This is a genomic window from Pelagibacterium halotolerans (assembly GCF_044811015.1).
GTDB classification, from domain to species: domain Bacteria; phylum Pseudomonadota; class Alphaproteobacteria; order Rhizobiales; family Devosiaceae; genus Pelagibacterium; species Pelagibacterium halotolerans_A.
In genome coordinates, this window is sequence record NZ_CP085243.1 from 2,107,553 (window position 1) to 2,220,910 (window position 113,358).

Sequence of the window (113,358 nt, forward strand, 5' to 3'; positions counted from 1 at the left end):
CGCTCGAAACCCTCACGACCACGAACCGGGTTATTCTTGCAGGGGAAACCCGTGGACCGGCTGAGATCGACGATGCTGCGATGGAAGAGGTTGCGCGCCGGGTGGTCAGGGATATCGGTTACGAGCAGGACGGTTTCCATTGGAAGACCCTCGATTTTGACTGCTATGTCCATGAGCAGTCTATCCATATCGCCCAGGGCGTCGATGCCAATGGCAACAAGGACGAGGGTGCTGGCGACCAGGGCATCATGTTCGGTTTCGCGGTCAACGAGACGCCGGAATTGATGCCCGCGCCGATTTCCTACGCACACAACATCCTCAAAAAGATGGCTGCCGCCCGGCACTCGGGCGAAGTCAAGGAATTTGGCCCGGATGCCAAAAGCCAAGTGACGCTGCGCTATGAGCACGGCAAACCGGTCGCGGCGACCTCGGTTGTCGTTTCGACCCAGCACATCGAGGGCGTCGATCAGGACACGGTACGCGAACTCGTGCGGCCCTTCGTCGAATCCACCCTACCCGAAGGTTGGATGCCGCCCGAGGAGGAATTCTACGTCAACCCGACGGGCGCCTTCGTCATCGGCGGGCCGGACGGCGATGCGGGGCTCACGGGCCGCAAGATCATCGTCGACACCTATGGCGGCGCGGCGCCCCATGGTGGCGGCGCGTTCTCGGGCAAGGACCCCACCAAGGTGGACCGTTCGGCAGCCTACGCCGCGCGCTACCTCGCCAAGAACGTCGTGGCCGCCGGTCTCGCCGAAAAATGCGTGATCCAGCTCTCTTATGCCATCGGCGTCTCCAAGCCGCTCTCGATCTTCGTCGACACCTACGGCACCGGAAAGATCGATGACGATGCACTGGTTCCGGTTCTGCGCAAGGTGATGGACCTTTCTCCGCGCGGGATCCGCACGCATCTGGGATTGAACAAGCCCATCTACGAGCGCACCGCCGCTTATGGCCATTTCGGCCGCACGCCGACAGACGATGGTGGGTTCTCGTGGGAGAAAACCGACCTCATCGAAGCCATTAAGGCCGAACTGACGTAAGGCGCACCCTTGCGGGCAGCCCAAAAGAAACGCTAAAGCGCAGCACCGAAACGTGCTGCGCTTTTTGCCTCATGACCGACAAGCCGAAAACCCTCAAACCCATCCCGCAGGATCCGCGCGGCCCGCGCGCCTTTTTCGGCCGGCGCGCCGGCAAGACGCTGCACAAGGGCCAGCGGGACCTGTTCGATACGCTCCTGCCGGTGCTCGCCGTCGATGTCTCGGCTCCGGTCGATCCGCATGCACTGTTTCCCGAAGCGAAACGCATTCACCTCGAAATCGGCTATGGCGGGGGCGAACACCTCGCGCGCATGGCGCAGGAACACCCCGAGGATGGCTTTATTGGCTGCGAAGTCTTCACCGGCGGCATCGGCAAGCTGCTTGAAACGATCGACACCGAGGGGTTGGACAATATCCGGCTCTTCCCCGACGACGTCATCAAGCTCCTCGCGGTCATGCCGGATGCCTGCCTCGATATGATCTACGTGCTCTACCCGGATCCCTGGCCCAAGGCGCGGCACCACAAGCGGCGACTGATCCAGCATGCCATGCTCGAAAACTTCGCGCGCGTCCTCAAACCCGGCGGCACGCTGCGGTTCGCGACCGATATCGAGGACTACGCCAATTGGACGCTGGCGCATGTGCTTTTGTCTGACGATTTCGTCTGGCCGGTTCAGGAGCCGGGCGCGTGGCACACCCCCTATCCCGGCTGGCAAGCCACACGCTACGAGGCCAAGGCGCGGCGGCAGGGACGGATGGAGAGCTTCTACCTTGCATTCACGCGGCGTGGTTGACTGCGCGCTGGAACGCCTTGGACCCTTTTGGGATTGAGCAAAAGTAACTCAAGCTTTTGCCACCAAAGGATTGCCATGACCCATCAGCTCACGATCAACAGTATCGAACCTGTCACCCACAACGTTCGCCGCTTCAGGCTCGAAAAGCCCGAGGGGTTCCGATTCGAGCCAGGCCAGGCGACAGAGGTCGCGATCGACAAGGACGGCTGGCGCGACAACAAACACCCGTTCACATTTACCTCGCTCAACGACTGGCCCGAGCTTGAGCTCACGACGAAGATCTATCCCGAGCGCCAGGGCGTCACGGACCAGCTCGGCAGGCTGCAGCCGGGGGACCATCTTCTGATCGACAACCCTTGGGGCACGATCCAATATAAGGGGAAAGGTACGTTTATCGCCGGTGGCGCCGGTGTGACACCCTTCATCGCGATCCTGCGGCAGCTCGAAAAGGATGGCGCGCTTGTGGGCAATACGCTCCTGTTCTCCAACCGCACGGAAGGCGACATCATTCTCAGAAACGAGTTCGAGCTCATGAGCGGGCTGCGGACCATCTATACGCTGACCGATGAGGACATGCCGGGCTACGAGCATGGCAGGATCGACAAGGCCATGCTGGAACGGCACATCGACGACTTCTCGCAGCATTTTTATGTCTGCGGTCCGGACGCCATGGTCGACGATATCAAGGCGATGCTCGCGGAACTGGGGGCCGAGGCGGATAGCGTGGTCTTCGAGCAATAGCGGCATCTTGCAATTGCTGCCGCGCAGCGTTATATCGGCGGGCAACAATCTCAGAACCAATGAGAGAGTGGGCGCCAACCGGCCCCGCTCTTTTTTGTTACCTACGCGCGAGACTATGCCAGCAAACACAAAGCGCTACATTCGTGAATCGGCCCTCGAAGCCCGGATCGCCGCGATCGTCGAACCGGTCGCGGAGTCGCTGGGCTACGATCTCGTGCGCGTGCGCGTGACCAACGACAACGGCTGCACACTGCAGATCATGTGTGAAAACGAGAACGGGCAGTTCGCCATCGAGGACTGCGAGGCGCTGCATCGCGACGTCAATCCGGTCCTCGATCTGGAAGACCCCATCGATCGGGAGTATCATCTTGAGATCTCCTCGCCCGGCGTCGACCGGCCGCTCGTCAGGGCCCGCGACTTTATCGCGTGGGTGGGGCACGAGGCCAAGGTCGAGCTGTCAGAGCCCGTCGATGGCCGTAAGCGGTTCCGCGGCGAGATCGTGGGCGCGGATGACGAGACCTTTTCCATCCGCCTGCCCGATGCGCCGAAAACCGAGGATGCCGTGCACCAATTGCCGCTCGCGGCGCTTGCGGATGCCAAGCTCGTGATGACCGACAGGCTTCTGGATGCCGCGCGCAAGGCGCAAGAAGAAACACCCGGTTTCGATGACGACGATGACACCATCGAAACCCTTTACGATGAAACCGACGGCGAAGACGCCGCGGATCGCCAGAACTAGATACTGGAGACGAAAGACATGGCCGTTTCAGCCAACAGGCTTGAGCTTTTGCAGATCGCCGACGCGGTGGCGCGGGAGAAGTCGATCGACCGCATGATTGTGATCGAGGCGATGGAAGAGGCGATCCAGCGCGCCGCCAAGGCCCGTTATGGCGCGGAGACGGAAGTCAAGGCCGAGATCAATCCCAAGACCGGCGATCTGCGCCTGTGGCGGCTGCTCGAAGTGGTCGAGACGGTTGAAGAATACGGCCGGCAGATTGCGCTCGAAGACGCCAAGGCCAAGAACGAGGCGGCCAAGATCGGCGACTACGTCACCGAGCCCCTGCCCCCCATCGAGTTCGGCCGCATCGCGGCGCAGTCGGCCAAGCAGGTGATCGTCCAGAAGGTGCGCGATGCCGAGCGCGAGCGCATGTACGACGAATACAAGGACCGTATCGGCGAGATCGTCAACGGATCGGTCAAGCGCGTCGAATACGGCAACGTGATCGTCGATCTGGGCCGTGGCGAAGCCATCATCCGGCGCGACGAACTCATCCCGCGCGAGCTCTTCCGCTATGGCGACCGCGTGCGTGCCTATATCTACGACGTCCGCCGCGAGCAGCGCGGGCCGCAGATTTTCCTCTCGCGCACGCATCCCCAGTTCATGGCCAAGCTCTTCCAGCAGGAAGTGCCGGAAATCTACGACGGCATCATCACGATCCGCTCGATTGCCCGCGACCCGGGCTCGCGCGCCAAGATCGCGGTGACCTCGTCGGATTCCTCGATCGACCCGGTTGGCGCCTGCGTGGGCATGCGCGGCAGCCGCGTTCAGGCGGTTGTCGGAGAATTACAGGGCGAAAAGATTGATATTATCCCCTGGACGAACAATATAGCAGATCTGGTCGTTTCGGCGCTTCAGCCGGCCGATGTCGCCAAGGTGGTCCTTGACGAACAGGCCGAGCGCGTCGAAGTGGTGGTTCCCGACGAGCAACTTTCGCTCGCCATCGGTCGCCGCGGCCAGAACGTGCGGCTGGCCAGCCAGCTTCTGGGTTGGGATATCGACATTCTCACCGAGCAGGAAGAGAGCGAGCGCCGGCAGAAGGAATTCACCGAACGGTCGACGCTCTTCATGGAAGCGCTCGATGTCGACGAGATGGTGGCTCAGCTTCTGGCATCCGAAGGCTTTTCCTCGATCGAGGAACTGGCCTATGTCGATCTCTCGGAAATCGCCTCGATCGGCGGATTCGACGAGGAAACGGCGACGGAAATCCAGAACCGCGCGACCGAATATCTCGATGCGGTCGAGCGCGAACAGGACGAAGAGCGCAAGAAGCTCGGGGTCGAGGACGCGCTTTACGACATTCCGGGGCTCAATGCCGCGATGCTCGTGGCCCTGGGCAAGGACGGGGTCAAGACGGTCGAGGATTTCGCGGGCTATGTGGCCGACGACCTGATTGGCTGGACCGAACGCAAGGATGGCGAAACCCAGCGGTTCGACGGCGTGCTTTCGGCGTTCCCGCTCTCGCGGCAGGAAGCCGAGGACATGATCATGGCCGCACGGCTGAAGGTCGGCTGGATCACTGAAGAGGACCTTCCGGTCGTCGAGGACGAGATGGCCGAAGCCGAGGGCGTCGAAACCGGGGCCGCCGAGTAGTCGTTGTTTATCGCGTTTTCGCTTGTGCGGCCCTTTGGGTCGAACCGGGAAAGTGGTCTCCACTTTTTCTGAAAACGCTTCAGAAAGGGCCGAACGAACGCCTTGGGACGTCAAAAGGAGATCGTGCGCACATGTGCGCTCAGCCGGGTTGAAAAGCCGGCATCCGAGCTCATTCGATTCGCTCTGTCTCCTGACGGCGTGCTTGCGCCCGATATCGACGGCAAGGCGCCAGGGCGTGGGGTCTGGATAAGCCTTTCGCGGGCCGCCGTCGAAGAGGCGGTTAAAAAGAAAGTCTTTGCCCGCAGCCTCAAGACGCAAGTCCAGGTGCCGTCCGACCTTGCGTTATTGACCCGGACGCGGTTAGAACAGCGGCTCATGGGCGCGCTTGGACTGGCGCGGAAGGCGGGACAACTCATTACGGGCGCGGCCAAGGTGCAGAGCCTTCTTACCAAGGGTGAAGCGGCCGCACTCATTACAGCGCGCGACGCGGCACCGGACGGACGGCGCAAGATGCTCCAGGCCGCAAGACGCGCGCCGCACGGGGGAATAGACCTCGTGCATATCGAATCCCTGACCTCCACCCAATTGGGTTTGGCATTGGGGCTCGAACATGTGATACATGCAGCGCTCGCTAGCGGCGCGGCAAGCCATTCGGTGATCGAAAGGGCCAAACGGCTGGCCCAGTTCGATGCCACAGACGAAAGAGAAGACGACAGCCTATGAGCGATAAGGACAACACAAGCGACAACTCGGGTTCGGGGAAGAAGACCCTGACCTTAAAGGGCGCGCCCAATGTCGGCGCAAAGCCCGGCGTGTCGCGTTCCTCACGCACCGTCGTTGTCGAAAAACGGACGCGTCGCGTCGGTGCGCCGGGTGCCGGTGGTGCGCCCTCGGGTGCGTCCGGCGGCGGACGGCCGCAAGGCGGCCAACGTCCAGGTGGGCGCCCGCAATCGGGCGGTCCGCGCGCGGGTGGCGCACCTGCGGGTACGCTGACCCAGAGCGAGGCACAGGCACGCGAACGTGCGTTGCGTGAAGCAGCCGCGCGCGCCGATGAGGACAAGCGCAAGGCTGAGGAAGAGGCCAGGCGCCACGCTGAAATCGACGCCCGCCGCAAGGCCGAGCGTGAGGAAGCCGAGCGCAAGGCCGCCGAAGAGGCTGCGCGCCAGGCCGAAGAAGCAACCGAAGCCAAAGACGCGCCCAAGGACGAGCTCGACGAGATCGTTCCTGTCAAGGCAGGACAGGCCCGGCCCAAGCCGGCGCACAGACCCTCGCCCAAGGCCGCTCAACCCGATATGCCGCCCCCGCCCCCACCGGGCGAAGGTGAGGACGACCGCGTACGCCGCCGTGCCGCGCCCGCGCCCAAAGCCCTTGTGGACCGGGACGAGCTCGAGCGTGCCAAGCGCTCGGCTGCGCCCAAGCCCTCGAGCCAGCCTTCTCGCCGCGACGGCAATTCGCGTGGACGGCTCAACGTCAATTCCGCGCTCGCGGACAATGATAGTGATCGTGGCCGCTCTCTGGCGGCAATGCGCCGGCGGCAGAACAAGAAGATGGGCAAGACCGCCAAGGTCGCCCAACCCAAAATCAGCCGTGAAGTGACGCTACCCGAAGCTATCACGGTGGCCGAGCTGGCCAACCGTATGTCCGAGCGGGCGGTCGACGTCATCAAGCTCCTGATGGGTCAGGGGCAGATGCTCAAAATCAATGACGTGATCGATGCGGATACCGCCGAACTGGTCGCGACTGAAATGGGGCACACCGTCAAGCGCGTGGCCGACAGCGACGTGGAAGAAGGGTTGTTCGAGGAAACCGGCGATGCCGACGAGGCCGATCTGGCCGGCCGTCCTCCGGTCGTCACGATCATGGGGCACGTCGACCACGGCAAGACCTCTCTGCTCGACGCGATCCGGGAAGCCAAGGTGGTGGATTCGGAAGCTGGCGGGATCACCCAGCATATCGGTGCCTATCAGGTCGAAAAGAACGGCCAGAAGATCACGTTCCTCGATACGCCGGGCCACGAGGCGTTCACCGCGATGCGTGCTCGCGGCGCCCAGGCGACCGATATCGCTGTCCTCGTGGTTGCCGCGGACGACAGCGTAATGCCGCAGACGATCGAATCGATCAAACATGCCAAGGCGGCCGGAGTGCCGATCATCGTTGCGATCAACAAGATCGACAAGCCGGATGCCGATCCCAACCGCGTGCGCACGGCACTCCTGCAACACGAAGTGTTCGTCGAGTCGATGGGCGGCGAAGTGCTCGACGTCGAGGTCTCCGCACTCAAGAAGACCAATCTCGATGGACTTCTCGATGCCATCCTGCTGCAAGCGGAAGTGGCCGAACTCAAGGCGCCTGAAAAGGGCAATGCCCAGGGTTTGGTGATCGAATCCAAGCTCGACAAGGGCCGCGGTGCGGTCGCGACGGTTCTGGTGCAGCGCGGGACGCTCAATGTCGGGGACATCCTTGTCGCCGGCACCGAATGGGCCAAGGTCCGCGCGCTGATCGACGACAAGGGCCGGCAGGTCAAGTCCGCCGGTCCCTCGACCCCGGTCGAAGTGCTCGGGTTCTCCGGCGTGCCGGACGCGGGCGACCGGTTCGCGGTCGTCGAAAGCGAAGCGCGTGCCCGCGAGGTCACCGAGTACCGTCAGCGTGCGATCCGTGAAAAGACCGCGGGCGGCGGCGCGACGAGCCTTGAGCAGATGATGCAACAGCTCAAGGATTCGGACATCTCCAAGGTGCCGCTGGTTGTCAAGGGCGACGTGCAGGGTTCGGTCGAAGCGATCGTGACCGCACTCAACAAGCTCTCGACCGACGAGGTCTCCGCGCAGATCCTTTATTCCGGCGTGGGTGGGATCACCGAAAGCGACGTGACGCTGGCAACCGCCTCCAAGGCGGTGATCATCGGGTTCAACGTGCGTGCCAACAAGCAGGCCGCCGAACTCGCCAGCCGCGAAGGCATCGAGATCCGTTACTACAACGTCATCTACGACCTTATCGACGACGTGAAGAACGCGATGAGCGGTCTTCTCGAGCCGGAAGTGCGCGAAACCTTCATCGGGTACGCGGAAATCCTCGAGGTGTTCAACATCTCGAAAGTCGGCAAGGTCGCCGGTTGCCGGGTCACCGAAGGAACCGTGGAGCGCGGCGCGGGCGTGCGTCTCCTGCGCGACAATGTCGTCATCCACGAAGGCAAGCTCTCGACGCTCAAGCGCTTTAAGGACGAGGTCAAGGACGTGCCTGCCGGCCAGGAATGCGGCATGGCCTTCGAACGCTACGAAGACATGCGTGCAGGCGACGTCATCGAATGCTATCGCGTGGAAAAGATCCAGCGGACGCTGTAACGGCCGACGGTATAGAGAATGCGAAAAGCCCGGATCATCCGATCCGGGCTTTTTGTTTTACGAGGCCGCTCATCCCACCAGATTGCGCGGCTCACCCGACCAGAACGCCTCGATATTGTCGACCAACTGATCGGCCAGCGCCTGGATCGCCTCACGGCTCGCCCAGCCGGTATGGGGCGTGACGATGACGTTTTCGCGCCGCGCGATGCGCATGATGGTGCTATCGGCGGGCGGGGGTTCGGGTGAGGTCACGTCAACCCCGGCGCCAGAAACCTGCCCGAGTTCCAGCGCCCGCTCAAGTGCTTCCTCATCGACCAATCCGCCACGCGCGGTGTTGATCAGAAGCGGCTTTTTGGCCATTTGCACGAATTCGGCGGGCCCGATCAGATTGCGGGTTTCGGGCGTCAAAGGGCAATGGAGGGTGATGACGTCCGCGATCGCGAGCATCTCCAAGAACGGCACCTGGCCGGGCTTGGTCGTACCATCCTTGCGGCCTGAATAAACGACGGTCATGCCCAAAGCCTCGCCGATCCGCCCGACCGCAGAACCCAGCGAACCGCTGCCGACGATCCCGAGCGTCGATCCGGCGAGATCGGCGATGGGGAAGTCGAAATAGCAGAATTGGCCAGCCTCCTGCCATCGGCCCGCGATGACTGAGTTACGGTAGGCGACGAGCGAGCGGCGCAGGGCGAGGATCAGCGCGAAGGTGTGCTCGGGGACGGTATTTTTCGCATAGCCGCGGATATTGGCGACCGCGATCCCGTTGGACCTGGCCGCATCGAGGTCGATGATGTCGGTACCCGTTGCCGATACGGCGATGAGCTTGAGCCCCTTCGCCCGCGCCAGCACGTCCGCTTTGAGCGGCACCTTGTTGGTGATGACGATATCGGCGCCCGCGATCCGCTCGGCCACGTCCTGCGGCGCCGTGCGGTTGTAGACCACCAGCTCGTGCGGGAAGTCCGGCGCACGCAGACGCGTCTCCGGCGACAGCGTTTCGCGGTCGAGGAAGACGATCCGGGCCGCGTCCGCCATCACAGGAGCCCTTCGCGGGCGAGGTCGCGCATCAGGTGGCTGACCCCGTAGGTCCAGGGCGGGCACTGGGTCGAAAGCCTGACGGTGTTTTCGAGCGCGCCGAGGGCCGGGGTGGAGATCGTTACGACATCGCCGAGCTTGTGGGTAAAGCCCTTGCCCGTGCCGTCGCGGTCCTGCACCGGGGCGAACATGGTGCCGAGATAAAGCACCAGCCCGTCGGGGTATTGGTGATGATCGCCGATGGCCGCGGCAACGAGCGATTCCGGGGTGCGGGAGATCTGGCTCATCGAGCTTTTGCCCTCAAGCACGAACCCGTCCTCGCCCCTGACTTCGAGCGCGACATCCATCGCCTTGACCGCTTCGAGGGTGAAATCCTTGTCGAACAGGCGGATGAACGGCCCCAGGGATGCCGAAGCATTGTTGTCCTTGGCCTTGCCCAGAAGCAGCGCGGAGCGACCTTCAACGTCGCGGAGATTGACGTCATTGCCGAGCGTCGCCCCCAGGATTTTGCCCGTCGAGGAAACGACGACAGCGACCTCGGGCTCAGGATTGTTCCAGGTCGAGATCGGGTGCAGGCCGACATCGGCGCCGTGACCGACGGCCGCCATGGGCTGGCACTTGGTGAAGATTTCCGCGTCCGGACCAATACCGACTTCGAGGTATTGGCTCCACACGCCCTTCTCGATGAGCGCGGCCTTGACCGCCATTGCGGCCTCCGAGCCGGGAACGAGTTCGGAGAGATCGGTGCCGATGAGGTCGAGGATCTCATGGCGCAGCGCGTCGGCCCTGGCGGGATCGCCCTTGGCTTGCTCTTCGATGACACGCTCGAGAAGGCTCACGACGAAGGTGACGCCGGCAGCCTTGACGGCCTGCAGGTCGATGGGCGCGAGCAGGTACGGCTTGCCCGCGTCCCGGTTTGCGGCATGGCTGTTGGCCAAGATATCTGCGAGGGAACCGATGGGCATGCCATCGGCGCGCAACGCATAACCGGCGGGATCGTCCATTTCGCAGATATCGCGCACGGTGGGGGCCGTGGCCGATGTGATATCGGCCACCTGCCCGTCCCGGATCGTCACGACCCGCGGGCAGATGCTGGATGGCATCTGTACCCGGCCGAGGAAGGTTCCGGTTGCAAAGGGTTCAAGACCGGTCATGGCGCTCAGCCCTGAACGGTCTTCTGCTTTTGCGTGCCCAGCCCCTCGATGGAGAGCTCCATCACGTCGCCGGGCTTGAGGAACACCTGCGGGTTCTGCCCCAGCCCAACGCCTGGAGGCGTACCGGTGGAGATGATGTCGCCTGGCCTGAGGCTCATGAACTGGCTGAGATAGGAGACGAGATATTTGACGCCATAGACCATGGTCGCTGTCGAACCGTCCTGATAGCGGTGGCCGTTGACCTCGAGCCACATTTTCAGATTCTGCGGATCGGCGATTTCGTCCTTGGTGACGAGCCAGGGGCCGGTGGGGCCGAAGGTGTCGGCGGACTTGCCCTTGGTCCACTGTCCGTGGCGCTCGGCCTGGAAGGCGCGCTCGGAAATATCGTTGATGACGCAATAGCCCGCGACATGGTCGAGCGCTTCATCTTCGGAGACGTATTTGGCGGTTTTGCCGATGACGATACCGAGCTCGACTTCCCAGTCTGTCTTTTGCGAGGTGCGCGGGATTTCGACGTCGTCATTGGGCCCGACGATGGCCGAGGTGGCTTTCATGAAGATGATAGGTTCGGGGGGCACTTTGGCGCCGGTTTCCGCCGCGTGATCGGAATAGTTCAATCCGATGCAGATGAATTTGCCCGTACCCGCGACGCAGGGGCCGAGCCGCGGATTACCCTCGACCCTGGGCAGGCTATCGGCATCGAGCGCGGCGAGCGCCGCCAGCCCCTCGGGTAGAAGCGTATCGCCGGCGATGTCGGGAACATGGGCGGAAAGGTCACGGATCGTGCCGTCGCCAGCCAGAAGGCCGGGCTTTTCCAGACCCGGAGCGCCATAGCGCAACAGTTTCATGTCTCGTCTCCGTATCTTCAGATACGCGGAGAAGCGTATCGTGAAATGTTAGCCAGCGAAGACGTCGATAGCCGGTTTTGGCGCGAAGGTGAAGGGCGGGTTTTGCGATTCCGGTACGGTTGGCGGTCCCGGCACGGGCCGGGACCACCGGATTCTCGCTTAATCCGCCATCGGCACGAAATCGCGGCCGACGATGTGGCTGCCGACGATCTCGGTCAGCGCAAAGAGCGAATCATAGGTTGCGGACGAGGCAAGCTCGCGTGGGATATAGATCACCTGATTGTTGGCGCAGGCATGGAGCACGTCGCACCAGCCGGGCAACACCTCGTCGAGCGCGGCGCGCGCGTCCGCTGGCGTTTCACCACGGCTCGGGCGGTAGGTGACGAAGATGAAATCGCCGTCGAACTCGGGATAGGCCTCGCCTGAGAAAGCCTGGCGTGAATTACCCTCGATCGCGTTAATTGCGTCGGGGAAGGTGAAGCCAGCGTCGCGCAACACCTTGCCGAGCGAACCATAGGTATTCCAGACCAGCAGCTCGCCATTATGGCCCTGAATGACGCTCACGGTGATTTCAGAAGGGTCGATCAGCCCATTGATCACTTCAAGCTGCGCCTGGTAGCGGTTTTCGAGCTTTTCGAGCCGGTCGGTCGTGCCGGTCACCTCGGCGATCTGGGCATAGACGTCGAAATCGTCGGTCGCGTCGATGTCGAAGACATAGGTCGGCGCGATGGCGCGGAGCTGGTCGACGCCGGCGGTCTGCCAGCTCGTCGTCAGGATCAGGTCGGGTTCGAGCGCGGCGACCGCCTCGATGTCGGCGGGCAGGTTGCCGACGAATGCGATGTCGCTATTGGCGAAATCATAGCCGGTCACGAGTTCGCCCGAGCGGATGAAGGGGGTGCCGTCCTCCTCTGTCCGTCCGTGGCTGCCCACGGGGATGACGCCGAGTTCGATGAGCGCGACGGTTAGCGAAGTGTCGTGCAGCGATACGATGCGCTCGGGGCTCGCGGGCACGGCGACGTCGGTGCCGGTCCCGTCGGTGAGGGTGACCGTGTCCTGGGCATCGGCGGCAGTGGCGGCAAGGCTGGCGCATACCGCCACGGCAGCAAGCTTGGTGAGATAGGTCATCGTCTGGCTGTCTTTCTCCGGTTTGGGTCGAACGATCATTCGGGCATCGGCACGAAATCGCGGCCGGCAATGTGGCTGGCGACGGCCTGGGCCATTTGCCCCAGCGCCTCATAGGCGGTCGAGGACGCCACCGAACGCGGCAGGTAGATCACCTGACCGGTTCGGCAGGCATGGAGTACATCGCACCAGCCGGGCAGAACCTCGGCCATATCGGCTCGCGTGTCGGCTGGGGTCTGGCCGAAGGCCTTGAGCGGATAGGTGATGAAGATAAAATCGGCATCGAGTTCGGGGAGGACCTCGGCGCTGAAATCGGCGACGTCGGTTTCCCCGATGGCGTCGATCGTTTCGGGGAATGAGAACCCCACATCGCGCAGCACCTTGCCGAGCGAGAAATAGGTGTTCCACGCGCGGACCTGGCCCAGACGCGGCTGGATGACGCTAACTGTGATGCCGGCAGGATCCTCGATGAGCGCCCGGATCATCGCAATCTGCTCGGCGTAGCGGGCCTCGAGCGTGGCGAGGCGGTCCTCGACGCCCGTGAGTTCGGCCAGCTTTTGATAGATCTCAAATTCGTCCGCGATCGCGCCATAATCGAAGATGTAGGTCGGTGCGATGGTGCGGAGCTGATCGATGCCGACCTCCTCCCAATTGGGGGCGATGATCAGATCGGGTTCGAGCGCGGCGACCTGTTCGACGTCGATGGGCGTCTCGCCGACAAAAGCGATCTCGCTGTTGGCGAAATCGTAGCCGGTGATTTCGAGGCTCGAACGGATAAAGGGCGTGCTGTCCTCGGCCACGCGGCCATGGCTGCCCACCGGCACCACGCCGAGTTCGAGCAGAGGCACGGTGAGCCGGCTGTCGTGCAAGGTGACGATACGCTGCGGGTTGGCGGGCACGGCGACCTCCGTGCCGGTGCCGTCGATGAAGGTGCTACTGTCCTGTGCCATGGCGGCGAGCGGCGCGAGGGCCAGGACGGCGCTTAATGCGAGGGTGAATACGGGTTTCATGAGATGTCTTTCAGGCAAAAAATCATTCGGGCTTGGGCGTGAAATCGCGCCCGGAAATGTGAGAGATGACGGTATAGGCCATGACTCCGAGCGCGTAATATGAAGACGCCGAGGCTTCCTCGCGGGGCATGACGATCATCTGGTTTTCCCGGCAAGCGTGGAGGAAATCGCAGAAATTGGGCATCACCGCTTCGAGATGGGTGGTGGCATCGTCGGGAGTTTCGAGCGTATCTGTACGGTAGGTGACGAACAGGAAATCCGCGTCGAGTTCGGGAAAAGCCTCCGCGCTCATCCGCTCGAAGTCGCCTTCGGGGATCGCATCGACCCGCTCGGGAAAGGTGAAGCCGGCGTCGCGCAGCACGCGGCCCAACCCGCCATAAGTGTGCCAGGACAGAACCTCGCCATCGACGCCCTGGATGACGTTGACCGAAATCTCGGAGGTATCGATCAAGCGCCTGATCTGTTCGATCTGGCTTTCATAGCGGCCTTCGAGGATCGCGAGCGTATCCCCGGTGCCGGTGATTTCGGCAAGCGCTTCGTACATGCCGAAATCGCCGCGCACGGAATCGTCGAGGACGATTGTCGGCGCGATGGTTTCGAGCTGCTCGACCGGAGCGGGCTGCCAGGGCGTGGTGATGATGAGATCAGGCTGGACAGCCGCGACCGCTTCGATATCGACGGGATAATTGCCGACGAATTCGATGTCGGAATTGTCGAAATCCACTCCGGTCAGAACCTTGGACGAGCGAATGAATCCCTCTCCTTCCTCGGTCGTCCGCCCGTGGCTCCCGACCGGGTAGACGCCGAGTTCGATGAGCGGAACGGTCACCGAAAGATCGTGCAGCGCGGCGATGCGCTGGGGATTGGCGGGAATGTCGACGGTACGGTCGGCATCGTCGGTGAAAGAGACAGTCTCTTGGGCTATAGCGGGCGAAACGGCCAGCGCGAGAGCCAGGCAAAAACCGGACAAGCGGTTCATCATGATCGAGTCTTTCAATATTGAGGTTGCGATTGGGTTGTGGTGACGCCGTCCAAACACCAGCGCAGCGTATGCTGGCCGCCACCTTCGGCGACGACGCCGCAATTGCCCTGGACGTGGAACAGTCTGGCCCTAAGGCTGATATCGAGCTCGGTGCCGTGGACGGCCGCGTGAACCGTCAGTTCCGCGCCCTCTTGCGGGTCCTTGGGCAGGTCGGGACTATCGAGCCGGACAGGGCCTGAGCTCCTTGTGTTGGTCTCAGCCCAGCGCAAGGCCGCGAGTTCGGCAACCTGCAGGGGCTCGGGCATGTCGGTGCGGCCTTTGTAGGCAGGCAGGAAAATCTCCCCGCGCGACAGCGCTTCGAGGAAGGCCGGAGCCTGGCCCGCCGTCATGCGGCCATAGCGCTGGCGTTGCGGCACGACGACCAGCGAGGCGGCGAAGCGGCAGCCGCCCAGATGGGTCGCCTGTACGATATTGAACTGTTCGGGATCGGCGATGGCCGTAAGCGCCTTGTAGGTCGAAAACCCGTAGCGCGCGCAGCAGGCGTCACGGCGGCTGTCGGTGCAAACGAGGATGGTCGTGCGCGGATCGTAGGTCCCTTCGAAGACCGTGCCATCGACATAATTGCCGATGGCGGCGATCAACTCAGCCTCGCTTTCGAAATCGGCGAAAACCGATTCCGGCTGGGCCTGGAGTTGGGGCAGATTTTCCGTTTCCCCGACCTTGTCGACGAGCGCCACATGCACGCCCGCCAGCGCTGCCTCATGCACCGCTTTTGCAAGCGGTGCACTCATATCCGCCGATTCCCAGCGCGGGGTCCGCCATTTGCCGCGTGGCCAGGCGAGCAGGAGCACACGCGTGGGCGCGTTTCCCGTGCCCTCGTGCGGCTCTCCCCTCTCAAGGCACAGGTCGCGGCAAAAGACGTGCTTGGTCATGCCTATTCGCCTTCCTCGAACGGCACGAAATCGCGGCCCGCAATGTGGGTCGTGAGAAGGTCGAGGTTGAGCCCCAGCGCGCCGAAGGAATAGCCGAAGCTCGAATAGGGGAAGAACAGATATTGCCCCTCGCGGCAGGCGTGAAGGAAGTCGCACCAGCCCTCAAGATAATGGTCGAGCCCTGCGCGGACCTGCGCGGGCCCGTCCTCCGGCGTCGTGCCATAGAAATTGATGACGAAATCGCCGTCGATACCGGTCCAGACCTCCGGGCTGATCGCCATCGAGCGGGCATCCATCTCGCGCGCCACCGCGGGCAATTGCAGCCCGAGATCATCGAGCGCGACGGTCAGGGCGCCGAGGTCGTTATAGACGTAAACGTCTTCGCCCGCCGGGAAGGAGAAGGTCACCGAAACGGTGATCTCGCCGGGTTCGGGGATGAAATGCGAGACGGTTTCGAGCTTGCGCTCATAAGCCGTCGCGAGCGCGTCATAGGCGTCCGTCGTGCCGGTCACCTCGGCCAGCCTGCGCATGCCCTCCTTGACCGGGTATTGGTTGGGGTCGATCACCAGCGTCGGCGCGATGACCGAGAGCTGCTCGACCTGGTCTTCGATCATGGTGACGATGAGATCGGGTTCGAGCGCGGCGATCGCCTCGTAGTCGAGCGCGTTATAGGTGCCCACGAATTGGAAATCGGCGGTGTCGAAATCGATGCCGAGCAGGTCCGGAACGGCACGCAGATAGGGATTGCCCTCGGCGTTGACCCGCCCGGCGCTGCCCACGAGCGGCACGCCGAGTTCGAGGAGCGGCAGGGTCAGACGGTTGTCGTTCTGCGAAACGACACGCTGGGGATGGGCAGGCACGACAACCTCGCGCCCGGCATCGTCGGTGACCGTCATGGTCTCCTGCGCGAAGGCGGGTACGGCGAGCGCGGCGACGATCGCGGCAACGCCGATCAGTTTTGAAATACTGGACATTGAATTCTCCTCGGTCCTTAGCTGTCTTCGCCCAGCGGCACGAATTCGCGGGTTGCGAGATGGGTCAGCAGAATCTCCATCGTCGTCTCCAGGGAGCGGAAGCTAAGGGCGCGCATCGGCTCGCGGTTGATATAGAAGTGCTGGTTGTTCCTTGGGGCGTGCAGGATTTCGTCCCACGCCGGAACCAGATTTTCCCAAGCCGCGATGCGCTCGGAGGGTGGCTGGCCGAACCCGATATTGTAGGTGCCGATGAGAAAGTCGGCGTCGATTTCGGGCAGCAACTCGGCGCTGACAGTGGTGTTGCCTTCTTCGATGCCGGCGATCAGATCGGGCATGGAGAACCCCAGATCGCGCAGGGCCTGGCTCATGGCCCCGTAGTCGCGATAGACGATCAGATCGGATTCCCACGCTTCGGCAATCGCGATGGAGACCTCCGAGGGGTCGCCGATGGTCTGGCGGACCACCTCGCGCGCGCGCTCGAGCTTGGCTTGGTATCCGGCGAGTCCGGCTTCGTACACGTCGAGCTTGCCGGCAGCGTCGGCGACCTTGCGATAGCGTTCCAGCATCGGATTGGACCAGATGCCGATGACGACGGTCGGGGCGATCACGCTCAATTGGTCGTAAAGATCGGTCTGCCAGTCGGGGATCAGGATCAGATCCGGCTCGGTGGCCGCGATCGCCTCGAGGTCGGGATCGTTGGGGCTGCCAACCCAGGCGACGTCGGAGTTCTCGAAGCGGAAATCAAAGAGATCGTAGGCGCCCCGGACATAGGGCTCGCCATTGTTGACCACCTCGTCGATCCGGCCGCTGGAGCCGACGATCGGCGCGCCGAGCTCAATGAGCGGGGCGGTGAACTGTTCACCCCGGAGCGAGACGATGCGCTGCGGCGCGACGGGGATCTCCACCTCATGGCCGGCATCGTCGACGAAGATGCGGGTTTCCTGTGCGTGCGCGGCACCGGCGAGCGCCGTGAGCGCAAGCGCCGCTGCCGCCGTGCGGAGGAATGACAAGGCAGGGTCAAGAGCTGGTATCATTACGGGTTCCTTGAATGCGTGTTGCGTGATGTTCGGTCGAGGTCATTGCCGCGCGTCCGGCACGACGGTGGCCGGATCGCCATCGGCGGCGGCTTCGAGCATGGGGACGAGCGCTTCGAGCGCCACGGGGATCGAGAGCAGGGACACGCGGGCCAGCGCTGCAACCGGCAGATCGCCGAGGAAGATCTCACCCCCGGTCTGGGAGGCGCGGAGGAACTGGCGGCCCGGCTCGTCGAGGGCTTGCTGCACCTGATCGTCCGTGACGTAGTATACGATCACGTCGGCATCGATGACTTCGAGCTGCTCGGGCGACAAGTCCAGCCAGAACTCGTCCTCGTTGGACAAGGCGGCCATGCCCGGTGTCTGGGTGAAGCCCATTTCGTAGAGGAATTGCGCCCTCACGTCGTAGGCGGAATAGGCCCAGGGCGCACCATCGGTGATGCCGCCCAGAACCGCGGTCATGCCCTCCCATTCGGGGTGGGCCGAAGCAATTTCGGAAAGCTCTTCGCCGATGGCCGCGATCTGCCGCTCGGCTTCGGCCTCTTCGCCCACGGCGCGGGCTACGAGGCGAGCCCGTTCATCCCAGGAGAGCCCGTAGTCGCTCACCCCGTCGGGCACGGCGACCACCGGGGCGATGAGGCTGAGCTGCTCGTACATATCGGCATCGATCCCCGAATAGAGGGCGATGATGACGTCCGGGTCGGTCGCCGCAATCGCCTCGAGGTCGAGCTCGCTTCCGAGCACGACCGGGGTGGTGGTCAGAAGCGGCGCGGCCCATGGGCCCGCAGTCAGCTCAAATCCGTCCATCGGGCGCCAATCGCGCACGGTCACCGGCGATACGCCGACGGCAAGCAGATTGCCCAGCCCGCCATAGTCGATGCTCGCCACGCGTTCGGGTTTTTCCTCAATGACGGCGGTGCCGAATTTGTGCGCGATGGTGAGCGGGAAGTCCTGTGCCATGACGGGCACCGCTATTGCGGCAGCGAGGCCAAGGGCTGCGATGTGGATCAGGCGGATCATTTCACTATCCCTTTTTGGGTCGCCTAAGGCCGGTCATCGGCGTGGGTTTGCGGGTCGCCATCGAGCGCGGCTTCGAGGATCGGTTCGAGCCGGCCGATGGTGTAGGGCAGGCTTAAAAGCGAGGCGTGGCTGAAGGCGCCGGTGAGCAACGGCCCGAGATAGGCGTCGCGCCCCTCCTGGGTCGACGCCATGAACCGCCATGCGGTCAGGTCGTGGATGGGGTCGAGCGTCTCGTCGAAGAACCAGAGCGTGACGTCCGCATCGATGGGCGACAGGTCCTCGGGGGAGAGGTCCACGTAGAAGTCGTCCTCCTGCGCGAGCGCGTCGATTGCCGGAGGGGTCACGAACCCCATCGCCTCGAGAATGCGCTGGCGAACGTCGCGCGAGGTGTAGGCGCCAGGCGTATCGAGCCACACATTGCCGATGGCTGCGGACTTCCCGGCCCATTCGGGATGTTCGGCGGCAATATCGGCAAGGCGGGCGCGGATCGCGTCCACCTGTTCCTGTGCCGCCGCCGCCTCACCGACGGCGCGGCCGACGGTGATGGCGAGCTCGTCCCAAGCCAGGGCGTAATCGCCCACGCCCTCGGGCACGGCGACGACCGGCGCGATGCGGCTCAATGCTTCATAGTCCTTGTCGGTGATGCCGGAATAGAGCGCGATGATGACGTCCGGGTCCGTTGCCGCGATGGCTTCGAAATCGAGATCGCCCTGCAAAAGCGCCGGTTCGCCTTCGAGAAAATCGTCGGCCCAGGGCCAGACGCCGCGCGGGTAATCGCCATACCAGTAGCGGATCGTGACGGGCTGGATGCCGAGCGCGAGAAGGTTGTCCGCCCCGCCATAATCGACGCTGGCGATGCGCTCGGGCTTGTCCGCGATGACGGTCGTGCCGAACTTGTGTTCGATGGTGAGGGGAAAGTCCTGTGCCATGACGGGTGCCGAGACGGCGGCAGCAAGGCTCACGGCGGCGATCCTCAAAAAGCGGATCATGTTCAAAACTCCTGGATGGGTTTTCCGGGCCGCGGACGCGGTCAGTCGAGAGGCACTTCGGTTGCCGGGTCGCCGTCGATCGCCGCTGCGATCATCGGGGTCAGACGCTCGGCCGCTTCGGGCAGCGACAGGAGCGAGCCGTGCGACATGGCGCCGTTGGCGAGCGAATCGAGCGAGAGGAAAATCTCCCGGCCTTCGGCGGGTGCGCGCATCGCCTGGCGAGCGACAAGCCCGGCGATTTCCGGCGAATCCGGAGCCGCGTACCAGACCACCACATCGGCATCGAGCTCGGGCAGGATTTCCTCGGAAATCCCGATGTAGAATTCGCCTGGCGTCGAAAGCTCCACCACCTTGGGATGGGGGACGAGGCCGAGGGCCGACATAAAGGCGACACTCGAATCGGTCGCTGAATAAAGCCCCACCGACCCGTTCCAATAGGTCATCATGGCGAAGGTTTTGCCCTGCCATTCGGGATGCGCCTCGGCGACGGCCGCAAGGGAGGCTTTGACGCCCTCGATCTGCGCGGCGGCCTCTTCGGACTTGCCGAGCGCGAGGCCCGTCAGTTCGGCCTGTTCTTCCCAATCGAGATCGTAATCCCCCCGCCCCGGCGGCACCGCGACGACGGGTGCGATGAGCGAGAGTTTGTCGTAATCGGCCTGGGTGATGCCCGAGCGCAGGGCGAGGATGATATCGGGCTCAGTGGCGGCGATCTGTTCGAAATTGAGATCGCCATCGAGCACCTGGGGGTCAACCGTCGCAAGCGCCTCTGCCCAGGGCCAGAGCGCGTTGTCGTAGGGTCCGAACCATGCACGGGCGGTCAGGGGCTCGAACCCGAGGGCGAGGACGTTGTCGGCCCCGGCATAATCCACCGTCGCCACGCGTTCGGGCTGTTCGGGGATGACCGTGGTGCCGAACCTGGTTTCGATGGTGAGCGGGAACTCTTGCGCGAGCGCCGGCGCCGCAAGGGCGGGCGCCACGCAAAGGGCGGCGAGGAGAAGTCTGGACGTAACGTGCTTCATGGATACCGGCTTTAAAGGTGCGATTTGGCGGCGGCCCGCTGCAGGAGGTAGATGAAAACGGGGACGCCGATGATGGCTGTGATGAGGCCTGCCGGGATTTGGATGGGAGCGAATGCCGCGCTGCCGACAAGATCGGCGAACGCAACGAGCAGAGCGCCGCACAGGGCGGTCAGAACGGTATGGAGCCCGACGCCCGCGCGGGCGATACGGCGGGCGGCGTGGGGTGCCAAAAGCCCCACAAAGCCCATCGGCCCGACGATGGCGGTTGCCGCGGCGGCAAAGCCGACGCCGACGCAAATGAGCGCATAGCGCACCCATTTGACCGGTGCGCCGAGGCCGATTGCGGTGTCTTCGCCCATGCGCAGAACGGACATGATGCGGGTGAGCCCCAAAATGAGAGGGGTCAGCACGACGCACCATATAAAGAGCACCTGCACGTCGCCCCAGGTCGCTGCGTTGATCGAACCGGCGAGCCAGGAGAGCGCCGACATGGCCCTGTCGATATCGCCATAGGTCAAAAGCGCCGAGGTGATCGAGGAGATGAAGGCAGCGACGCCGATGCCGAGAAGGATGAACCGGATCGCATTGTTGCCCCGGCGCTGATAGCTCAAGGCCTGCACGAGCGTCGCGACGCCCAAGGCGCCGCCGAACGCGATCACGGGCCGCCAGGAATAATCGAGGTTGGGCGCGGCGACGATGGCGAAGACGACGGCAAGCGCGGCCCCTTGCGAGATGCCTACGAGCGAGGGATCGGCAAGCCCGTTGCGGGTGACGTTCTGCAAGGCTCCACCCGAAAGCGCCATCATCGCGCCCACGAGCGCGGCGGTCAGTGTACGCGGGAAGCGGAACTGCCAGACGACGTTGTCGATGGCCTGGGTCACCGTGGTGCCCGTCAGCGTGGCAAAGACCGTCTCGAGGTCGATGCCGTAACTGCCGATAGTGAGGCTCACTCCGATGACGGCCAGAAGCAGAAGGACGAGCCCCGCAACCGCCAGAAGCGCGCGAACGGGCAGACGCAATGCGATACGCTCGCCGCGCGAGCGGACAACGATATGATCCGGCGAAACCCCCGCGCCCGCGCTCATCTCGCCCTCATGCGTACGAGCTGGATGAAGACAGGTGCTCCCACCATGGCGGTGATGATGCCGGTCGAGATCTCGCGCGGCGGGATGGCAATGCGCGCGATGATGTCGACGCCCAAAAGATAGGCGGCGCCGAGGATGGCCGAATAGGGCACGATCCAGCGATAGTCCGACCCGACGAACAACCGCACCACATGCGGAATGACGAGCCCGACGAACCCCATCGGCCCGGCGAGCGCGACCGCACAGGCAGTCAGCACCACGACGGTTATGAGCAATTGCACCTTGAGCCAGCCGGTCTTGACGCCCAACCCCTTGGCGACGTCGTCGCCCATGGCGAGTGCCGTCACCTGCCGGGCAAGCCCGAACGCCACCAAGAGCGCCGCGGCGATCCAGGGGCCGGTGATATAGAGCATCTCGATATCGCGCCCGGCGAGCGTACCCGAAAGCCACACACGCAGGTTTTCGAATGTGTCCTCGTTCAAAAGGTGCGCGATTGAGATGATGGCGCTCAAGAAAGCGGTTATCGCCGCGCCCGACAGCGTGAGCGTCAATGGCGTCGCCCCGCCCGGCGCCCAGAGCGCGATGAGATACACGACGAGCGCGGCGACAAGCGCGCCGCCGGCAGCAATCCAGGGCAAAAAGACGAGCGGCGCTGTGCCGAAGAAGAAGGCGGTGATGACGACCGCAAAGGATGCACCCGCCATCAGCCCCAGGATGCCCGGATCGGCGAGCGGGTTGCGCGTCACGCCCTGCATCAGGGCGCCGGCGACCGCAAGCGATGCACCCACGGCCAATGCGATCAGCGCGCGCGGCAGGCGCAAATCCCAGATGATCATATGATCGAAAACGGTCGTGTCGCGCGCGAAGATCGCCTCAAGCACGGTGCCGAGCGGAAGCGGCTTGGCGCCGACGGCGATATGGAGCGCAAAAAGCAGAACCGTGACGCCGACCATCACCGGCACGCCGGAAAAGGCGGCGAGGTGAACACGCGTGCCCGGTTGCCCCGCCGCCGCGCTCATGCGACGCGCACCGCGGCCTTACGGCGGGCATGGGCGCCGAGCGGCACGCAGACGAGATGCCCTGTTTCCGCGTCGCGGACGACACGGGCATCGAGGTCGAAGACGTGCTTGAGCCGTTCGGCGGTGAAGATCGCTTCGGGCGCGCCCGCGCAGACGATGCGGCCATCCTTCATCATCACGAGGTGGTCGGCATAGGCGGCGGCAAGGCTGAGTTCGTGCAGAACGATAACGAGCGTGCGACCGCTTGCATGGGCGAGATCGGCGAGAAGCTCCATCAGGTCGACCTGGACCTTCAGGTCGAGGAAGGTCGTGGGCTCATCAAGCAGCAGAAGGTCCGTTTGCTGCGCGAGCACCATGGCAATCCAGCAGCGCTGACGCTGGCCGCCCGAAAGCGAATCCACCGGCCGATCCGCAAAACCGGTAATGTCGGCGGTCTCCATCGCGGAGTTGACAGCATCCTCGTCCTCGCGCGTCCACTGCCGTATCAACCCCTGATGGGGGAAGCGGCCCTGAGCGACGAGTTCGCGCACGGTGAGCCCCTCGGGCGCGATGGGTCCCTGGGGCAGGAGCCCCATCTTGCGCGCAACCTCGCGGGTCTTGGCCGCGTGCACCGACTTGCCATCGAGCAGCACCGTGCCCGAGGACGGGGTAAGAATGCGCGCCATGGTCTTTAAAAGTGTCGACTTGCCCGATCCGTTGGCGCCGACGAGCACCGTCATCTTGCCGGTCGGAACGGTCAGATCGATATCGGAGAGAATGGACGCGCCGTCATAGCCCGCGCAGAGCGCGCTTGCCGCCAAGCGGATTCCCGTATCCGCGCCGTTTTCATCCCAAGCCACCACGCCGAGCGCCTCAAATTATGACTGCGACTGTCACGATAAGGCGGGCGTATCAAAGCTGACTTGTACAGTCAACAATATATATATGGGCGGAGCGGCCAATCCCGCACGGTCTCGAATACCCTCTTGTCAGCACGTCGAGATTCCGTTACGTCACAACTGTTATGAAATAACGTAACATCTTCCTTTTGAGAACACATCCATATTGAGGTCCAGAACATGCAAACGGCGATCACCAAATATGCGGGAGCGCTGACGATAGGCGCTATGCTGCTTTTTGCCGCCCAGGCGCAGGCGCAGGATAGCCAGGGTGCCGACGATACTTCGGCACACGGCCACAACCACGCGCACGGCGATGACGACGCCATTTACAAGGGCTATTTCGAGGATAGCCAGATCGAGGCCCGGACGCTCGCGGATTGGGAAGGCGATTGGCAATCGGTCTATCCCTATTTGCAGGACGGCACGCTCGACGCGGTCATGGCCGACAAGGCCGAACACGGCGACAAGACCACAGAGGAATATCGCGCGTACTATGAAACGGGATACCGGACCGACGTCGAGCGCATCGTGATCGATGGCGACAGCGTGACCTTCTATACGGATGGTAACCCCGTCGAGGGTCATTACGCGTCCGACGGATACGAAATTCTGACCTATGAGGCGGGGAATCGCGGGGTGCGCTATATCTTCGAGAAAACCGGCGGCGATGCCGAGGCTCCGGGCTTCATCCAGTTCAGCGATCACCGTATCGCGCCCGCGCAGGCCGATCACTACCACCTTTATTGGGGAGAGGATCGCGCCGCCATACTCGAAGAGCTGACCAACTGGCCGACCTACTATCCCGCATCGCTGACCGGACAACAGATCGCCAGCGAGATGATGGCCCATTGATCCGCGGCTGAACCCTGCCTTGCTGATGGGCGCCCCACTCCGCCACCCTCGCGTCTGACGGAGTGGGGAGACGTCGCGCAACCTGTCAAAACCGCCGTGCGGAAGCACTAACCCTCTTCATAGCAATGCAGGTTCAGCTTATTGCCGTCTGGATCGCGGAAATAGGCGCCGTAGAAGCCTTGGCCGCGAGGGCCGGGAGCGCCTTCATCGCTCGCGCCGAGGTTCAGAGCCAGCGCGTGCAGTCTGTCGACCGCTGCCGCGCCGTCCACGGCCAAGGCCACCATCGTGCCATTGCCGACCGTGGCCGTTGCCCGGTCATACGGCGTATTCAGAACGAGCAGCGGGCCATCCTTGAAACGCCAGGCCGCCAGCCTCCCTGTCGCGTAGGCGCGGCCCGCGCCCATTGCGCCGAGCAACGTATCGTAGAAGGCCGTGGCGCGATCGAGGTTGTTTGTGCCCAGAGTGATATAGCCGATCATTTCACGCCCTTCCGCTTTGGTCGGTTTCCATCGTCTTGTTGCTCATGCGCGGACGCTGGTGTGAAACCGTTTGGCCATGATGGCCAATACGGCAATCTGCCAAACAAAGCCTGCCGCCAGAGGCAGCCACCAGTAGGCCGCTCCCGCTTCCGCCATCCAGTAAGCCTTATGCGCCAGATAGGGCGGAAACAGCGCGGCGAGCCACTGCCACGGATCGGGCAGGAACCAGGCGACGGGGATGATCCAGCCCGCAATTGCCACGAATTTCGCCATGGCGAAGCCCTGCACCTTGTTTTCAGCCGTCAACGCATAAAAGAGCACAATCAGGGACGCCGCGGGCGATGCGCCGGCGGCGACAACCACTAGTTTCGGCCAGCCGATCTGCGCCTGCCCGATCAGTGGCACGATGACGAGCGTGAGGAGGAAGGTGACAATCGCGGGCATCGTCAGCCGGTAGGCAAGGTACGTGCTGAACCGCACCGGCGTCACCAGCAGCGCCCGGAGCGTGTCGCCATCCTTCTCGTCGAGAAAGAGAAAGCCGAAGATCGCACCGACGAGCACGGCGCTCTGAAAGACGCCGATGAAGCTTACCAGCATGGGATAGAGATCGGAAAGGCGCAGGTTTGTGGCCGGATTGGGCAGCAATCCCGCTTCGGCCAGGTAGATATCGGCCCATGGCAGCAGGAACCGGAAGACTATGCCGATGGCCAGGGCCATACCGGCCATCATCACGAGAAAGCTGTCGCGCGCGCCGAGCCTGAAATCGTTGAGCGCGAACTGGCGCATGAGCAGAAGCGTCTTCGCCATTACCCCGCCCTCCCTTCACCGACGACGTGTCTGACGAAAGCGGCCCGTGCCCAGCCGCTCAGTCCGGTCACGAGAAGGAGCGTGTAGCCGACCGAATAGCCCCACTCCCAGCCCGCGAGATCGCGCCACGCGGCAAGGCTCAGCATGGCGGGCGCACTTGTCGGGATTGCGAGCAGCGCGGGGTGCGGAAAGATGCCGGCGAAATAGACGAACGGGAGCTGCAACACGATGGCGACCAGGCTGACGGGAACGAGGAACGCGGTGATCGTATCGAACCGCACAACCAGAACGATCCCGATGGCCGTGTATATTCCGCCCGTCGCAATGGTCGCGGCAATCAGCGGCAGGAAATTGGGCGGATCGACGGGTCCGGAAAGCGCCATCGCGGCAAACGCTCCGCCCACCATGATGGCCGTCTCGAAAAGACAGATGAGCGTCAGGGTGGCAATCTTTGAGCCGATGTATTCGCTCGGGGTTACGGGCGAGACCATGATAGCGCGCAGCGTGCCCTCGTCCTTTTCGAACACGATCATCGCCCCGACGTAAAGCAGGGTCGAGCCGCCGCCGATCAGGATGAGCGCCGCAGCCGCCACCAGGGCCATCTGATCGGGCCGCGCCAGCCAGGCCATCGCGGCCGCAATAATGACGGATACGACCGCGCCGATGACATAGAGACCATTGCGCAACTGGACCCGAAGATCGTTACCAATGACCGCGCCGAGCCTGGTCACGCCGTCAACTCCTGTCCGGTCACGTCGATAAAGATGGCGTCGAGCGTGGCCTCTTCGGAATGGATGGACTGGATGGATGGACCGTTGGCAATGAGCTCCTGGAACCGCGCATTGCTGCCCAGCGCGTCGAGCGGAAATTCCTCCGCATGGATATCGCCGCCGTTCGAATGCTCCACGCGCACGACTCGCCGCCCATACTTCTTCTTGAGCGCGCCCGGTGCATCGATGGCGGAAATCCGGCCGTCGGCGACGAACGCGACGCGGTCGCACAGCCGGTCGGCAAGCTGCATGTTGTGTGTCGTGACGAAGACCGTGGTTCCCTCGTGCGCAAGACGCAGAACGAGCTGCCGGATCCGCTCGGAATTGACCGGATCGAGGCCGCTGGTCGGCTCGTCGAGGAACAGGATCCTCGGCCGGTGAACGATGCTGCGCGCCAGGTTGAGGCGGATCTTCATCCCCTTGGAAAAGTCCGAGACCCGCTTGTCGGCGCTATTTGCAAGACCGACCCAATCGAGCACCGCCTCGGGATCGTGGACCGTGTTCCCGTAAAGCGCGGCGAAATACGTGAGGTTCTCGCGCGCTGTCAGCTTCAGATAGTGATTGGGCAGCTCGAACGATACGCCGATATGCGCGTAGTAATCCGGCGTCCAGGCGCTCAATTCGCGCCCCATCACGCGGGCAGAACCGGCATAGCCGCGCAAAAGCCGGATCAGGATATTCTGCGTCGTGGACTTTCCCGCGCCCGACGGCCCGAGGAAGCCGAATATCTCGCCTTCCGCGATGGAAAATGTGAGGCCTTTCAAGGTCGGTTCGACGGCGGACGACCTGCGCGCCGAAGGATAGGTGAACGTCAGATCGCCGACCTCGATCATTCGCGGTCTCCCCCCGCCAGCCGCATGACGAACATATCGCGCAACAAAGCCTTCGCGCTCCGATAGGCCTCGGCCGGAAACGTCTTTTTCTGCAGCGTGAGCGCGGCGATCAACGTCATCATATCCGCGAAGACGGGGCCCTCCAGATGCACCCCGAAACCTGTCTCGTTCCATCGGTCCGCGATCTCCGCGTAAAACCGCGCACCGACCTCCTCGTCCGCCGCCAATCGCTCCGGCGTCAGCTTTCGCTTGAGCCGCGCCATGTCGCCGGAATCGGACATGACCTGCATCAGCGTATTGGTCTCGATCATCTCGACAAGTCCGTCGAAAAGACGCCCCACCCGCGCCCGCGCGTCGCCCGACGGGTCCTTCAACATGTCCAAAAGCGCGTTCATGTGCATCTCCCGCCTGTCGTCGCCGATCGCGATGAACAGGTCCTCCTTTGACGGGAAGAAGGCATAGAAGGAGCCCTTGGAGATGCCGGCATCGCGGCAGATATCCTCCACCCGCGCCCGTCCGATCCCATGCCGCGCGAAGTGCTCCAGCCCCGCATCGAGCAGCGCTTTGCGGATTGCGGATTTGTCGGCCTCGGAAAAAGGCGCAGCCATGGGAAGTCCAATAAATACTGCCGTTACACTGCTGGCATATTCAACGCAATGACTGAATTTGTCAATTCAGTCATTGCGCATTTTGGGGCATGGCGGCAGTCCGGAAGCTTGAAGCAACGCGCCATTGAAAGCATATCCACGCACACAAGCCAGGTGATGACGGGGAGGAGCAACGCCAATGATCCCGTCAGGTCAGAAAAGGCTCCAGGTCCCTGTGGAGCCCGATGTTTCGTCCGGCCACCATACGCGCTGCACGGTCAAGCGGGAACGTATGTCAGCCGGATCGCGTCCGTACCGATGCGATCGCTTGCCACAAGGCGGAGACGCGGCCGCGGGCCGGCGAAGAATGGCTTGCCGCGGCCAAGCACGACGGGGTGGAAATAGAGCCGATACTCATCGATGAGCCCAAGGTCCATCAGGCTTCCCGCGAGCTCCGGTCCGGACACTGCAATCTCCCCGGCAAGCCGCTCCTTCAGGTCACGGATCACCGCCCCGATATCGTCCGCGACATGGGTGGCGTTGGGGCCGACCGACTTCAACGTGCGTGACACGACCCATTTCGGCTGGCGCCGCCATGCTGCCGCGAACGCGCGTTCCTCCCCGCCCCACTCGGGACGATCTTCGTCCCAATAGCGCATGACCTCATACATGCGGCGGCCGTACACACTGCCTGCCAGATCGCGCACGTGCCCGACCCAGTGGCGAAAGAGCTCAGGATCCGGGGCAAATTCCTCGTGATCGACATAGCCGTCCAGGGATAGGTTCATTCCAAAGACAAGCTTGGCCATACTGCCAGATCTCCCCGGCTCTCCAGAACGGCATAGGCCGATATTACGCGGAAGTGCAGTTGGATACAAACAACGCACGGCAGGAGCCCTTATTTGCCTATTAGCTGGAAAAAGGACGAAGGACTGGCATTTGCGATATCCAAGCAGGTGAGACAATGCCGGACGCAAATCGATACCTTCGCCGCTTCGGGCTGGCGGTTCTATGCTCGATTTCCATCGTGCACACAGGACATGCGGAGGAGCATGACGCTTATCGCCGTGTCCTCGAGGCGCTAAAGGCCGGACAAGACGTTACGGCGGTTACCGATTTCAATCGTTGCGCCATAGCGGAAGGCGGAAATTCGGGACCATCGATCCTCGGCGGTTTTCATATTGCCGCCTTCCTCGTGCCTGGCGGGCAATACATCGCCTTTTCGAACGTTCACGAAACGCTTTCCCCGCAGGCCCGGCCGACGACGGAATACCTGCGCTACAAGGTTACCCCCGACGGCAATGCCCTGGTGACCATGGATGTCATGGTGGGTGGCGCCGAGCATGTGCGCACCGAAACCTATGAATGCAAACTGGGCGACGGTCTGAGCTTTGCCTGGTGACGCAGCTCCCAAGGCAAAGAGGACTTTGAACCGCTGGAGCCGCGGCACTGGCCGGGCAAACGCGCCACCAACCGGCGCTTCACCGGCGATGGCATATTTCACGGAGTGATGGGGACGTGCGACGTTATACTGTCAAAGACTGGCTGCAGGTCCACGCGCTGGAGCGGGATACGGTGCTTTCAGTGCTCGACGCCATCAGGCTCGGCGAGCCCTCGCGCGAAGGCGAATATTCCAAAGCGCTCGAGATCGATGCGGACTTGGCCTGGCAGCTCTGCGCGAAGGCCGTTCTGTCCGCAATGCCGGTTCTCGAGGCCGACATCGTACGCATTCGCGACCATGCCTCACGTCGTTTTGGGGATGCATCTGCGCCAATTACGTCATCATTCACGCTCGACAACGGCGCTGAGCGGCTTCCTCACCTGGAATGCCCGTATTCGGGTACGGCCGGCGGCCTTTTGATACTGGCTCACGAGTTCGCGCATGCCGTGCAGATCGTTGCGTCGGACGGAAAATTCATCCCGCCGATGACGCGGGAGGTTTGTGCCTTTCTTGGCGAGCTCATGCTGATCGAGCACGTCCGGACCGGGCTGCCTTCATACGCGGAGGCCTTGCTTGCCGCCTGGCGGGCGGATACCGCAACCTATTTGGGTGAGGACGCGGACGCGCTACTGAGCGACCTGATCCGGCCCAACGCGGCCTACACCTATCGCTGGAACTATCCTGTAGCGCGATGGATCGCCGGTTGCATCTGGGGTGCGGACGACAAAGAGCTCGTGCTACGCGTGTTCACCGGACGTGTCGACGCCCCCGAACTCATCGGCACCTTTTGTAAAAAGCTGTCGGTTGACCCGATTAATCCACTGCCCCCATTCCCGCTTTCCGCGTCCGGTCAAATGGATGCTGCCCAGATCTACCGGCAGATCGGAGCCGTTGCGCTCCTCGACCTGGAAGACTGGCAGAACAAGGCACAGACCAGCATCCAAGAGTACTATGCCTTCCTCCTCGACGCGATGCGCGAAGGGCACATGTTCATCAAGCTCGACGATGCCCAGCGGCCAGCCGGCTACGTGACGTGGGACTACGGCGTGCACGAGGGCGTAGCGCTGACCCACGAATGCGCGCCATTCGGCGACGAGGGGGTGCTGCATGACGCTTTGGTCGACCATTTCTCCAAGGCCACAAGGGCCGATTCTTTCCGCTCTGCCCAAGCTGCGGGGCAACCGGCATGAGAAATATGGATATCTATATGTCCGTCGGCTTTGCCCTGGAGCTGCTCGCCGCATCGCCCTACCACCGCCAGCATAAGTACGGCCCCTATCTGGACACCGAGATCCTGACGCCTCTAAAACTTGGCCAGTACCGTTTCTACCTGGCCGAAAACGGCGCTCCCACTGCCATGGCAACCTGGGCGTGGCTCTCCGCCGAGGTTGAGGCCGAGGTTCACGCGACCGGGCGCGCACTGGCCGACGACGAGTGGCAGTGCGGCAATCGATTGTTTTTCAACGATTTTATCGCGCCTTACGACAACCTCCGCGCTGTCATGCACGATCTCACCCACGTCATTTTTCCCAATGCGACGGCAACGAGCGTCCGGCGCCACGCCGATGGGTCGGTCCGGCAGATCAGGCGCTGGACGGGGGTCAACCGTCGCCGGACGGCGGCACAGGCCGGGATCGGCGGAGAGACGGCACAAGTCCCTCCATCCGATTGAGGTGCCGGGCAAAGGCAAACCCGGAGCCACAGCAGCGAATGGACTGACATGCCTAATCAAAGGAAGGAACGGGAACTATGGAAATCGTTCAGTACATATTCCGCCTACTAATAATATCAATACTGGGCACGACAGGAATAATTCTTTCTTTAGCATTTTTATTCTTTACAGTAGATTTGACGCCAATCGAATGGTTTATTGGTTTGTCAGTAATTTTAATCTGCCTCACAATGATCCTGCGCGAAGCTTTCATTAAACTGAAACAGAGACGGAACAACGCGCCCTAAAGAAGTCATGAAGATGCAGGATATTTTCCCAATAAACAATTTGACTCCCACATAAAATCAGTAATTTTCGCACCAATTTCCATCAAAATATCTATTTTCGGTCCGTACATTTATAAATAATATTATACATTAATAACAATATATTCTTCCAGAGCGAAAATTTTCTTCAATAATGGATGCTGTACTCCTATGAAGCCAAACCTGCTTCCGATAGTCCTGCTCTGCTCTTTCCTGGCGCTATCCACGCCGGCCCGATCCCAGGATTTGTATGCCCTCGATCCCGGCCCTCTGGCTGGAGCGTGGCTCGTCACGGACCCGCGGGCCGATCGCGTCGAGGTCGATCTCATCATTCTCTCAGGCGAGGCTGACAATCCCGGTACGGAAGGATTGGCGCACTATGTCGAACATCTTGCCTGGCTGAACGCCACCGATCCCACCAGAGGCGATTTCGCGGTGCATTCCAACGCATCGACGACGTCCATCGACACGGCCTACTGGCTCGAAGGTCCAACCGGGGAGCTCGACGAGATGGTCGCCACGCTGGCAGGAGTTTTGGAGCCGTTCAGCCTCGACGAGCCCTTCATGATCGAAGAGCGCGACATCGTATTGCACGAATACACCTACAGTATGAGCGAAGACCCCTATGCGCCGATCATGGACGATTTCGCGCGGCGCGAACACGCAAACGGCCCGTTGGCCCGTTCGGTTATCGGCACGCCGGAGGATATTGCGGCCTTCTCGCTCGCGGAGGCACGCGCGCTGCACAGCGCGACGCACCGGCGGGACAATTCCGTCCTTCTGATCTATGGCAACGTCGACGCGGAAGACGCAAATCTCGCCCTTGCTTCGGCGTTCGGTACCGGAACGGGCGGCGGCATGCTGAAGACGCCGTCCTATGCCATGCCGCCCGAGGGGCGCGACGAACGCATATTGGAGGACACGGGGCTCCCGCTGCCGGCGCTGATCTACAGCAAGATCGTTACCCTGGATCACCCCCACGACATTGCAACGCTTTATTTCGAGACCTGGTTGCTGGCGGCAGCGCTCGATTCCCGTCTTCCGGGCGGGGTTGTCCGAGCGCTGCAATATAACAGCTTTATCGCGCAGAACTACCAGCTCGACGTCAGCCTTCTGGACGACCGCCATGTACGGTTGTCGTTCTCTGCAACGCCCGATGCCGGCGTACCGCTGGAAACGCTCCTGGAGGTCTTTGAAGACGCGGTCGCGCAAAGCGCGGCGTCGGGTATTCCGGACGAAACCCTTGCACGCGTGCGTCAGCGCATTGTGGATACGCTCCGCCGCGATCCCGACCCCGCGCTGGTGGTGTTTGACAGCGCCTTCGAAGCCATAGGTCTCGGCCTTGCGCCCTGGGATTTCGACAGCTACCCCGAAGCCGTCGAGCGCGTGGACCTCGCGCAAGTCAATGCCCTGCTCGCCAGTCTCGCATCCTCTGGCCGAACCACGATCACCCTTGCCTATCCTTAAGGAGCCGCCATGCGTGCCGTACTCTCCTCGTTGATCACCTGTCTTTGCCTTGCCCCTGCGTTCGGTGCCGACGGGACCGTGGATCGGCTGACCTCTCCAGCAGGACATGCATTCCTGTTCATGGCCATGCCGGACGCCAACGCCGTCGCCATCGAAATCTCCTGGCCCTCAGATTGGGCTTACGCGGAGGACCGCAATCCGGCCGTTCCCTATGTCGGTGCCGACAGCATATTGTACAGCGGTGCCGGAGACCTCGAAGCCGGCGATTTTGCGGAACAGTTTGCCGATACGCTGGCCGAAGCCTATTTGATCGTTGGCCCCGACGAGGTACGCGGCAGCTTGCTTGCCGGTCCGGACGAACTCGCCGAAGCCGCCCGGCTTGCCAATTTGGCTTTGACGGATTCGAAATTCGAGGACCAATGGCTCAGGCGCTCGCGGGACAGTTTAGCCGCCGGAATTGAGCAGAGCAGGGCGCAGACCGCGAACCAGGGGTGGGACGCCGCAAGGCGGGCCATCCTTGGAGATGGTCCTGTCTATCGGTTCCTTTCCCTGCCCGATCCGTCGGTTATCGATGCCGTTACACGCGCTGAGGTTATGCGCTGGAGCGACGAGACATTCACCGTCGGGGATATCCACGTGGCGCTGGCGGGACATATCTCGCCCGAAGCCGCCGGCGCAGCCATCGATATCCTGCTCGATGGCCTTCCCATGTCGGAGGACGTGGCAGAACCGACGCTCGAGGCCGATTTCCGGCCGCGCCGCATTGTCCTCGTGCGTCCGGATGCGGAAAAAGCCACGCTGGGCTTCATGGGCGCATTGCCTCCCACGCGCGAAGGCGGGGAATACGAGGACCTCGCGATCCTGAGCGTCCTCGGCGGAGACGACAGCTCCCGGCTTTTCGAGGCCATTCGCACAAATCTGCGCGCGAGTTACGGCTTCGGTGCGGGGCTTAGCAACTTCACCCGCGATACGCGTTTCTTCGTCATGGCGGGCGAAGTGGATGCGAAACAGCTCGCGCGCGCGAGCGCCTTGGTGCGCTCCACATACGAAACGATGCGAACTCAGGGCATCGACGCGGCCGACATCGCGGCTTTGAAGGAGACGTTCAGCGCCGACTTGGGCGAGATGCTGAGGGATCCGGCTACCGTTGCAGCAATGATATTGGAGGCGGAGCTCGATGGCAGCCCTGAAAGCCGTATTCCCGAGCTTGGCGATGAACTGGAGGCGGTTACGGCGGCACAGATAAACGATCGCCTACGCACCGTGTACCCGCCTGCCGATCAGCTCATCGAAATCGTGGTGAGCGCCGACCCGGGAATCGTCGAGGATGCCTGTGTCATCGAGGCGATTTCCGAAGTTGACCGGTGTCTGTAGCCAGCCTGGGGCGGCTGCTTGCGTGAGGTTCCCTGTCCGGTTCGGCAAGACGCTTTGGTGGCCTCCTCGTGCCGCCTCACGCTCAACAAGGAGGTCGAGCGGCCTATGGGACATGCAGCAACTATTCCGAACCTCAGTGCGAGGAAGCCACTTATCTGGACTTGACATTCCGTACACATCTATACAGATTTAAACCGTACACATCGATACGGTTTGAAACTCTCATGTTGGCTTCCCAAGCGAATACCCGCGCTCAAGCGGCCTTGCTCGTGCTCATTGTCCTGCAACTTGTCATGCTCGGAGCGCTTTACGCTCAGATTCCACCACACCCGCCGCGCACGATCCCACTCTTTGCTCTGGCGCCTTTCCTGGGCGTTTCCATCGCGGTTGCCGGAGCGGCCATGGTGCTGGGAGGCACGCGCAATGGTCCGGGAACGCTCATGAGCCTTCTGGCCGCCGGGCTGGCCCTGGTTTCGTTCGGCCCCCAGAAATGGCTCGATCCCGCCATTGGTGAAATCTGGCCGGCCGTTCTGGTGGCGGAAACTGCGGTCATCGCTCTGGTCGTCGAGACCTATCTTGGCCGCGTTGCGCGCAACGCGGAATGATCATGCCCGGATCGAAAGTCATGCCGGGCTTGGATACGCCGAAACAGGCTGAACGCAGGAAGCGGATCGAACAGGCCGCTTATGAAGTGCTGGGCGAGGTGGGCTACAACAGCGCTTCGCTGCTGGCCATTGCCAAGCGCGCATCGGCGTCCAACGAGACGCTCTATAAATGGTACGGCAACAAGCAGGGGCTGTTTCGTGCGCTTGTCAAAAGCAATGCACGGGACGCCGAACAGATGCTCGCGGCCGCGCTTGCCGAGGGACACGACCCGCTTGATACACTTGCGTCGCTTGGACCGGTTCTTCTGGCGCTGGTGACGGACGAAAAAGCGATCATGCTCAATCGCGCCGCGGCGGGCGACGTCAGCGATACCGGCACGCTGGGCCGTTCGATCGCCGAGGCGGGCCGCGATACCATTGGGCCTTTGCTCCGCGATCTGCTGGACCGCGCGCAAAAGGACGGGCTGATTGCCTGCGATGATCCGGCGCAAGCCGCAGAGACCTATTTTCATCTCCTCATCGGCGATCTGCAAATCCGCAGGGTTATCGGTGTGATGGCGCAGCCGTCGGAAGCGGAAATCGACCGCCGGTCGCGCAACGCGCTTGAATTGTTTTTGAAGCTCTATGCGCCGCATGAAGGGAACGCCGATAGATGAGGCGCCCATTGTTCTTCGCAGCAAGTCTGTCGCTGGTCCTGACCGGCGCGATCTTCGGCTTTTTCTACGCCTGGATCTGCTCGACCCTATGGGGCCTGGATGCAGCTGATCCTTCGGTGGCGATCGCCGCGATGCAGGCCATGAACGCCTCCGTCCGGAATATCGTCTTCGCACCGGTCTTTTTCGGCACACCTGTCGTTCTTCTCATAACAGCGTGGCTCGCACATCGACAGGGGAGCCGCGCAGTGGCCATGGCGTTGGTGGGTGCGGGCGTGATCTATGTGTTCGGTGGTCTCGTATTGACTGCGCTGGTCAACGTCCCGATGAACCAAGCCCTCGCCAATATCCATTTGCCGCTCGATCCCGGCCAGGCGGAGGCAATCTGGTCCGCTTACTCGGCACCCTGGCAGAGATGGAACATCGCACGGACCTGTGCCAGTGGAGCCGCGCTGCTCCTGACAGGCTACGGGATCTACCGGCTGGGGCAGGACGGAGCGAGAAGCTGATGGATTTCTGGCTTTTGTTCTGTTCGTCAGTGTTTTTGGTGTCCGTGGTCCCGGGACCAAGTACGCTGATTGCCTTCACGCACGGTGCCCGGTTCGGATTGAGCAAAGCGCTTGCCACCGCGCTGGGCAACGCGACCGCCTCCGTGTTGCAGGCGGCCGCCGCTTCGGCTGGCCTGGGGGTATTGCTGGCGCAATCGGCATCTTTGTTGCTGGCGGTGAAATATCTGGGCGCGGCTTATCTCATCTACCTCGGCATCAGGATGTGGCGCAGTCCGACTGATCGCGTAAACGTCCGGTCCGGAGCATCATATGGCCCACCGGTTCCACGCTGGATGTTCCGGGATGGTTTCCTGGTCGCGGCAAGCAATCCCAAGGCAATCCTGTTTTTCACCGCGCTGTTTCCCCAGTTCCTCGGCAATTCCGAAGCCGTGTTGGGACGAATGGTTGTGATGAGTGCGCTGGTTGGCGTCACAGCATTTGCGGTTGCGGCCTTGTATGCCGGCCTCGGCGCCAGGATTTGCGCCATGCACATCACGCAAAGGATCATGCAGCGGTTGCACAAGGCCGTGGGCGGACTGTTCGTGTTCGCGGGTATCGGGATTGTCGTTAGGGACTAGCCAGCTAGGCCTTGTGCCTCATCTGCAGGCACAACTTCTTGCGCGGCATCTGCGCGGCGACCTTGATGCCTACCCGCCCTGGCTTTGGAAATAGGACGCTGCGGAAATGATGGTGCTGGTGACCTATGACGTCGAGACCACACATGCCGATGGAGCCGGCAGGTTGCGACGTATGGCAAAGGCCTGCAAGGACTACGGCCAGCGTGTGTAGTTTTCCGTGTTCGAAGTTGAAGTCGATCCCGCGCAATGGATCCTGCTCAAGGCTCGGCTGGAAAACGTCATCGACCCCGAAAGGGACAGCTTGCGCTACTACCATTTGGGCGCCAACTGGCGCCGCCGCGTGGAACACGTCAGTGCAAAGCCCGCTACCGATCTGGGCGGAACCTTGATCGTTTGACCGCATCAGGTCAATTTGGCGCGAACCCCAAGCGTGCCGAATAATACCGGCAGGTCCGCACAGCGCCAGCTTTTTGAAAATGTGAAGAAAATTCCCCCGGAGTCCCCGCATCCCGCCTTTCCACGCGACTTTTGATATCCTTCGCGATTTCCGGGGGATGGATGTCCTTAATCCGATGCGGGGAAAGATCGATCGATAACGGAAGCAGCTCAACCGGCGCGGCGCGGCGCGAGGCGATCGGGCCGGAGCCGCGCATGTGGCTCTTCATCCGCAAGGATCTGCCGATGCCGCCCGGGCAGGGCATGGCCACTCCACCTACCTTTGGTTGTCGGAGAAGCGCAATCCGGATATCGTTGCCCGATATATGAGCGGCGAGTATGGCAAGGTTGCCGTCGGTGTCAGGAACGAGGCTGAACTTATTGCCTGCGTGGACGCCTGCAAGGCTGCCGGGCTTGTGGCCGTTGCCATCAAGGATGCCGCACATACCATTTTTACCGAACCGACTTGGACGGTTGGCACGGTCGGCCCGTGTCTTCGGAGCGACCTCCCGAAGAAGGCCCTGCGCTTGCGGCTGTTTGAGGACTGGGATCTTCGTTGTGCGTGACTATGGCGCTTTGCCCGCTGGATCCAGCGTTGCAGGATGACCCGCCTGACGAGGTCCTTTCGCTCCTCCCGGCAGTACCGGAAAGGCCCATGGCCTTGCCGCCAAAAGGTCTCTTCGTTGCCCGCAATGCCGCTGAGGACCGGCCATGATCGGCGGCAACGCTGTTCGCATCGCATCGTGGTCTTGCGCAGCAAGGAGGGGCGCAGGCGCGTCGATGGTGTCGCCGATGTCGAGCAAGGGCGTGGTCGCGAGGCCAACAAGGGCGGTCATGGCGGGTTCGGGCAAGGCAAGATCGCGATCCGGCAATCGTCCGTTCAAGTCTTTCCCTGCACCGCAGTCGTGCAGTTGCCTGCTCCAACAAAACGCTCGATTTTTCCAAGAGGTAAAATCGAGCACGTCAATGATTTCTAACGCTGGTGCAAAACCGGCCAATCAATGGCTCTTCGCATGGATCGTCGATCTTCTAAGGGGCCAAGTAATCACCTGCCGTTCTATCCTAAACGCGCAAAAGTCATCCCAAATGCGAATGTACCGGCTCCTGTCTCGGCTTGTTAATCATGGTTTAAGCGAAACTCCTTTGAATTCGATCTGCCTGGTGGCGCCGGAATACCGGCATCGACGAAGGCCGGGCGCGGGGGGCATCAAGAATGACAGGTCCAGTACTGCAAGAAATCCGGGAGATCGCGTCTGTGGCGAACACGCAATCGGCGCGTGAACATACCGTCGCTGACAGTGCCTGGGCGATCGATCTTCAAGAACGGGCGCAGACCAGCATCTATCAGCACGCGATGGCTGCCATGAACGATGGCGTCGTCATCCTGTCCAGCAAGGACTATTCGGCAGTCGCCTGCAACGCGGCGTTCGCGCGTATGCTTGGCTTTAACGCTCCCCAGGATGTAATCGGCCTGCATCCGTGGGACTGGGACCCCGGCGCAACGCGCAAGGGTGTCCACTCAATCTGGTCGGCCCACCCGAAAGAGGGTTTCGCGCCTACTCGCTTCGAAACGCGGCACAGGCACCGGGACGGCAGCACTCATGATGTGGAGATCAGCTGCTTTGCTTTTCACGCCGACGGAGAAATTTTTTCTTTCAATGTGGTGCGCGACATTACCGAGGTCAAGCGCATGCGCACGGAACGCGATGCCGCAGAATTCCGCATGCGGCTTGCGGCCGAAAGCGCCGGCATCGGCATCTGGGAGTGGGATGCGCAAACCGATCGCGTAGAGACGTGCCCCCAGTACAGCGCCGTCCTCGGCGTAGCGCATGGCGAAATCGCCACCGGGCAGGACTGGATCTCCCGTGTTCATCCCGACGATATGGAGCGTTTCGCGTTCGAAGCGGCACGCGCGCTCGATCCGGAGCAGGATGGGTTCAAGATCGAGCTGCGCTTGCGTGACGGCGATGGCGGCTATCGCTGGATCAGTGATAGCTGCCGGGTTGTCGAGCGTGATGCCTCTGGCAAACCCTTGCGGCTGGTGGGCACCATCCGCAACATCGATGAGCGCAAGAAAGCCGAGCACTTGCTTCGGGAGCGTGAGGGGCTGCTTTCCGTCATGTTCGACCAAGTGCCGGGCGCCATCGCCCTGATGGACGAAGAAACACGGAGGATCATACAGTTCAACGACCATGCTGCGGCTATGCATGGATATACGCGGGAGGAATTCTCCAGCCTCGGCATCGCCGATTTGCGGATCTCGCCTCTGGGTGACGCGCTGGACGGACGGTACACGAAAATCAGGGAAACCGGTGTATTTGCCCTTGAGGGTGTCCACAAGCGCAAGGACGGTTCAACCTTCGATGTTCAGATTCGCTCCGCCCGTATTAAGCTGGACGACCGTTGGTGCGCGCTCACCATATGGACCGACGTCAGTGAGCTCAAGCAGGTCCAGAGAGCGCTCGGTGCCCGCGAAGAAGAGGTGCGCACCCTCGTTGAGCACTCACCCGACGGCATGATCCGCTATGATCGGGACCTGCGCCGCATTTATGTCAACGCGGCCATGCACAATCTCATCGGCTCCAACGCCAGCAGGCTAACCGGCCGCCGGGCGCGCAAACCCAGCGGTGTCGTCGATCCGGCATATTATATCGCTACCCTGCAAGAGGTGTTCCGCACAGGAAACGAACGGCAGATCGAGGTCGAACATTACAACCCCTCAGTGGCGATGCGCTGGTCACTGGTCAATTTCGTGCCGGAGTTCGACGAAAAGGGCGAGGTTGCCACCGTCCTTGCGACGATCCGTGACATCACGGAGCTTGTCGATCAGCGCGAGAAAATCCGGCAACTCGCCTATAGCGACACATTGACCGGCATTGTCAACCGCACCGGGTTCAACGAGCGTTTCGCGCAGGTACTGGCCGGGTGCCGTGGGGCCGGAAAGCAGGCAGCGCTGCTACTCTTCGATCTCGACCGCTTCAAGGATGTCAATGACAGCCTGGGCCATTCGGCCGGTGACGAGATGTTACGCGAGATCGGGGCGAGGCTGTCAAGGAGCATGCGCCGGGGAGACATTCTGGCGCGCCTGGGTGGCGATGAATTCGCGGTACTCCTGCCTGACCTCAGGCGCCGGGCCGATGTCGAAACCGTTGTCCGGCGCATTCGGCAAGCTCTTCGCGCACCGTTCAATCTCTGCGACCGGGAGGTCTTCACCTCGGCGGCCATCGGCATTTCCATCTTTCCGGACGATGGCCAGACCATGGACGAACTGTCCGCCCATGCCGACGCGGCCATGTACGATGCCAAGGCTGCCGGTCCGAACAGCGTTCGATTTTATGCACGCGAACTCTCCGAAGCGGCGGCAACGCGGCTGGCTTTGACGAACGACATCAAGCAGGCCTGCGGCAACGGAGAACTGGAACTCGTTTATCAGCCGAAGATCCTGCTGGCCGATGGCGTATGCATCGGCGCCGAGGCGCTCCTGAGATGGCGCCATCCCGAGCATGGTCTGCTCGGCCCCGACAAATTCATCTCCATCGCCGAACAGACCGGCGCCATCGTCGAGGTCGGCCGTTGGGTCCTCTTCGAGGCCTGCCGCACTGTCGTTGAATGGAACGCAAGGGTGCAAACGCCGCTTCGCGTGGCGGTCAACCTGTCCAGCCGGCAGTTCGTCAACAATGATGTGGCGGCCGACATCCGCGAGGCGCTGCTGGAGACCGGCTGCCGGCCGGAATGGTTGGAATGCGAGATCACCGAAAGCCTCATCCTGCAGGATGAGCAGGGCGTTCACGAGGCGCTGGCCGAACTCGCCCGTATGGGGATCACCGTGGCCATAGACGATTTCGGCACGGGGCAATCGGCGCTCGCCTATCTCAACCGGTTCGATGTCGATGTCCTCAAGATCGACCGCTCGTTTGTCAGCGATATGGAAACCGACTGGCGCAAGGCGGAACTGGTCAAGGCGTTCATCTCTCTCGCCCAGGCGCTCGATATGGAGACCGTCGCCGAGGGGATCGAGACCAGTGATCAGGCAAGGATCCTGCTTCGGCTCGGATGCAAGATCGGGCAAGGCTACCATTTCAGCAAGCCGCTGTCTGAAGCGCAGTTTCGAGAGCGCCATGTCCTGGCTGCGGCGCTCGAATCCCCGGCCTTGTCGGCTTGATGGCCCGAACGGGCAATTTCCCCGATCCATAAGTATCAAGAGCCTGACCCGGCAGACTGTCGGGTCAGGCGCTCAGGCTCCGAGACTTGGTAATACGGGCCCCGGTTCCGCCGCCGGTGCGTTGGCGCGCTATTCCCAAATCCGCGTGTGTTCGGGAATAAAAATGAGTCCAATAAACGCAAAATGAGTCCAATAAACGCACCCTTTTTATCCCCGTAAGTTTTTGTTCAGGTTTCCGGCGCCTCCTTCTCACACAGGCGGGATGGAGCGCGCGTACCTGACTTGCTGCGTTCGACCAATCCGCGAACAATGGGGGTTATCGTGACCGAAACGAATCTATCGACCGCAAATCCGGATTCAGCGGCCCGGCGAGGGCCTGGCGGCACTGTGAGGCTGGAGGATTACAGCGGCATCAAGGATGCAGCGCGCATCGCAAACGTGCTGCGGACGGCGCTTCAGGAGGCCGATGCGATCGAGGTCGACCTGGCGGCCCTGACAGAATTCGATGTCAGCATCGCCCAGCTTCTCGTGGCAGCGCGTAAAAGCGCGGTCACGCAAGGCAAGACATTTGAGCTCAACAATGTACCCGGCGGGTCGATCCGTGCCGCGCTGATCGGCCTCGGCCTGCTCGGCACCGATGGGGAGGCACATGGCCAGGATGAAGCATTCTGGCTGGGTGCGGATGCGGAGGTGCAGGCGGCATGAGCAAGACAATCCTGACTGTCGACGATTCCGCATCCATCCGGCAGATGGTGTCGCTCACCCTCTCCGGGGCCGGCTATACCGTCATCGAGGCCGTGGACGGATCGGACGGCTACACCAAGGCGACGTCCAACAAGGTCGATGCGGTCATCACCGATCTCAACATGCCGGTGATGAACGGTATCGAGTTTATCCGCAAATTCCGGACCCATCCGTCGAGCACGGGTGTGCCGATCATTTTCCTTTCCACCGAATCCGACGACGGCATGAAGCAGCAGGCCAAGGAGGCCGGCGCGCTGGGCTGGATCGTCAAACCCTTCAAACAGGACCAGTTGCTGGCCGTCATCAAAAAGGTAGCAGGCTGATGAGTGCCGATCCCACCGACACATTCCGGCAAGAGGCGCGTGAGCTGCTCGAGCAGCTCGAACAGGCGCTGCTCGACCTCGACCAGAACCCGCACGATAGCGATCTTGTCGGCAGCGCGTTCCGCGCACTGCATACCATCAAGGGCTCGGGCGCCATGTTCGGCTTCGACGAGGTGGCCGAATTCGTCCACGAGTTCGAAACCGCGTTCGATCAGGTGCGCAAAGGCAAGGCAGAGATCAGTCCGGGCCTGGTCACAATCGCTCTGGCGGCAAAGGATCATATCGCCCACCTTATAGCTGAGCCGGGCCGGCATACCGCGGCGGGCGCTCCGATCCTCGAGGCGCTCCGCAAAATCCTGACGCCGGGCGATACCGCGACGCGCGGAGCCGCCGCCGCTGAGGTCACCGACGCCGGTCCAGCCGGGCGGGTGGTCTGGAAGATCGCCTTCCGGTTGCCCGAAGACGCGCTCGTTTTGGGAACCAACCCGCTGCTGCTGCTCGAAGAGCTTCGCGCGCTCGGGACCGCGACCGTGGTGGCAAGCACCGATCACGTCCCGCCCATCGAGGAGATGAACCCCGAGGCGTCCTATCTCGCCTGGGAGGTCATTCTTGAGACCGACCAGGGACGCGAGGCGATCGAGGATGTCTTCATTTTCCTCAAGGACGGGATGGAGCTTTCGATCGTTCCGCTCGAAGCGCAAGAGAGCGTCGACGCCGGGTCCGATCCCGCGCCGTCCTCGAACGGCAAACCCGCCGCCGAGCGCTTGGCCAAATCCACCGGCGCGGCCGCGTCGTCCGGAGAAAAAGGGAATTCCTCCCTGCGCGTTCCGGCCGAGCGGCTCGATGAATTGATGGACCGGGTCGGTGAACTCGTCATCGCCCAGGCGCGGCTTTCGCAAATCGCCGTGTTGAGCGACGACGTCAGCCTCAAGGCCGTCGCCGAGGAGATCGAGCGGCTCGCTTCAGGGTTGCGCGACACCACCATGGGCATCCGCATGGTCCCCATCGGCACGCTGTTCGGCCGCTTCCGGCGGTTGGTGCACGACCTCTCGGGGGAACTTGGCAAAGAGGTGGAGTTCGTCACCTCGGGCGAGGACACCGAACTGGACAAGACCGTTATCGAACGGCTGGCCGATCCGCTGGTGCACATCATTCGCAATTCGGTCGATCACGGGCTCGAGAGTACCGAACTCCGGACGGCCTCGGGTAAACGGGCAAAAGGCACCGTGCGGCTGGCCGCCGCCCATACCGGGGCCGAAGTCGCGATTTCGATCAGCGATGATGGCGCCGGGCTCGACGCCGGACGCATCCGCGCCAAGGCCGAGGAAGCCGGGCTGATCGCCGCCGACGCCAAGATGACCGATGAGGACCTTTATCAGCTCATCTTCCATCCCGGCTTTTCAACGGCGAAGGAAATCACCTCGGTTTCGGGGCGTGGCGTGGGCATGGATGTGGTCAAACGCACCATCGAAAGCTTGCGCGGCGCCATCGATGTCGTCTCCAGGCCCGGTGAAGGCACCACGGTCACGCTGCGGCTGCCGCTCACGCTCGCCATCATCGAAGGCATGCTGGTCCGGGTGGGCAAGGGGCGCTACTCGATCCCGCTTTCGGCGGTCGAGGAATGCGTGGAGCTCTCCGCGAGCGAGGCGGAGGCCGCCAAGGGGCGCAACTTCCTCAATATCCGCGGCAATCTCGTGCCCTTCCTGCGCCTGCGGGAACTCTTCAAGACCCAGGCGCCCGCCGATATGCACCAGAAGGTCGTCATTGTCTCGACCGGCGAGAGCCGGGTTGGCCTGGTCGTCGACCAGATCCTGGGCAACAACCAGACCGTCATCAAATCGCTTTCGAAGCTTCACGCCAAGGTCGAGACCTTCTCTGGCGCCACCATTCTCGGGGACGGCACGGTCGCCCTCATCCTCGATGTGGGCCATCTGGTGCGCTTCGGACAGGCTTCCGAAGAGCGTTTCCGCAACACGACCAATGGGAGGGCCGCATGAGCGCGCTGGCCATGGAAAGTGAAACCGGCGCGCGGGGAAATTCCGCCGCCATGCAGGCTCTCACGCTGGGTCTTCAGGATGAAGTGTTCGCCATCGAGGCGACCAGCGTCCGGGAAATCCTCGATGTGGTGCCCATCACCGAGGTGCCCAATGCGAATGCGTTCGTTTCGGGCCTCATCAATGTGCGCGGGCGGGTGGTGCCGCTGGCGGACCTGCGGGTGATGTTCGGCATGGACCTCACCCCACCCGATGCCGATACGCGCATCGTCGTCATCGAGATCGACCTCGATGGCGAACCTACCCTCGCCGCCATTCTGGCGGACAGGGTGCATGACGTCACCGACATCGAAAGCGCCTCCATCGAGGAGGCGCCCAGGGTCGGCATGCGCTGGCGGCCCGAATACGTCAAGGGCATCGGCAAGCGTGGCGAAGATTTCATCATCATCCCCGATATGGGGCGGATATTTGGAAATGAGGGGGGCAGAAGCCCGTCCTTTGAATCGGAAGAAAGGATCGATTCATGAGACTAACGCTCAAGGTCAAACTGGCGGCAGCCTTTGCGGTCGTTGTCCTGCTGGCGGGGGGTGGCATGCTCCTCGGGCTCAGTTCGATGGGGACCATCAACGATACGTATGTAAGCCTCCTTGAGGGGCAACACGAGAGCATCCGCGCCGCCAACCGCGCCAATGCCGGTACGATTCGTGTCGCCCGCGACGAAAAGAATGTCATTCTGGCGACCACCGACGAGGAGATGGATCGGTACATAGCAAGCATCGCCGAACAGGACGCGCTGGTTCGCGCGGAGGTCGCCACCGTTCGCGCCATGGCCAATGAGGAAGGTCAGCGGCTTGTCGATGAGTTCCTGATGGCCTGGGATGCCTACCTCGTTCAAAACCAGAACGTGATTGACGAAGCCCGCAAGCAGTCTATTGCCACCGCCCACCGCATGGCGCAGGGCGAGGGGGCCGAGGCCTTCGAGGCTGCAGAAGCCATAGGGGCAACGTTGCTGGAGCGCTTCACCCACAGGATAGAAAACGGTGATGCGACGGCCACTGGAAAGCTTGAGGCGATCAGCGAGATCGAGCTCGATCTGTACCGCGTCCGCGTGGGCTTGCTCAACATCATCGCGTCGAACGACAACCCCGAAACCCAGCAGCGCTACGCGGACCTTCTCGATGAGTCCATTGCCCGCTTGCAAACGGACCTGGCCGCGCGTTCGACCGGCTTCGCCGGCGCCGATCGGGCCGAGTTCGACCGGTATAGCCAGGCTCTTGAAGCCTATTTGGCGATTGTGCCCGAAGTGGCCGCCAAGGCGCTTGAAAACGGCGACTACCACGCCGCGCGAATCGCCCAGACAACGGGCGCCGAGGCGCGTTCACGGGTCGTGAATATATTCCAGAAGCTTCTCGATTTCAATGCAACGCAGATGGACGAGGGCAAGGCCGCTTCGCTCGCTGCGTTCGAAACGGCGCGGGTGACCATGATCACGGTGCTGATCGGTGCTGTCCTGATCGCCGCCGTCGCTGCCTTCTGGATCGTTCTTAACATTTCGCGCGGTGTCTCGAGCGCTGTCGGGCTGGCCCGGTCGGTTGCGGCGGGAGATCTCAACGCCACGGCTTCGGTCAAGTCCAATGACGAGATCAAGGACCTTGTCGACGCGCTCAACGACATGGTTGCCAAGCTCAAGGAAGTCGTGGGCGAAGTGACCACGGCCACCCGCAACGTCGCATCGGGCTCCCAGGAGATGTCGGCAGCCGCCGAGCAGCTTAGCCAGGGCGCCGTCGAGCAGTCGTCCTCGACCGAGGAAGCCTCTTCGTCCGTCGAACAGATGGCCGCCAACATCAAGCAGAACGCCGACAATTCCGGCCAGACCGAGGAAATCGCCCGCAAGGCCGCCGCTGACGCGGAAGCATCGGGCAAGGCCGTGGGCGAAGCCGTCAGTGCGATGGAGACCATTGCCGAGAAGATCCTGATCGTTCAGGAAATTGCCCGGCAGACCGACCTTCTGGCTTTGAACGCGGCGGTCGAGGCCGCCCGCGCCGGAGAGCATGGACGCGGCTTCGCGGTCGTGGCCTCGGAAGTGCGGAAGCTTGCCGAGCGCTCGCAGGCTGCGGCGCAGGAAATCTCCGGGCTTTCGGGCAATACGGTGAAGTCTGCGCAGTCGGCCGGCGAAATGCTCGCCAAGCTGGTGCCCGATATCCAGAAGACCGCCGAACTGGTCTCGGAAATCTCCGCCGCCTCCAACGAGCAGAACGCCGGCGCGGGCCAGATCAACGCCGCCATTCAGCAGCTCGACAAGGTGACCCAGCAAAACACCTCCGCCGCCGAGGAAATGTCCTCGACCGCCGAGGAACTGGCCACCCAGGCCGAACAGCTCCAGGCCTCCATCAGCTACTTCAGGCTCGATGAGACCGCCGGTGCTCCGGCCATGACGGTCAAGCACCAGCCCCAGGTGGCCCATGTGGCGCACCCGGTAAAGGGCTTGCAGCAGAAGGTCGCCGCCGCCGCTCCGCACTTCGCGGGCAAGCGTCCGGCCAAGTCCGATGGCGGCTTCGCCTTCGAGATGGGCGATGGCAACGACGAACTCGACAAGGAGTTCAAGCGTACGGGCACGGCGTAAGCCGCCCCACATCCGCCCGGCGCACCCTGCGCCGGGCGGACCCTGTTGTCCTCCAGGATAGGAGCGCCGAAATGGCTGATGCAGTGCAATATGTCACCCTCGGGATTGCCGAGGATCTCTTGGCCGTACCCGTGGAGCGGGTGCGGGAAATCCTCGAAGTGCAGCCGATCTCCCGGTTGCCCCATGCGCCGGTTCACCTCTTGGGCATGATCGACGTGCGCGGCCAGGGCGTGCCGGTCATCGATCTGCGTATGAAGCTGGGGTTCGAGAAAGTCGAAGATACCGAGAATACGCGTATCATTGTTCTCAACGTCACCGTGAACGAGAGGGAAGTCACCTTCGGCCTCAAGACCGACCGCGTATTTGAAGTCACCGTTCTGGACGAAGACCGCCTCGAGGCCGCGCCGGAAATCGGCACCAAATGGCGCAGCGAGTTCATTGCCGGGATCGGGCGACGGCACGGGAAATTCGTCACCGTTCTCGAGCTTGGGCGCCTGTTCGCGTCCGAAGAGGCGGCGCTGGCGGATAGTCACGCCGCCTGAGTTCGGTTTTGTTTGCGTGTTCATTCAAGTAACGAGTCTCCATCGTGTCCCAAGCCGCATTGCGCGCACCCCATGAGCCGGAACAGGTCCGGCCCGATCGGCTCGAGGATGCCGATTACGATCGTATCGCCGAGCTGGTCAACGGCCAGACCGGTATCAAGCTGCCTCCGGCCAAGCGTCTCATGGTGGAGGGCCGCTTGCGCAAACGCATGCGCAGCCTGAGGCATCCCAGTCTGACGGCCTATTGCCGGTTCCTGTTCGAGGAAAACGGCATTGCCGGCGAACTGGTTCACGTCATCGACGCGGTCACCACCAACAAGACCGACTTCTTCCGCGAGGCGGATCACTTCGTGACGTTGGAACGCAGGCTCATCCCTGCGCTTCTCGCGCAGCGCCGGCCTGGCACCAGGCCGAAACTCAAATTCTGGAGCGCGGCGAGTTCCAACGGCGCGGAGGCCTATACGATTGCCATGGTCATGGCCGACCTCGCGGCCAAATACGATCTTCAGTTCGCCGTCCTGGGCACCGACATCTCCACCCAGATGCTCGCCGCCGGCGAGCGTGCCGTCTACCCTGCCGAGATGATCGCGCCGGTCCCTGCCCAGATGCAGGAGCGCTATCTGATGCGCGGACACGCCCCATCCTTGCGCTCCGACGTCCGCATCGTGCCCGAACTCCGCCGCCACGTACGTTTCCGGCGCCTCAATCTTATGGACGAAAGTTACCCGGTCGACCGGGACGTCGACGTCATTTTCCTGCGCAACGTGCTGATTTATTTCGAAAAAGCCACGCAGGAAGCCGTCGTCGCGCGGCTGATGGGACATCTGCGGCCCGGTGGCTTCCTGATTCTGGGGCACTCGGAATCCATGATCGGCACCAATTTAAGACTCAAGCAATGGGCTCCGGGGGTGTTCGAAAACGTGCCCGGAAAATGGTGACGCGATGACCGACAAGATCCGCGTTCTCATCGTCGACGATTCGGCGGCCGTCCGTCAGGCGCTGTCCGATGTCATCGCCAGCGCCCCGGACCTCGAAGTCATGGCGACCGCTTCGGACCCCTACATCGCCGCCGAGCGCATGCGTTCCGGGGTTCCCGACGTCATCCTTCTCGACATCGAAATGCCGCGCATGGACGGCCTGACCTTCCTCAGGAAGATCATGGCGCAGCGCCCCATCCCCGTCGTCATCTGCTCCACCCTGACCGAAGAGGGATCGAGCGCCTTCATGAAGGCGCTGGAGGCGGGGGCCGTCGATGTCATCACCAAGCCGCGCGTCGACACCGCCCACGCCCTGGCCGACGCGCAGATGCGCATCTGCGACGTTGTGCGCGCTGCCGCCCATGCCCGGCTGGGCAGAGTGCAACGGCGCACCTTCAAACCGGTCGCCATCGAGAAAAAACTGACCGCCGACGCGGTGCTTCCGCCCGCGCCTCCCAGCCGCGCGCTTGGGCTTGTCACCGACCCGATCGTGGCCATCGGCGCTTCGACGGGCGGCACCGAAGCCCTGCGCGCCGTGCTCTCGGCGTTGCCGGCCGATTGCCCGCCCATCGTCATTGTCCAGCACATGCCGGAAAAGTTCACCGCCGCCTTCGCGCGGCGGCTCGACGGGATTTGCACGCCCGCCGTCAAGGAGGCGCGGGATGGCGACGCCGTCATCCCGGGCCAGGTGCTGATCGCGCCGGGCAACCACCACATGCTGGTCCAGCGGGCTGGCAGGCACTTTCGTATCGCGATCAAGGACGGGCCGCACGTCTCCCGCCACCGTCCCTCGGTCGATGTGCTGTTCCGCTCGGTCGCCCAGGGCGCCGGACCGAATGCCCTTGGCGTTATCCTCACCGGCATGGGCGACGACGGCGCGCACGGTCTTCTTGAAATGAAAACCGCAGGCGCGCGCACCATTGCTCAGGACGAAGAAAGCTGCGTGGTGTTCGGCATGCCCAAGGAAGCCATTGACCGTGGCGGTGTCGACCGGGTCCTTCCGCTCAACCGCATCGCCCGGGCAATCATCGAAGACAATCGTTCGCCGGGAGGAATGCCATGAGCCAGACCGCGCTTGCCCCATCCTCCGATTTCGGAATTCTTCCCGATCCGGACGCGGTATTGACGCATATCTGCGCCTCGCTTGCCGCGCCGCGCCGAAAGATCGAAGAGACCTTCCTCGACATGGGCCAGCAGCTTCTCGATTCGGTGAGGCTGCTCAACGAAATCTCGACCGCTCATGAAGGTATCCCTGCGGAACTCAAAAGCGAGCAGTTTGCCGGCATCGAAAAGACACTGACCGCCATTCGTGATGAGGTGCTCCAGATGTCCGGGGCGCACGGCGAGGAGGTCGGTTGCCTCGACCGTCTGAACGCAATGGCGCAGGCGGCATCCACGCCCATGCACGCCTTGCGTAAATCCGTGCGCACCATCAAGCTGGTGGCGGTCAATGCCCGGGTCATCGCCTCGGTGACGCAAGGCGACCAGCGCGACCTCGAAGTGTTCACCGTGGATGTGCGGGATCTCACCCAAAAGGTCGACGAGGCCGTTGCCGACTTCGCCAAGGCCTATGAGCGGTTTGCGCACGATCTGGCGAATGCGCGAAGCGCAAGCATGGCGTTTGCCGAGCGGCACGACGGGACCATGACCGGGATTGTGAGCCGGCTGGATAAGCACCTGAATTCCGTTGCCGCCTATCGCCAGCGCGCCGCGGCGGCGGCCGGTGAGCATACGGACCTGACGGCGCAGATCCGCGCGCGTGTGTCGCAAGCGGTGTCGGCCCTTCAGATTGGCGACATGACACGCCAGCGCGTCGAGCATGTGGAAGAAGCGCTTGCCATGCTCGTTGAACGCGCATCGGGTGTGAACGTCGATACCCATGCGGCGGCGGCGAGGCTGCTCGCTGCGCTGCTCGAAGATGCCGGCCAGGATTTCGAGCGCCAGGTCGCCGACCTCGCTCAGACCCTCGAAGACCTCGCCGACGATGCCGACAAGGTCCTGCTGGCGGGCAAGAGCGAAGCGGCGACCGCCTTTTCCGATGGCGAGGCGGCGCTTGGCAGCATTGTCGATGAACTCGCGGAAATCCGGGCGCTCTTCCGTGATTTTGCCCAGACACGCGCCGAAACGGAAAAGATCGCCGCCGAAGTGGCGCGTTCGGTCGCGGTCATGGTGGAGCGCCTCGCGGCGATTGGCGAAATCGAGCAGTCCATTCGCCTCTTGAGCTTCAACACGGCGGTTCAGTGCGCCAAGCTCGGCGAGGAAGGCGGCGCGCTGCGCGTCATCGCACAGAGCCTGCGCGAGATCGTCAGCGAGACGGTCGAGGCGTCGTCGGCCATTCTGGGCGCATTGGACGCGGCGGAGAGCCATGCCCAGGCGCTTGCCGATGGCGCGGCGGCTGGCCAGGCGCGGCGGATTGCTGCGCTCGAAAGCGCGGCCGATGGCGCGGTCGATCTGCTCGGGCAGGTGTCGGGACGATTGCGGGTGCATGTTTCCACCATGACGGCGGTTGGACCGCAGGCGGTGAAACAACTCAATACCGCGGCCGGTCATGCCGCCGGTCAGCGGAATCTTTCAGCTGTTCTGCATGCGGCGCAAGCCGAAATTCTCGCCCTGGCATCCAGCGAGCCGGACCTGTCGGCGCTCGACGCGGAGTTCTTCGCCAGACTGAGAGCCAGATATACGATGGACGGTGAGCGTCAGGTACACGACCGGATACTGGACCTTCCGCCATCCCTGGACGCGACCGCCACCGCCCCGGATGAAGAGGCGGCGCTGGACGATGTGTTCTTTTGAGCGGAGCGCGCTTGTAGAACCTTGCTTTTCTTCGCCGAGCCCCGATTATGAAAATATTTGTACGTCCGATTCGCGCGTTGAACAAGGTCGGTAGCTATGTTGAACCATCAATCCTTTTATGCGCCGCCGGCGGCCTCCGGCACGGGATTCGACGCGTTTATGGATACCTTTGCGCAATTTGTGCCATCCACGTCGGGACAGATCGGGGCTGGCAAAGGGAACGCGTTTCAATGGCAGTTGGGCTGTGTGGCATCCCCCGATGTCACATTGTTTCACATGCACTATTCTGCGGATTGGTTTGTCAGTTCTGAATCCGACTATGAGGGCCTTAAGGTTCTCGCCTTGTTCTCAGGAGGCGCATACGATGCGACTGTTGGCTCGAACAATGTGACAGTCGTTCCCGGAACTGCGCTATTGCTGCCGATGGCGCGCGCCAATCGCTTCGCTTCAGTGAATGGACCGCAAATGTCGCGGGGCAATCTGGTTTTCAGCAGTTCGGCGGTCAAAAGGGTATTGTCCTCGATGTTCGGGGACGTTGTGCTGAGCGAACTCGAACTGGCGCCGCTATTCAATCTGGCTACGCCAGCGGGCGCGACCTTCTACTGCCTTATTCACGCCATCGCTTCGGGCATGACCGGTGAAAGGGTGCTGGAGCGCTCGCCCCAGGCCATGGCACTGCTTGTCGAGAGCACGCTGCGCTTCATATTCGAGAACGTCCCCCACCGACTGAGCTCGCACCTGGAGAGGGGCGGCTTTCTGGACATCGCGCCCCGCCACATCAGGGAGGCGATCGATTTCATGCACGCAAATATGCACAAGTCCCTGACGATCAGCGAAATCGCCGATGCGGCTGGCGTCAGCGTGCGTGCGCTGCAAACGGGGTTTCGACAATTCCAGGACATGACCCCGACCGCCTATTTGCGCCAGATACGTCTTCAGGCCGCGCGAGATGAACTGTCGTGCCTCGACAACAGGCTTCCCATCAATTCGGTCGCACTGAAATGGGGGTTCACCCATTTCGGGCACTTTGCAGCCCGTTATCGGGCAGCGTTCGGCGAATACCCATCCGAAACGGTCAGGAAAGTCCAGCATCGTTTATAGAGTTACTTGGGTCTCGTTGCTTTTCGACTTGAGGTTCCCAGGGGTGGCAGGAGCGATCGTGTGCATCGCAGTGCTGAAACCGTCGGCATAGGGGGAATCGATCATGAAATTGCTGGCCATTTTTCTGGACGCCAACGGTGCGATCCAGATCGAAGCTACGCGCGCGCCCGATCTCCGGCGGCGGGCCATCTCTCAGGAGGCCGGGGGAGCGGAAATCATCTTCTGCGCGGCGGCGCCCCTGGGACAGTCGGCGAGTCAGCTCGCGGCACGATTCCGAGAAAGGCTCGCTGCCGCGCCAGATACCGATCCCGTCCGTATCCGCCGCATGGCACTGTGGCAGGTCCATGTCCGGCCTGAACTGGATCGGGCTGCCAGCCGCTATCGCCGGCAAGGCTTCGGTCATCGTCACCTGGAACCTGAAGGACTTTCCGGCCACGGCCCTCCGACCTCACGGGATCGTGGCCGTTTCGCCGGACGACTTCCTCATGGATCTCCACTCAGTCATCCCGAGCGCCCTCATCGCAAGCGTCAGCCGTGCAAGGCAGAACCTCCGCAAGACGATCCCGTCGATTGCCGAGTTCATCGACGCGCTTGAGCGTCAGAGGCTGAAGGAGTTTTCTGCCTTCCTACGCAAGAATGTCAGCCAGCTGACATGACGTCGAGAAGCAGGATCGATAAATAGCCGCAGGGGAACGCTTTCCCTATGGACGGCACTGCGTTGCCGGCGCAACCCCTTCTGCGGGGAGACCCCGCAACGCCCCCTTAGCAGCCTGTCTGGTTTGGCCTGTTTGGATGTTGAGTGTTGATATTTTCAGGCGTCCTCATGGCGGCCAGGCGCTTGCAGTTGTAGGCCAGGGTGACGAGTTTCCACTCGGCTTTGATCTTTTCGATGCCGCGCAGGTTGAAGCGGGAGAAGCCGAGGATGGATTTGATGATGCCGAAGACGGGTTCGACGCTCTGTTTTCGTTTTTTGTACTGGCTTTTTGCCGGTTCGGTCTTGAGCCTGGCCATCATCTCCAGCCGCCAGGGCGTGGCAATGGCTTTAGGCAGCTTGTCCGCCGCGGGCGGGGGCGGCGGGGTATCGTCATCATCATGATCCCGCGCTTGCGCTTCCTCCAGCCGCCGCGCTGCCACATCGAGCTTTTCCTTCAAGACCTCGCGCCGGGCGATCTCCTCGGGCAGGGACAGCCCGTCATCCTGTGGGTTCATGTCGGCCGCTTCCGCCTTGACCATTAATTCCGCAATGTCCTCGGCCAGCTTTTGACGAAGCGCTTGAATGCGGTCATAGCGGATCGACTTGATCTTCAAGGCATTGGCATCGAGCTTGGTGCCATCCACAGACACCGCGCCGACCTTGAGCAATCCAGCCTCAGAGGCCAGCAGCAGAACCTGCTCAAAGGCCAGCGCGAAGGCTTTGGCGTTGCGCCGCCGGAAGACGGCGATCGTATCGTGATCGGGATGGGTATTGGCGGCGATGAAGCGCACCGAGACATCGCGATAGGTCGCCCGCTCGATCCGGCGCGAGGAAAATATCCCGCTTGCATAGCAGTAGATCAGCAGCGCCAGCATCATGCGCGGATGGTACTGCGCCTTGCCATTGCCCGTGCGGCTGACGTGAAAGGCCGACAGATCCACCCGCTCGGCGGAAGCGACAATAAAATGCGCCAGATCGTCATCCGCCACCCAGTCACAAAGATCAGCCGGCAAAACCAGGCGCTGCGAACGGTCGTAATCACGAAAATTGCTCATGACCGACCATACCTGCGCACACGCCGGAGAGGAATCCCTCCAGAAGATCAAGTCCGACAGGCTGCTAGAGGCTATCGCTGCCGACGGACCGGCAAACGACTGCGTTGCGCCTATCTCCGTCGAGGGAACTTCTCTGTTTTCTAACCGCAGCGTTTTGCGTCAGTTGCGAGCAGCTGCCTCCCCGGGGGATGGTAGTTGCAGCAAATCGCTGCCTGTCAACTAAACGAAACCGGTCGCTTATGGCTCCTGTCGACCGAGAGTGAGAACACGTCGGGGCGGGAGTAGTGACCGCTGACGTCGAATTTCCGGCGCGAGGCCCGGGCGACCGGCACCTCGATGTCTGCCGTAAGCAGCCCCTTTTCGCGATGCATCGGCCCGGCGGCAATCCCGCCGAAGGGCTTGTAAACCACTGCGTCGCCGGGGTTAATCCACTCGTCCTTGTTCGGAAACAGGGTGTCGTAATGGGGGATATCGGTGGGAATGTCCGACACTTCGAGCGCCGTCGCGCATCCGATCACCCAACAGCCGCCTTCGCGGGCGATATGCTGCATCGTGGCCAGCCAGGTGTCGCCGCTGTCCCAGGTCGGTGCGACATAGATGTCGACGTTCTGGGCATAGAGTGCGAAACGCGCCAATGGCATGTAGTTTTCCCAGCAGATGAGCGCGCCGATCCGCCCCACCGCGGTTTCGACCACATTCAGGCCCGCCCCGTCGCCAAAGCCCCAGATCATGCGTTCGGGATTGGTCGGCATCAGTTTGCGGTGGTTGTTGGCGATGGTGCCGTCCGCGTCGATGGTGATGCAGGAATTGAAAAGGGTCGAGCCCGACACCTCGCCATCGACTTCGTGATAACCGGCCACGATCACCATTTCGTGCTCGGCGGCGGCCTCCTGCAAGGGGGCCATGCCATTGCGGCTCAGATCGATGGAATTGGCTTGCAATCGGGCGAACAATTCGTCTGTCTTGCCCATGTCAGCACCCGGTGACAGGCGCCAGCAGAAGGTCGGGTAACCGGGAAACCAGGCCTCGGGGAAGACCAGGAGCTTGGCACCGTCGCTCGCGGCCCGCGCGACCAGTCCGACGGCGCGCTCCATGCTGGCGGCAAGGTTCAGATAGACGGGCGGCTCCTGGACAATTGCGATCTTGGTCATCGGTTTTTCCTTTGTGTGGTCTTCACTGTACGTTTTGTGCCGAACCTGATGGATAGACACTATTCCGCCACTTGCTCGCCGGACCCGCCGATTTCGGCCGGAAAATCCTTGAACTTGGGCAGGCCGTCCCGCATCGGCAGCACGGTCTCGGCGTAGTTCACATGCACTCCCGGCGTGAAGGCCAGGCTGGGGATCGTCGCCGCGAAGACATCCGTGACACCCCATCGAGGGTGATCGGTCATGAGGTGTCCGCCGCACGCCTTGCAGAACCTGCGCTTCGAATTCGGCACGGCGGCATATTCGCCAAGCAGATCCAGTCCTTTGGTGACCCGCACGCTTTCGGGCTTCCAAAGACTGAACGCGTTCACCGGCCCCGCCGACCAAGCGCGGCACGATGCGCAGTGGCAATAGCCCATTGCTTCCGGCGTGCCGGTGACCTCGATTTCGATGCGACCGCAAAAGCAGGTTCCTCTGTGTGCCGTGATCATGGTCGTTCTCCGCGGTATTCAAAGTATGCCACCAGAGTCGCCGCAATGGACGGGTCGTGATAGTCCTGAAACTGTACTGGACCGGGCCGGACATGCCGCCCAGGCGCGAACGGGCATCCGCTCCAGGCAAAAGGGAGACATTCCATGCGTGGCAGTTACGGTCAGTTCTGTCCGGTTTCGATGGCGTCTGAGATTTTCTGCGCGCGCTGGACGCCGCTTTTGATCCGCGAATTTCTGTGCGGCAGCACGCGCTTCAACGACCTTCGGCGTGGTCTGCCGCGGATGTCGCCGACGCTCTTGTCAAAGCGGTTGGGAGAATTGGAGGCGGTCGGCGTTATTCAGTCGCTCAAAGGAGACCAGGGCGTTAAGGAGTATCGTCTGACAAAAGCCGGAGAAGAACTTCGCCCGCTTGTCCTGGGGATCGGTGCATGGGGGCAGCGATGGGTAGAGAGCGAAGTTTCCCTCAACAATCTCGACCCTCAACTTTTGATATGGGACATGCACCGTTTCCTCAATATCGACCCGCTGCCGAAGCGCCGGGTTTGCCTTCAGTTCGTGTTCGACAATCTTCCAACCGCGCGGCAGAATTATTGGTTGCTGGCCGATCCGGAATCCGGGGTCGAGGCCTGCTATGCCGATCCGGGTTATGACATCGATCTCTATTCGGTATGCAGCTTGCGCACGATGACCGCGATCTGGATGGGCTTGGACACGGTCGAAAAAGCGGTGACCGAGGGGAGATTGGAGCTGACCGGTGCGCGCGAGATCGCAGCCCGAATGCAGGAGTGGATGGGCCTCAGTCCCTTTGCACATGAAAAACGGATAGCTGGCTGATATTCGCAGCAGGCGTCAAAGGCGGAAATCGCGGCGTGTTGTATGAATGGCCGGTGTCGGTAAACCTCACCAGCGGCGAATTCTTTGGTGGTCTACGATGCCAGAAATCCCACTACGGCGTCCACAAAGAGCTTTGGGGCGGTCGTCATCGCGACATGCCCTGGCCCTTCAATGTGACAATCTGACTGGCTGGAAGTGCGTCGTGCAGCGCTTTGGACGGCGCGGTCAGTTCTTTGGGGCTGTTTTCCCCCACCAGCATTAAAGTCGGCACTGCCAGGCTGCGAAATCGTTCGGGCTCAAACCGGTAATCCCCGTCCGCCAGTTCACGCAGCGCAGTATGCGCGGCCGCGATGCGGTGGCCAATGACGCCGATATTTGGCCCCGCCGCCCGGATGACTGCCGAGACATCCTCGTATTCGCGCTCCAGGGCGTAGTCAGCGGCGTCACCGCTCCCTCCACGGCCACCAGAACCAATGGCGGACCGCTGCCGCTGCGCTCAAATGCGATCCGGGTTCCGTCTGTAGAGGTGATGAAGTCCAACCCTGATGGAACTGGGCGGCAAAAACGCATCGATTATCCTGGACGATGCGGATATCGACCGCGCGGTCGAGAGTGTGCGCAGGGCATCCCGCCCCTCTCTTATTCCGGCGTGCGTACAGGACGCCGCGAGCGTCTTGAATGCGCAACTGCAAAGCTGGACAGCGGCGCCCCACAGCGCATCAGCTGCAGGGTGTTACCTTGCGCACTCAAAGTCCTGCCAATTGATATGCCGCCCTCGGCGGGCAATGTTTTACGCGATCATCGGCGATTCCCGTCGAAGGGTGGCCGCAGTCGATGCTTCCGGCAGTGGCCACGCGACCTGCCGCCGGCGCCACCATGCGTCAGCTTTTGATATCGATGCGTTTGACCTGCGACTGCGCCGTCTCGCTCTTGGGCAGGGTCACGGTCAGCACGCCATTTCTGAAGTGTGCATCGACCTTCTCTTCCTTGACTTCGTAGCCGAGCGGGATGCGGCGCTCGAATCGGCCATAATAACGCTCAGAAAACTGTCGGCCTTTGTCGTCCGTTTCGGAGCGCTTCTCGCCCTTCAGCGTCAGCACGCCGTCCTCGAGCAGAAGCTCGATGTCCTTCTCCTCAAGACCAGGCAGCTCAGCGGTCACTTTGATTTCCTTCTCGCCGTCGGAGATCTCGATGCTGGGCCAGCCGCCGCCGAAGGCGGAAACGCCATTGAAGGCGGTTAAGTTCGAACCGAAGGTGCGGAAGACGTCGTCGAACAGCCGGTTCACCTCGCGATGCAGCGACAAGAACGGATCGCGATCGCCATCGCGGAACACGGTCGGCACCTGATTGCCGTTATTTCGGCCCCAGGGAATCAGATCACGGACATTCATCTTTCTTCTCCTTTCTGATCATTCGTTTTGACAATGCGTTCCTGCGGGCGCCGGACGCGGTGCCCGGCGCCTCATGTCAATGAGATGGAGATTGCCTCAGGCGGCCTGTTTTTCGGCCTCGATCTGCTTCGTTTCGACCTTGGGCAGCGACCTGCCGACAGCGATCTCGATCTTGCGCGGCTTCATCTCTTCGGGAATCTCGCGCTTGAGATCGATCGTCAGCAGACCATTGACAAGGCTTGCGTCCACGACCGTCACGTGGTCGGCCAACTCGAAGCGGCGTTGGAAACTGCGCCCGGCGATACCGCGGTGCAGATATTGTCCGTTGTCCTTCCCGGACTTTTGGCCGGATACCACAAGCATGTTTTGTTCCTGCGTCAGCGTCAATTCGTCCAATGCGAAGCCGGCCACCGCCATTGTGATGCGGTAATCGTCGTCACCTGTCTTGACGATGTCATAGGGAGGCCAGCTGTCGACGGTCTCGAATCGGCTCGCAGCTTCGAGCGCATTCAGCATTCGGTCAAAGCCGATGGTCGACCGGAACAGGGGAGCGAAATCAATACGTATGCTCATAGCCATATCCTCCTTTGAGCAACATGGATACAAGTCGGGAGCGGGTCTTCACCAACTCCTAGCCGGACCCCATCTTGGGCATCCGACACTACATAAATCGGATATGTCCTCTTGTTTTCAATATGTTAGAGAAAGACAAAGCCGTTCAAGTTTTCGTGATAACACCAATGTTTCCCTGGCGATCCGTGACCTCTACAACAACCGAGTGTCCCGAGCGGTGAAGCGAGATATCAACTGTCGCATCCATCAATCGCAGTCGCGACAAATGGACCGAATTGAGGAAATCCGGCAGCACGGGACGTTCCAATTCTATTTGACGGGCGCCGACGTCGAACCGAAGGCCAAGACTGCACTGCAGCGTATAGAGCGGCGCAGCGGCTGCCCATGCCTGGGGAATACAGGCAACCGGATAGAAGGTTGGCCCTTGGGAAACCAGGCGCGAGAATCCGCAGAACAGTTCCGGCAAACGGCGCAGGTCGATATAGCTGGAGGCCGCGAAAAGCCCATCGAGAATACGTGCGGCGACATCCTTGAAGCCATATCGTGCCACTCCCCCCGCGATCAGCGCGTTGTCATGGGGCCACACCGAGCCATTGTGATAGCTCATAGGGTTGTACCGGTTCTGCCCGGCGGCCAGTGTGCGAACCCCCCAGCCGCTAAAACTGGATCGGCTCATAAGCGTTGCAACGACTTCCGGGGCGTGCACGGGTGATGCAATGCCCGTCCAGAGAGCATGTCCGGCATTGGAGGTTTTTACGCGGCAGGCGCGCTTGTCCTTATCGAGCGCCAGGACGAAGGTGCCCAGTTCCGGATCGAAAAAATCCCGGTTGAACGCGGCCTGCAGAATGTCGGCGCGGCGCTCATATCGCAGTGCTTCATCGGCGTGCCCCAAACATGTCGCAATGGCTTGGGCAGCGCGGAAGGCGCCATAGACATAAGCCTGTACTTCGCATAGGGCGATAGGGCCGGCAGCGAGGTTTCCATCGGCGTGAAACACAGAGTCGTGGCTGTCTTTCCAGCCTTGGTTGGCTAGGCCTTTGTCGGTCTGGCGACCATATTCGATATAGCCGTCTCCGTCTCGGTCGCCAAATTCATCGATCCAAGACAGCGCGGCCCTGAGGTGAGGCAGGAGCGTACGGATGGCGTCGATATCCCCGGTCCTGTCCAGATAGGCGCCCGCCAGCATGACAAAGAGCGGCGTGGAGTCGATACTGCCATAGTAGCGTCGAAACGGGACCTCCCCGAGTTCTGCCATTTCTCCGTAGCGGACTTCGTGCAGGATCTTTCCCGGTTCAGCGTCGGCAGCGGGGTCGACTTCCGTGGCCTGATGCGCGGCAAGGTGGTACAGCACCCCTTTGGCAATGGCCGGATCAAGCCAGAGAGTCTCGAACGCGGTGATCAGCGCGTCACGCCCGAACGCTGTGCTGAACCACGGTACCCCGGCATAGGGATAGGGCCCATGCGGCGTGTCGGTGATCAGCATGTAAAGATCGGATACACTGCGGCGCAGGCTTTCGTTGAAGACCTCATTGGAGGTGACGATTGAAGCTGCGCGTGATGACGATTTGCGCAACGCGCGTCTAGCCTCGCGTATTGCCGAGAAGAAGGTGCCGGAGCCGGCGGCGCCCATACAACCGATGGTCACAAAAATTGAGCGGGTTTCACACGGTCCCAGCCTGAAGGTGTATCGGGCGCTGGACGCCGATAGTTCTTGAGGCTGCGGGTCGAAGAGCAGATGCGTTTGCCGTTCGATTCCATCCAGCCCCGTATAGGCAAGGGTGACGCTATCGGGGTTTATCCTGGGCGGATGCCGCCGCCCGTGTTGCGACCGCCTCGTACCTCTCACTTCAAAGAGGTCGGTGAAATCGGCATCAAAACCAATATCGATTTCGACGGACACCGGTCTGTCGGCGTAATTGCGCACGGCCAGCCGCTCGTAGCAGGAATTTTGCCAGAGGAAGCGTGAGCGGCGGATATGGATCAGATCATGCTCGAGGATCCGCCGCCCGCCGTCCAAATAGAGGTCGGGATTGGTGAGATCGCAGGTCAGTGTCGCGTTGTCATCTCGAAGGGTAGAGCTCAGCAGCAGCGGTCGAACGCCATTGAGTGAGAGGGTCAATTCGGACAGGTGCCGTGTATCGCGGTGAAACAACCCCTCCGCCCCGCCGGGAGCGGCATGGATGTCACCGTTAAAATCGAATACCCCAAATGTGTCGCCGTGCTTGAGGGTCCGAGTGCGCCCTTCCTGAAGCGAGGCACGAGCCGTCACGCCATAACCGACATCTCCTTCGGGTGGAGACCCGGAGGTCTCTACCCGATCAAGGTTGCTTTCCATGGGCCGCTCCCGTCAGGCAGATAGGCTATTGTTAACCTGTTGGGTGGGCACGATGGCATTGCCGTTGGCGGCCTGGCTGATGAGGCGGCGTTCATATATTGCCAGGTAGTCCGAAGCCATGCGCGCGGCGGAGAAGCGCGCCTCAAAGGTCGCCCGCACCAGCCTGCGGTCGAGCCGCCGCGCCCTTTCAACACATTCGACTGCCTCGTCCACCGACTGAACTATGAAGCCTGAGACGCCATGGTCGATGACCTCGGGCACCGATCCGCAGCCAAAGGCGATGACTGGCGTGCCGCAGGCCATGGCTTCGATCATTACCAGACCGAAAGGTTCAGGCCAGTCGATCGGGAACAACAATGCAGCGGCATTGCCCAGGAACTCGGCCTTCTGCTTTTCGTTGATCTCGCCAATAAACTCCACATTATCGTGTTCACTCACCAGCGGTGCGATGGTCCGGTCCCAGTATTCCTGGTCAGCCTTGTCTATTTTGGCGGCGATCTTGAGCGTCATGCCAGCCTTCGCGGCGATCTCAATGGCGCGATCCGGCCGTTTTTCAGGCGAGATGCGCCCGAGGAATGCGAGATATCCTCCGCCTGCTTCCGGGCTGAACGGCAATAAATCTACGGGCAGACCGTGATGGACGGTGCCCGCCCAGTTGACCGGCGGCATTGGGCGGCGCTGATCGTTGGATATCGAGACCAGCGGGAATTCAGGAAATGTTCGATAGAAGGGCTGCAAGTCGGGCAGATCAAGCCGACCGTGCAGCGTCGTGACTGTTCTGCCGGCAAATTCACGCACCAATGGAAAGTGCAGCATATCGATGTGGAAGTGCAGAATATCGAACTCGTCCGCCCGCTGCCGAACCTGTTCGAGCATCATCACATGATAAGGTATGGGATCGCGCGCGTCCGAACTGAGCCGCAGCGCAACATGTGAGCAAGGTACCAGATGGGCCAACGTCCGCGAGTCCCCACTGGCAAAGAGCGTGACGTCATGTCCCTGACGCACGAGTTCGTCGGTGAGATAAGAGACCATACGCTCGGTTCCACCATAGAACTTTGGGGGAACACGTTCAGCCAAAGGGGCAATCTGAGCAATTTTCATCGATCGGATTCTCCTGTTCCAAGCATTGAGCGGTGGCGTTCCGGGCGACTGCCCGGAACGGTCGAATTGGGCGTCAGGCGCGAACTTCCTGGCGCTGGAAGACCACATAGGCGAGTGTAAAGAGCGCCAGCATGACAGCGATCATGCCGGCAAAGTGCGGCCAGACCAGAAGGATAGACTGGAGCGTGGGCAATGGTGCACCGATCACCGCTCCGCGCAGTTGCTCCAGAAAGATCGGTCCAATGGTCCGTGCTGCGGGATCGAGCAGCAGCTGGGTCATCTCACCGTATAGCGTGCCAGGTGAAAGCCGCGCGATTGCCTGTTGGACTTCGAACTGAGTGACCACTGACACAGGCTCAAGCGGGTCGATAGGCGAGATCCATTGGGCCAGCAGCGGTGTGATCATGCCCCAGAATACCGATACTACCAGCCATATCGCCAGCGCGGCCAGAGCCGAGGTCGCCGGTGCATTGACTGCCGTTGACAAGGCGATCGTCAGTGCCAGCCACACACCAGCATAGGCCAGGGTCGCCACCAGGTAAGCCAGACCGCGGGCCAGTGCATCGCCACTGGGCGGAAGACCGAGCAACAGGATGCCAAGCCCCATCAGCAAGAGCCAGAGCGTCATCAGAGCAATGCCGAGCACCAGCAGGCCGCCGAGGAATTTGCCGAAAAGCACGGCATCGCGGTAGATAGGCTGGGCCAGTATCCGGCTCATTGTCCGCCTGGAAAATTCCCCGTTTATCGCGTCGAAACCGAGCGCAATGGCGACCAGGGGTATCAGGAAGCCCATAAATGCTGCAAAGGACGGTAGCGGCTCACGTCCCACGGTCATAAGCTTGAGGAACAGGAATGTGTCCTCGCTTGCATTCTGCCTCATGGATTCGATGGCGCCATAGGCCGAGCCGATCGCGGTGAGCAGCACCAGCACCATGATCAGATGCATGCGCGCGCTGGTGATGTGATCGGCCGCTTCCTTGAGCGCGATGGTCCAGGAGCCCTTGAAGGGCGAGCCTTCACGCCGCATGGCTACTCTCCCTGAAATAGCGGTCATAAGCTTCACCGAGGTCGATCCGGTGGGCATCGAGCATCACCAATCGACCGCCGTCTTCCACGACCCGCGCCGCGATTTCCGGCCGCAGGTCGTGAGACGCCGATATACGCCACTGCCTGTCGCCGCCAATGACGGCATCCACCCCGTCGAGGTCGCTGAGCCTGGCAGCCGCGTCGAAGTCTTCTGCTTCAAGGTCGATCTCGAACGCGCCGCCTCCAACCCTGGCCGCCAGTTCAGCCGGAGTGCCGACAAAGCCGATCCTGCCCTTGTTGAACAGGGCCACGCGCGTACAGACCGTCTGCACGACATCGAGTAGATGCGAAGACACGAGCACGGTTCTGCCTTCGCCCGCGAACTCGGCGATAAAGCCCAAGAGTTCCTGCGTCGATTGCGGATCAAGGCCTGAGGTTGGCTCATCAAGGATCATGATCTGGCAATCGCGCATCAGCAACTCGGCAAGTCCGAGCCGTTGGCGCATGCCGCGCGAGAAGGTGTCGACCCGGCGGTCGGCCACCCCGTCCAGACGCACACGTTCCAGTGCCCGCTCGATCCGTCCCGCTGCGTCCGCGTTGGCGAACCCCGCCAACCTTGCAGAGAATGCAAGGTTTTCGCGCGCCGTCAGGGTGTCGTAGAACCCAACGGCATCGGGCAGGTAGCCGACCGCCCGCTTGACGGCCAATGGCTCGCGCAGCGGGTCCTTGCCCAGCACACGAACCGAGCCGGCGCTCGCCTCGGTCAGCCCCATCAGCATCAGGATCGTCGTGGTCTTGCCCGCCCCGTTTGGTCCCAGTAATCCCAGAACTTCTCTCTGTTCGACGGTCAGATCGATTCCGTTGACGACGTTGTTGCCCTTGTAGGTCTTGATGAGGCCGCGGGCTTCTATGACTGTTGTGCTCATCTTCTGCCATACCTCAGGACCGCAAGGACCAGAACGAGAACCGCAATGGCGATGACGGCGACGCCGACAATCCCCCAGACAGTGGACGTCTGGACGGTGACACGGAACTGCACAGATTCAGAGATGCCGCCTCCGCTGGCGCGTACGGTCACCATGTAGTCACCGGCCACAGCCTGTTCCGAGGGCGTGATGGCCACGTCAATTTCCTGGGTTGCTCCCGCCGCCAACGGGCCGGGCGTTTCGGGGGTAATCTCGACTGTCCATCCGCTTGGCCCCGAACCGCTCAGGCGCAATTCCTCAGCGGGTGCGCTGCCGGTATTGGCGATCAGGAAGGGAAAGTTCGTTGTCGCCCCTGCGTTTGCGTTGCCGCTCAACCTTTCGTTAGGGCCCACGATGCGAACGTCGGGTGTGCCTGTCACCTCGGCTTGCAGATCGACGCTGGCGGACAGTTCACCCGATACCACATCTACTCTTGCTGGATAGGTCCCGGCCGGCACGCCCGAGGCTGGTCTGAGTTCAAGCGTAATTCGCTCGCTTGAGCGCGCCGCTACCGGTATGCCGGTGATTTGCTCAGAGCCGAACCCGCGCTTGAAGGTTGCGGTAAACCCGGGCGGTGTTTCAGCCGTCAGATTGAATAGCGCATCCTCGCCACTGTTATTGGTCAGGTCCATGCGGTAAGTGAATGTGGAATTGGGCGCGCCCCGCAACGCAGGCAGTTCGGCCTCCAGATCGACGCCGCCGGATTCCACCTCGCTGAACGTCACGCTCATTGGCAGCGTGGTGGTGCCTTCCTCGTTCCGGGCCAACAGTTCGAATTCGTAACTGCCAAACCCGGTTCCCTCGGCGGGGTTTATGTCGAGTGTTAGCGTTTCAGTTGCGTCCGGCGCCACGATGGCGGCTGAGACGGAGGTGGCTCCGGAGTCTGGGCGCAGCGTCCACGACCAGTCCTCGGGCAGTCCGGTGATTTCGAACTTCACGCGCTGGGGTGGCAGTCCGATATTGCGCAGCGAGATCGGTACGCTGACGCTGTCCTCGAGCGGGACCGAAAATTCCGGAGTGGGGGTCGTGACGAAGAGACCGGTGAGTGGAGCGCTGGCCGCAGAGACAGTCGGCTTGACCTGCGCCAATCCGGGCGCGGCCGATAGCGCGAAAGCCAGTGCGAGGGGAAGAATGACACGCGATGTTGCCATTTTGCTGTATCCTTGATGCCATGCCCGTTTCCGCGCAAATTGGCGCGCAAGACATCGCCCCCGGCGCGGACGCGGGACCTTGACGACAATTTATCTGATAAACAACTTGGTGGACCCGGCGCGAGCGCCGGGTCCTGCCGACTATAGGTGGCAGACCTAGTAGTCCATGCCGCCTGCCGACATTGCGGGGGCGGTTTCCTTCTTGGGCTTTTCGGCCACCAGCGCCTCGGTCGTGATCAGGAGCGATGCCACTGAAGCGGCGTCCTCCAAAGCCGTCCGCACCACCTTGGCCGGATCGATCACACCCGCTGACATGAGTTCCTGATACTCACCCGTGGCAGCGTTATAGCCCCATCCATACTCATCTTTCTCCAGCAGTTTGCCGACGATGACAGAACCGTCTTCCCCGGCATTGAGGGCAATCTGTCTGGCAGGAGTTTGGATGGCACGGCGGATGATGTCGATACCCGCCTGTTGGTCCTGGTTGGCGCCCTTGAGACCTTCGATCGCCTTGAGTGACCGCAACAGAGCGACGCCACCACCAGGCAGGATGCCTTCCTCGACCGCCGCGCGGGTTGCGTGCAGCGCATCGTCGACGCGATCCTTCTTCTCCTTGACTTCGACTTCGGTCGCCCCGCCCACACGGATCACAGCGACGCCACCGGCGAGCTTGGCCAGGCGCTCCTGGAGCTTTTCCCGATCGTAGTCGGAAGTGGTTTCCTCGATCTGGGCCTTGATCTGGCCGATACGGGCCTGGATCTCGTCCTTGGTGCCGGCGCCTTCGACAATGGTGGTATTTTCCTTCTCGATCACCACCTTCTTGGCCCGTCCAAGCATCTCGAGTGTCACATTTTCGAGCTTGATGCCCAACTCCTCGGAGACGACGTTGCCGCCCGTGAGCACGGCGATGTCCTGCAGCATTGCCTTACGGCGATCGCCAAAGCCCGGGGCTTTGACGGCCGCGACTTTGAGGCCACCGCGCAATCGGTTGACCACGAGCGTAGCCAAAGCCTCGCCTTCGACATCCTCGGCCACGATCACCAGCGGCCTGCCTGACTGTACGACACTTTCCAGCAGGGGCAGCAGTGATTGCAGGTTCGAAAGCTTCTTCTCGTGGATCAGAATGTATGGGTCTTCAAGTTCGACCCGCATCTTCTCCGAGTTGGTCACGAAATAGGGCGAGAGGTAGCCGCGGTCGAACTGCATGCCTTCGACCACTTCAAGCTCGGTTTCGGCGGTCTTGGCTTCTTCCACGGTAATCACGCCGTCATTGCCGACCTTTTCCATGGCCTCGGCGAGGAACCGGCCGATCTCTGTGTCACCATTGGCCGAAATTGTGCCAACCTGTGCGATTTCAGAATTGGCAGTGATCTTCTTGGCATGCCCCTTGAGGTCTTCGACGACTTTGCTCACGGCAAGATCGATGCCGCGCTTGAGATCCATCGGGTTCATGCCCGCCGCCACAGCCTTGGTGCCTTCCTTGACGATGGCATGGGCCAGTACTGTCGCAGTCGTGGTGCCGTCACCGGCAAGATCATTGGTCTTGGACGCCACCTCGCGCAGCATTTGCGCGCCCATATTCTCGAACTTGTCCTCCAGTTCGATTTCCTTGGCGACCGAGACGCCGTCCTTGGTGATGCGCGGTGCGCCAAAAGACTTTTCGATGACCGCATTGCGGCCCTTGGGGCCCAGGGTCACCTTGACCGCATTTGCAAGCGTATCCACGCCGCGCAGCATCTTTTCGCGCGCTTCTGACGAGAATTTAACTTCCTTGGCAGCCATTTTCTTTCGTTTTGCTCCCTAATAACGGTGGTGCCTCACGCGGCTTTTTGGGCCGGTTCGGCGCTCTCGATAATTCCAAGAATGTCGCCTTCTTTCATGATCAACAGGTCTTCGCCGTTGATCTTGACCTCGGTGCCGCTCCACTTGCCGAACAGCACGCGATCACCCGGCTTGACGTCCAGAGCGACGATCTCGCCGTTTTCGTTGCGGGATCCCGGGCCCACGGCGACAACCTCACCTTCGACCGGCTTTTCTTTTGCTGTATCGGGAATGATGATGCCGCCAGCGGTTTTCTCGTCGGCCTCAACGCGGCGGACAAGCAGGCGGTCATGCAAGGGACGAAAGCCCATTCTAAACCTCCAATCTGATGACATGTCGGAAACTTCTCCCGGCATCCCCGGGAGGAGCGAAAATGAGATCGGTGAGGCCAAAACCGATTTCAAGGGCCCAGATGGAAATTTTAGCACTCTCCGAGTGAGAGTGCTGATTTGCCATAAGACCTTGTATGTGCTCACTATTATTGATGGAGTAAGCACCCTGGAAGGAGATTGGCACAGTGACCGACCCCGCATTCCTTAAACAAATGGAAGGCTATGGCCTGACCACTGCCGAGATTCTCTACCACCTCCCCGATCAGCCTTCCCTGCTTCAGGTATATGTCTGGCAGGAATACGACCTGGCGCCACGTTTTCCCGAACTGAAGAGCTTTCTGGATTTCTGGTCCAGCACGATAGAGGGCACGCTGCATTCGGTGGTTGTGGCTCACAGCAACCTGATTGCGCCGATGGAGTTGCGCAACGCCGCCTCAATGCAGTCGATCCATTAGGAGATCCGAATCCAAGCCCGGTCTGAGTGAGGCTTGGAGCCATTTCCCTGCATGGCGTCAGGCGCGGGATTGGGTATCGCTCGCCTTGTGTCGAACACCTTTACGAGATCGCCCTTGCCCGTCCGCATGGGCTCTGTCAGGCTTTGCCCATAGCAATGTTCGGAGGAAAATCATGCGCCACTCCAAGCCGATACATCTTGCTGCCGTCTCCCTCGTCAGCATGGCGCTCGCAGGTGCGGCGCAGTCATCAAGGACGCCAAGGCCCGGATCAAACGCCTTTATGATGCTATAGAGGCGGGCGTCGCCGACCTGGGAGATGATGAATTCCGGCAGCGCATCCAGGCGGCTAAACTCGAAGTGAGCGAGGCCGAGGCCCGCATCAAGATGCTGACCGAGCGTGCGACTCTTTCTGACATCGATATCGGACCCGACCAGATCCGACGCTTCACCAATGGCATCCGCAAATGCCTACGTGACGCCGATCCAGTCTTCCGCCGGACATGGCTGCATCTTTTCGTCGACAAGGTAATCGTCAAACCCGACAGCATCGTCATTCGCGGCCCCAAGGAGCCGATCATGGCCATTGCGAAATCTGGAAACGCCCCCGGCAATCAGGTGCCCAGTTTTGTACGGGAATGGCGCACCCGACACGATTCGAACGTGTGACCTCTGCCTTCGGAGCTGGTCTAAGGACCTATCCGAATTGCACGATAGGGCACGCCAGAGCACTCTAACCTCATGAAATCTATTGATTTTCTGAATCGGCGCTCCGAAGTCTCTATCCGAGAATACGCCTTGATTTCCGCCCGCGTGCTTGCGTGGTGCTTATTCGAAATCGGGGCTTCCGAGGGACGGGAGCATGACCAAACTGACCAAACGGTTTGTAGAAGCCGTCGAGCCGCAGAACAAGGGTCACGTCGTCTGGGACGACGAATTGCCGGGCTTCGGTCTTCGCGTCTATCCCTCCGGCAAGCGCAGCTACATCGTCCAGTACCGGTCTCGCGGCCGTTCACGTCGCTACACGATCGGTACTCATGGCGTCTGGACACCCGAGACCGCCCGCCGCGAAGCCAAGGCCCTGCTCGGACAGGTTGCCCATGGCGGTGATCCCGCTGAAGAGCGCGAGGAGGACCGCAAGGCGCTGACCATCAAGCAGCTATGTGAGCACTATATCGCCGAAATGGAAGCCGGCCTCATCCTAGGGAAAGGCGGCAGGCCGAAGAAGGACACCACCATCGCCACCGATGTCGGCCGTATCCGCAGGCACATCATTCCTCTTCTCGGGACGCGGCGTGTGCGGGACATCACCAAGCCGGACATGAACAACCTGATGAAGGACATCATCGCCGGCAAGACACGCGTGACCATGAAGACCGAAAAGCTGCGCGGAAAGGCCATCGTTCGGGGTGGCCGTGGCACTGCGATACGGACGATGGGTCTGCTTGGTGGCATCTTCTCATATGCAGTCGAGGCTGGGGTGATCGAGCACAATCCCACGCATGGCCTCCGCAAGCCGAAATACCAGGTTCGCGACCGTCGCCTTAGCGAAGCTGAGTATCGTACTTTGGGAGACATCCTTCGACAGGCTCAGCAAAGTGACCGCTACAGGATACATGCCGAGATCCTCAGGCTGATTACGCTGACCGGCTGCCGGCGCGGAGAAATCGTCAACCTCAAATGGAGCGAGGTCGATCTTGAGGGGAGCTGTCTGCGGCTGGTTGACAGCAAGGAAGGCTCCTCGGTTCGCCCGGTCGGCCTGCCGGTCGTGGAATTTCTGGAGAAGGAACGACCGCACAGAACCGGAACCTACGTCTTTCCCGGCCAGGGCATCGACAACGCGGTCGGGAATTTTCCGCAGAGCTGGAAAAAGCTATTCAAGGACACCCCACTCTGGGATGTGACCCCCCATGTGCTTCGGCACAGTTTCGCGAGCATCGCCAATGACTTGGGCTTCACCGAGATCACGATCGCAGCGCTGATTGGCCACGCCAAGGGATCGGTCACGAGCAAATATGTCCATACCCTCGACTCGACGCTGATCATGGCTGCTGACACCGTGTCCGGCTTTGTGAAGGCCCTACTTGAAGGAGTTGAGTTTAGGCGCAACACCTATACGTTGGATCGGCAATCCCGGCAGAACGCGATCAATCAAATGCTGACAGAATCGCGGCCAACGATTTAGATGGGTCATGCTCAGTGGCTTCGATCTCTGGTCCGGTCACGGTTTTGCGACTACCTGCCCTTAGGCGCAGTATTCGGCGGCTATACCCGAGTTGGCTGTCAAATATGGTACCAAACCATTGGTAGCCCTGGACCGCTACCGCCAATCCACACACCTACCGGAAATACGCTACAGGCTCCGATTATCCTCTCGGCTTCTGGCGGCGTAGGCATGCCTACTGCAAAGCTGGAAGCCAACTTTCTAAAGCGCACTTTTGCTGACCTGCTCGCCGGGGTGTAGAACGGCATCATTGTTCCCATCCAGAGAGGAATTATAAAGCCTCACTTTATAAAGCGTATCGTTTCTGAAAATACCTATCTTGACAGTGCAACACTTAAGCCCAAATATATAGCATGGCTTTAGAAAAATACGGTCTTTTGAAACAGGTTCTGACGCATGCCCGGCCGGGCCAGCCGCTGACAGCGGCCTGGCTTGCCAAGCAGGGCGTGTCGGCGCAGCTTGCCTATCATTACGTTCAGGCGGGTTGGCTCATCAGGCTGGGGCACGGCTGGTTCCTGCGCGCCGGAGATGAACCGGAACTGCTCCTTTCCCTGGCGGCCCTGCCGGGCAATTTCCATGTCGGCGGCAAGACAGCGCTCGCTTGGCACGGTTATCAGCACAATCTCGCCCATCGCCCCGATACCGAACTTTTCGCGCAAAGCCCGTTCCGCCTGCCTGAATGGATGCAGGCGCATTTTCCGCTCACAGTACGGAAACGTCACCTTTTTGACGATGATGACCAGGGCGTTGCGCCATGGCGCGACATGGTGAGTCTGCGGGTTGCCGAACCCGAACGCGCCGTTCTGGAAATGCTGTGGGGGGTCCCGCAACATCAAACGCTGGAAGAGGCCACCCATCTCGTCGAGAGCCTCTTCGGCCTGCGCGCGATGCTGATGCAACCGCTTCTGGAAAGCTGTCGCAGCATCAAGGCGGTGCGGCTTTTCCTGAAACTCGCCAAACAGGCCCCCCTCCCCATCATGGAGGAACTCGACATGGCCCGGATCCACACCGGATCGGCCACGCCCTATGTACGGCGCCACGCAGCCGGTACGATCAGGACCTGACCGTGGATAAACGCTATTTCGAGACCGTGCAGCTTCTGCTCGATGTCGCGCCGCTCATTTTTCGGGGTGGGGATTTCGCCATGAAGGGCGGCACAGCCATCAATCTTTTTCACCGCGACATGCCCCGGCTCTCGGTTGATATCGACGTGGTCTACATTCACGGAAATCGAATGCGCGAAGAAGCGCTCGGCGCCATATCCCAGGCACTGGATCAGGCAGCGACCGAGCTGGAGCGGCGCGGACTTGCCGTCAGGCGGCAAACATCAACTGGCACCGGCGATATCAAGCTGTTTGTGCGCCGGGGTCTTTCCGAGGTCAAGGTGGAGGTCAACCCGGTCGGCCGTGGTACGCTGCTGCCCGTGCGTCCGGCCGCGCTCTGCGCATCGGCGGCGGATGAATTCAAGCGCATCCTCAGGCTGCCGATCCTGGCGCCCGCGGAACTCTATGGCAGCAAACTTGTTGCCGCGATGGATCGGCAGCACCCGCGCGACTGGTTCGATTGCCTGCTGCTGCGGCGGAATGAAGGGCTGACCACCGACATACGCCAGACATTCGTCGCCTACGTCGCCGCCCACAATCGCCCTATCAACGAAATCCTGACACCGAACCCGCAACCGCTCGAGGCCACCTATCGCAATGACTTTGTCGGCATGACGCGGGATGAGGTCGGCCTGGAAGCACTTGAGGAAACGCGCATCTGGTTGTTCGAGGAGTTGCCCAAAAGCCTGACACGAACGGAGCGGGATTTTCTCATCGGCCTGAAAGCTGGAGAACCCGACTGGAGCCTCCTGCCGTTTCCCTCACTGCAGCACATGCCCGCCGTGAGATGGAAGCTCGAGAACATTCGCAAGCTGAAGCAGTCCAACCCGCGCAAACACGCTGATCTGCTGGCAACATTGGAAGAGAAATTGCAGATGTGAGGATATACGCGCCGGACGCAAGCGCGGTGCAGGCCGAATTGTAGGGGATGCGCGTATTGCCACGCCGACAGCGCGCGCATTAGCGATGGCCAAAACAGGGGGATCGAGTTGCGCTCGACTGGTGCACGCAGCGCCAGATGGCACGCTGACGTTTCAATGGTCGATTGCTTAATACTGCCAAGGTCCCCCGTTTCGCGCTATGCTCGGGACTGCGCCCCTGGTCGCAACTTTCGGCCAGCCGGCATGTCGCGGAATTTCGCGAATGGGAGGGTCACCGGATGGACTTCATCACCTCTGCAGACGGAACTCGGATCGCATTTGAGCGCAGCGGTAGCGGTCCGCCATTGGTTCTGGTTCACGGCTCAACGGCAGATCACACGCGTTGGGCGAACATTCTGCCCGATCTCGAGAGCCGCTTCACCGTCTTTGCGATGGATCGCAGGGGCCGCGGGAAAAGCGGCGACGCCTCTGACTACGCCCTGGAGCGGGAATACGAGGATGTCTCGGCAGTCATCCGGGCCGCAGGTCCCGATGTCGGCGTCATTGGCCATTCATTCGGAGCGCTGTGTACGATGGAGGCCGCGCTTCGTGTGGATAATCTCAAACAGCTCGTCCTTTACGAGCCTGCGTTTCCCGTCGGCGGAAGTCCGCTCTATTCGCCCGACATCCCCGATCGCCTCAAGGCGATTTTGGAGACCGGGGATCGCGATGCAATGCTGGTGGCCTTTTTCAAGGACGTGGTGGGCGCACCGGATGCGCAAATCGAGGCGCTTCGCGCTGACCCCTCGTGGCCCGGCCGCATCGCGGCCGCACATACCGCGCTGCGTGAACTGGCGGACGGGGATTACGTGTTTGAGCCCGAGCGATTTCAGGATCTGGCAGTGCCGACTTTGATGCTGGTGGGGGAAAACAGCCCCAAAGAACTCACCGCGCCGGCCCGGGCACTTAACGACGCACTTCCGGACAGTCAGATTGTCACTTTGAAGGGCCAGGGACATGTCGCAATGACGACCGCACCAAAACTGTTTCTGGATGCCGTGATGGGATTTCTGGCACCGTAGTCCGGCTGCAGGCCAGCAGAGAACCCGCCGCCGGGGAGGTTCGCCTACCCCGATCGTTTATACAGCGCGCCGCGATATCCGCCCTGGATGACGGTTGCGCATATTAACCGGCCATCCGTTCTTCATGCGCAAAGGGGCTGAGGCCCATCCACTCCTGCATTCGGGCTGCGATCTCGCGCGCACCGGTCAGCTCCAGTCTCCCCTCGGTCACCGCTTTTTCGACCGTGTCCAAGCCCATCCAGATCGCGGTCATCGTGCGCAGGCTGCATACCGAATAGAGATCGATGTCATAACCCGGATCGGCATAGCAGGCCTCGACCCCGGATTCCGGATCGGCCAGCAACCAATAATTCTGCCGCGCGGTTGGAAGATTGTCGAACACGAACTGAAGGCAAACCCGGCGCTTCGGCAGCGGGTCGATATTGAGGAAACGGTGCATGTCCCATATCAAAAGTTGAGGGTCGAGATTGTTGAGGGAAACTTCGCTCTCTACCCATCGCTGCCCCCATGCACCGATCCCCAGGACAAGCGGGCGAAGTTCTTCTCCGGCTTTTGTCAGACGATACTCCTTAACGCCCTGGTCTCCTTTGAGCGACTGAATAACGCCGACCGCCTCCAATTCTCCCAACCGCTTTGACAAGAGCGTCGGCGACATCCGCGGCAGACCACGCCGAAGGTCGTTGAAGCGCGTGCTGCCGCACAGAAATTCGCGGATCAAAAGCGGCGTCCAGCGCGCGCAGAAAATCTCAGACGCCATCGAAACCGGACAGAACTGACCGTAACTGCCACGCATGGAATGTCTCCCTTTTGCCTGGAGCGGATGACCGTTCGCGCCGGACCGCCCTCGGCTGGCGGCCGGAAGCGGACCAACGACACGCACGCATCAGCCACCGACCCCGATGCCAGGCTCTACAAGAAGGGCAAAGGCAAGGAGGCGAAGTTATGCTTCATGGGACATGGGCTGATGGAGAACCGCCACGGCCTTCTGGTCGACGCCTGCCTGACATTGGCTGACGACCATGCCGAGCGGGTGGCGGCACTCAACATGATTGAGCCGCATGCCGACCGACCGCGTGCAATCACGCTTGGCTTTGATTAAGGCTCGACCTGAACGGTGACATACAAACCGGACATACGCGGTTTGCGAAGGTCGAATTACGGTGATGGATCAGGTTCGACTGCGTCTCGGCCAAGTCAGCCAAAGGAGCAATCCCAGCCCTGCCAGGGCGGAGCAAAACGAACCGGCGAGTATGCCGATTTTGGCTGCATTCAGCATTGCGGGAGCATAGGCGAGCCCAGCGATAAAAAGTGACATGGTGAAGCCGATGCCGGTGAGAAATGCACCTGCCAAGACAAACGGCCAGTTCAGGCCAGTTCCCCGGACCGCCAGGCCGAGACCGACGGCCAGCCAACTGAAACTGAAGACGCCGATTGGCTTACCCAAAACCAGACCCGCCGCAATCGCAATCGAAACCGGTTGACCTAGATCCACGCCGGTGACCGCCACCCCGGCATTGGCAAGAGCGAAGATTGGCATCACCACGAATCCAACCCACGGATGCAACACAATTTCCAAGCGTTCGACGGGAGAGAGTGACTCGTTAACCGCTCTTCCGGCTTGCCGCAGGTCGCGCCGGTCTAGCGTGTCCCCGCTCCAGTGCTCACCCCCGGGATAGGCGAGAACACGCCCGAGTATCGCGCGCAGGCGTATGTCGCTCACCCACGTGCGCGTCGGTGTCATCAAGCCCAGTATGACGCCGGCGATCGTTGCGTGAACACCGGACGCATCGAAGCAAAGCCACACTAAGGCTCCCAGCAGGAAGTAGACCGGAATACTCCTGATCCCCAAGCGAGCAAACCCGGCAACCATACCGAGCCCGGCTGCTCCGAGGCCGAGAGCAGACCAGTTCAGTGCGTCGCCGTAACCGAAAGCCACTACAAGGATTGCGCCAACGTCGTCAAATATGGCCAGAGACAGCAAAAACAGGCGCAGAGCAGGTGGGATTCGGGAGCCGAACAATGCAAGGCAACCGATCACGAACGCGGTATCCGTCGCCATAACCGTTCCCCACCCGTGGATACCCGGAAGGCCACCCATCAAGGTCAGATAGATGGCGACCGGCACGACCATGCCGCCGAGAGCTCCCGCGAACGGCAGCGCCGCCGTCCGTGGGTCACGCAGTTCACCAAGAACGATTTCCCGTTTGAGCTCAAGGGAAATAACGAAGAAGAAAAGGGTCATCAGCCCGTCGTTGATCCAGTGCTGCAATGAACGACTGAAGTCCAATGAGCCAAAATGCAGGCCGATCGGCGTCTCCCAAAATGCGAGGAAGTATGCTGACCAAGCTGAATTTGCCAGAAGCAGCGCCAGAACGACCGAAAGGAGCAAAAGCCCACCCGCCGCGGCTTCGATCTTCAGAAAGCGCGCGAACGGTTTCGTAACGCGGTCGGCTAACTCCTGTGGCAAATCGGCTTTACTCTCGTCCGTCATGACGGAGACTCCCAGCAGCAAGAAGAGCTGCATTGCCGCCCGCTCGGGCGATCAGCGCAAACCTGTGACGTCATAAGTCCACACACGAAACGACTTTAGAGTATGCGGGCCGAAAGAGTTGATCAACGGAACGTCAGCAGCGTCACGACCACGCGCCACCTGCAGACGACCGATGCGTGGAACGTTGTTGCGCGGATCGAATGTCATCCACTCGCCGTCGAGATAAACCTCCATCCACGCAGAAAAATCCATCGGATCAAGGATTGGCACCCCGATGTCGCCAAGATAGCCGTTCACATATCGCGCCGGGATGTTCATGCAACGGCAAAAAGTAATGGCAAGGTGCGCATAGTCGCGGCAGACTCCAACCCCTTCCTCGTAAGCTTCTTTTGCCGTACGCGTGGCCCGCGCATTTTCATAGCCGAATGCAAGGTGCCCGTGAACGTAGTCGCAGATGGCCTGTACCCGGTTCCAACCTGGCGCCTCATGCCCAAACAGGTCCCACGCGGCCTGGCTTAGCGCGTCGGTTTCGCAATATCGGCTTCCAAGGAGAAACGACAGACACGCGTCGGGAAGGTCCTGTACCGGAACTTCCTGTGCCTTCGAGTGGACTGGATCTAGCAATCCTGAATCCGCGACGACACCATCCGCCCAAATGGAAAAATCGCCCGGAAGGGCAGTAAAGCGCCGGCAGACATTGCCAAACATGTCGAGATAGGTGCGTTTCGGGACTTCCGGCGTTGTAACGACCTTCTCGGGTGAAACCATATCCCTGCGGCGCTCAGGCCGGATGTCCATCAGGCAAACCATCGGTGTCGGCGCCTCGCAGCGAACGGCAATCTCGTACCCAAAACGGATGAGCATGAACTCTCCTGCCAGCTATGTTTCGCAACGGGTTGTTCAAATCTCCGACGTCTGCCCGAGCGGAACTATGCCTAGTTGTATTGCTCGGCCTCTCCAACAGCTGCGATAGCCTGCTGCTCCTGCAGATAATCCCCGCGGAATACGCCGTTCTCCCTCACCTCCCAGACACCGTTTCTCTTTCTGATATGGAATCCGCCAGACTTAGCCGCGGTCGCGGCGCCATCCGGAATTTCGACGACCACCGTATGCCTGCCGGTTGCAGACACTTTTGGGGCGGCCCTGGCTCTTTGGCGCTGGACCGCCACTTCTATAGCGCGGACGAACTCTTCTGCGAAATCCTCAGTGTCGGTGTAGTCCTGCTCGCGGTACTTTGTTGGCAAGCGGAAGGTCTGCTGCAAACGTTGTAGAAAATCATGGTTTGTTTCGGCCATGTGCGCGATGAGTGACTGAAGAATGCGCTCGTGTGCCAATACCCTACGCTCAAGGCTCGTGGTTTCCGCATGTGGCGCCGGATGCCATTCTGCGGCAGGGCTTTCAACGACTGTGACCATGCCTTCATTCTCGCCGCAGGCTATCTGCTCGGCAGTTGAAAGATCGATTCGAGTCGCGAGGGCCGTTTTGCTGCGCCCTTCAGCTTTGCGGATGCGGTTTTTCATGAGAAAGCCTTTCAGGCTCGTACCGGGACTATCCGGCCAGACAGGGTAATCCTGCTTTCCATTATATCGCTATTGGAGGTGTGCAATAAAAGGGTTGACCGAAAACGTAAGTCTTGGATGAGTGTGCCGCCATCCCAGTGCCTTCGGTGCGGAACGTCTCAAAAACCGCTTTGCCAAGCCAACGAAATATTGCGCAAGACGTCGGCATGTTTTGCGATGGCGGAGCTTAACCGAAGCGACGATTTCCTTCATCGATGAACACCGTTCGGTGTTCAGGGTCGAGCCGATCTGCAAACTGCTGCCGATTGCCCCTTCGACCTACCACGACCATGTTGCCAAGCGGCACGATCCTTCCCGGCTGCCGGCGCCGGCAAAGCGGGATGAGGAGCTCAAGGTGGAGGTGCGACGCGTGTTCGAGGAGAACTTCCGCGTTCATGGCATGGCGCGGCGCCTCGGCGCAAATAGATAGAGTCTGGCGCCTCACCCGATGTGACAGCGGCGCTGCCTTGTTGTAGCACCGCTCGGTCACCATTTGTATGATGAGAGTGCAGGCTTGGCACGGTGACTTTGCCGGTCCTTTGGAGTTCCTAGCTCACCCGCTCTCGCGGGAGCGTTTTCAATGTTTTCCTATCAATCCGGTGAACCGCTGGATGTCTCCAGGCAAAAGACGCTGTTGCGTACCAATGCGCTTAAGCAGTGGTCATTCCTTACACCGCTCGACCTGACAATGATCAATTCGGAACAGCAACTCGTGACCATGGTGCGGGATCGAAGCGGAATAACCAATTCCCAATCGCAAACCGACGTCCATACGTGGATGCAGCGCCAAAATCAGCCTGCGTCACCGGATACGCCGGACGCCCACAACGTCGATCTTTCGAAATCCCAGAAAAGCCCGCCTTCGGCACCCTAAACTCAAGTCGCAGGGAGTGTTCGCATCTGTTCGGGTCGTGACGTGAGCAAAAGGACCCACAAATGCACTCTTTCGCCGACTTGGTTTCCAATATCTATCATCGGCCATCACCTTGGGATGATCCGAGCCCGGTGCGCGAGGAACTCTTTGGCGTGGAGCGTCTTGAGCAGCACGCCGAAAGCTTGGCACACGCGCAGACCCTTGCATCCCGGCCGGCCAGTGTAGGTTCCCTCCATCGTCGGCTTGACGACAATGCCGCGACCCTGCTCACCGCTTATCGCGCGAGCGCTTTGGAGGTCGAGGGCGATCGTGGTGTCGTACCGGCAGCCGAGTGGTTGCTGGATAATTATCATCTCGTCGAAGCCCAGATACGCGAAATCCGCGAGGACTTGCCACCCGGCTATTATAGCCAGCTCCCCAAGCTCGCCAATGGCCCGTTCGCCGGCTACCCGCGCGTCTTTGGCATCGCTTGGGCCTTCGTCGCGCACACCGACAGCCACTTCGATCCCGAAACGCTCTCACGTTTCGTCGCTGCCTATCAGCGCGTTCAGCCACTGACCATCGGCGAGCTCTGGGCCGTCGCCATCACGCTGCGGATCGTCCTGGTCGAAAATTTGCGCCGGCTTGCGGACCAGATCACCGTGGGACGAACTGCGCGATCCGACGCCGATGCGCTGGCCGACCGGCTGTTGGCAGTGGGCCCGGAAACAAGCACGGCCTTGCCTATGCCTTCCGAACCACTTTCGGAACATTTTGCCGCCCAACTCGCGAAACGGCTGCGCGACCAAGATCCTGAAACGACTCCGGCGCAAGGCTGGCTCGAGCAGCGTCTTGCAGCGCAAGGTACCTCGATGGAAATGGTCGTGCAGCATGCCCAGCAGCGGCAGGGTGCGTCCAACGTTACCACGCGCAATATCATCACAAGCATGCGGCTGATTTCCGATGTGGATTGGGCGGCCCTGTTCGAAACAGTGAGTCTTGTAGATGCGCGCCTGTCCTCCGCAAGCGGGTTTGCGGAGATGGATTTTGCGACTCGCAACCTCTATCGCTCGGCTATCGAGCAACTGGCTCACGGCGCGCCCAAATCCGAACTCGATATTGCCGGCGAGGCGCTGGCGGCTGGCAACGAGGCACAATCGCAAGCCAAAACCCCGTCCGAAGCCGAACGGTTGAGCGATCCGGGCTTTCATCTGATCGGGCAAGGCCGAAAAGATTTTGAAGCGCGCATTGGCTTTCGCTCACCGCTACAGCTGTGGATCAGCCGTATCCCGATCCGTTTGGGCCTCGAGGGCTATGTGGGCGCCATTGCTGTTGTCACAGTGCTGGTCATCGCGGCCGGCGCATGGCTAACCTTACCCCACGGCACGCCAAGCGTCTGGCTGCTCCTTTTTGCCATCACCGCACTGCTGCCCGCGACAGAGATCGCCATCGCCTTAGTCAATAGGGCCATTGCCGGTCACGTGGGCGCTTCAGCCCTGCCAGGGCTTGAACTGGCAGGAGGAGTACCGTCTTCCCTGCGTACGCTGATCGCCGTCCCGACGCTCCTTACGACTAAGGCCGACCTTTTCGAGCAGATCGAAGGGCTGGAAGTTCACTACCTCTCGGGCGCGGAAGGCGATGTGTATTTCGCCTTGCTGGCCGATGGCATGGATGCGGCTCAGGAGATCATGGCGAGTGATGCCGAGCTGATCGAAACCGCTCATAGCGCCATCGCCACACTCAACACGCGTCACGGCCCGGGACCGTCTGGCGATCGCTTTATCTTTCTACACAGGCGACGCCAGTTCAATCCAGGTGAAGGGATCTGGATGGGGTGGGAGCGCAAGCGCGGAAAGCTCCACGAACTCAACCGGCTGTTGCGCGGCGCCGAGGATACCAGTTTCGTCTCCACTGGCGATGCGCGCCCGCATGTTCCACAGGACGTGCGCTACGTCATCACGCTCGATGCAGATACCATGCTGCCGCGCGAGACCGCTTTGCGACTCGTCGGCAAAATGGCCCACCCGCTCAACCGCCCCAGGTTCGACGCTGAAATCCGGCAGATCGTCGATGGCTACGCCATTCTGCAGCCTCGAGTTACAGCGGCACTGCCGGGTGGAGGGGATGGATCGCTGTTCCAGCGCATCTTTTCTTCACCGGGCGGCATGGACCCTTACGCGGGCGCTATCTCGGATGTTTATCAGGATCTTCTTGGTCAAGGCTCGTTCGCGGGCAAGGGCATCTACGACGTCGATGCCTTCGAAGATGCGTTGGCCGGGCGCATCCCCGAGAACACCCTGCTCAGCCATGACCTTTTGGAAGGCACGTTCGCCCGGGCCGGTCTGGCCTCCGACGTCGAACTCGTCGAGGATTTTCCAGCCCGCTACGATGTCGCCGCGCGGCGATCACACCGCTGGACCCGCGGCGACTGGCAGTTGCTGCCCTGGATCTTCGGCAAATCGGGCGTCGGCGCAGTAGGGCGCTGGAAGTTGCTCGACAATCTTCGCCGTGCGCTCCTGGCACCCTTTTCCGTTCTGGCACTTGTGCTGGCAGGTCTTTTGCCCATGCCCACCGCGCTCGTGGGTGTTGCGTTGATTGTCATCACAATCGCCGTCCCAGCTTTTCTGCCCATTGCATTCTCCGTTCTTCCCCACCGCAAAGGTCTGCATCTGCCGCACCACTATGTAGGCCTCGCCCGGGAAGCAAAACTTGCGACGATCCAAGTCGTCCTCAGGCTCGCTTTTCTTCCCGATGAAGCCTGGCGCAATCTCGATGCCATAGCGCGGACGCTTTTTCGCCTCTACATCTCGCACCGCACGCTTCTCGAATGGACAACCGCCGCGCAGGCCGCTCGCCGCCCCCGCCTTACCGTTTCGGGTTTCTACATCGAGATGGCCAGCGGCACCGTGTTCGCAACCGCCCTGCTGACCGGTGCGCTCCTGATCGCTCCTGGCAACTGGCCGTTGATCGTGCCGCTGGCGATGCTCTGGCTTGCGGCTCCAGCCATCGCGCTCCATGTCAGCCGTCCCGATCTCACCAAACAACGCATTCTGACAGCATCGGAGGCAACAGGACTTCGGTTGATCGCCCGGCGCACCTGGCGGTTTTTCGAGACCTTTGTCACGCCCGAAGACAACATGCTACCGCCGGACAATTTCCAGGAAGCACCCCACCCCGCCATCGCGCACCGAACCTCTCCGACCAATATCGGCCTTTACCTTCTCTCTGCTGTTGCCGCCCACGATTTTGGGTGGACGGGAACACTGTCCACTGTGGAGCGGCTTGAAGCGAGCTTCGAGACTCTGGGCAAATTGGCCAAATACAATGGGCACTTGTTCAACTGGTACGATACCGAGGATTTGCGAACGCTCGAACCGGCCTATGTATCCTCGGTCGATAGCGGCAATCTGGCGGGACATCTCATCGCCCTGGCCAATGCGTGCGAGGAATGGATTGGCGCACCGCCGACCGAAAATCGGACGGGCCTGATCGATACGCTCAGTCTTGCGCGGCTGGCGCTGGCCAAACAGTCCGGAAAAGCAGGCGACACCCTTGTCGCAACCCTGGATGAAATCGAGACCTTGCTCGCCGGCGCCCAATCGATGGAGAGCACGTCGCCGCCACTGGCGCGTCTGGCTGACAAGGCGCTCAAGGCCGCGTGCGAAAACCACAGTGCCAACTCCGAGCTGGTCTTCTGGATCCAGGCCGTGGGCGAAACACTCAACCAGTTCACCCGTGATCGCACAGCAATCGAGACTGATGCGGCCCAACTCGATGCCCGCCTTCAGGCACTGGCCAAGGCCGCGCGCGATATGGCTCTGGGTATGGATTTCACCTTCCTGCTCGATCCAGATCGCAAGCTGCTCTCGATTGGTTATTCGCTCGTCGACAACGACCTGGATCCCAGTTGCTATGATCTGCTCGCGTCCGAAGCGCGACTGGCCAGCCTGTACGCCATTGCCAAGGGCGATGCGCCAACCCGGCACTGGTTCCGGCTCGGGCGCACGGCGACCCCCATCGGCACTGGTTCGGCGCTCGTCTCGTGGTCGGGATCTATGTTTGAATATCTCATGCCCTCTCTGGTCATGCGGGCGCCCGATGGAAGTCTGCTCGCGCGGACCAACCGCACCATCGTTGCGCGCCAGATAGACTACGCCAGCGGTCTCGGCGTGCCGTGGGGGATTTCCGAATCCGCCTACAACGCCCGTGATCTGGAGTTCACCTATCAGTATTCTAATTTCGGCGTGCCCGGCCTCGGGCTCAAGCGCGGGCTATCGGCCAATCTCGTGATCGCCCCCTATGCCACCGGGCTGGCAGCGATGGTCGATCCGCATAGCGCCAACGAGAATTACGCCCGTCTCGCCGATATGGGGGCGCTCGGACCTTACGGTTTCTACGAAGCGCTCGATTTCACCCCCGCACGAGTGCCGCCCAAGGAAAAATTTGCAATCGTTCGCAATGTGATGGCGCACCACCAGGGCATGACCATCGTCTCGATGGTCAATACGTTGCTCGATGGCCGCATGCGCGCCCGCTTCCATCGCGAACCGATGATCAGGGCCACCGAATTGCTGCTGGCCGAAAAACTGCCGCGTGACGTCGCCGTCGCCCACACGCGAGCCGAAGAACTCAAGATCCGCGCCGGCGCAAACGGCAAAGGACTTCCGACAGTGCGCCGCATGTCCGGCGCCGCTTCCGATGCACCCGTCGCGACCCATATGCTGTCGAACGGCCGCTACGCCGTGATGATCACGGGAGCGGGTGCGGGCTACAGCCGCTGGCGCGATATCGCCGTCACGCGCTGGCGCGAGGACGCCACGAGAGACGATTGGGGCGCCTTCGTATATCTCAAGGACACGCAGACGGGCACAGCATGGTCGCCCGGCGCCCAGCCCATGGGCGGCACACCCGATACGCACAGTGTAATCTTTGCCGAAGATCACGCGGAATTTGTCCGCCGCGACGGCTCACTCACTACAGCAATGGAGTTGCTGGTCTCGGGTGAGGACGACGGGGAGGTGCGCCGCATCTCGCTGACCAATTCCGGGCGGCGCGTACGCGAGATCGAATTGACCTCCTATGCCGAACTCGTTCTGGCTACCCCAGCCTCGGACAATGCGCATCCGGCCTTTTCCAAGATGTTCGTCATCACCGAATATCTCGCCGAGTTCGGAGCGCTTATCGCTACCCGACGCCGGCGCAACCCAACGGAACCCGAAGTCTGGGCTGCCCATTTCACCGTCGTCGAGGGCGAGATCGTTGGCGAACCCCAATACGAAACGGACAGGGCGCGCTTTATCGGTCGCAACCGGACGATTGCCGATCCGATCGCCATCACAGATGGCCCGGCGCTCTCAAACACTGTGGGCACTGTGCTCGATCCAGTGTTTTCGCTGCGCCAGCGTGTCCGCATCTTGCCCGGAAAAGCCGCCCGCGTCGCCTTTTGGACCATGGTCGCACGCTCGCGCGAAAAACTGCTCGAACTGGTCGACAGCCATCGCAATCGCAGTGCTTTCGAGCGAACCAGGACCCTGGCGTGGACACAGGCGCACGTCCAGTTACACCATCTGGGCACCAGTCCGCAGCAGGCCGCCGACTTCCAGCGCCTCGCCGCTCCGATCCATTACGCAGATTCCCGCTTCCGTATGCCCGCCGAGGCACTTGCCGAAGGTATCGGACCGCAATCAGGCCTCTGGGCTTACGGGATTTCAGGCGATCTGCCCCTCGTCGTGCTGTGCATTGAGGATATCGAGGACATGGGGCAGGTCCGCCAATTACTTCGCGCTCACGAATATTGGCGCATGAAGGGGCTGGCCGTGGATCTGGTGATCGTCAACGAGCGCGCCGCCTCCTATGTGCAGGACCTCCAAAGTGCTATCGAAACTGCTGTCCGCACCAGCCAGTCCCGTCTACCTTTCAGTGAGAAGCCGGCTCAAGGCGTCGTCCACTTGTTGCGTGCCGATATGATGGCGGCCGAGACCCGTGACCTTGTTTATGCCGTCGCGCGGGTCGTGCTCCTGGCTCGTCATGGCCCGATTGCCGACCAGCTTGCCCGCAATGCCGTAACGCCTGAGGCACAAGCCGCTCCTCCGACGCCGACGGTGCCCCCAATAGGGACTGAACATGTTGCAATCCAGACCGGCCTCGAATTCTTCAACGGGCTGGGAGGGTTCGATAATAACGGCACTGAATATGTAACCCTGCTCGAAGCAGGCCAATCGACCCCAGCCCCTTGGATAAACGTCATCGCCAATTCTGGCTTCGGATTTCAGGTCTCTGCAGATGGCAGCGGCTATAGCTGGGCACAGAACAGCCGCGAAAACCAGCTCACCCCCTGGTCCAACGACCCCGTCGGCGATCCAAATGGCGAAGCGATCTATATCCGGGACGAGGAAAGCGGCGCGCTGTGGAGCCCGGTCGCTCAACCCATTCGCGATTCAGGCCGCTACATTGCCCGTCACGGTTTCGGATACAGCGCCTTCGCTCACAAAGCCCATGGTATCGAAAGCACGCTGACCCAATTGGTGCCCCTTGCCGATCCGGTCAAGATATCGCGGCTCAAACTCACCAATCATTCGAAACGGCCGCGCCAGCTCACGGTCACCACTTACATCGAGTGGGTGCTCGGCACACAGCGCGGGTCCAATGCCCCCTTCATCGTCACGGAAACCGATGGCCAGACAGGCGCAATCCTGGCGTGCAACCGCTGGGGCACGCTGTTTCCAGGTCGAGTGGCCTTCGCCGATCTGGGTGCGCGTACCACAGGCTGGACGACCGACCGCACCGAGTTCCTTGGCCGCAATGGCAATACGGCGTCACCACGGGCGCTGACATGTCCATCCCGACTTTCCGGAGCAATCGGCGCCGGCCTTGACCCCTGCGCGGCCCAACAGATGTGCGTCTCACTCGAACCCGGGCAGTCGTGCGAAATCGTCTCTCTTCTCGGCCAGACCGGAACCGCCGAGGAAGCAAGTACGCTTGTGACGCGCTACCGTACAGCCGACCTCAATGCGTTGCTGGCGGAAGTCGCGGCATACTGGCGTGATCTGCTGGGCACCGTCGAGGTCAGGACCCCAGACCGAACCATGGACATCATGCTCAATGGTTGGCTGCTCTACCAGACGCTCGCCTGCCGCATCACCGCCCGCTCTGCCTTTTATCAGGCCAGCGGCGCCTATGGCTTTCGTGATCAGCTTCAGGACGGCATGGCGCTTGCCTTTGCCCGCCCCGACCAGACGCGTCATCACATCCTGCGCGCCGCCGGTCGCCAGTTCATCGAAGGCGACGTCCAGCACTGGTGGCTTCCCCATTCGGGCCAGGGCGTGCGCACCGGGATTTCCGATGATCGCGTATGGCTGGCCTTTGCCACCGCCACCTACATCGCTGTTGCCGACGATGCGGGCATCCTCGATGAGACCGTGCCGTTTCTCGAGGGTCAGCACCTGGCAGAAGGCGAGCATGACGCCTTTTTCATCCCCCAAAAGGCAGAAACTTCCGGTTCGCTTTTTGAGCATTGCGCCCGCGGAATCGATCAGGCCATCGCCCTCACCGGCCATCACGGCCTTCCGCTGATCGGCACCGGCGACTGGAACGACGGCATGAACCGAGTGGGTGAGGGTGGCAAAGGCGAAAGCGTCTGGCTTGGCTGGCTCCTCATCAGCGCGGTTGACCAGCTTGTCCCCCTGGCTAAAGCCCGCGACCTGCAAAGATCCGCACGCTGGCAGGCCCACGCCACGAAACTGCGCAAGGCACTCGAAACTCACGCCTGGGACGGCCAATGGTATCGCCGCGCCACCTTCGATGATGGCACCTGGCTCGGCTCGGCGCAAAGCGAGGAATGCAGGATTGATTCCATCGCGCAAACCTGGGCGGTACTTTCAGGCGCAGCCCGTCCTGAGCGGGCCGCCATCGCCATGGCATCGCTCGAAAAGCACCTGATCCGCAAGGATGATGGTCTGGCACTACTTTTCGCACCTCCTTTCGATAGGACGTCACACGACCCCGGGTACATCAAGGGTTATCCCCCGGGTCTTCGGGAAAATGGCGGGCAGTACAGCCACGCTGCCATGTGGGCGATTCTCGCCTTTGCCAAGCTGGGAGAAGGCCGCAAGGCCCACGATCTATTTGCCATGCTCAACCCGATCAATCACGCTGATACCCCCGAGGCCGCCAGCCGCTACAAGGTCGAACCCTATGTGGTGGCGGCCGACGTCTATTCGGTCACCCCTCACGCCGGGCGAGGTGGATGGACATGGTACACGGGCTCGGCGGGTTGGATGTACCGCGCAGGCATTGAGAGCATTCTCGGGATATCGCGCCGGGGCAATGTCCTGATTGTCGATCCGGTGCTGCCCCCCGACTGGCCGGGTTTTCAAGCCGGCGTAAGACTGGGCGCCAGCCAGTACGACATTTCCGTCACCCAGGTGGACCCGGGCGCAACAAGGCGCGTGAATCTCGATGGCAAGGACTTAACGATCAACGGCAAGAAAGTTCGTGTGCCGCTCGATGGCGGTGCACACACGCTTGCCATTGTTTTGGAGCGAGCTCTTGTCTGATTTCGCGCCTTGTTCAGCCGATCACCGGCTGCTTTCCCGACCGGCCTGCCGGGGCGGGACCAATCCCTGATTTTGCGAACGTTCGCTATCCGATCCGCATGTGCGACCTGTCGGTACCGGCTGAATACTCCCCACTTGTGCCGAAGTAAAAATCCCCAGTTTGGCGCTTGAAGTGTCCGCACCGCAGGGCATGCCCTGCGGTGCGGATATCGTCCATTTTCTACCCGATTGAGAGCCCCAAAGACGTTGATGGAGGCATTTATCGGGTGGTCGAACTGAGGAGGATCGTTTTGATCCACGATTTGAGAAGAAAAGGTCTGTCGATCAGTGCGATCGCACGGCAGACAGACTTGGACCGCAAGACCGTGCGCAAATATCTGGAGCGCGGTCTTGAAGGGCCCAGTTATGGTCCGCGCGCCCCGCGGAGCTGGGTCAAGGGATAGGCTGGGGAAACGGAGGTAAGGGCTTTGTTTGCTTCGAAGATTAGTGGATGTCCGCCGTCCCAGCATAAACCCCTCGGGCAGCATTGGCAGCCTTGGTTGCGGTGCAAACCCCATTTCCCGCCGGGGCGGTTGTTCGCAACTGACACAAAACGCTGCGGTTAGAAAACGGAGAAGTTCCCTCGACGGCCGACATAGGCGGGACGCAGTCGTTTGCCGGTCCGTCGGCAGCGATAGCCTCTAGGTCAACTCGGCCGAGGAGGAAGACGCCGCTCTGGCGTGCTCCAGCGGAGGAGATACAACGTTAGGGTATCGAGTCTAGGGACCGATACCGCCAATCCACACACCCACCGGATATACGCTACAGGCTCCGATTGTTCTCTCGGCTTTTAACGGCGTAGGTATTTGCTTACCGCATAACCTGTTTTGGGGTCGGCTGCCGTCTATCTGGCTCTGAACCGACCCGGCATAATTCCCGGCATTCCGCGATCGGTGCAGGCGGAAGTTGTACGGAGCGCTCGATACCTTGGAAGCCCGCCTCACTGGGGGCGATTAGGGAATCGAACAGCCATGCACTCCGCGCATAGCAGCCATCCCTTGCATTTCTAACCGGGCAGCCGCGCCAACGCAATTTCAGACGCTGTAAACAGGCTGGACATGAGGTGCTCCTCGCCCAGCTTGATCTCGAAGACATCCGTGCCCGTCACCGGCTCGCGCCGCCGCCGCCGCCGCAGCGTCAGCGGTCCAATTGCCGTTGGCCGATAGTCCAGTTCTTCAAACAGTTTGCTCATTGGTGGGTTATAGGGAGCGGGTGGCGCAATCGGCAAGTCAATCCACACAAGCCGGAGGAATGACCTGCCAGTATCGCGGCGGCTTCAACTTGGAGATGTAATGACTGCAGATTTCGGCAAACGCTTTGGCGACCAGACCCGCGGACATTGTCTGGGCCACTTTGATCGACAAAAATGGCTGCAACTATCCCGCGCAATCTCCGTCACGCACTACGTTTGTGGACTTTTTCAAAGACCTATGGTGCGACGGCAGCGTCCCCGACCACATCGTATCGGCTCCTGGATTTGGCTTAGGCCCTTCCTAACGACAGTCGTCGCGACCAGCCCACGATAGCCTCTCGCCGACTTCCGGATGCCCGAGCCGGCGGCTTGACGGACACCGGTGCGCAAAGCCGACATTAATTCAGATGTCAATTGCGCCTTGGATGACACGGTATGCCGAACGGAAAATGGTAGCCCTTCGAATTGAACCCTCAAAAAATTACCATTTAAAAACAGGTTATTAGCGCCATAGTCCAACGCTGGAACCCGATCACACCAAGCTGGGCGAGAAATTCACCAATAAAATCAATAAGTTGAAATGGGGACTTGGTAGCGGAGGACCGCTACCGCCAATCCCCACACCTACCGATTATACGCTATAGGCTCCGATTGTTCTCCCGGCTTCTCGCGGCGTAGGTATGCTTTCCGCGTGTGCCCAGTAGCTGACTCTGAAGCGCGCATTGGCTGTCTGGTTCGCCGGGGAAGGAGCGGCATCATTGTTCCCATCCAGAGAGTAATTATAAAGCCTCACTTTATAAAGCGTATCGTTTCTGAAAATACCTATCTTGACAGTGCAACACTTAAGCCCAAATATATAGCATGGCTTTAGAAAAATACGGTCTTTTGAAACAGGTTCTGACGCATGCCCGGCCGGGCCAGCCGCTGACAGCGGCCTGGCTTGCCAAGCAGGGCGTGTCGGCGCAGCTTGCCTATCATTACGTTCAGGCGGGTTGGCTCATCAGGCTGGGGCACGGCTGGTTCCTGCGCGCCGGAGATGAACCGGAACTGCTCCTTTCCCTGGCGGCCCTGCCGGGCAATTTCCATGTCGGCGGCAAGACAGCGCTCGCTTGGCACGGTTATCAGCACAATCTCGCCCATCGCCCCGATACCGAACTTTTCGCGCAAAGCCCGTTCCGCCTGCCTGAATGGATGCAGGCGCATTTTCCGCTCACAGTACGGAAACGTCACCTTTTTGACGATGATGACCAGGGCGTTGCGCCATGGCGCGACATGGTGAGTCTGCGGGTTGCCGAACCCGAACGCGCCGTTCTGGAAATGCTGTGGGGGGTCCCGCAACATCAAACGCTGGAAGAGGCCACCCATCTCGTCGAGAGCCTCTTCGGCCTGCGCGCGATGCTGATGCAACCGCTTCTGGAAAGCTGTCGCAGCATCAAGGCGGTGCGGCTTTTCCTGAAACTCGCCAAACAGGCCCCCCTCCCCATCATGGAGGAACTCGACATGGCCCGGATCCACACCGGATCGGCCACGCCCTATGTACGGCGCCACGCAGCCGGTACGATCAGGACCTGACCGTGGATAAACGCTATTTCGAGACCGTGCAGCTTCTGCTCGATGTCGCGCCGCTCATTTTTCGGGGTGGGGATTTCGCCATGAAGGGCGGCACAGCCATCAATCTTTTTCACCGCGACATGCCCCAGCGCCTTCTGTACAACGCAATCACGCGAGCGAAGCGAAGTTGCACAGTGCTCGTGCAGGCACAGGAACTGGAGGAAGCGCGGCCATTCACTGCCTAGGCTCAGGACCTATTAATTTCGTTTGAGATGTGATTCACGGCTTCCAACAGGAGGCCTTGATGGGTGATTTGTTTTTGCTGAGCGAGCGCCAGATGGCGCGGATATCTCCGTTCTTTCCGCTGTCGCATGGGGTGCCGCGGGTCGATGACCGACGGGTTGTGAGCGGCATCGTCTATGTGATCCGCAACGGTTTGCAGTGGAAGGATGCGCCGGCCGGCTACGGGCCGCACAAGACGCTCTACAACCGTTTCATCCGCTGGAGCCGGATGGGTGTCTTCGACCGCATCTTCGCCGGGCTCGCCGGCAAAGGGCCAAAACCCGAGCGCATCATGATCGACGCGACGCATCTCAAGGCTCACCGCACCGCGGCGAGCCTGCTCAAAAAGGGGCTGTTCCCCGTCGCATCGGGCGAACAAAGGGCGGACTGAACTCGAAGCTCCACACCGTTTGCGACGGTGAAGGTCGGCCGATCATCCTGCTCCTGTCGGAAGGCCAGATGAGCGATCACACGGGCGCCCGCCTCGTGCTCGACGCCTTGCCGCCGGCCTCCCATCTGATCGCCGATCGCGGCTACGACAGCGCCTGGTTCCGCCAGGAACTTCAAGCACGAGGCATCGAGCCCTGTATTCCCTCGAGCCGCAACCGCAAGGTCCCGTATGACTACAACAAGGCGCTCTACCGTCAGCGCCACAAGGTCGAGAACCTTTTCGCAAAGCTCAAGGACTGGAGGCGCATCGCAACCCGCTACGACCGATGCGCCCACACCTTCTTCTCGGCCATCTGCATCGCAGCAGCCGTCATCTTCTGGCTCTGATCAATGAGTCCTGAGCCTAGTCTTTGCGCGAACCGCCCCTTGCCCATTTGTTCGATCATCTTGAGCAGTTCGTCAGCGTCGAAATGCTTCGGCTTCGCTTCCCACGCATTGAGGATCGCCTTACGCTCAGCGCTGAAGTTGTGCTCGTAGAGGGTCTCTATCATCTCTTGGGCATAGCCGCCCTCGAATAGCTCAGTCTCGAGCGTGCTCCAATTCACGAAAATGCCGAACTTCTGAATTTCAGCGAATGTTTCGCCCCAGGTCTTTTTGTCCTGGATCGCCTTGATCACCGCGTCGGTGTCGTCACCGCCAGCGGCCACGTCGACGATCCGAACGAGCTTGAGCGCCCGATTGTAGGCGCGAGGTTTCTCGTCGACTTCGTCATAATCGGTGATGACAGAGAACGGGATGCGCAAGGCACAGAGCAGCTTCACATAGGGCTGGAAGTTTGTTCCGGCGACCGAGCACACCGACACGCCATACTCGTCGAGCGAGATGTCCATTTCCTCGGCAAAAGCCGGGATGAGAAATCGCTCTGCGTCACCTTCGACGAGGATGACTCCGCGCGCGAAGACAATCTCCGCGCGGGTGACATCGAGATATCGCTCGAGATCTTCGGTGTCGGCTTTGGTGAAGTCCGCTGCGGCGGTCGAATATCCTTTCGTCCCCTCGTTCGAGTGCGATCGGAGAAGTAGGAGCGACTCCAGCGGGGCAACGCTTGCGATATGCGGCGAATGGGTGGTCAGAATGACCGAAAGCGGTCCGGCGGCATCGTCGTCATTGTCGCCATCCGCGCCGTCTCCACCATCGACAATCGTCTCAAAGAGATGCTTGTAAACAAGGCGTTGAAGATGCGGATGGAGGTGAGCCTCCGGCTCCTCGATCGCGAGCAACGACTGATCACGCTTGTTGGCAGCGATCAAGCGCTGAAGATCGAGCAGTTTGAGCGTGAGAAAGATAAGATTTGCCGAGCCGAGGCTGGCGTCGGCGACGCCGCGCCGGCCCTCATCGATCAGCAGCCGGATCTGCCGATTGATGCGCGTGGCGTCGGTCGAGCTGAAGCCAAGCGATGGATGCACATCCTGCTTCGATCCAGCCATTGCCAAAAATAGCTCTGCGATGCTGGCTTCGAGCGTCTTCACCTCGTCGAAATCGATCGCCGCGGCGCTTGCCTCCGCGATCTTGTCTCCGATTTCTTTGAGCGCATCCTTGTCGATCCCGATGAACGCATCTTCGACGAGGGGACGAAGCGGGGACCGGCGCCAAGCAGCAAGATCGCCCTCGGCGTCCCGAAGGGCCGGCAGCAGATCCATCGTGATGCGGCGCCGAAGATCATGACCGAAGCGCTTAGCTTCGTCCTCGCCGCCGAAGCAAACGAATGAGAAATCATCGTCACTAGCGGGGGCGTGATCAAGGCCAGGCTGAGCACGCAATTGATAGGTAAGGCGGGCTGTGCCCGGGTCGTCATCGAGGCGATAGTCGGTCAGCACCGCTAGGAGGTCGAGATCTTCCTCGAAATCCTTGATCTCTACCGAGATGGTGATGGTTGTATCGGCGGTAATCTCCTCCAACCCGTCCCAGAAGTCCGCGAGGCCGAGCTGTCGGCCGCTATCGGGCAGTGAGGGGTCGAAGACAAGGCGCAGGCCAAAGAGCAAATTGCTCTTTCCGACGCGGTTTTCGCCGACAATGACAATGTTACCGCCAAGCGCGACATCAAGGTCGCGGAAGTTGCGGAAATTCTCAATCCTGATTCGCGACAGATACATAGTGCCCCCTCGTACCAACTTATATCACAACTGATCACATTTCAGCACGACCAGGACTGTCTAGATCGGCCCCGATCTTGTCGTACTCAGTCGCTGTACGAAGGGCAGCTTTCGGGGATCCGCAAACGGCCATCGAGTGTCCGAGATGGCGTCGAAACCTGCCGCAGTTTTCCATGGATCGATCACGCTGCTAAAACTGAGACGCGGCAATCTGTGCATTGCCTCAACGAAACGATCTGGCTCCCCAGCGGAGTACCACTCCCGCTTCTTATGCGCTGACCTTGGTCCGGCCGATGGCCTGGCGCCATCAACCCGTGAAGGGTCCGCTACGCAAGCGCGCGGCCTTGAGGCTTCGCCTCCGCGGTGATTGCGGCCTTCAGCCGGACACATCGGGCGCCTGTCGCGCGGGGGATGGTCCCCCGCCTCCAAGACAGGAGCCGGAACGATGTCCCTCGATCAAGCAAACGCCTTCGCCTTCAGCCTCGCCGCCACCCTGATGACCGTGATCGTCATCTTCCGCGCCGGTGACGGCACCGTCTCGGCCATGCCCGCCGCCGAATATGACGGTGACGACGATGCCATCATCAACGAGATCGACCCCTTTGCCTCCTGACCGGAGGCAACCCGCTTTGCGGATGCGGATCGACGATTTCCGCTCCCGAAGCAGGCCAGTTTCGGTTATGCTGACGATTGCGCCGCGGTGGTGGTGGTGGATGGCGCGACCGTTAGACCTTCTCTCACGGAGACCACCACCATGATCGTTCTAGGAATCCTCGGATCGTTCGCAGTCATTGGCCTGCTGTGCTGGCTGCTTTTCACTCTCGCGGTGTTCGCGTTGCCATTCTTCGTCGGCCTGAATGTCGGCATCTGGACGCATCAGACGGGCGCCGGAATATTCGGCGCTTTCCTCATCGGCGCTTTCGCCGCCGGCGCCACCTTCGGTATCGGCCAGTTCCTGCTCACCGTCCTGCGTTCGACTTGGTTGAGACTGCTCGTCGCGCTCGCCTTCGCTGTTCCGGCCGCACTTGCCGGCTTCCACGCGACGCATGGCATCGTAGAGCACACCATGCCGTCCCAAACCTGGCAGCTCGTCTTCTCCATCATCGGCGCGGTCGCGGTCGGGATCACGACATTCGTTCGGGTGACGGCATTGGCCGCACCCGAAGCCTCCCGACAGGGCATCGCGACGGCCTGAGCCGGCCGGCGAAGGGGCGGACCCGGGCAGCCGGGACGCCATTTTCGTCATCGTGCTGGACGGTGATGGAGCGGCGACCGGCCTGCGGCATGCGAGGCACCGAACATCTTCCTCTCGTGATGCTTGAATCCAGTGAACGCCAATCCCGGCAATCCGGCAAAGCGGTGGAGGCGGTTCGTGCGACGCCGCCGTGTCGGGCGGTGCGACGTGCCTGCCTGTCTTGATAGAGAGCACGAGCGCTGAGCGGCATGGCCGGATTCCGGCGGTCGAGGTGGGTCACCACGTTCTCCATTTGATCCCGACCGGATCGAGCGCACCGGAGCGGCCTCTCCAATGGCCTGATCTGGCCGAAGGACGGCTGACGCCTCGATCGCCTATGACGCAACAGCGTCGTCACAACTTTCTTCCCCTGCCGGCTGCGCCGCCATTCCGCGCGGAACAAGAAAGTTCCTCCTTTGCTGTCGAGCCCCTATCGGGGTGCGCCGTCGATCGCCTCCGGCCAACCGATCGCCATCGAGGCCGCATGGTGCGGGCTCGAAGCTTCAGATCAAGGAGAACTGACATGGCGACCATCGGCACCTTCAAGAAGTCCGGCAACAACGAGTTCACCGGCGAAATCGTCACCCTCTCGGTCCAGGCCAAGGGCGTCCGCATCATCCCCGAAACCCGGGCCACCGGCGAGAACGCCCCAAGCCACCGCGTCTTCGTCGGCCGCGCAGAGATCGGCGCCGCCTGGGCCAAACAGTCCAATGAGGGCCGCGACTATCTCGGCCTCAAGCTCGACGATCCGAGCTTCACCGCCCCGATCTACGCCAACCTCTTCGACGACGAGGACGGCGAGGGCTACAGCCTCATCTGGTCCCGCCCCACACGCCGCAACGGCGAGTAAGGCGCAAGCGAAACGCCCCGCCCGGAGAATCTGGGTGGGGCCAATCGCATATGGAGGCGACCGAATCAGTTCGAGCCTGACTCAGGTTCAATAAAGCTTTCGAGGCCGTTTTGACTGGTTCAGACGAACAAGAACAACTATTATAGATGGAGTATTCGGGCGCGCCCTTGGGGAGATGGTTGCCGCCGAAATCATCAAGAATGGCGGCAACGTGCGGTTCAACTGTCGCGCTAAGTCGGTGCAGGATCACGCCGGCATTCCTGCTGGTGCGCGGCGAGGGTTGGCTGAAGACGCCGGTGTAGGCGATCTTGTTCAGGATGAGGATCGGCCGAACGTTGTTGTGGGCTTGGCCCGATCGCAGCCCGTTCATCATCTACCCAACAGGGCACCGTAGATGCCAGCGCTTCGCTCACCACCTGATTGAACGATGGACTCGTGCGTCCCGCATCTCAGCCGAGGACATCGACTCAGGAACCATCATCAGCTTCAGGCGTTTCAGCGTTCTCGGTCCATGTGTCTCAGGCCAAGCGGTGCTATGCTTCAATTGATCGCGAGCCGGGAGATCTCCTTAGACGTCTGCCCGGGTCAGACACACCAACCGACCTCCCGTTTTCGGCATCCCGCGCTGGGTGCAAGAAAGGCAGTTAGTCATGCAGATTCAGGTCAATACCGACGAGAACGTAAAGGGTGGGGAAGACCTGTCCGCCCGAGTTGCGGCCGAGATCCGCACCCGTCTGGACCGCTTCAGTCAACATATCACCCGTATTGAAGTGCACCTCAGCGACGAGGACGGAGACAAGTCCGGCGGTTCCGACAAGCGTTGCGTCATCGAAGCACGCCTGGAGGGACGTCAGCCGGAAGTGGCCAGCGAACAGGCCGCCACGCTTGAAGGCGCCTATTCGGGTGCCGCGAAGAAGTTGCAGCGTGCTCTGCAGACTACCCTCGGCAGGCTCAATCGAGTGAAGGGCGCTGAGACCATACGGGCCGGCGATCTGTAGGAGATTGACTGCCGCCAATTACGCAAATCGACGAGCATAGGAGGAACAAGATCATGGTTGAGAAACAACCTAAGAGGCCGGCCGCGAAGAACAATCCCAAAAGTAAGCACGGCAAGGGCAAACCCGGGGACGGTTCGCCTGAACCCGTCGCCGTTGATCGACCTGGATTCGATCTGGGCGGTTCAACTGGCAAGACGAACGCGGGAACAGGTCTGGGCCTCGGCCCGGACGCAGCTGAAAATCGCCGCGATCGTAGTCTGCCAGGACGCCGAGGGAAGCGCACGTAGAGCATAGCCAGTTGGCACGGCACCTCTCTCTTGACCATCAAAGCGCGCGATCAAGCTAGCGGCACTCTCGCCCGAACGATTACTGATCAGCTGAAAACGGCATCGATTTGTTCTGCTCACGAATCGGTCGGAGACCGCGACCAAGTCGTTGATAGCCAGTGCTGCCGGATCCGGGGCTGGTCACTCTCGCGGAAATCGTGGCCGGGCCGTTGGTCTGCCCCTGAGGCATGGCTTTTACTTTAACGCCATTTGAGCTGCCTGATAACTGTGCTCGATGTCAGCGATGTCGGAGGCTTCCGACACTCCGCGGCGGCCGGCTTCGGCGATGATGGCAGCGTGATGGAGCAAAGCGTCGCGTTGGCTGGACAGGCGGACCTTGACCGCAAGCTGCGCAATGATGCTGAGCATTTGGATGATGACCGCGGGGTGGGTGGCTGCGGCTTGCCGGATCTGGTGGAAAGCGACGTCCACGAGACCACGGAAGCTCGACGCCAGGCCGACCACGCGCACCACGCCGGCCTCATCGCAAAACACCTCAGGCTGAAGTTCCCGCCGCATCAGTTCACCGAGTGCAGCGCCCAAGCGATTGATAACGGCAATGGCGGTGAAGGGATCGTTGATTCCCGACGAAAGCGCGCGCACGGCGATTTCGACCAGGTGGCGGATCGAGAACTCCAGATCCTGGACCGGCGTGCGCTCTTCGCCGACCAGGATGGCGCCTTCGATCTCGGTCGCCAAATCCGGCCCGAGCAGGCGCCCTGGATAGATATCGGCCTTGTGTGATCCGCGAATGACGAAATGCCCGGCACGGAAGTCCAGGCGGATCACCGCCTTGTGCCGGCAGGCGATTTCCACGAGCCGCTCATACTCGATCGCCTGCACATAGCCTTCGCCGGACAGCCACAAAGGGGCCGCACGTTCATCAAAGTCGGCCGGCAGCACGTCATCGGCCGTCGGCCGCTCGGCGGGCGGTTGGCCTTCGTCCTCCGTCGGCAGTAGCCGTGAGATCCTATTGCGGAGATCCCTGTCGACACGCCGGACCACTGTATCGGAAACGATTGACCGAGCCAAATTGTGTATAAAATACAGCAACGCAAACAGGTTGATAAGGGCAAGCGCGGTGCCGAGCGTGACCGCAATGTGCGGCACCGCGGAAATGTCGAGCGCGCTGTTGAGGGTGCGAAGCACCAGCAGGCAATAGATGATGGTCATCAGGAACATGCCGAACACGAGCTGTGTGCGCAAATCGCCCATGAAGTTGCGGACCAGCCGCGGCCCGAGCTGGCTGGCAGCGAGCGTCAGCACAACCATGGTGATCGATATGACCAGCGTCGCCATCGTGACCATCGAGGAAAAGACGGTCGACAGCAGATTGCGGGCGTCTTCAGGGCCGCCGCTGTGGAGCCAAAACTGCTGGGCCCTCTCCTCCGGCAGGGCGGCATCGAGGTTGAGGGCCACGATCGCCAGGCCGACCGCGCCGACAGCCATGAGTGTCGGCACAAACCAGAGGCCGGTCCGCAGGGTTGCCCAAAGATTATAGAGACGGCTCAGCATGGTCGTCCTCTCAGGATGAAATACAATCCACCTTTCAACTCTGGCGGACGAATACCATCTGGCGAACGTCGATCATGCCGGACCGAAAGCCGGCCTCGCAATAGGCGAGATAGTATTCCCAGAGCCGCCGGAAGCGCTCGTCGAAGCCCATCTTTTTGATCGACGGCCAGGCGGAGCGGAAGCGGGTGCGCCAGTCGCCGAGCGTGCGGACATAATCCTGGCCGAATAGTCTCTCGCCGGCCAATGCGAGCCCGTGCCGGCGGCCTAAGTCGACCAACACCTGCGGCGCCGGCAGCATGCCGCCGGGGAAGACATAGCCGCGTATGAAGTCCACGCTACGCCGGTATTCCGCGAACAGCCGATCCTGGATGGTGATGGCCTGGATGCCAACCCGCCCGTTGGGGGCGAGGCGATCACGGAGCTGGGCGAAATAGCGCGGCCAGTGGGCTTCGCCGACAGCCTCGATCATCTCGATGGAGGCGATGCGGTCATACATCCCCACCGCTTCGCGATAGTCCTGGAACTTAATCTCGACGCGCTCCGAAAGTCCGGCCTCGAAGATCCGGCGGCTGGCATAGTCGTGCTGCTCACGACTGATGGTCAAGGCCGTGACGCGTACACCATAGCTTCGGGCGACGAATTCAGCAAAGCCACCCCAGCCGCAGCCGACTTCCAGCACGCGCTGGTCTGGCACCAGGCCGATGCCTTCGGCAAGGGTGCGGTACTTCCGCTCCTGGGCGGCCTTCAGATCGTCGGTCTCGGGACCATAGATCGCTGAGGAATACGTCATCGAGGGATCGAGCCACGCGGCGTAGAAGCGATTGCCAAGGTCATAATGGGCGTGGATGTTGCGCCGTGCCTGGCGCCGTGTATTGCGGCGCCGCCAATGACCAAAGCGCTGCCACATGCGCACGAGGCGGTTGCCGCTCAAAAGCTCGTTGGCGGGTTCCCTGTTGCGGGCAAACAGATACAACAACTGGGACAGGTCCGGGGTGTCCCATTCACCGCGCAAATAGCCTTCCGCGGCACCCAGGTCGCCGCCGGCCAGCATCCGCCAGACACCGTGTGGATTATGGATCTCAATGGCCGCCGAAGGCCCCTCCTGCCGGCCGACAACAGCGTAGCGCCGGCCGTCGGGAAGACATACCTCCAGACAGCCGCACTCGAACCGGGCGATGAAACGCAACACCAGCCGCAGCGGCAGCGGCAGCCCGCGCGACGTGACGTCGACATTGTCGCGGTTGACGATCGTGACATCAGACACAGGCAGACTCCGGTGGGCCCCCGTCATTCAACGTTTGCCGGCTCATCCAACCTTTGCCAGTCTCAGGCACGATGATTGCGAATAAGCTTCGCAGCATATAATCCGATATTCCCCAGATGAGTTTCAACATCTGCCCCGATAATAGCCGAACAGGCCGTATCTGGGAATTGTGAACCGTTCTCGAGCCCGGGCGCCGCCGCATAGGGCGGACCAGCCGCCTGCGGCGGCCGACTCCGGATCGATTTTGCATCACCATGTTCCAGACTTTTGCCGGCGTGTCGCCAAAACAAAATGGGCGGTTGCAGTACCTTAGTGCCAAGATCGGAGGGCAGCTTTCAGCCCCGAACAGGTCATTCGGTAATCGGCTGGCGACGACCGCTTGGTCCGCTTCTTGCTGCCATTCCTCGGCGAAGAACGACTGAAATAGTCGTAGTTTACAAAACCGTCCGAAGATTGGTTATGAGAAGTGCCGGTCCTTGATTCGAGAGGGAACTCGGCATGTCCCAAAGCCACTATATCGGGCTGGATGTCTCGGCCCGCACCGTTAATCTCTGCGTCGTCGATCACGATGGTCACGTCGTGCACGAACGCAAAGTCTCCTCCGATCCCGAGGAGATCGCACAGCACATCCTGTCACTTCCGTTTAGGATCGTCCGCGTCGGTCTCGAGGCCGGAATGTTGTCGCAGCATATCTATGGGCGGTTAGCGGAAGCCAATATTCCTGTCGTCTGTGTCGAGACCCGGCATATGAAGGCCGCGCTTGCTGCGCAGCTTAACAAGACCGACCGGCACGATGCGCGCGGGATCGCCCAGATGATGCGCGTCGGTCTGTTCAAGCCGGTGCACGTGAAAACGCCAAACAGCCAACGTCTCCGCACGATCCTCACCGCCCGCCAACTCTTGCGGAACAAGCTCCAGGACGTCGAGAACGAAATCCGCAGTCTCATCCGCAACTTCGGCTATCACGTTGGCAAGGTGACGGCTCGCGACTTCGAGCCTCGGGTGCGCGAGCTGATTGCCGACACGGACCTGCACGCTGTGGCGGACGCTCTGCTGTTGGCGCGGCGGGGATTGCGAGAGCAATTCGGTAGGTTGGACGATATGCTTGTCCGATTGGCTCGCCAAGATCAGGTAGCACGCCGGTTCATGACCGTTCCCGGCGTCGGCCCCCTTGTCGCATTAACGTTCCGGGCCACAGTCGATGTTCCGGCCCGCTTCACGCGCTCGCGCACGGTCGGTGCACACTTCGGACTGACGCCGCGCAAGCAGCAATCCGGTGAGGTCGACCGCAACGGCCGGATTTCGAGATGGGGCGATGAGATGATGCGAAGCCTTCTCTATGAAGCCGCGCAAGTTCTGCTGACGCGAGTGAAACGGTGGTCCGCGCTCAAGGCATGGGGCGCACAGATCTCGCGACGCCGAGGCCACAAGAAGGCGATCATCGCGCTCGCTCGGAAGATCGCCGTGATCCTCCATCGCATGTGGGTCGACGGAACGGAATTCGACTGGGGCAAGCGGCCAGACGCTGCAACTCCGTCGGCATAGGATTCGACCAGGCGTAGGCCCGGTCGAGGCACCTCCCCGCGAGGGGACGGGGAACGGTGAGCGCGCAAATACGACTTGACCGCCAAGGCCGATGCCGAGGTAATGTCGCAATTTAGATTGTCCCGCCGGTTCCTCTGATCCCATCCTGTGGCGGTCTCGTCCCGACCACGAAGAGAAGCATGATCCTCGCGGGCGTGCCGCTCAAACCTCGTCGTCAGGCTCGACCAGATCGACGTGGCTGACACCGAGGGCTTGGGCAAGCTCATACAGCGTGATCACGGTCGGATTCCTCCGGCCGCGTTCGAGGCTGCTGAGATATTGTTGGCTGAAGCCGGAACGCGCTTCGACCTCTTCCTGGGTCAGGCCCTTCTCCCGACGCAGGCGGGCGAAGTTCCGGCCGACCAGTTTGCGCATATCCATGCGCAGGAAGATCGCGATTTACATACTTTAAGTTTATCAACTATAGTATGTAAATGGCCGCTGGAGAGTGTGGGAAACCACGCTATCCGGTTGGCCCGAATAGAGAAGTCGTAGTTCTGGCGTGCGCGCAGGTCCAGATGGGAGGTGATCATGCATGATCACCGCCCGACAATCGCGGGCCGCACGCGCGCTGCTTGGTTGGACGCAGGAGACGCTCGCTGACAAGGCCCGGGTATCGCTGACCGCGCTCAAGCGCCTCGAGTCCGAAAGTGGCCTCGAGGTCTATGAATCGACGCGCGATCAGGTCCGCAGGGCGTTCGAGGGTAACGGCGTGATCTTCCTGAATTCCGATCAGGGTATCGGAGTGCTGCTGGTCGATGAGAAACACCGCCAATCCCGTCCGTCTCCATAGCCTGCCGCCAGGCTCGATATCGTTCGCACGGCGGGATTCTGCAATCGCAGCGCGATTACCAAACGCCTCCGTTTTGGATAAGAAAGAGTTAAAGGGGGCTTCATGACGCAGGTCGATTTTCTCGACGAACCGCCGGAATGCGCGATGCTTACGGACTACGACCGTTCGCATATGAAGCTCTACCTGCGCATACTCGACGCGACCAGGGACGGAGCAGATTGGCGCGAGATCGCCGATGTGCTGTTCGGTCTCAACGCCGACGAGGAACCCGAGCGGGCGCGTCGGGTCATCAACAGTCATCTCGCCCGCGCCCGCTGGATGACCACGCATGGCTACCGCCTGCTGGTCCGCGAAGGACAACAGCACTGAAATCTGGCGTTGCATCGCTTGCAACACCCATTGCCGACAAGGCGCCTTCCGCCTTTCGCCTCGTCCGGTGAACCTTCCCGTCTCGACATGTACCCGCGTTACGAGGCTGGAGGGCAGCAATGTCTCCCAATACGACCCGGTGGCGTTCGTCATCGACCTATGACTATGTGGATCATCTGACGGCGCCGGATGTCGGATGGGAGTGGCTGCGGCGCAACGAGGATTACCAGTACGATTTCGACAGGCTCCAAAGGGCGAGGCTTCAGACACCGGACCTGATCGAACAGGCAAGCGCAAAGTGGGGATTGCGATTTCGCCACCGCGCCAAACCTCAACGCCACTGAGGCGCCCGTCTTCTGGCTTCCCCAGGACGACACCGGCACCGTCATTCTCGCACCGGCCCCGCCGGTCCTGTCCGACGGTGCCTCTCCGGCGGACGCGGTTGCTCACGAACGCCAGCGTGTTGCGCCGGACGCAAAGCATCTCCTGCATCCGCTCGACAACGGCCAGCATCTCCACCTCGTGCTTCCCGAAGGTGCTTCGGCCGACACGCCGCTCGCGGCCCTGGTGCCGCTCGGGCGTGAAGGCTTCGACCGCATCGAGGCGATTCTTCGGCTGCTCGCTTCCCTTCACGGCCGCGTCGTGCCTCTGGACACGCGCCTGACGGAGCAGCAACGGGCACGCACGCGGCGCATGTTGCAGGCCTTCGACGGCCGTCGTGCCGGTGCGACCCAGCAGGAAATCGCCGAGGTCGTCTTCCGCACGGGCAAACTGACCCGCGATGAGTGGCAGGCGGCTTCCGAGCGCCATGCGGTCATGAGCCTGCTCAAAGGCGCACGGGAAATGATTGCGGGCGGGTATCGCAAGCTGGGGGGCCGCGTCGTTTATGCCGTCGATGATCTCCAGGCCTGGGCCAATCGCGGTGCCGTCACTTCCACATCCGATCCGCGCGGCAGTGTGCTGCCAGCAAAGCGGCACGATTCTGCACCGGCGGCGCACGTCAGCCGGCACGGCGAGTGAGGTTGCCCGCCGTGCCGCGTCGCCGTCTCATCCTCTCCAGCGAGCGTGCCAGGCTCGATCCTTTCATTGTCGCGACGGGCGATGCCAGCCCGCGCGATCAGCGCGATCTCATGGAACGGCCTTTCTTCTCGCTTGCCAAGGCCAGGCGTATCGCGCCGATCCTTTACGAGGCCGGAGGCGTCCGCGTCGAGGTCTTCGCCGTGCCCGATCACGGAATGGCGACGATCTGGGATGCCGATGTCCTCATCTGGGCCGCCTCGCAGATCGTCGAGGCCGAAAATCTTGGCTTCAACACCTCCCGCTTCCTGCGCTTCACGCCCTACCAGCTCCTGACCGCCATCGGTCGCGAAACCGGCTCGCGTGACTACAAGCTGTTGAAGGGCGCACTCACGCGGCTGCAATCAACCGCCGTCCGGACCACCATCCGCCAGGGCGAGCATTGGCGCCGCCACCAGTTCTCCTGGATCAACGAATGGGAGGAATGCGTGACGCGCGATGGCCGCGTCGAGGGCATGGAGTTCGTGCTGCCGGACTGGTTCTACCGTAACGTCACCGACCGCTCGCTGGTGCTCACCATCGACCCGGCCTATTTCCGGCTGACCGGCGGCATCGAACGCTGGCTCTACCGTGTCGCGCGCAAGCATGCTGGCCGCCAGCCGAAGGGCTGGATCTTCGAATTCGCCCATCTCCATCAAAAGTCCGGCAGCCTCATGCGCGTCTCCGATTTCGCGCTTCAGCTCCGGCGCATCGCGGCGCGCCAGCCGCTACCCGGTTATCGGCTGCTCATCGAGCGCAAGGGCCGGCGCGAGCTACTGCGCATCGTGCCCGCGAAGCCGTTACCCCAGCCTGTGGACGGCGCTGTGGATACGGTCGGGACTTCACACGCAGACGGTATCGGGATTTCGCACGCGGGACCATCGGGACTTCGCACGCAGAGATCGCAGTTAAGTCTCTGGCCGGAAACGGCGATTCCGAGCCTTAACTTGGAATCTAATAGAGAATCTAACCATTTTGTTGCGCGGAGCGATGTGGAAAACACCGCCGCTGCCGCTATCGACGGGCTCCTTCGCAAGTCGCCGAGAGCACGGGGCTCCGGAAGCAGTGCCCCACGCACATCGCAGCGTTTTCCTGAGCGCAAGCCGGGAGGACAGAGATGATTGTGGCGCTGCTCAACCAGAAGGGCGGCGTCGGCAAGACGACGCTCGCTCTGCACCTCGCCGGGGAATGGACCCGAAGGGGAAAACGGATCACGCTGATCGATGCGGATCCGCAGGGCTCGGCGCTCGACTGGTCGCAGACACGCGGCGGAGAGGGGTTGCCGCGGCGGTTCGGCGTCATCGGTCTGGCGCGTGACACCCTGCACCACGAAGCGCCCGAACTGGCGCGCAGCGCCGATCATGTGGTGATCGACGGACCGCCGCGTGTCGCCGGCCTGATGCGCTCGGCGCTGCTTGCTGCCGACCTGGTGCTGATCCCCGTGCAACCGTCGCCCTTCGATGGCTGGGCTTCGGCCGAGATGCTGTCGCTGCTTGAGGAAGCACGCATCTACCGACCGGAGCTTGCCGCCCGCTTCGTGCTTAACCGTTGCGGCGCGCGCACCGTCATCGCCCGCGAGACGGCCGAGACGCTGGTGGACCATGACCCGCCGGCGCTTGTCGCCACCATCGGCCAACGTGTCGCCTTCGCCGCCGCAGCGCAGCAGGGCCGGCTGGTCGATGAGATCGGCGATGGCGGCCGGGCCGCCAGCGAGATCGCAGCGCTCGCCGCCGAAATCGAGCGGCTGCGTGTCGGGAGGAACGTGCCATGAGCAGACGCTCCACCCGTCGCGGTTTCGCAACCCGTCCCGCCGATCCCGAACACTGGATCAGGTCCGCCGATGCATCCCCGGCCAAAGCCGGTCTCGCGGATCGCAACACCGCGCGCCTCACCATCGACGTCACCCCCGAACTGCGCGGACGCATCAAGGTGGCGGCGTTCCGGCGTGGTCAGACCGTCGCCGACATGTTGCGCGCCTTGCTGGCGCGCGAATTCCCGCCGTCCGAGGGAGAAGACTCATGACCGGCCAGGCATCACGACATTTGGCCGGGCATCCCATGCCGGACGATGCGCCACCCTTCATGACGCTGGTCGAACTGACCTGGCTCGAGAGGCGCATCGAGCACTGGATTCGCTTCGGCAACCACAGCTACGAGCGCATCCTCAATCGCCGCAGCCGCGTCGTCGGCTTTGCGCCGGGTAGCGTCTTCGCCTTCGTCCGCTGGGCGTCGAATGACTACGGCACGGTGATCTCACGTATCGATATCGTGCGCGCGATCGAGCGCGGCGCGCCATACCAGACGCTGCCTTTCGTGCGCCCCGGCGGCGACATCCTGCTCAAGGTCTATGGCTGGCCCAAGGTCGAGCGCGTGCTGCAGGTCGTCGATGGGATCGAAGCGCTCTGTATCGAACCGGCGGACGCCGCGCCCGACTATTGGCGGCATGTCCACAACCGGCTGGAGGCGGGTCTTGAGCCACGCCCCTATGGTCTCGACCAGCACCGCGCCTGGCTCAAGCGGCGGGACATCCGGTCATGAGCTGGCGCCGCATCACGATCACCGCGATGTTCGCAGGCGTGGCGCTGCTTGCCGTGCCTGCGTGGCTCAATCCCGCACCACGCTACATCTGGAATGCCTCCGCGAGCGTGCCCATCGGGCTCTACCGCGTCGAACCGGCGACACGGATCGAGGTCACTGACCTGGTTGCCGTCATGCCGCCCGATGCGCTGGCCAACTATCTCGACACGCGCGGCTACCTGCCGCGCGGCGTTCCGATGATCAAGCGCGTGCTGGCGCTCTCCGGCACGACCGTCTGCCGCCGCGGCACGACGATCTTTGCCTACGACCACGCCTATGGCGAGGCGCGACAGCGCGACAACGCCGGACGTGACCTGCCCATCTGGCAGGGCTGCCGCATGCTTCGCGATAGCGAAGTCTTCCTCATGAACTGGGACGCACCGGACAGCTTCGACGGACGGTATTTCGGAGCACTCCCCATGGATTCGGTCATCGCCCGCGTCGTTCCGGTCTGGACCGGCGAAGATGGCGACGGCTGCTTTCGATGGCGCGCCGGCGACAACCCGACTGCGCCCTGAACCCTTCATCAACCACCGTACTGAGGACCATTCCATGACACAGATCGGCCAGTTCACGCGCAAGGGAGACAGCTTCTCCGGGCGTATCCACACGCTCACCCTCTATCGGGAAATCGCAATTGTTCCGGCAGAACCGTCGGAAGCCGGGGACGTGCCCGACTTCCGTATTCACCACGGCGCCGACGAAAACGCGCCGGAGATCGGCGCTGCCTGGAAGCGCACCGGCGAGAAGGCTGGCGAATATCTTTCGATTGTCATCGACGACCCGGCGCTGCCGCTTCCGATCCGGGCCAATCTCTTCCAGTCGGGCGACGACAGGGCATCCTGGAGCCTGCACTGGAACCGCGCATCCAGGTGCGGCGAGCGGGACTGAACCATGCCCGCGGCGCGCAACCGCAATGCCGCCGGGCGATCATTCGCCGCCCGGCGCGTTGCCTTCCTTTTCCTTTCCTGCCTCGGTCTTGCTAGCGATGTTCACGTATCACTGGCGCAAAGCGCGCCCGCTGCCGCCGCGTCCCGAACGTCGTCCTACGCTGCCTTCGTGAGTGAGGCCGCGCAGCGTTTCGGAATCCCGGAGCAATGGATTCTTGCCGTCATGCAGGCCGAAAGCCGCGGGCATGTCGGCGCGGTCTCGTCCAGGGGCGCGATGGGCCTTATGCAGATCATGCCGGGCACCTGGACCGAACTGCGTGCGCGCCATCGGCTCGGCGCCGATCCGTTCGATGCCCGCGACAACATCCTCGCGGGCGCTGCTTACCTGCGCGAAATGTTCGACCGTTATGGCGATCCGATCGCGATGCTCGCCGCTTATAATGCCGGTCCGGGCCGCTATGATGAGCATCTCGCGACGGGTCGATCGCTGCCGGCCGAAACGCGCGCCTATCTCGCCGAACTCGCCCCGCTTGTCGGCGCTGAAACATCTACCATCCCCGCGAGCGTGACGCCCGACTGGCGCGATGTGCCGCTCTTCGTTGCGCGCACCAGCGGCAATTCAACTGCACAGACCGTGCAGGCCGGCGGTGCGACGGCGGACGTTGTCGGCGCATTCTCACCGCGCGAATCCGATGCGGCTGTCCCGTCGGTGGACGGTATCTCCGCCATCCATTCCGGTGGTGGAGAGCGGCCATGAGCGGATTTGCACCAAGGCGCGTTATCGCGGATTTCCGGAAGCGGGCGGCGGAAAGTCACCTGGGTACGGGCGGCACGACCGAAGGAGGGCGAGATAAAAGCGCCTGCCCGGAACGCCGTAAGCCTCTGACGAGGCTGGCATTTTTGCGTGCATGGCGGTCGGTCGAGGGCATGGAGCCTGGATTTGATGAGGGATTTCAAGGCCTCGGCATGCACAGTGGGCGACTTCTGTCACCGGGACCGCGGCCATGAGCGAGCGCGACAGCGATATCCGCATCCGCCCCGGACGCATCCGGTCCACGCCCGCGCCGAGGTCCAAAAGCTTCATCAATCAGGTGGTCGGGGCGGCAAAGAAGGCCGGCCACGTCTCCGGCAATACTTCGCCCAGCCGGGCGACGGGCTATGGCCGTTCGACCTTCGGCCGCGGGCGCGGAAAATTCGCCCGTTCGCGATTGTTCAGCCCCGCGCGCCGCGTCGTCGTCAAGGCACGGGTCGTCCGCCATCGGGGCAAGGCCTTCCGCTCGGCGCCACTTGTCGCGCACCTCTCCTATCTCAAGCGCGAAGGCGTGACCCGGGACGGGGAACGGGGCGTGATGTTCGACGCGGCTTCTGATCGCGCCGACGACATCGGCTTTGCCGAACGCTGTCAGGATGACCGTCATCATTTCCGCTTCATCATCTCACCCGAGGACGCGGGCGATATGGCCGACCTGCGCGCGTTCACCCGCGACCTTGCCCGCCAAATGGAGGCCGATCTCGCAACGAAGCTCGACTGGGGCGCCGTCGATCACTGGAACACCGACAACCCGCATGTCCATCTGCTGGTGCGCGGTGTCGATCAGGCTGGCGCCGACCTCGTCATCGCGCGCGAGTATATCAGCCGGGGTCTGCGCTCGCGCGCCGAGGATCTGGTCTCGCTCGAACTCGGCCCCAGGCACGAGCACGAAATCCGCAATACGCTGGAAAAGGAAATCACGGCCGAGCGCTGGACGCGCCTCGATGCCGAAATTCGCCTCGCCGCCGACGATGTCGGCTATCTCGACCTTCGGCCCGAGGCACGCGGCCCCGCCGATCCGGACATCCGCCGCCTGATGATCGGCCGCCTCCAGCATCTCCGGAAAATGGGCCTCGCCACCGAGGCAAGTCCGGGCGAATGGATGCTTGGCCTTGAGGCGGAACGCAACCTGCGCGATCTCGGCATGCGCGGCGACATTATCAAGACAATGCACCGCGCCTTCGCTGAACGCGGAATGGATCGTGGCGTTGCCGACTATGTGATCGATGTCGGTCGCGGCGGCCCTTCAATCGTCGGCCGGCTTGTCGACAAGGGCTTGCGTGACGAACTGACCGGCGAAGCCTATGCGGTGATCGATGCCACAGACGGCCGCGCCCATCACGTCCGCTTCCGCGGCATCGATGCCTTCCAGCATGCCCCACCCATCGGCGGCATCGTTGAGGTGCGCCGCTTCGGGCGAGAGGGAGAGGAACGTCCAACTCTCGTCCTCGCCAACCGGTCCGACCTCGATGTTGGCGCCCAGGTCACCGCGCCGGGCGCCACCTGGCTCGACCATCGCCTGGTCGAGCGCGAACCGATGCCGCTTGCCATGGGCGGTTTCGGCCGCGAGGTGCGCGAAGCGATTCAGGCGCGCGCCGAACATCTCGCCGATGAGGGTCTCGCCCGCAGTGAAGGCCGGCGCATCGTCCTCCAGCGCAACCTGCTGGCCACGCTCCGCCGGCGCGAACTGGAGACCGTGGGGAAACAACTCGCCGCCGAGACCGGATTGCCGCACCGCCCGGCCCAGGCCGGTGAGCATGTCGCCGGCGTCTATCGCCGCCAGCTCGCGCTTTCATCGGGACGCTTCGCGATGATCGAAGGGATCGGCGGAGATGGGGGGCTCGGGTTCCAACTCGTGCCCTGGTCGCGAGAGATCGAGAAGAAGCTCGGCCAGCACATATCCGGCGTTGCCAAGGACGGTGGTGGCATTGAATGGAGCCTCGGGCGCAAGCGCGGCCTCGGCCTGTAGCGATAGAAACGTGAACCGCCCCATCAGGCCGGCAGAGGATCGGTGCCGCGGTCCAGCAATGCGAGATAGTCCGAGTAGGCGTAGATCCTGCCGCGCTGCCGGCCTGTCGTTTCCCGCACCACGCCGATGCCGGTCAGCTTTTCGAGCGCTGCGCCCGCCGTGGGAAAGGAAATGCCGAGTTGGTCGGAAACCGTCTGGATGGTGACGATCGGCCGGGCCTGCATCAGCTCGTGCACCCGCAGGGCCGATGGCGCTGCACGTCCAAGGCTGCCGATCTTCTGACGATGTGCATCGAACATGGCGATCAGATCGCGGGCAGTCGCCGCTGCCTGCTCGGCGGTCTCGGCGACCCCGGTCAGGAAGAACTCCATCCATGTTTCCCACGTCCCCGCCTGCCGGACTTCCTGGAGCAGCCGGTAATAGTCGTCGCGCCGGGCCTTCAGGAACAGGCTCAGATAAAGAATCGGCTCGCGCAATGTCCCGGCTTCGCACAGGATCAACGTGATGAGCAGACGGCCCAACCGTCCATTCCCGTCAAGAAAGGGATGGATGGTCTCGAACTGGACATGGGCAAGCCCCGCCCGAATGAGGGGCGGTAGCGCCGGGTCCTCACTATGGAGAAAACGTTCAAGGGCATCGAGGCAGTCGTCGAGCCGGTTCGGTGGCGGCGGCACGAACAAGGCGTTGCCCGGCCGCGTTCCGCCAATCCAGTTCTGCGAGCGCCGGAATTCCCCCGGCTGCTTGCCGGCGCCGCGTCCCGATTTCAGGAGGATGGCGTGCATCTCGCGGACCAGTCGGAGCGATAGCGGAAAGCCATCCTTGATGCGTCCGACGCCATGCTCGACGGCGGCCACATAGTTCGAGACTTCGGTGACATCGTCGATCTCGACCGTCGGCATCTCATGGTTTTCGAACAGCAGCAGGTCCGAGAGCGAGGACTGCGTGCCCTCGATCTGCGAGGATAAGAGCGCCTCCTTGCGGACATACATATAGAGAAACAGAGGGGTCGAAGGCAGGATCGTCGTGACGCCGTCGAGACGCCCGACCGCGGCCATCGCCCGCTCGTAGACGCGCATGAAGCGGCCGAGGTCGAGGGGCGGGTTCGGCGGCAGGGGCGCCGGCACATAGGCGCGTACGCGCTCGCCGCCCGCGCTGGTTTCGACAAAGGCCCCGAGCCTTTGATTGTCGCTGTCCGCCATCCTGCGATCCTTTAACTGGCTCGTAGTGTCGCTAAACGATACAGCCTTATCCTTTAATAAAAAAGTCCGCTAATTAAAGGTTTGTGGAAACCTGCCTCAGAGCGCCCGTTCGAAGCCGGGCGTCGGCCCATGGGCTTTTCGCCAGAGCCTGTATTTCTATCCGTTTGTGCGATCGCATCCCGGGGATGCTTGCCTTGGCGAAAACGCGGTCCAATCCTCGACATTCGATCATATCCATCGCCGGGAAAGGCATGTGTCCGCCACCAAGATCCTCTGGGGCCAGATCCTCACCGTCTCGTCGATCGTGCTCATCTGCGTCTGGACCGCCACGCAATGGGTCGCCTGGCGGCTCGGCTTCCAGCCGCAGCTCGGGCAACCCTGGTTCGAGGTCGCGGGCTGGCCGGTCTATTATCCGCCCGCCTTCTTCTGGTGGTGGTACTGCTATGACGCCTATGCGCCATCCATCTTCGTCGAAGGCGCAATCATCGCGGCCTCGGGCGGCTTCATCGCCATTGCTGTCGCGATCCTCATGTCGGTGTGGAGGGCGCGCGAGGCGCAGAACGTCGATACCTACGGCTCGGCACGCTGGGCCGAGAGGACGGAGATCCAGTCCGCCGGCCTGCTCGGCGCGGACGGGGTCGTGCTCGGCAAGTTCGAACGGGATTATCTGCGCCACGATGGGCCGGAGCACGTGCTGTGCTTCGCGCCGACCCGCTCCGGCAAGGGCGTCGGGCTGGTCGTGCCCTCGCTGCTGACCTGGCCGGGCTCCGCCATCGTCCACGACATCAAGGGCGAGAACTGGCAACTCACTGCCGGTTTCCGGGCAGAGCACGGTCGCGTTCTTCTGTTCGATCCCACCAACCCGGAATCCGCGCCCTACAACCCGCTGCTTGAGGTGCGCAAGGGCGAATGGGAGGTGCGTGACGTCCAGAACATCGCCGACGTCCTCGTCGATCCCGAAGGCTCCCTCGACAGGCGCAACCACTGGGAGAAGACCAGCCACTCGCTGCTGGTCGGCGCCATCCTCCATGTTCTCTACGCCGAGGAGGACAAGACGCTGGCCGGCGTTGCCGCCTTCCTCTCCAATCCGCGCCAGCCGATCGAATCCACGCTCAAGGCGATGATGACGACGCCGCATCTGGGAGAAGCCGGCCCCCATCCGGTCGTCGCCTCGACCGCGCGGGAACTGCTCAACAAATCTGACAACGAGCGCTCGGGCGTGCTCTCCACTGCCATGTCGTTCCTCGGGCTCTATCGCGATCCGGTGGTAGCCGAGGTGACGCGCCGCTGCGATTGGCGCATCGCCGACCTCGTCGCCGATTCCAAGCCGGCGACCCTGTACCTCGTCGTGCCGCCCTCTGACATCTCGCGTACCAAGCCCCTTATCCGCCTGGTGCTCAACCAGATCGGCCGTCGCCTGACCGAGGACCTGCATGCGAAGGACCGCAAGCATCGCGTGCTGATGATGCTCGACGAGTTCCCGGCGCTCGGGCGGCTCGACTTCTTCGAAAGCGCGCTCGCCTTCATGGCCGGCTATGGCATCAAGGCTTTTCTCATCGCGCAGTCGCTGAACCAGATCGAGAAAGCCTATGGCCAGAACAATTCGATCCTCGACAACTGCCATGTTCGGGTGAGCTTCGCGACCAATGACGAGCGCACGGCCAAGCGGGTTTCGGACGCGCTCGGCACCGCCACAGAGATCAAGGCCATGCGCAACTATGCGGGACACAGGCTCGCGCCCTGGCTTGGTCATCTGATGGTTTCGCGCTCCGAGACCGCCCGCCAGCTCATGACGCCCGGCGAGGTGATGCAACTCCCGCCCGACGACGAGATCGTCATGGTGGCCGGCACGCCGCCCATCCGGGCAAAAAAGGCCCGGTACTATGAGGATGCCCGCTTTACCGAACGGCTCCTGTCGCCACCCGATCCGAAAACGGCGGGGCGCTCCAGCCGTACCGACGGTTGGTCGGCGCTCAAACCCCAGCAGCTGGACGCCGCATTGCTCACCGCCTTCGAAAAATGTTCCGCGGATCAAGCCAATGCCGGTCTGCGCCGCGAACCCGAACTGCCTGAACATGTCGCGATCGCTCCGGAGGCCGCTCCGCAGAAACCGGCCGAAGAGGTCGCCATCATGCTCGACGACGACCCCGAGGAGGCCGCACGCCAGCGCCAGATCCTGCGGCGGCAGATGGGTGGCCTCGCCCGGCAGGCATCGCTCAACCCCGATGACGGCATCGAACTTTAGGAGCCCGCCATGCGCGACCGCCTCAACCTGTCTCTCCCCGCCGAGATGATCGGCCGGATCAACGATCTGGCCGCGCGCAAGCGCCTGACGCGCTCGGCAATCGTCGAGGCGGCCGTGGATTCGTTCCTGTCACCCGATTCCGCCGACATGCGCGAGGCGGCCTTCACGCGCCGCCTCGACCGGCTGACGCGCCAGACCGCGCGGATCGAGCGCGATCTTCGCGTCACCGCCGACACGCTGGCGCTGTTCGTCCGTTTCTGGCTCACCATCACGCCGCCGCTGCCGCCCGAGAACCAGACCGCCGCCCAGCTAAAGGGGCGCGAGCGGTTCGAAGGGTTTGTCGAAACACTCGGCCGCCGGCTCCAGAAAGGGCAGAGCTTCCTGAGCGAGATACCGGATGATGTCGTTGGCGATCGGCCGGAAGATTCGCCAACCGATTCTGTTGGACAGGAACGATAGCTCGTCGATCACCGCCCTTGAGCCGCCCGGTGCTCCGCCGTTCTCCTGTATTTGCACGCCACACTACGACGCCCCCGGAAACTTGTTGAACCGGCCCGAATTCGGGCTTTCTTAATCGACCCCGATGCGGGGAGCGTCTGTTTAGCGCCCCGTGAAGAAACGGGGCCGAGATGACTGCCAATCACCACAGACAGGAAGCGATCCAGCGCGGCGCACGCATGTTGCGCACCGCACTCGGCCCGGCTATCGCGCGGTTTCTGGAAGACCCGGCCGTCGTCGAGGTGATGCTGAACCCCGATGGTCGCCTCTGGGTCGACCGGCTTTCCGAAGGGCTGGCCGATACCGGCGAGATGATATCGGCGGCCGATGGCGAGCGCATCGTGCGCCTGGTTGCGCATCATGTCGCTGCGGAGGTGCATGCGCGAGCCCCGCGCGTCTCGGCCGAGCTTCCCGAAACCGGCGAACGCTTCGAGGGGCTGTTGCCGCCTGTCGTCGCCGCGCCCACCTTTGCCATCCGCAAGCCGGCCGTCGCTGTCTTCACGCTCGATGACTACGTGGCCGCCGGCATCATGACCGCCGAACAGGCCGCGACCTTGCGCACAGCCGTCGCGTCCCGCGCCAACATCCTTGTCGCCGGGGGCACCTCAACCGGCAAGACCACGCTGACCAACGCTCTGCTCGCCGAAGTGGCGAGGGGTACCGATCGTGTCGTCATCATCGAGGATACCCGCGAGTTGCAATGTGCGGCGCCCAATCTCGTCGCCATGCGAACGAAGGACGGCGTGGCGACCCTCTCCGATCTGGTGCGCTCGTCGCTGCGCCTGCGGCCCGACCGCATCCCCATCGGGGAGGTGCGCGGCGCCGAAGCCCTCGACCTGCTCAAAGCCTGGGGAACCGGCCATCCGGGTGGAATCGGCACCATCCATGCGGGCTCCGGCATCGGCGCGCTGCGCCGGCTCGAACAACTCATCCAGGAAGCGGTCGTCACCGTCCCGCGCGCCCTGATCGCAGAAACCATCGACCTCGTTGCCGTGCTGTCCGGCCGGGGCTCCGCGCGGCGGCTGGCCGAACTCGCCCGCGTCGAAGGGCTTGGACCCGACGCCGACTACCGCATCACCCCAGCCACCCTGAACACAGGAGAAGCCAAATGAACCGCACGCTCTCGCGCAGCTACCGCATCGCGGCGACCGCAGCCGCCACGATTTCCATCAGCCTTATGTTCGCCCCGGCCGCCCACGCTTCCGGCTCGTCCATGCCGTGGGAAGCGCCCCTCCAATCCATCCTCGAATCCATCGAGGGGCCGGTCGCCAAGATCGTTGCGGTGATCATCATCATCACGACGGGGCTGACACTGGCCTTTGGCGATACCGGCGGCGGCTTCCGCCGCCTGATCCAGATTGTTTTCGGCATCTCCATCGCCTTTGCCGCCTCATCCTTCTTCCTGTCGTTCTTCTCATTCGGCGG

At 61.7% G+C, this 113,358-nt stretch carries 105 protein-coding genes, 9 pseudogenes and 1 other annotated feature (2 of these 115 only partly in view); of the genes and pseudogenes, 70 read left to right on the plus strand and 44 right to left on the minus strand.

Features of this window, described 5'->3' with window-relative positions; genetic code table 11:
• From metK to infB, 7 genes are all read left to right on the plus strand, one after another.
• Positions 1–1,043 carry the 3' portion of a methionine adenosyltransferase gene (gene metK, locus LG281_RS10365; protein WP_404400373.1) on the plus strand. 127 nt of this gene lie to the left of the window's left edge, so the window shows 1,043 of its 1,170 coding nt (coding positions 128–1,170); the start codon falls outside the window, past its left edge; the stop codon is at positions 1,041–1,043.
• Between the two features lie 71 nt (positions 1,044–1,114).
• Positions 1,115–1,834, plus strand: a complete 720-nt coding sequence (gene trmB, locus LG281_RS10370; protein ID WP_404400375.1) for a tRNA (guanosine(46)-N7)-methyltransferase TrmB — start codon at positions 1,115–1,117, stop codon at positions 1,832–1,834.
• A gap of 75 nt (positions 1,835–1,909) precedes the next feature.
• Entirely contained in the window at positions 1,910–2,575 is a 666-nt protein-coding gene (locus LG281_RS10375; RefSeq protein WP_404400377.1) for an FAD-binding oxidoreductase, read from the plus strand.
• A gap of 115 nt (positions 2,576–2,690) precedes the next feature.
• Complete coding sequence (gene rimP, locus LG281_RS10380) at positions 2,691–3,314, plus strand: ribosome maturation factor RimP (protein WP_404400379.1); 624 nt, start codon at positions 2,691–2,693, stop codon at positions 3,312–3,314.
• A gap of 18 nt (positions 3,315–3,332) precedes the next feature.
• Positions 3,333–4,946: a transcription termination factor NusA gene (gene nusA / locus LG281_RS10385; protein WP_404400381.1), complete on the plus strand. Its 1,614-nt coding sequence runs from the start codon at positions 3,333–3,335 to the stop codon at positions 4,944–4,946.
• 102 nt (positions 4,947–5,048) lie between these two features.
• Positions 5,049–5,669, plus strand: coding sequence for an RNA-binding protein (locus LG281_RS10390; protein ID WP_404400383.1), 621 nt, complete (start codon positions 5,049–5,051; stop codon positions 5,667–5,669).
• Positions 5,666–8,284 (plus strand): translation initiation factor IF-2, encoded by a 2,619-nt coding sequence (gene infB / locus LG281_RS10395; protein ID WP_404400385.1) that lies wholly within the window; start codon positions 5,666–5,668, stop codon positions 8,282–8,284. The genes LG281_RS10390 and infB overlap by 4 nt, the downstream gene beginning before the upstream one ends.
• Before the next feature lie 69 nt (positions 8,285–8,353).
• Here infB and LG281_RS10400 read toward each other — a convergent pair whose 3' ends face one another.
• The 15 genes from LG281_RS10400 to LG281_RS10470 form a co-directional block, all read right to left on the minus strand.
• The gene (locus LG281_RS10400; protein WP_404400387.1) at positions 8,354–9,316 is read right to left on the minus strand and encodes a D-2-hydroxyacid dehydrogenase; all 963 of its coding nucleotides are present in this window, start codon (positions 9,314–9,316) and stop codon (positions 8,354–8,356) included.
• A complete protein-coding gene (locus LG281_RS10405; RefSeq protein WP_404400389.1) occupies positions 9,316–10,470 on the minus strand; it encodes a fumarylacetoacetate hydrolase family protein in 1,155 nt (384 codons plus the stop codon). The genes LG281_RS10400 and LG281_RS10405 overlap by 1 nt, the downstream gene beginning before the upstream one ends.
• Before the next feature lie 5 nt (positions 10,471–10,475).
• On the minus strand, positions 10,476–11,318 hold the full coding sequence (locus LG281_RS10410; protein WP_404400391.1) for a fumarylacetoacetate hydrolase family protein: 843 nt from the start codon (positions 11,316–11,318) through the stop codon (positions 10,476–10,478).
• 159 nt (positions 11,319–11,477) lie between these two features.
• Entirely contained in the window at positions 11,478–12,482 is a 1,005-nt protein-coding gene (locus LG281_RS10415; protein WP_404400393.1) for an ABC transporter substrate-binding protein, read from the minus strand.
• Positions 12,479–13,450, minus strand: coding sequence for an ABC transporter substrate-binding protein (locus tag LG281_RS10420; RefSeq protein WP_404400395.1), 972 nt, complete (start codon positions 13,448–13,450; stop codon positions 12,479–12,481). Before LG281_RS10420 ends, LG281_RS10415 begins: the two co-directional genes overlap by 4 nt.
• A 22-nt stretch (positions 13,451–13,472) precedes the next feature.
• Positions 13,473–14,432, minus strand: coding sequence for an ABC transporter substrate-binding protein (locus LG281_RS10425; RefSeq protein ID WP_404400397.1), 960 nt, complete (start codon positions 14,430–14,432; stop codon positions 13,473–13,475).
• An 11-nt stretch (positions 14,433–14,443) separates the two neighbouring features.
• Positions 14,444–15,364 (minus strand): sucrase ferredoxin, encoded by a 921-nt coding sequence (locus LG281_RS10430; protein WP_404400399.1) that lies wholly within the window; start codon positions 15,362–15,364, stop codon positions 14,444–14,446.
• A gap of 2 nt (positions 15,365–15,366) precedes the next feature.
• Positions 15,367–16,338 carry an ABC transporter substrate-binding protein gene (locus tag LG281_RS10435; RefSeq protein WP_404400401.1) on the minus strand — a complete coding sequence of 324 codons (972 nt, stop codon included), beginning with the start codon at positions 16,336–16,338 and terminating at the stop codon, positions 15,367–15,369.
• 17 nt (positions 16,339–16,355) lie between these two features.
• Complete coding sequence (locus LG281_RS10440; protein WP_404400403.1) at positions 16,356–17,372, minus strand: ABC transporter substrate-binding protein; 1,017 nt, start codon at positions 17,370–17,372, stop codon at positions 16,356–16,358.
• Between the two features lie 42 nt (positions 17,373–17,414).
• Complete coding sequence (locus tag LG281_RS10445; protein ID WP_404400405.1) at positions 17,415–18,392, minus strand: ABC transporter substrate-binding protein; 978 nt, start codon at positions 18,390–18,392, stop codon at positions 17,415–17,417.
• A gap of 23 nt (positions 18,393–18,415) precedes the next feature.
• A complete protein-coding gene (locus LG281_RS10450; protein ID WP_404400407.1) occupies positions 18,416–19,381 on the minus strand; it encodes an ABC transporter substrate-binding protein in 966 nt (321 codons plus the stop codon).
• A gap of 41 nt (positions 19,382–19,422) precedes the next feature.
• Positions 19,423–20,400: an ABC transporter substrate-binding protein gene (locus tag LG281_RS10455; protein WP_404400409.1), complete on the minus strand. Its 978-nt coding sequence runs from the start codon at positions 20,398–20,400 to the stop codon at positions 19,423–19,425.
• An 11-nt stretch (positions 20,401–20,411) separates the two neighbouring features.
• The gene (locus LG281_RS10460) at positions 20,412–21,485 is read right to left on the minus strand and encodes a FecCD family ABC transporter permease (protein ID WP_404400411.1); all 1,074 of its coding nucleotides are present in this window, start codon (positions 21,483–21,485) and stop codon (positions 20,412–20,414) included.
• Positions 21,482–22,504 carry a FecCD family ABC transporter permease gene (locus LG281_RS10465; protein ID WP_404400413.1) on the minus strand — a complete coding sequence of 341 codons (1,023 nt, stop codon included), beginning with the start codon at positions 22,502–22,504 and terminating at the stop codon, positions 21,482–21,484. Before LG281_RS10465 ends, LG281_RS10460 begins: the two co-directional genes overlap by 4 nt.
• Complete coding sequence (locus LG281_RS10470) at positions 22,501–23,346, minus strand: ABC transporter ATP-binding protein (RefSeq protein ID WP_404400415.1); 846 nt, start codon at positions 23,344–23,346, stop codon at positions 22,501–22,503. Before LG281_RS10470 ends, LG281_RS10465 begins: the two co-directional genes overlap by 4 nt.
• Before the next feature lie 216 nt (positions 23,347–23,562).
• On the opposite strand from LG281_RS10470, the gene LG281_RS10475 reads away from it, so the two are divergent.
• Positions 23,563–24,237, plus strand: a complete 675-nt coding sequence (locus LG281_RS10475) for a ZinT family metal-binding protein (protein WP_404400417.1) — start codon at positions 23,563–23,565, stop codon at positions 24,235–24,237.
• A gap of 107 nt (positions 24,238–24,344) precedes the next feature.
• Here LG281_RS10475 and LG281_RS10480 read toward each other — a convergent pair whose 3' ends face one another.
• From LG281_RS10480 to LG281_RS10505, 6 genes are all read right to left on the minus strand, one after another.
• A complete protein-coding gene (locus LG281_RS10480; protein WP_404400419.1) occupies positions 24,345–24,716 on the minus strand; it encodes a VOC family protein in 372 nt (123 codons plus the stop codon).
• A gap of 42 nt (positions 24,717–24,758) precedes the next feature.
• Positions 24,759–25,523 (minus strand): hypothetical protein, encoded by a 765-nt coding sequence (locus LG281_RS10485; RefSeq protein ID WP_404400421.1) that lies wholly within the window; start codon positions 25,521–25,523, stop codon positions 24,759–24,761.
• Positions 25,523–26,254: an ABC transporter permease gene (locus tag LG281_RS10490; protein WP_404400423.1), complete on the minus strand. Its 732-nt coding sequence runs from the start codon at positions 26,252–26,254 to the stop codon at positions 25,523–25,525. The genes LG281_RS10485 and LG281_RS10490 overlap by 1 nt, the downstream gene beginning before the upstream one ends.
• Complete coding sequence (locus LG281_RS10495) at positions 26,251–27,126, minus strand: ABC transporter ATP-binding protein (RefSeq protein ID WP_404400425.1); 876 nt, start codon at positions 27,124–27,126, stop codon at positions 26,251–26,253. Before LG281_RS10495 ends, LG281_RS10490 begins: the two co-directional genes overlap by 4 nt.
• On the minus strand, positions 27,123–27,734 hold the full coding sequence (locus tag LG281_RS10500) for a TetR/AcrR family transcriptional regulator (RefSeq protein WP_404400428.1): 612 nt from the start codon (positions 27,732–27,734) through the stop codon (positions 27,123–27,125). The genes LG281_RS10495 and LG281_RS10500 overlap by 4 nt, the downstream gene beginning before the upstream one ends.
• 257 nt (positions 27,735–27,991) lie before the next feature.
• Positions 27,992–28,522: a dihydrofolate reductase family protein gene (locus LG281_RS10505; RefSeq protein WP_404400430.1), complete on the minus strand. Its 531-nt coding sequence runs from the start codon at positions 28,520–28,522 to the stop codon at positions 27,992–27,994.
• Positions 28,523–28,677: 155 nt separating this feature from the next.
• On the opposite strand from LG281_RS10505, the gene LG281_RS10510 reads away from it, so the two are divergent.
• The 12 genes and pseudogenes from LG281_RS10510 to LG281_RS10565 all read left to right on the plus strand — a co-directional run bounded on the left by LG281_RS10510 (position 28,678) and on the right by LG281_RS10565 (position 37,357).
• Positions 28,678–29,115: a VirK family protein gene (locus LG281_RS10510; RefSeq protein WP_404400432.1), complete on the plus strand. Its 438-nt coding sequence runs from the start codon at positions 28,678–28,680 to the stop codon at positions 29,113–29,115.
• 116 nt (positions 29,116–29,231) lie between these two features.
• Complete coding sequence (locus LG281_RS10515; protein WP_404400434.1) at positions 29,232–30,344, plus strand: hypothetical protein; 1,113 nt, start codon at positions 29,232–29,234, stop codon at positions 30,342–30,344.
• A complete protein-coding gene (locus LG281_RS10520; RefSeq protein ID WP_404400436.1) occupies positions 30,341–30,826 on the plus strand; it encodes a toxin-activating lysine-acyltransferase in 486 nt (161 codons plus the stop codon). The genes LG281_RS10515 and LG281_RS10520 overlap by 4 nt, the downstream gene beginning before the upstream one ends.
• A 551-nt stretch (positions 30,827–31,377) precedes the next feature.
• Complete coding sequence (locus tag LG281_RS10525; RefSeq protein WP_404400438.1) at positions 31,378–32,598, plus strand: M16 family metallopeptidase; 1,221 nt, start codon at positions 31,378–31,380, stop codon at positions 32,596–32,598.
• 9 nt (positions 32,599–32,607) lie between these two features.
• Positions 32,608–33,972 (plus strand): M16 family metallopeptidase, encoded by a 1,365-nt coding sequence (locus LG281_RS10530; RefSeq protein WP_404400440.1) that lies wholly within the window; start codon positions 32,608–32,610, stop codon positions 33,970–33,972.
• A 224-nt stretch (positions 33,973–34,196) separates the two neighbouring features.
• The gene (locus LG281_RS10535) at positions 34,197–34,577 is read left to right on the plus strand and encodes a hypothetical protein (protein WP_404400442.1); all 381 of its coding nucleotides are present in this window, start codon (positions 34,197–34,199) and stop codon (positions 34,575–34,577) included.
• A gap of 2 nt (positions 34,578–34,579) precedes the next feature.
• Positions 34,580–35,233 carry a TetR/AcrR family transcriptional regulator gene (locus LG281_RS10540; protein WP_404400444.1) on the plus strand — a complete coding sequence of 218 codons (654 nt, stop codon included), beginning with the start codon at positions 34,580–34,582 and terminating at the stop codon, positions 35,231–35,233.
• Positions 35,230–35,739 (plus strand): DUF1772 domain-containing protein, encoded by a 510-nt coding sequence (locus tag LG281_RS10545; protein WP_404400446.1) that lies wholly within the window; start codon positions 35,230–35,232, stop codon positions 35,737–35,739. The genes LG281_RS10540 and LG281_RS10545 overlap by 4 nt, the downstream gene beginning before the upstream one ends.
• Positions 35,739–36,356: a LysE family translocator gene (locus LG281_RS10550; protein ID WP_404400448.1), complete on the plus strand. Its 618-nt coding sequence runs from the start codon at positions 35,739–35,741 to the stop codon at positions 36,354–36,356. The genes LG281_RS10545 and LG281_RS10550 overlap by 1 nt, the downstream gene beginning before the upstream one ends.
• 4 nt (positions 36,357–36,360) lie before the next feature.
• Positions 36,361–36,450 (plus strand): annotated as a pseudogene (locus LG281_RS10555) (CRISPR-associated endonuclease Cas1); the annotation flags it as partial.
• A gap of 12 nt (positions 36,451–36,462) precedes the next feature.
• A pseudogene (gene cas2, locus LG281_RS10560) lies at positions 36,463–36,753 on the plus strand (CRISPR-associated endonuclease Cas2).
• A gap of 256 nt (positions 36,754–37,009) precedes the next feature.
• Complete coding sequence (locus tag LG281_RS10565; RefSeq protein WP_404400450.1) at positions 37,010–37,357, plus strand: peptidyl-tRNA hydrolase; 348 nt, start codon at positions 37,010–37,012, stop codon at positions 37,355–37,357.
• Here LG281_RS10565 and LG281_RS10570 read toward each other — a convergent pair whose 3' ends face one another.
• Positions 37,358–37,789: a hypothetical protein gene (locus LG281_RS10570; RefSeq protein WP_404400452.1), complete on the minus strand. Its 432-nt coding sequence runs from the start codon at positions 37,787–37,789 to the stop codon at positions 37,358–37,360.
• A 215-nt stretch (positions 37,790–38,004) separates the two neighbouring features.
• On the opposite strand from LG281_RS10570, the gene LG281_RS10575 reads away from it, so the two are divergent.
• From LG281_RS10575 to LG281_RS10630, 12 genes are all read left to right on the plus strand, one after another.
• Entirely contained in the window at positions 38,005–40,953 is a 2,949-nt protein-coding gene (locus tag LG281_RS10575; RefSeq protein WP_404400454.1) for an EAL domain-containing protein, read from the plus strand.
• Positions 40,954–41,274: 321 nt separating this feature from the next.
• Positions 41,275–41,658: a lipid asymmetry maintenance protein MlaB gene (locus tag LG281_RS10580; protein WP_404400456.1), complete on the plus strand. Its 384-nt coding sequence runs from the start codon at positions 41,275–41,277 to the stop codon at positions 41,656–41,658.
• Positions 41,655–42,020, plus strand: coding sequence for a response regulator (locus LG281_RS10585; protein ID WP_404400458.1), 366 nt, complete (start codon positions 41,655–41,657; stop codon positions 42,018–42,020). The genes LG281_RS10580 and LG281_RS10585 overlap by 4 nt, the downstream gene beginning before the upstream one ends.
• A complete protein-coding gene (locus LG281_RS10590) occupies positions 42,020–44,017 on the plus strand; it encodes a chemotaxis protein CheA (RefSeq protein ID WP_404400460.1) in 1,998 nt (665 codons plus the stop codon). Before LG281_RS10585 ends, LG281_RS10590 begins: the two co-directional genes overlap by 1 nt.
• Positions 44,014–44,541 (plus strand): chemotaxis protein CheW, encoded by a 528-nt coding sequence (locus LG281_RS10595; protein ID WP_404400462.1) that lies wholly within the window; start codon positions 44,014–44,016, stop codon positions 44,539–44,541. The genes LG281_RS10590 and LG281_RS10595 overlap by 4 nt, the downstream gene beginning before the upstream one ends.
• Positions 44,538–46,637 (plus strand): methyl-accepting chemotaxis protein, encoded by a 2,100-nt coding sequence (locus tag LG281_RS10600; protein ID WP_404400464.1) that lies wholly within the window; start codon positions 44,538–44,540, stop codon positions 46,635–46,637. The genes LG281_RS10595 and LG281_RS10600 overlap by 4 nt, the downstream gene beginning before the upstream one ends.
• A 71-nt stretch (positions 46,638–46,708) precedes the next feature.
• The gene (locus LG281_RS10605; protein ID WP_404400466.1) at positions 46,709–47,179 is read left to right on the plus strand and encodes a chemotaxis protein CheW; all 471 of its coding nucleotides are present in this window, start codon (positions 46,709–46,711) and stop codon (positions 47,177–47,179) included.
• A gap of 44 nt (positions 47,180–47,223) precedes the next feature.
• Positions 47,224–48,117, plus strand: a complete 894-nt coding sequence (locus LG281_RS10610) for a CheR family methyltransferase (RefSeq protein ID WP_404400468.1) — start codon at positions 47,224–47,226, stop codon at positions 48,115–48,117.
• Positions 48,118–48,121: 4 nt separating this feature from the next.
• On the plus strand, positions 48,122–49,219 hold the full coding sequence (locus tag LG281_RS10615; RefSeq protein ID WP_404400470.1) for a chemotaxis response regulator protein-glutamate methylesterase: 1,098 nt from the start codon (positions 48,122–48,124) through the stop codon (positions 49,217–49,219).
• Entirely contained in the window at positions 49,216–50,949 is a 1,734-nt protein-coding gene (locus LG281_RS10620; RefSeq protein WP_404400472.1) for a hypothetical protein, read from the plus strand. Before LG281_RS10615 ends, LG281_RS10620 begins: the two co-directional genes overlap by 4 nt.
• 96 nt (positions 50,950–51,045) lie before the next feature.
• Positions 51,046–52,050, plus strand: coding sequence for an AraC family transcriptional regulator (locus LG281_RS10625; protein WP_404400474.1), 1,005 nt, complete (start codon positions 51,046–51,048; stop codon positions 52,048–52,050).
• A 344-nt stretch (positions 52,051–52,394) separates the two neighbouring features.
• Positions 52,395–52,706 carry a hypothetical protein gene (locus LG281_RS10630; protein ID WP_404400476.1) on the plus strand — a complete coding sequence of 104 codons (312 nt, stop codon included), beginning with the start codon at positions 52,395–52,397 and terminating at the stop codon, positions 52,704–52,706.
• Between the two features lie 106 nt (positions 52,707–52,812).
• Here LG281_RS10630 and LG281_RS10635 read toward each other — a convergent pair whose 3' ends face one another.
• The 3 genes from LG281_RS10635 to LG281_RS10645 form a co-directional block, all read right to left on the minus strand.
• A complete protein-coding gene (locus LG281_RS10635) occupies positions 52,813–53,799 on the minus strand; it encodes a transposase (protein ID WP_404400478.1) in 987 nt (328 codons plus the stop codon).
• Positions 53,800–54,014: 215 nt separating this feature from the next.
• Positions 54,015–54,950, minus strand: coding sequence for a carbon-nitrogen hydrolase family protein (locus tag LG281_RS10640; protein ID WP_404400480.1), 936 nt, complete (start codon positions 54,948–54,950; stop codon positions 54,015–54,017).
• 59 nt (positions 54,951–55,009) lie between these two features.
• Positions 55,010–55,438, minus strand: a complete 429-nt coding sequence (locus LG281_RS10645) for a GFA family protein (RefSeq protein ID WP_404400482.1) — start codon at positions 55,436–55,438, stop codon at positions 55,010–55,012.
• Positions 55,439–55,582: 144 nt separating this feature from the next.
• Here LG281_RS10645 and LG281_RS10650 point away from each other — a divergent pair, with 144 nt between their 5' ends.
• Both LG281_RS10650 and LG281_RS10655 read left to right on the plus strand, forming a co-directional pair.
• Positions 55,583–56,272: a winged helix-turn-helix transcriptional regulator gene (locus LG281_RS10650; protein WP_404400484.1), complete on the plus strand. Its 690-nt coding sequence runs from the start codon at positions 55,583–55,585 to the stop codon at positions 56,270–56,272.
• A gap of 545 nt (positions 56,273–56,817) precedes the next feature.
• Positions 56,818–56,883: pseudogene (locus LG281_RS10655) on the plus strand (aldehyde dehydrogenase family protein); the annotation flags it as partial.
• Between the two features lie 270 nt (positions 56,884–57,153).
• Here LG281_RS10655 and LG281_RS10660 read toward each other — a convergent pair.
• From LG281_RS10660 to LG281_RS10700, 9 genes are all read right to left on the minus strand, one after another.
• On the minus strand, positions 57,154–57,663 hold the full coding sequence (locus LG281_RS10660; protein WP_404400486.1) for an Hsp20/alpha crystallin family protein: 510 nt from the start codon (positions 57,661–57,663) through the stop codon (positions 57,154–57,156).
• 96 nt (positions 57,664–57,759) lie between these two features.
• Positions 57,760–58,236: an Hsp20 family protein gene (locus LG281_RS10665; protein ID WP_404400488.1), complete on the minus strand. Its 477-nt coding sequence runs from the start codon at positions 58,234–58,236 to the stop codon at positions 57,760–57,762.
• A 145-nt stretch (positions 58,237–58,381) separates the two neighbouring features.
• Positions 58,382–60,571 carry a glycogen debranching N-terminal domain-containing protein gene (locus LG281_RS10670; RefSeq protein WP_404400490.1) on the minus strand — a complete coding sequence of 730 codons (2,190 nt, stop codon included), beginning with the start codon at positions 60,569–60,571 and terminating at the stop codon, positions 58,382–58,384.
• A gap of 12 nt (positions 60,572–60,583) precedes the next feature.
• Complete coding sequence (locus LG281_RS10675) at positions 60,584–61,675, minus strand: glycosyltransferase family 4 protein (RefSeq protein WP_404400492.1); 1,092 nt, start codon at positions 61,673–61,675, stop codon at positions 60,584–60,586.
• 73 nt (positions 61,676–61,748) lie between these two features.
• Positions 61,749–62,702, minus strand: coding sequence for an ABC transporter permease (locus tag LG281_RS10680; RefSeq protein WP_404400494.1), 954 nt, complete (start codon positions 62,700–62,702; stop codon positions 61,749–61,751).
• Entirely contained in the window at positions 62,692–63,627 is a 936-nt protein-coding gene (locus LG281_RS10685) for an ABC transporter ATP-binding protein (protein WP_404400496.1), read from the minus strand. The genes LG281_RS10680 and LG281_RS10685 overlap by 11 nt, the downstream gene beginning before the upstream one ends.
• Positions 63,624–64,817, minus strand: coding sequence for an NEW3 domain-containing protein (locus LG281_RS10690; RefSeq protein ID WP_404400498.1), 1,194 nt, complete (start codon positions 64,815–64,817; stop codon positions 63,624–63,626). The genes LG281_RS10685 and LG281_RS10690 overlap by 4 nt, the downstream gene beginning before the upstream one ends.
• Before the next feature lie 156 nt (positions 64,818–64,973).
• Positions 64,974–66,599, minus strand: coding sequence for a chaperonin GroEL (gene groL, locus LG281_RS10695; RefSeq protein ID WP_404400500.1), 1,626 nt, complete (start codon positions 66,597–66,599; stop codon positions 64,974–64,976).
• A 35-nt stretch (positions 66,600–66,634) separates the two neighbouring features.
• Positions 66,635–66,949 (minus strand): co-chaperone GroES, encoded by a 315-nt coding sequence (locus tag LG281_RS10700; RefSeq protein ID WP_404400502.1) that lies wholly within the window; start codon positions 66,947–66,949, stop codon positions 66,635–66,637.
• A gap of 233 nt (positions 66,950–67,182) precedes the next feature.
• Between LG281_RS10700 and LG281_RS10705 the strand changes: the two genes are divergently transcribed.
• From LG281_RS10705 to LG281_RS10730, 6 genes are all read left to right on the plus strand, one after another.
• On the plus strand, positions 67,183–67,425 hold the full coding sequence (locus LG281_RS10705; protein WP_404406701.1) for an usg protein: 243 nt from the start codon (positions 67,183–67,185) through the stop codon (positions 67,423–67,425).
• A 357-nt stretch (positions 67,426–67,782) separates the two neighbouring features.
• The gene (locus LG281_RS10710) at positions 67,783–68,091 is read left to right on the plus strand and encodes a hypothetical protein (RefSeq protein ID WP_404400504.1); all 309 of its coding nucleotides are present in this window, start codon (positions 67,783–67,785) and stop codon (positions 68,089–68,091) included.
• Between the two features lie 193 nt (positions 68,092–68,284).
• The gene (locus tag LG281_RS10715; RefSeq protein WP_404400506.1) at positions 68,285–69,607 is read left to right on the plus strand and encodes a tyrosine-type recombinase/integrase; all 1,323 of its coding nucleotides are present in this window, start codon (positions 68,285–68,287) and stop codon (positions 69,605–69,607) included.
• Positions 69,608–69,999: 392 nt separating this feature from the next.
• Entirely contained in the window at positions 70,000–70,710 is a 711-nt protein-coding gene (locus tag LG281_RS10720) for a type IV toxin-antitoxin system AbiEi family antitoxin domain-containing protein (protein WP_404400508.1), read from the plus strand.
• A gap of 2 nt (positions 70,711–70,712) precedes the next feature.
• A complete protein-coding gene (locus LG281_RS10725) occupies positions 70,713–71,630 on the plus strand; it encodes a nucleotidyl transferase AbiEii/AbiGii toxin family protein (RefSeq protein WP_404400510.1) in 918 nt (305 codons plus the stop codon).
• A gap of 278 nt (positions 71,631–71,908) precedes the next feature.
• Positions 71,909–72,691: an alpha/beta fold hydrolase gene (locus LG281_RS10730; protein ID WP_404400512.1), complete on the plus strand. Its 783-nt coding sequence runs from the start codon at positions 71,909–71,911 to the stop codon at positions 72,689–72,691.
• Positions 72,692–72,794: 103 nt separating this feature from the next.
• On the opposite strand, the gene LG281_RS10735 is transcribed toward LG281_RS10730, so the two are convergent.
• Positions 72,795–73,484 carry a winged helix-turn-helix transcriptional regulator gene (locus LG281_RS10735; RefSeq protein WP_404400514.1) on the minus strand — a complete coding sequence of 230 codons (690 nt, stop codon included), beginning with the start codon at positions 73,482–73,484 and terminating at the stop codon, positions 72,795–72,797.
• Positions 73,485–73,544: 60 nt separating this feature from the next.
• Between LG281_RS10735 and LG281_RS10740 the strand changes: the two are divergent.
• Positions 73,545–73,787, plus strand: a pseudogene (locus LG281_RS10740) (IS5/IS1182 family transposase); the annotation flags it as partial.
• 72 nt (positions 73,788–73,859) lie between these two features.
• Here the strand turns inward: LG281_RS10740 and nhaA are convergent.
• The 3 genes from nhaA to LG281_RS10755 form a co-directional block, all read right to left on the minus strand.
• Positions 73,860–75,182, minus strand: a complete 1,323-nt coding sequence (nhaA, locus tag LG281_RS10745) for a Na+/H+ antiporter NhaA (RefSeq protein ID WP_404400516.1) — start codon at positions 75,180–75,182, stop codon at positions 73,860–73,862.
• 51 nt (positions 75,183–75,233) lie between these two features.
• Complete coding sequence (locus LG281_RS10750) at positions 75,234–76,046, minus strand: transglutaminase family protein (RefSeq protein ID WP_404400518.1); 813 nt, start codon at positions 76,044–76,046, stop codon at positions 75,234–75,236.
• A 71-nt stretch (positions 76,047–76,117) separates the two neighbouring features.
• Positions 76,118–76,702: a hypothetical protein gene (locus LG281_RS10755; protein ID WP_404400520.1), complete on the minus strand. Its 585-nt coding sequence runs from the start codon at positions 76,700–76,702 to the stop codon at positions 76,118–76,120.
• A gap of 162 nt (positions 76,703–76,864) precedes the next feature.
• Between LG281_RS10755 and LG281_RS10760 the strand changes: the two are divergent.
• From LG281_RS10760 to LG281_RS10775, 4 genes and pseudogenes are all read left to right on the plus strand, one after another.
• A pseudogene (locus tag LG281_RS10760) lies at positions 76,865–77,150 on the plus strand (IS3 family transposase); the annotation flags it as partial.
• Positions 76,906–77,015 (plus strand) — a sequence feature (AL1L pseudoknot). Its footprint overlaps the pseudogene before it by 110 nt.
• 171 nt (positions 77,151–77,321) lie before the next feature.
• The gene (locus LG281_RS10765) at positions 77,322–77,615 is read left to right on the plus strand and encodes a hypothetical protein (protein ID WP_404400522.1); all 294 of its coding nucleotides are present in this window, start codon (positions 77,322–77,324) and stop codon (positions 77,613–77,615) included.
• A 62-nt stretch (positions 77,616–77,677) separates the two neighbouring features.
• Positions 77,678–86,149: a GH36-type glycosyl hydrolase domain-containing protein gene (locus LG281_RS10770; protein ID WP_404400524.1), complete on the plus strand. Its 8,472-nt coding sequence runs from the start codon at positions 77,678–77,680 to the stop codon at positions 86,147–86,149.
• A 266-nt stretch (positions 86,150–86,415) separates the two neighbouring features.
• Positions 86,416–86,574, plus strand: a pseudogene (locus LG281_RS10775) (helix-turn-helix domain-containing protein); the annotation flags it as partial.
• A 620-nt stretch (positions 86,575–87,194) separates the two neighbouring features.
• Here LG281_RS10775 and LG281_RS10780 read toward each other — a convergent pair.
• The gene (locus LG281_RS10780; protein WP_404400526.1) at positions 87,195–87,380 is read right to left on the minus strand and encodes a hypothetical protein; all 186 of its coding nucleotides are present in this window, start codon (positions 87,378–87,380) and stop codon (positions 87,195–87,197) included.
• A gap of 861 nt (positions 87,381–88,241) precedes the next feature.
• Here LG281_RS10780 and LG281_RS10785 point away from each other — a divergent pair.
• From LG281_RS10785 to LG281_RS10795, 3 genes and pseudogenes are all read left to right on the plus strand, one after another.
• Positions 88,242–88,952 carry a type IV toxin-antitoxin system AbiEi family antitoxin domain-containing protein gene (locus LG281_RS10785; protein ID WP_404400508.1) on the plus strand — a complete coding sequence of 237 codons (711 nt, stop codon included), beginning with the start codon at positions 88,242–88,244 and terminating at the stop codon, positions 88,950–88,952.
• 2 nt (positions 88,953–88,954) lie between these two features.
• Positions 88,955–89,080: pseudogene (locus LG281_RS10790) on the plus strand (nucleotidyl transferase AbiEii/AbiGii toxin family protein); the annotation flags it as partial.
• 155 nt (positions 89,081–89,235) lie between these two features.
• Positions 89,236–89,990, plus strand: a protein-coding gene (locus LG281_RS10795) for an IS5 family transposase (protein WP_404400528.1) whose coding sequence is annotated in 2 segments (ribosomal slippage) — positions 89,236–89,569 and positions 89,569–89,990 — 756 coding nt in all. Because the reading frame shifts where the segments join, the coding sequence is not laid out codon by codon here.
• Here the strand turns inward: LG281_RS10795 and LG281_RS10800 are convergent.
• Positions 89,921–91,756 carry an AAA family ATPase gene (locus LG281_RS10800; protein ID WP_404400530.1) on the minus strand — a complete coding sequence of 612 codons (1,836 nt, stop codon included), beginning with the start codon at positions 91,754–91,756 and terminating at the stop codon, positions 89,921–89,923. The genes LG281_RS10795 and LG281_RS10800 overlap by 70 nt on opposite strands.
• A gap of 445 nt (positions 91,757–92,201) precedes the next feature.
• On the opposite strand from LG281_RS10800, the gene LG281_RS10805 reads away from it, so the two are divergent.
• The 4 genes from LG281_RS10805 to LG281_RS10820 all read left to right on the plus strand — a co-directional run bounded on the left by LG281_RS10805 (position 92,202) and on the right by LG281_RS10820 (position 94,838).
• Positions 92,202–92,369 carry a hypothetical protein gene (locus LG281_RS10805; protein WP_404400532.1) on the plus strand — a complete coding sequence of 56 codons (168 nt, stop codon included), beginning with the start codon at positions 92,202–92,204 and terminating at the stop codon, positions 92,367–92,369.
• Positions 92,370–92,510: 141 nt separating this feature from the next.
• A complete protein-coding gene (locus LG281_RS10810) occupies positions 92,511–92,951 on the plus strand; it encodes a hypothetical protein (protein WP_404400534.1) in 441 nt (146 codons plus the stop codon).
• Between the two features lie 562 nt (positions 92,952–93,513).
• Positions 93,514–93,840: a DUF736 domain-containing protein gene (locus tag LG281_RS10815; RefSeq protein WP_404400536.1), complete on the plus strand. Its 327-nt coding sequence runs from the start codon at positions 93,514–93,516 to the stop codon at positions 93,838–93,840.
• A 650-nt stretch (positions 93,841–94,490) separates the two neighbouring features.
• The gene (locus tag LG281_RS10820; RefSeq protein ID WP_404400538.1) at positions 94,491–94,838 is read left to right on the plus strand and encodes an HPF/RaiA family ribosome-associated protein; all 348 of its coding nucleotides are present in this window, start codon (positions 94,491–94,493) and stop codon (positions 94,836–94,838) included.
• Between the two features lie 521 nt (positions 94,839–95,359).
• Here the strand turns inward: LG281_RS10820 and LG281_RS10825 are convergent.
• Entirely contained in the window at positions 95,360–96,679 is a 1,320-nt protein-coding gene (locus LG281_RS10825) for a DUF2254 domain-containing protein (RefSeq protein WP_404400540.1), read from the minus strand.
• 34 nt (positions 96,680–96,713) lie between these two features.
• On the minus strand, positions 96,714–97,943 hold the full coding sequence (locus LG281_RS10830; RefSeq protein WP_404400542.1) for a class I SAM-dependent methyltransferase: 1,230 nt from the start codon (positions 97,941–97,943) through the stop codon (positions 96,714–96,716).
• Positions 97,944–98,441: 498 nt separating this feature from the next.
• Here LG281_RS10830 and LG281_RS10835 point away from each other — a divergent pair, with 498 nt between their 5' ends.
• Positions 98,442–99,488 carry an IS110 family transposase gene (locus LG281_RS10835; RefSeq protein WP_404400544.1) on the plus strand — a complete coding sequence of 349 codons (1,047 nt, stop codon included), beginning with the start codon at positions 98,442–98,444 and terminating at the stop codon, positions 99,486–99,488.
• 201 nt (positions 99,489–99,689) lie between these two features.
• On the opposite strand, the gene LG281_RS10840 is transcribed toward LG281_RS10835, so the two are convergent.
• Positions 99,690–99,908: a helix-turn-helix domain-containing protein gene (locus tag LG281_RS10840; RefSeq protein ID WP_028034392.1), complete on the minus strand. Its 219-nt coding sequence runs from the start codon at positions 99,906–99,908 to the stop codon at positions 99,690–99,692.
• A 154-nt stretch (positions 99,909–100,062) separates the two neighbouring features.
• On the opposite strand from LG281_RS10840, the gene LG281_RS10845 reads away from it, so the two are divergent.
• The 13 genes and pseudogenes from LG281_RS10845 to LG281_RS10905 all read left to right on the plus strand — a co-directional run bounded on the left by LG281_RS10845 (position 100,063) and on the right by LG281_RS10905 (position 107,991).
• A complete protein-coding gene (locus tag LG281_RS10845; protein WP_404400547.1) occupies positions 100,063–100,320 on the plus strand; it encodes a multiprotein-bridging factor 1 family protein in 258 nt (85 codons plus the stop codon).
• Positions 100,321–100,422: 102 nt separating this feature from the next.
• On the plus strand, positions 100,423–100,689 hold the full coding sequence (locus tag LG281_RS10850) for a DNA -binding domain-containing protein (RefSeq protein WP_404400549.1): 267 nt from the start codon (positions 100,423–100,425) through the stop codon (positions 100,687–100,689).
• Positions 100,690–100,808: 119 nt separating this feature from the next.
• Complete coding sequence (locus LG281_RS10855; RefSeq protein ID WP_404400551.1) at positions 100,809–101,033, plus strand: transcriptional regulator domain-containing protein; 225 nt, start codon at positions 100,809–100,811, stop codon at positions 101,031–101,033.
• Positions 101,034–101,256: 223 nt separating this feature from the next.
• Positions 101,257–101,499, plus strand: a pseudogene (locus tag LG281_RS10860) (DUF2285 domain-containing protein); the annotation flags it as partial.
• A 48-nt stretch (positions 101,500–101,547) separates the two neighbouring features.
• Positions 101,548–101,709, plus strand: a pseudogene (locus tag LG281_RS10865) (DNA-binding protein); the annotation flags it as partial.
• A gap of 11 nt (positions 101,710–101,720) precedes the next feature.
• On the plus strand, positions 101,721–102,866 hold the full coding sequence (locus LG281_RS10870) for a replication initiator protein A (protein WP_404400553.1): 1,146 nt from the start codon (positions 101,721–101,723) through the stop codon (positions 102,864–102,866).
• Positions 102,863–103,516: a ParA family partition ATPase gene (parA, locus tag LG281_RS10875; RefSeq protein ID WP_404400555.1), complete on the plus strand. Its 654-nt coding sequence runs from the start codon at positions 102,863–102,865 to the stop codon at positions 103,514–103,516. The genes LG281_RS10870 and parA overlap by 4 nt, the downstream gene beginning before the upstream one ends.
• Positions 103,513–103,767, plus strand: a complete 255-nt coding sequence (locus LG281_RS10880) for a hypothetical protein (protein ID WP_404400557.1) — start codon at positions 103,513–103,515, stop codon at positions 103,765–103,767. Before parA ends, LG281_RS10880 begins: the two co-directional genes overlap by 4 nt.
• Positions 103,764–104,282, plus strand: coding sequence for a DUF2840 domain-containing protein (locus tag LG281_RS10885; RefSeq protein ID WP_404400559.1), 519 nt, complete (start codon positions 103,764–103,766; stop codon positions 104,280–104,282). Before LG281_RS10880 ends, LG281_RS10885 begins: the two co-directional genes overlap by 4 nt.
• Positions 104,279–104,839, plus strand: coding sequence for a S26 family signal peptidase (locus tag LG281_RS10890; RefSeq protein WP_404400561.1), 561 nt, complete (start codon positions 104,279–104,281; stop codon positions 104,837–104,839). The genes LG281_RS10885 and LG281_RS10890 overlap by 4 nt, the downstream gene beginning before the upstream one ends.
• A gap of 34 nt (positions 104,840–104,873) precedes the next feature.
• Complete coding sequence (locus LG281_RS10895) at positions 104,874–105,212, plus strand: DUF736 domain-containing protein (RefSeq protein WP_404400563.1); 339 nt, start codon at positions 104,874–104,876, stop codon at positions 105,210–105,212.
• Positions 105,213–105,215: 3 nt separating this feature from the next.
• Positions 105,216–105,968, plus strand: coding sequence for a lytic transglycosylase domain-containing protein (locus LG281_RS10900; protein ID WP_404400565.1), 753 nt, complete (start codon positions 105,216–105,218; stop codon positions 105,966–105,968).
• Between the two features lie 247 nt (positions 105,969–106,215).
• Positions 106,216–107,991 (plus strand): relaxase/mobilization nuclease domain-containing protein, encoded by a 1,776-nt coding sequence (locus tag LG281_RS10905; protein ID WP_404400567.1) that lies wholly within the window; start codon positions 106,216–106,218, stop codon positions 107,989–107,991.
• A gap of 23 nt (positions 107,992–108,014) precedes the next feature.
• Here LG281_RS10905 and LG281_RS10910 read toward each other — a convergent pair whose 3' ends face one another.
• Positions 108,015–109,190, minus strand: coding sequence for a Fic family protein (locus LG281_RS10910; RefSeq protein WP_404400569.1), 1,176 nt, complete (start codon positions 109,188–109,190; stop codon positions 108,015–108,017).
• Between the two features lie 253 nt (positions 109,191–109,443).
• Here LG281_RS10910 and LG281_RS10915 point away from each other — a divergent pair, with 253 nt between their 5' ends.
• The 4 genes from LG281_RS10915 to LG281_RS10930 form a co-directional block, all read left to right on the plus strand.
• Positions 109,444–111,435 carry a conjugal transfer protein TraG gene (locus LG281_RS10915; protein ID WP_404400571.1) on the plus strand — a complete coding sequence of 664 codons (1,992 nt, stop codon included), beginning with the start codon at positions 109,444–109,446 and terminating at the stop codon, positions 111,433–111,435.
• A gap of 9 nt (positions 111,436–111,444) precedes the next feature.
• Complete coding sequence (locus LG281_RS10920; protein ID WP_404400573.1) at positions 111,445–111,894, plus strand: ribbon-helix-helix protein, CopG family; 450 nt, start codon at positions 111,445–111,447, stop codon at positions 111,892–111,894.
• Positions 111,895–112,064: 170 nt separating this feature from the next.
• The gene (trbB, locus tag LG281_RS10925) at positions 112,065–113,045 is read left to right on the plus strand and encodes a P-type conjugative transfer ATPase TrbB (RefSeq protein WP_404400575.1); all 981 of its coding nucleotides are present in this window, start codon (positions 112,065–112,067) and stop codon (positions 113,043–113,045) included.
• On the plus strand, positions 113,042–113,358 hold the 5' portion of the coding sequence (locus LG281_RS10930) for a TrbC/VirB2 family protein (RefSeq protein ID WP_404400577.1). Its footprint extends 16 nt past the window's final position; 317 of the gene's 333 nt are visible here — the first part of the coding sequence; its start codon is at positions 113,042–113,044; the stop codon falls past the right edge of the window. The genes trbB and LG281_RS10930 overlap by 4 nt, the downstream gene beginning before the upstream one ends.

What these genes read in the sequence shown, in the direction of transcription:
- LG281_RS10685 (WP_404400496.1), bottom strand. Translation starts at nt 63,627, where the DNA reads ATGAGCACAACAGTCATAGAAGCCCGCGGCCTCATCAAGACCTACAAG.
- LG281_RS10550 (WP_404400448.1), top strand. Translation starts at nt 35,739, where the DNA reads ATGGATTTCTGGCTTTTGTTCTGTTCGTCAGTGTTTTTGGTGTCCGTG.
- LG281_RS10765 (WP_404400522.1), top strand. Translation starts at nt 77,322, where the DNA reads ATGTTTTCCTATCAATCCGGTGAACCGCTGGATGTCTCCAGGCAAAAG.
- infB (WP_404400385.1), top strand. Translation starts at nt 5,666, where the DNA reads ATGAGCGATAAGGACAACACAAGCGACAACTCGGGTTCGGGGAAGAAG.
- LG281_RS10845 (WP_404400547.1), top strand. Translation starts at nt 100,063, where the DNA reads ATGATCACCGCCCGACAATCGCGGGCCGCACGCGCGCTGCTTGGTTGG.
- LG281_RS10375 (WP_404400377.1), top strand. Translation starts at nt 1,910, where the DNA reads ATGACCCATCAGCTCACGATCAACAGTATCGAACCTGTCACCCACAAC.
- LG281_RS10895 (WP_404400563.1), top strand. Translation starts at nt 104,874, where the DNA reads ATGACACAGATCGGCCAGTTCACGCGCAAGGGAGACAGCTTCTCCGGG.
- trmB (WP_404400375.1), top strand. Translation starts at nt 1,115, where the DNA reads ATGACCGACAAGCCGAAAACCCTCAAACCCATCCCGCAGGATCCGCGC.
- LG281_RS10910 (WP_404400569.1), bottom strand. Translation starts at nt 109,190, where the DNA reads ATGGCGGACAGCGACAATCAAAGGCTCGGGGCCTTTGTCGAAACCAGC.
- trbB (WP_404400575.1), top strand. Translation starts at nt 112,065, where the DNA reads ATGACTGCCAATCACCACAGACAGGAAGCGATCCAGCGCGGCGCACGC.
- LG281_RS10885 (WP_404400559.1), top strand. Translation starts at nt 103,764, where the DNA reads ATGACCGGCCAGGCATCACGACATTTGGCCGGGCATCCCATGCCGGAC.
- LG281_RS10620 (WP_404400472.1), top strand. Translation starts at nt 49,216, where the DNA reads ATGAGCCAGACCGCGCTTGCCCCATCCTCCGATTTCGGAATTCTTCCC.
- LG281_RS10880 (WP_404400557.1), top strand. Translation starts at nt 103,513, where the DNA reads ATGAGCAGACGCTCCACCCGTCGCGGTTTCGCAACCCGTCCCGCCGAT.
- LG281_RS10505 (WP_404400430.1), bottom strand. Translation starts at nt 28,522, where the DNA reads ATGGCCAAGCTTGTCTTTGGAATGAACCTATCCCTGGACGGCTATGTC.
- LG281_RS10715 (WP_404400506.1), top strand. Translation starts at nt 68,285, where the DNA reads ATGACCAAACTGACCAAACGGTTTGTAGAAGCCGTCGAGCCGCAGAAC.
- LG281_RS10465 (WP_404400413.1), bottom strand. Translation starts at nt 22,504, where the DNA reads ATGAGCGCGGCGGCGGGGCAACCGGGCACGCGTGTTCACCTCGCCGCC.
- LG281_RS10410 (WP_404400391.1), bottom strand. Translation starts at nt 11,318, where the DNA reads ATGAAACTGTTGCGCTATGGCGCTCCGGGTCTGGAAAAGCCCGGCCTT.
- LG281_RS10640 (WP_404400480.1), bottom strand. Translation starts at nt 54,950, where the DNA reads ATGACCAAGATCGCAATTGTCCAGGAGCCGCCCGTCTATCTGAACCTT.
- LG281_RS10825 (WP_404400540.1), bottom strand. Translation starts at nt 96,679, where the DNA reads ATGCTGAGCCGTCTCTATAATCTTTGGGCAACCCTGCGGACCGGCCTC.
- LG281_RS10445 (WP_404400405.1), bottom strand. Translation starts at nt 18,392, where the DNA reads ATGATCCGCCTGATCCACATCGCAGCCCTTGGCCTCGCTGCCGCAATA.
- LG281_RS10400 (WP_404400387.1), bottom strand. Translation starts at nt 9,316, where the DNA reads ATGGCGGACGCGGCCCGGATCGTCTTCCTCGACCGCGAAACGCTGTCG.
- LG281_RS10500 (WP_404400428.1), bottom strand. Translation starts at nt 27,734, where the DNA reads ATGGCTGCGCCTTTTTCCGAGGCCGACAAATCCGCAATCCGCAAAGCG.
- LG281_RS10605 (WP_404400466.1), top strand. Translation starts at nt 46,709, where the DNA reads ATGGCTGATGCAGTGCAATATGTCACCCTCGGGATTGCCGAGGATCTC.
- LG281_RS10460 (WP_404400411.1), bottom strand. Translation starts at nt 21,485, where the DNA reads ATGAGCGCGGGCGCGGGGGTTTCGCCGGATCATATCGTTGTCCGCTCG.
- LG281_RS10495 (WP_404400425.1), bottom strand. Translation starts at nt 27,126, where the DNA reads ATGATCGAGGTCGGCGATCTGACGTTCACCTATCCTTCGGCGCGCAGG.
- LG281_RS10920 (WP_404400573.1), top strand. Translation starts at nt 111,445, where the DNA reads ATGCGCGACCGCCTCAACCTGTCTCTCCCCGCCGAGATGATCGGCCGG.
- nhaA (WP_404400516.1), bottom strand. Translation starts at nt 75,182, where the DNA reads ATGACGGACGAGAGTAAAGCCGATTTGCCACAGGAGTTAGCCGACCGC.
- LG281_RS10800 (WP_404400530.1), bottom strand. Translation starts at nt 91,756, where the DNA reads ATGTATCTGTCGCGAATCAGGATTGAGAATTTCCGCAACTTCCGCGAC.
- LG281_RS10600 (WP_404400464.1), top strand. Translation starts at nt 44,538, where the DNA reads ATGAGACTAACGCTCAAGGTCAAACTGGCGGCAGCCTTTGCGGTCGTT.
- LG281_RS10805 (WP_404400532.1), top strand. Translation starts at nt 92,202, where the DNA reads ATGTCCCTCGATCAAGCAAACGCCTTCGCCTTCAGCCTCGCCGCCACC.
- LG281_RS10810 (WP_404400534.1), top strand. Translation starts at nt 92,511, where the DNA reads ATGATCGTTCTAGGAATCCTCGGATCGTTCGCAGTCATTGGCCTGCTG.
- LG281_RS10440 (WP_404400403.1), bottom strand. Translation starts at nt 17,372, where the DNA reads ATGATACCAGCTCTTGACCCTGCCTTGTCATTCCTCCGCACGGCGGCA.
- LG281_RS10475 (WP_404400417.1), top strand. Translation starts at nt 23,563, where the DNA reads ATGCAAACGGCGATCACCAAATATGCGGGAGCGCTGACGATAGGCGCT.
- LG281_RS10780 (WP_404400526.1), bottom strand. Translation starts at nt 87,380, where the DNA reads ATGAGCAAACTGTTTGAAGAACTGGACTATCGGCCAACGGCAATTGGA.
- LG281_RS10665 (WP_404400488.1), bottom strand. Translation starts at nt 58,236, where the DNA reads ATGAGCATACGTATTGATTTCGCTCCCCTGTTCCGGTCGACCATCGGC.
- LG281_RS10645 (WP_404400482.1), bottom strand. Translation starts at nt 55,438, where the DNA reads ATGATCACGGCACACAGAGGAACCTGCTTTTGCGGTCGCATCGAAATC.
- LG281_RS10485 (WP_404400421.1), bottom strand. Translation starts at nt 25,523, where the DNA reads ATGGCGAAGACGCTTCTGCTCATGCGCCAGTTCGCGCTCAACGATTTC.
- nusA (WP_404400381.1), top strand. Translation starts at nt 3,333, where the DNA reads ATGGCCGTTTCAGCCAACAGGCTTGAGCTTTTGCAGATCGCCGACGCG.
- rimP (WP_404400379.1), top strand. Translation starts at nt 2,691, where the DNA reads ATGCCAGCAAACACAAAGCGCTACATTCGTGAATCGGCCCTCGAAGCC.
- LG281_RS10430 (WP_404400399.1), bottom strand. Translation starts at nt 15,364, where the DNA reads ATGACCAAGCACGTCTTTTGCCGCGACCTGTGCCTTGAGAGGGGAGAG.
- LG281_RS10785 (WP_404400508.1), top strand. Translation starts at nt 88,242, where the DNA reads ATGGCTTTAGAAAAATACGGTCTTTTGAAACAGGTTCTGACGCATGCC.
- LG281_RS10815 (WP_404400536.1), top strand. Translation starts at nt 93,514, where the DNA reads ATGGCGACCATCGGCACCTTCAAGAAGTCCGGCAACAACGAGTTCACC.
- LG281_RS10625 (WP_404400474.1), top strand. Translation starts at nt 51,046, where the DNA reads ATGTTGAACCATCAATCCTTTTATGCGCCGCCGGCGGCCTCCGGCACG.
- LG281_RS10425 (WP_404400397.1), bottom strand. Translation starts at nt 14,432, where the DNA reads ATGATGAACCGCTTGTCCGGTTTTTGCCTGGCTCTCGCGCTGGCCGTT.
- LG281_RS10530 (WP_404400440.1), top strand. Translation starts at nt 32,608, where the DNA reads ATGCGTGCCGTACTCTCCTCGTTGATCACCTGTCTTTGCCTTGCCCCT.
- LG281_RS10850 (WP_404400549.1), top strand. Translation starts at nt 100,423, where the DNA reads ATGACGCAGGTCGATTTTCTCGACGAACCGCCGGAATGCGCGATGCTT.
- LG281_RS10545 (WP_404400446.1), top strand. Translation starts at nt 35,230, where the DNA reads ATGAGGCGCCCATTGTTCTTCGCAGCAAGTCTGTCGCTGGTCCTGACC.
- LG281_RS10840 (WP_028034392.1), bottom strand. Translation starts at nt 99,908, where the DNA reads ATGGATATGCGCAAACTGGTCGGCCGGAACTTCGCCCGCCTGCGTCGG.
- LG281_RS10700 (WP_404400502.1), bottom strand. Translation starts at nt 66,949, where the DNA reads ATGGGCTTTCGTCCCTTGCATGACCGCCTGCTTGTCCGCCGCGTTGAG.
- LG281_RS10435 (WP_404400401.1), bottom strand. Translation starts at nt 16,338, where the DNA reads ATGTCCAGTATTTCAAAACTGATCGGCGTTGCCGCGATCGTCGCCGCG.
- LG281_RS10705 (WP_404406701.1), top strand. Translation starts at nt 67,183, where the DNA reads ATGGAAGGCTATGGCCTGACCACTGCCGAGATTCTCTACCACCTCCCC.
- LG281_RS10415 (WP_404400393.1), bottom strand. Translation starts at nt 12,482, where the DNA reads ATGATCGTTCGACCCAAACCGGAGAAAGACAGCCAGACGATGACCTAT.
- LG281_RS10690 (WP_404400498.1), bottom strand. Translation starts at nt 64,817, where the DNA reads ATGGCAACATCGCGTGTCATTCTTCCCCTCGCACTGGCTTTCGCGCTA.
- LG281_RS10820 (WP_404400538.1), top strand. Translation starts at nt 94,491, where the DNA reads ATGCAGATTCAGGTCAATACCGACGAGAACGTAAAGGGTGGGGAAGAC.
- LG281_RS10450 (WP_404400407.1), bottom strand. Translation starts at nt 19,381, where the DNA reads ATGATCCGCTTTTTGAGGATCGCCGCCGTGAGCCTTGCTGCCGCCGTC.
- LG281_RS10890 (WP_404400561.1), top strand. Translation starts at nt 104,279, where the DNA reads ATGAGCTGGCGCCGCATCACGATCACCGCGATGTTCGCAGGCGTGGCG.
- LG281_RS10635 (WP_404400478.1), bottom strand. Translation starts at nt 53,799, where the DNA reads ATGAGCAATTTTCGTGATTACGACCGTTCGCAGCGCCTGGTTTTGCCG.
- LG281_RS10855 (WP_404400551.1), top strand. Translation starts at nt 100,809, where the DNA reads ATGTCTCCCAATACGACCCGGTGGCGTTCGTCATCGACCTATGACTAT.
- LG281_RS10660 (WP_404400486.1), bottom strand. Translation starts at nt 57,663, where the DNA reads ATGAATGTCCGTGATCTGATTCCCTGGGGCCGAAATAACGGCAATCAG.
- LG281_RS10680 (WP_404400494.1), bottom strand. Translation starts at nt 62,702, where the DNA reads ATGCGGCGTGAAGGCTCGCCCTTCAAGGGCTCCTGGACCATCGCGCTC.
- LG281_RS10900 (WP_404400565.1), top strand. Translation starts at nt 105,216, where the DNA reads ATGCCCGCGGCGCGCAACCGCAATGCCGCCGGGCGATCATTCGCCGCC.
- LG281_RS10650 (WP_404400484.1), top strand. Translation starts at nt 55,583, where the DNA reads ATGCGTGGCAGTTACGGTCAGTTCTGTCCGGTTTCGATGGCGTCTGAG.
- groL (WP_404400500.1), bottom strand. Translation starts at nt 66,599, where the DNA reads ATGGCTGCCAAGGAAGTTAAATTCTCGTCAGAAGCGCGCGAAAAGATG.
- LG281_RS10590 (WP_404400460.1), top strand. Translation starts at nt 42,020, where the DNA reads ATGAGTGCCGATCCCACCGACACATTCCGGCAAGAGGCGCGTGAGCTG.
- LG281_RS10480 (WP_404400419.1), bottom strand. Translation starts at nt 24,716, where the DNA reads ATGATCGGCTATATCACTCTGGGCACAAACAACCTCGATCGCGCCACG.
- LG281_RS10540 (WP_404400444.1), top strand. Translation starts at nt 34,580, where the DNA reads ATGCCCGGATCGAAAGTCATGCCGGGCTTGGATACGCCGAAACAGGCT.
- LG281_RS10770 (WP_404400524.1), top strand. Translation starts at nt 77,678, where the DNA reads ATGCACTCTTTCGCCGACTTGGTTTCCAATATCTATCATCGGCCATCA.
- LG281_RS10575 (WP_404400454.1), top strand. Translation starts at nt 38,005, where the DNA reads ATGACAGGTCCAGTACTGCAAGAAATCCGGGAGATCGCGTCTGTGGCG.
- LG281_RS10585 (WP_404400458.1), top strand. Translation starts at nt 41,655, where the DNA reads ATGAGCAAGACAATCCTGACTGTCGACGATTCCGCATCCATCCGGCAG.
- LG281_RS10455 (WP_404400409.1), bottom strand. Translation starts at nt 20,400, where the DNA reads ATGAAGCACGTTACGTCCAGACTTCTCCTCGCCGCCCTTTGCGTGGCG.
- LG281_RS10755 (WP_404400520.1), bottom strand. Translation starts at nt 76,702, where the DNA reads ATGAAAAACCGCATCCGCAAAGCTGAAGGGCGCAGCAAAACGGCCCTC.
- LG281_RS10595 (WP_404400462.1), top strand. Translation starts at nt 44,014, where the DNA reads ATGAGCGCGCTGGCCATGGAAAGTGAAACCGGCGCGCGGGGAAATTCC.
- LG281_RS10670 (WP_404400490.1), bottom strand. Translation starts at nt 60,571, where the DNA reads ATGGAAAGCAACCTTGATCGGGTAGAGACCTCCGGGTCTCCACCCGAA.
- LG281_RS10535 (WP_404400442.1), top strand. Translation starts at nt 34,197, where the DNA reads ATGTTGGCTTCCCAAGCGAATACCCGCGCTCAAGCGGCCTTGCTCGTG.
- LG281_RS10630 (WP_404400476.1), top strand. Translation starts at nt 52,395, where the DNA reads ATGTCCGGCCTGAACTGGATCGGGCTGCCAGCCGCTATCGCCGGCAAG.
- LG281_RS10420 (WP_404400395.1), bottom strand. Translation starts at nt 13,450, where the DNA reads ATGAAACCCGTATTCACCCTCGCATTAAGCGCCGTCCTGGCCCTCGCG.
- LG281_RS10750 (WP_404400518.1), bottom strand. Translation starts at nt 76,046, where the DNA reads ATGCTCATCCGTTTTGGGTACGAGATTGCCGTTCGCTGCGAGGCGCCG.
- LG281_RS10735 (WP_404400514.1), bottom strand. Translation starts at nt 73,484, where the DNA reads ATGCGTGGCAGTTACGGTCAGTTCTGTCCGGTTTCGATGGCGTCTGAG.
- LG281_RS10905 (WP_404400567.1), top strand. Translation starts at nt 106,216, where the DNA reads ATGAGCGAGCGCGACAGCGATATCCGCATCCGCCCCGGACGCATCCGG.
- LG281_RS10835 (WP_404400544.1), top strand. Translation starts at nt 98,442, where the DNA reads ATGTCCCAAAGCCACTATATCGGGCTGGATGTCTCGGCCCGCACCGTT.
- LG281_RS10720 (WP_404400508.1), top strand. Translation starts at nt 70,000, where the DNA reads ATGGCTTTAGAAAAATACGGTCTTTTGAAACAGGTTCTGACGCATGCC.
- LG281_RS10405 (WP_404400389.1), bottom strand. Translation starts at nt 10,470, where the DNA reads ATGACCGGTCTTGAACCCTTTGCAACCGGAACCTTCCTCGGCCGGGTA.
- LG281_RS10520 (WP_404400436.1), top strand. Translation starts at nt 30,341, where the DNA reads ATGAGAAATATGGATATCTATATGTCCGTCGGCTTTGCCCTGGAGCTG.
- LG281_RS10675 (WP_404400492.1), bottom strand. Translation starts at nt 61,675, where the DNA reads ATGAAAATTGCTCAGATTGCCCCTTTGGCTGAACGTGTTCCCCCAAAG.
- LG281_RS10730 (WP_404400512.1), top strand. Translation starts at nt 71,909, where the DNA reads ATGGACTTCATCACCTCTGCAGACGGAACTCGGATCGCATTTGAGCGC.
- LG281_RS10510 (WP_404400432.1), top strand. Translation starts at nt 28,678, where the DNA reads ATGCCGGACGCAAATCGATACCTTCGCCGCTTCGGGCTGGCGGTTCTA.
- LG281_RS10615 (WP_404400470.1), top strand. Translation starts at nt 48,122, where the DNA reads ATGACCGACAAGATCCGCGTTCTCATCGTCGACGATTCGGCGGCCGTC.
- parA (WP_404400555.1), top strand. Translation starts at nt 102,863, where the DNA reads ATGATTGTGGCGCTGCTCAACCAGAAGGGCGGCGTCGGCAAGACGACG.